General features: G+C 65.2%; 122 protein-coding genes, 2 tRNA genes and 1 pseudogene (2 of these 125 only partly in view). 54 read left to right on the forward strand and 71 right to left on the reverse strand.

The window, feature by feature from the left end:
• Positions 1-558 carry the final stretch of an alpha-hydroxy acid oxidase gene (locus EN846_RS10615; RefSeq protein WP_245493399.1) on the forward strand. The gene continues 567 nt to the left of window position 1, outside the view, so only the last 558 of its 1,125 coding nucleotides appear in the window; the start codon falls outside the window, past its left edge; its stop codon occupies positions 556-558.
• Positions 559-566: 8 nt separating this feature from the next.
• Here EN846_RS10615 and EN846_RS10620 read toward each other — a convergent pair whose 3' ends face one another.
• Both EN846_RS10620 and EN846_RS10625 read right to left on the reverse strand, forming a co-directional pair.
• Positions 567-1,256, reverse strand: a complete 690-nt coding sequence (locus EN846_RS10620; protein ID WP_135858016.1) for a BA14K family protein — start codon at positions 1,254-1,256, stop codon at positions 567-569.
• Positions 1,257-1,345: 89 nt separating this feature from the next.
• The gene (locus EN846_RS10625; protein ID WP_127394101.1) at positions 1,346-2,467 is read right to left on the reverse strand and encodes a KamA family radical SAM protein; all 1,122 of its coding nucleotides are present in this window, start codon (positions 2,465-2,467) and stop codon (positions 1,346-1,348) included.
• Positions 2,468-2,908: 441 nt separating this feature from the next.
• Between EN846_RS10625 and EN846_RS10630 the strand changes: the two genes are divergently transcribed.
• Complete coding sequence (locus tag EN846_RS10630) at positions 2,909-3,118, forward strand: cold-shock protein (RefSeq protein WP_127283918.1); 210 nt, start codon at positions 2,909-2,911, stop codon at positions 3,116-3,118.
• Between the two features lie 110 nt (positions 3,119-3,228).
• On the opposite strand, the gene EN846_RS35035 is transcribed toward EN846_RS10630, so the two are convergent.
• Positions 3,229-3,582, reverse strand: coding sequence for a hypothetical protein (locus EN846_RS35035; RefSeq protein ID WP_189379747.1), 354 nt, complete (start codon positions 3,580-3,582; stop codon positions 3,229-3,231).
• Here EN846_RS35035 and EN846_RS10640 point away from each other — a divergent pair.
• Both EN846_RS10640 and EN846_RS10645 read left to right on the forward strand, forming a co-directional pair.
• The gene (locus tag EN846_RS10640; RefSeq protein ID WP_128346777.1) at positions 3,562-4,497 is read left to right on the forward strand and encodes a hypothetical protein; all 936 of its coding nucleotides are present in this window, start codon (positions 3,562-3,564) and stop codon (positions 4,495-4,497) included. The two genes, EN846_RS35035 and EN846_RS10640, sit on opposite strands and share 21 nt — an antisense overlap.
• 95 nt (positions 4,498-4,592) lie before the next feature.
• Positions 4,593-4,928 (forward strand): hypothetical protein, encoded by a 336-nt coding sequence (locus EN846_RS10645; RefSeq protein ID WP_128346778.1) that lies wholly within the window; start codon positions 4,593-4,595, stop codon positions 4,926-4,928.
• A gap of 106 nt (positions 4,929-5,034) precedes the next feature.
• On the opposite strand, the gene EN846_RS10650 is transcribed toward EN846_RS10645, so the two are convergent.
• Entirely contained in the window at positions 5,035-6,102 is a 1,068-nt protein-coding gene (locus tag EN846_RS10650) for a cyclic nucleotide-gated potassium channel (protein WP_127394115.1), read from the reverse strand.
• A gap of 164 nt (positions 6,103-6,266) precedes the next feature.
• Positions 6,267-7,823: a serine hydrolase gene (locus EN846_RS10655; protein ID WP_135858020.1), complete on the reverse strand. Its 1,557-nt coding sequence runs from the start codon at positions 7,821-7,823 to the stop codon at positions 6,267-6,269.
• Positions 7,824-7,987: 164 nt separating this feature from the next.
• Here EN846_RS10655 and EN846_RS10660 point away from each other — a divergent pair, with 164 nt between their 5' ends.
• From EN846_RS10660 to EN846_RS10670, 3 genes are all read left to right on the forward strand, one after another.
• Positions 7,988-9,655: an acyl-CoA synthetase gene (locus EN846_RS10660; protein WP_128346957.1), complete on the forward strand. Its 1,668-nt coding sequence runs from the start codon at positions 7,988-7,990 to the stop codon at positions 9,653-9,655.
• Positions 9,656-9,749: 94 nt separating this feature from the next.
• The gene (locus EN846_RS10665; RefSeq protein WP_127393987.1) at positions 9,750-10,643 is read left to right on the forward strand and encodes a hypothetical protein; all 894 of its coding nucleotides are present in this window, start codon (positions 9,750-9,752) and stop codon (positions 10,641-10,643) included.
• Between the two features lie 189 nt (positions 10,644-10,832).
• Positions 10,833-13,439, forward strand: a complete 2,607-nt coding sequence (locus EN846_RS10670) for an EAL domain-containing protein (RefSeq protein ID WP_189523681.1) — start codon at positions 10,833-10,835, stop codon at positions 13,437-13,439.
• Positions 13,440-13,519: 80 nt separating this feature from the next.
• On the opposite strand, the gene EN846_RS10675 is transcribed toward EN846_RS10670, so the two are convergent.
• The 5 genes from EN846_RS10675 to EN846_RS10695 form a co-directional block, all read right to left on the reverse strand.
• Positions 13,520-13,870: a hypothetical protein gene (locus EN846_RS10675; protein WP_127393466.1), complete on the reverse strand. Its 351-nt coding sequence runs from the start codon at positions 13,868-13,870 to the stop codon at positions 13,520-13,522.
• A 97-nt stretch (positions 13,871-13,967) separates the two neighbouring features.
• A complete protein-coding gene (gene abc-f / locus EN846_RS10680) occupies positions 13,968-15,590 on the reverse strand; it encodes a ribosomal protection-like ABC-F family protein (protein WP_127393464.1) in 1,623 nt (540 codons plus the stop codon).
• A gap of 179 nt (positions 15,591-15,769) precedes the next feature.
• Positions 15,770-16,513: a 2OG-Fe(II) oxygenase gene (locus tag EN846_RS10685; RefSeq protein ID WP_127393463.1), complete on the reverse strand. Its 744-nt coding sequence runs from the start codon at positions 16,511-16,513 to the stop codon at positions 15,770-15,772.
• Between the two features lie 104 nt (positions 16,514-16,617).
• Positions 16,618-17,142: a hypothetical protein gene (locus EN846_RS10690; protein ID WP_127310615.1), complete on the reverse strand. Its 525-nt coding sequence runs from the start codon at positions 17,140-17,142 to the stop codon at positions 16,618-16,620.
• Between the two features lie 13 nt (positions 17,143-17,155).
• The gene (locus EN846_RS10695; RefSeq protein ID WP_128274693.1) at positions 17,156-17,578 is read right to left on the reverse strand and encodes an OsmC family protein; all 423 of its coding nucleotides are present in this window, start codon (positions 17,576-17,578) and stop codon (positions 17,156-17,158) included.
• Positions 17,579-17,762: 184 nt separating this feature from the next.
• On the opposite strand from EN846_RS10695, the gene EN846_RS10700 reads away from it, so the two are divergent.
• On the forward strand, positions 17,763-18,434 hold the full coding sequence (locus EN846_RS10700) for a phytochelatin synthase family protein (RefSeq protein WP_127391958.1): 672 nt from the start codon (positions 17,763-17,765) through the stop codon (positions 18,432-18,434).
• 89 nt (positions 18,435-18,523) lie between these two features.
• On the opposite strand, the gene EN846_RS10705 is transcribed toward EN846_RS10700, so the two are convergent.
• The 3 genes from EN846_RS10705 to EN846_RS10715 all read right to left on the reverse strand — a co-directional run bounded on the left by EN846_RS10705 (position 18,524) and on the right by EN846_RS10715 (position 21,434).
• Positions 18,524-18,973, reverse strand: coding sequence for a hypothetical protein (locus tag EN846_RS10705; RefSeq protein ID WP_127391947.1), 450 nt, complete (start codon positions 18,971-18,973; stop codon positions 18,524-18,526).
• 63 nt (positions 18,974-19,036) lie between these two features.
• Complete coding sequence (locus tag EN846_RS10710; RefSeq protein ID WP_127391948.1) at positions 19,037-20,527, reverse strand: AMP-binding protein; 1,491 nt, start codon at positions 20,525-20,527, stop codon at positions 19,037-19,039.
• 82 nt (positions 20,528-20,609) lie between these two features.
• On the reverse strand, positions 20,610-21,434 hold the full coding sequence (locus EN846_RS10715) for a p-hydroxycinnamoyl CoA hydratase/lyase (RefSeq protein WP_127284963.1): 825 nt from the start codon (positions 21,432-21,434) through the stop codon (positions 20,610-20,612).
• Between the two features lie 103 nt (positions 21,435-21,537).
• Here EN846_RS10715 and EN846_RS10720 point away from each other — a divergent pair, with 103 nt between their 5' ends.
• The 3 genes from EN846_RS10720 (at position 21,538) to EN846_RS10730 (ending at position 23,867) form a co-directional block, all read left to right on the forward strand.
• Complete coding sequence (locus EN846_RS10720; RefSeq protein WP_127284962.1) at positions 21,538-21,990, forward strand: MarR family transcriptional regulator; 453 nt, start codon at positions 21,538-21,540, stop codon at positions 21,988-21,990.
• A gap of 296 nt (positions 21,991-22,286) precedes the next feature.
• The gene (locus EN846_RS10725; protein ID WP_245478320.1) at positions 22,287-23,489 is read left to right on the forward strand and encodes a cytochrome-c peroxidase; all 1,203 of its coding nucleotides are present in this window, start codon (positions 22,287-22,289) and stop codon (positions 23,487-23,489) included.
• Positions 23,490-23,636: 147 nt separating this feature from the next.
• Entirely contained in the window at positions 23,637-23,867 is a 231-nt protein-coding gene (locus tag EN846_RS10730; protein WP_127391949.1) for a hypothetical protein, read from the forward strand.
• Here EN846_RS10730 and EN846_RS10735 read toward each other — a convergent pair.
• Positions 23,840-24,436 (reverse strand): dihydrofolate reductase family protein, encoded by a 597-nt coding sequence (locus tag EN846_RS10735; protein WP_127391950.1) that lies wholly within the window; start codon positions 24,434-24,436, stop codon positions 23,840-23,842. The two genes, EN846_RS10730 and EN846_RS10735, sit on opposite strands and share 28 nt — an antisense overlap.
• A gap of 108 nt (positions 24,437-24,544) precedes the next feature.
• Here EN846_RS10735 and EN846_RS10740 point away from each other — a divergent pair, with 108 nt between their 5' ends.
• A complete protein-coding gene (locus EN846_RS10740; protein WP_127391951.1) occupies positions 24,545-25,012 on the forward strand; it encodes a helix-turn-helix domain-containing protein in 468 nt (155 codons plus the stop codon).
• 70 nt (positions 25,013-25,082) lie between these two features.
• Positions 25,083-25,808, forward strand: coding sequence for a 3-keto-5-aminohexanoate cleavage protein (locus tag EN846_RS10745; protein WP_127391952.1), 726 nt, complete (start codon positions 25,083-25,085; stop codon positions 25,806-25,808).
• Between the two features lie 25 nt (positions 25,809-25,833).
• On the opposite strand, the gene EN846_RS35830 is transcribed toward EN846_RS10745, so the two are convergent.
• Positions 25,834-26,466 carry a GFA family protein gene (locus EN846_RS35830; protein ID WP_245493443.1) on the reverse strand — a complete coding sequence of 211 codons (633 nt, stop codon included), beginning with the start codon at positions 26,464-26,466 and terminating at the stop codon, positions 25,834-25,836.
• Here EN846_RS35830 and EN846_RS10755 point away from each other — a divergent pair.
• Entirely contained in the window at positions 26,465-26,935 is a 471-nt protein-coding gene (locus tag EN846_RS10755) for a nucleoside deaminase (protein WP_127391953.1), read from the forward strand. The two genes, EN846_RS35830 and EN846_RS10755, sit on opposite strands and share 2 nt — an antisense overlap.
• Positions 26,936-27,023: 88 nt before the next feature.
• Here the strand turns inward: EN846_RS10755 and EN846_RS10760 are convergent, their stop codons facing one another.
• Both EN846_RS10760 and EN846_RS10765 read right to left on the reverse strand, forming a co-directional pair.
• A complete protein-coding gene (locus EN846_RS10760; protein WP_127391954.1) occupies positions 27,024-28,082 on the reverse strand; it encodes a Gfo/Idh/MocA family oxidoreductase in 1,059 nt (352 codons plus the stop codon).
• Positions 28,083-28,250: 168 nt separating this feature from the next.
• A complete protein-coding gene (locus EN846_RS10765; protein WP_127286677.1) occupies positions 28,251-29,036 on the reverse strand; it encodes a ThuA domain-containing protein in 786 nt (261 codons plus the stop codon).
• 277 nt (positions 29,037-29,313) lie between these two features.
• Here EN846_RS10765 and EN846_RS10770 point away from each other — a divergent pair, with 277 nt between their 5' ends.
• Positions 29,314-30,069 (forward strand): DUF4239 domain-containing protein, encoded by a 756-nt coding sequence (locus tag EN846_RS10770; RefSeq protein ID WP_127391955.1) that lies wholly within the window; start codon positions 29,314-29,316, stop codon positions 30,067-30,069.
• A 2-nt stretch (positions 30,070-30,071) separates the two neighbouring features.
• On the opposite strand, the gene EN846_RS10775 is transcribed toward EN846_RS10770, so the two are convergent.
• The 6 genes from EN846_RS10775 to EN846_RS35040 all read right to left on the reverse strand — a co-directional run bounded on the left by EN846_RS10775 (position 30,072) and on the right by EN846_RS35040 (position 37,017).
• Positions 30,072-31,319: a glycosyltransferase gene (locus EN846_RS10775; RefSeq protein WP_127391956.1), complete on the reverse strand. Its 1,248-nt coding sequence runs from the start codon at positions 31,317-31,319 to the stop codon at positions 30,072-30,074.
• 290 nt (positions 31,320-31,609) lie between these two features.
• The gene (locus EN846_RS10780) at positions 31,610-33,082 is read right to left on the reverse strand and encodes a tlde1 domain-containing protein (RefSeq protein ID WP_245493526.1); all 1,473 of its coding nucleotides are present in this window, start codon (positions 33,080-33,082) and stop codon (positions 31,610-31,612) included.
• 490 nt (positions 33,083-33,572) lie between these two features.
• Positions 33,573-34,817 (reverse strand): NAD(P)/FAD-dependent oxidoreductase, encoded by a 1,245-nt coding sequence (locus tag EN846_RS10785; RefSeq protein ID WP_127393794.1) that lies wholly within the window; start codon positions 34,815-34,817, stop codon positions 33,573-33,575.
• Complete coding sequence (locus EN846_RS10790) at positions 34,814-35,533, reverse strand: methyltransferase domain-containing protein (RefSeq protein ID WP_127393795.1); 720 nt, start codon at positions 35,531-35,533, stop codon at positions 34,814-34,816. Before EN846_RS10790 ends, EN846_RS10785 begins: the two co-directional genes overlap by 4 nt.
• The gene (locus tag EN846_RS10795; protein WP_127393796.1) at positions 35,530-36,597 is read right to left on the reverse strand and encodes a type III polyketide synthase; all 1,068 of its coding nucleotides are present in this window, start codon (positions 36,595-36,597) and stop codon (positions 35,530-35,532) included. The genes EN846_RS10790 and EN846_RS10795 overlap by 4 nt, the downstream gene beginning before the upstream one ends.
• Positions 36,598-36,855: 258 nt before the next feature.
• Positions 36,856-37,017, reverse strand: a complete 162-nt coding sequence (locus EN846_RS35040; RefSeq protein ID WP_187331181.1) for a hypothetical protein — start codon at positions 37,015-37,017, stop codon at positions 36,856-36,858.
• 242 nt (positions 37,018-37,259) lie between these two features.
• Between EN846_RS35040 and EN846_RS10800 the strand changes: the two genes are divergently transcribed.
• Both EN846_RS10800 and EN846_RS10805 read left to right on the forward strand, forming a co-directional pair.
• Positions 37,260-38,768 carry a multicopper oxidase family protein gene (locus tag EN846_RS10800; RefSeq protein WP_135858029.1) on the forward strand — a complete coding sequence of 503 codons (1,509 nt, stop codon included), beginning with the start codon at positions 37,260-37,262 and terminating at the stop codon, positions 38,766-38,768.
• Positions 38,765-39,331, forward strand: a complete 567-nt coding sequence (locus tag EN846_RS10805; protein ID WP_128347007.1) for a cytochrome c — start codon at positions 38,765-38,767, stop codon at positions 39,329-39,331. Before EN846_RS10800 ends, EN846_RS10805 begins: the two co-directional genes overlap by 4 nt.
• 18 nt (positions 39,332-39,349) lie before the next feature.
• Here the strand turns inward: EN846_RS10805 and EN846_RS10810 are convergent, their stop codons facing one another.
• From EN846_RS10810 to EN846_RS10820, 3 genes and pseudogenes are all read right to left on the reverse strand, one after another.
• Entirely contained in the window at positions 39,350-40,063 is a 714-nt protein-coding gene (locus tag EN846_RS10810; RefSeq protein WP_127394017.1) for an ABC transporter permease, read from the reverse strand.
• Positions 40,064-40,100: 37 nt separating this feature from the next.
• A pseudogene (locus tag EN846_RS10815) lies at positions 40,101-41,039 on the reverse strand (cation diffusion facilitator family transporter); the annotation flags it as partial.
• An 89-nt stretch (positions 41,040-41,128) separates the two neighbouring features.
• Positions 41,129-41,395, reverse strand: coding sequence for a metal-sensing transcriptional repressor (locus EN846_RS10820; protein ID WP_127286125.1), 267 nt, complete (start codon positions 41,393-41,395; stop codon positions 41,129-41,131).
• 110 nt (positions 41,396-41,505) lie between these two features.
• Here EN846_RS10820 and EN846_RS35045 point away from each other — a divergent pair, with 110 nt between their 5' ends.
• The 5 genes from EN846_RS35045 (at position 41,506) to EN846_RS10840 (ending at position 45,159) form a co-directional block, all read left to right on the forward strand.
• Complete coding sequence (locus EN846_RS35045; RefSeq protein ID WP_187331263.1) at positions 41,506-41,655, forward strand: hypothetical protein; 150 nt, start codon at positions 41,506-41,508, stop codon at positions 41,653-41,655.
• 78 nt (positions 41,656-41,733) lie between these two features.
• Entirely contained in the window at positions 41,734-42,189 is a 456-nt protein-coding gene (locus EN846_RS10825; RefSeq protein ID WP_127311823.1) for a hypothetical protein, read from the forward strand.
• Between the two features lie 104 nt (positions 42,190-42,293).
• Complete coding sequence (locus tag EN846_RS10830; RefSeq protein WP_128346849.1) at positions 42,294-42,881, forward strand: dihydrofolate reductase family protein; 588 nt, start codon at positions 42,294-42,296, stop codon at positions 42,879-42,881.
• A gap of 30 nt (positions 42,882-42,911) precedes the next feature.
• A complete protein-coding gene (locus EN846_RS10835) occupies positions 42,912-43,871 on the forward strand; it encodes a squalene cyclase (protein WP_135858032.1) in 960 nt (319 codons plus the stop codon).
• 583 nt (positions 43,872-44,454) lie between these two features.
• The gene (locus EN846_RS10840; protein WP_135913836.1) at positions 44,455-45,159 is read left to right on the forward strand and encodes an SOS response-associated peptidase; all 705 of its coding nucleotides are present in this window, start codon (positions 44,455-44,457) and stop codon (positions 45,157-45,159) included.
• Positions 45,160-45,190: 31 nt separating this feature from the next.
• On the opposite strand, the gene EN846_RS10845 is transcribed toward EN846_RS10840, so the two are convergent.
• Complete coding sequence (locus tag EN846_RS10845) at positions 45,191-45,511, reverse strand: hypothetical protein (protein WP_127393057.1); 321 nt, start codon at positions 45,509-45,511, stop codon at positions 45,191-45,193.
• A gap of 100 nt (positions 45,512-45,611) precedes the next feature.
• Between EN846_RS10845 and EN846_RS10850 the strand changes: the two genes are divergently transcribed.
• Both EN846_RS10850 and EN846_RS10855 read left to right on the forward strand, forming a co-directional pair.
• Complete coding sequence (locus EN846_RS10850) at positions 45,612-45,788, forward strand: hypothetical protein (protein ID WP_127393058.1); 177 nt, start codon at positions 45,612-45,614, stop codon at positions 45,786-45,788.
• Positions 45,785-45,994 carry a hypothetical protein gene (locus EN846_RS10855; protein WP_127286627.1) on the forward strand — a complete coding sequence of 70 codons (210 nt, stop codon included), beginning with the start codon at positions 45,785-45,787 and terminating at the stop codon, positions 45,992-45,994. The genes EN846_RS10850 and EN846_RS10855 overlap by 4 nt, the downstream gene beginning before the upstream one ends.
• A 58-nt stretch (positions 45,995-46,052) precedes the next feature.
• Here EN846_RS10855 and EN846_RS10860 read toward each other — a convergent pair whose 3' ends face one another.
• The 3 genes from EN846_RS10860 to EN846_RS10870 all read right to left on the reverse strand — a co-directional run bounded on the left by EN846_RS10860 (position 46,053) and on the right by EN846_RS10870 (position 50,256).
• Complete coding sequence (locus EN846_RS10860) at positions 46,053-47,492, reverse strand: FAD-binding oxidoreductase (RefSeq protein ID WP_127393059.1); 1,440 nt, start codon at positions 47,490-47,492, stop codon at positions 46,053-46,055.
• A 213-nt stretch (positions 47,493-47,705) separates the two neighbouring features.
• Positions 47,706-48,638 carry a dimethylarginine dimethylaminohydrolase family protein gene (locus tag EN846_RS10865; protein WP_127311353.1) on the reverse strand — a complete coding sequence of 311 codons (933 nt, stop codon included), beginning with the start codon at positions 48,636-48,638 and terminating at the stop codon, positions 47,706-47,708.
• Positions 48,639-48,669: 31 nt separating this feature from the next.
• Positions 48,670-50,256 carry an amidohydrolase gene (locus EN846_RS10870; RefSeq protein ID WP_127393060.1) on the reverse strand — a complete coding sequence of 529 codons (1,587 nt, stop codon included), beginning with the start codon at positions 50,254-50,256 and terminating at the stop codon, positions 48,670-48,672.
• 82 nt (positions 50,257-50,338) lie between these two features.
• Here EN846_RS10870 and EN846_RS10875 point away from each other — a divergent pair, with 82 nt between their 5' ends.
• The 5 genes from EN846_RS10875 to EN846_RS10895 all read left to right on the forward strand — a co-directional run bounded on the left by EN846_RS10875 (position 50,339) and on the right by EN846_RS10895 (position 55,306).
• On the forward strand, positions 50,339-51,235 hold the full coding sequence (locus EN846_RS10875) for a LysR substrate-binding domain-containing protein (RefSeq protein WP_126055475.1): 897 nt from the start codon (positions 50,339-50,341) through the stop codon (positions 51,233-51,235).
• Positions 51,236-51,363: 128 nt separating this feature from the next.
• Entirely contained in the window at positions 51,364-52,458 is a 1,095-nt protein-coding gene (locus EN846_RS10880; RefSeq protein WP_127311732.1) for an ABC transporter ATP-binding protein, read from the forward strand.
• A gap of 71 nt (positions 52,459-52,529) precedes the next feature.
• Positions 52,530-53,642: an ABC transporter substrate-binding protein gene (locus tag EN846_RS10885; RefSeq protein WP_127311731.1), complete on the forward strand. Its 1,113-nt coding sequence runs from the start codon at positions 52,530-52,532 to the stop codon at positions 53,640-53,642.
• A gap of 24 nt (positions 53,643-53,666) precedes the next feature.
• Positions 53,667-54,500 carry an ABC transporter permease gene (locus EN846_RS10890; protein ID WP_128346405.1) on the forward strand — a complete coding sequence of 278 codons (834 nt, stop codon included), beginning with the start codon at positions 53,667-53,669 and terminating at the stop codon, positions 54,498-54,500.
• A 2-nt stretch (positions 54,501-54,502) separates the two neighbouring features.
• Complete coding sequence (locus EN846_RS10895) at positions 54,503-55,306, forward strand: ABC transporter permease (RefSeq protein WP_127393267.1); 804 nt, start codon at positions 54,503-54,505, stop codon at positions 55,304-55,306.
• A gap of 127 nt (positions 55,307-55,433) precedes the next feature.
• On the opposite strand, the gene EN846_RS10900 is transcribed toward EN846_RS10895, so the two are convergent.
• Complete coding sequence (locus EN846_RS10900; protein ID WP_127287233.1) at positions 55,434-55,793, reverse strand: metalloregulator ArsR/SmtB family transcription factor; 360 nt, start codon at positions 55,791-55,793, stop codon at positions 55,434-55,436.
• A 437-nt stretch (positions 55,794-56,230) separates the two neighbouring features.
• Between EN846_RS10900 and EN846_RS10905 the strand changes: the two genes are divergently transcribed.
• The 3 genes from EN846_RS10905 (at position 56,231) to EN846_RS10915 (ending at position 57,891) form a co-directional block, all read left to right on the forward strand.
• Positions 56,231-56,488, forward strand: a complete 258-nt coding sequence (locus tag EN846_RS10905) for a DUF982 domain-containing protein (protein ID WP_127393266.1) — start codon at positions 56,231-56,233, stop codon at positions 56,486-56,488.
• Positions 56,489-57,050: 562 nt separating this feature from the next.
• Entirely contained in the window at positions 57,051-57,404 is a 354-nt protein-coding gene (locus EN846_RS10910) for a hypothetical protein (RefSeq protein WP_127393265.1), read from the forward strand.
• Between the two features lie 175 nt (positions 57,405-57,579).
• Complete coding sequence (locus EN846_RS10915; protein ID WP_127285783.1) at positions 57,580-57,891, forward strand: hypothetical protein; 312 nt, start codon at positions 57,580-57,582, stop codon at positions 57,889-57,891.
• 54 nt (positions 57,892-57,945) lie between these two features.
• Here the strand turns inward: EN846_RS10915 and EN846_RS10920 are convergent.
• Both EN846_RS10920 and EN846_RS10925 read right to left on the reverse strand, forming a co-directional pair.
• Positions 57,946-58,022: transfer RNA gene (locus tag EN846_RS10920), tRNA-Arg, on the reverse strand.
• Between the two features lie 58 nt (positions 58,023-58,080).
• Entirely contained in the window at positions 58,081-58,386 is a 306-nt protein-coding gene (locus tag EN846_RS10925) for an ETC complex I subunit (RefSeq protein WP_127285784.1), read from the reverse strand.
• Between the two features lie 247 nt (positions 58,387-58,633).
• Here EN846_RS10925 and EN846_RS36385 point away from each other — a divergent pair, with 247 nt between their 5' ends.
• The 3 genes from EN846_RS36385 (at position 58,634) to EN846_RS10940 (ending at position 61,141) form a co-directional block, all read left to right on the forward strand.
• Positions 58,634-59,608, forward strand: coding sequence for an NAD(P)H-dependent oxidoreductase (locus EN846_RS36385; RefSeq protein WP_127393264.1), 975 nt, complete (start codon positions 58,634-58,636; stop codon positions 59,606-59,608).
• Positions 59,609-59,725: 117 nt separating this feature from the next.
• Positions 59,726-60,895, forward strand: a complete 1,170-nt coding sequence (locus EN846_RS10935) for an NAD(P)/FAD-dependent oxidoreductase (RefSeq protein WP_245493387.1) — start codon at positions 59,726-59,728, stop codon at positions 60,893-60,895.
• Positions 60,896-61,064: 169 nt separating this feature from the next.
• Positions 61,065-61,141, forward strand: a tRNA-Pro gene (locus tag EN846_RS10940).
• Between the two features lie 286 nt (positions 61,142-61,427).
• Here the strand turns inward: EN846_RS10940 and EN846_RS10945 are convergent.
• The 5 genes from EN846_RS10945 to EN846_RS10965 all read right to left on the reverse strand — a co-directional run bounded on the left by EN846_RS10945 (position 61,428) and on the right by EN846_RS10965 (position 64,633).
• Positions 61,428-61,850 carry a type II toxin-antitoxin system VapC family toxin gene (locus tag EN846_RS10945; RefSeq protein WP_127391665.1) on the reverse strand — a complete coding sequence of 141 codons (423 nt, stop codon included), beginning with the start codon at positions 61,848-61,850 and terminating at the stop codon, positions 61,428-61,430.
• Positions 61,847-62,101, reverse strand: coding sequence for an Arc family DNA-binding protein (locus EN846_RS10950; protein WP_127391664.1), 255 nt, complete (start codon positions 62,099-62,101; stop codon positions 61,847-61,849). Before EN846_RS10950 ends, EN846_RS10945 begins: the two co-directional genes overlap by 4 nt.
• Positions 62,102-62,190: 89 nt before the next feature.
• Positions 62,191-62,895, reverse strand: coding sequence for a DnaA regulatory inactivator HdaA (gene hdaA / locus EN846_RS10955; RefSeq protein ID WP_127285790.1), 705 nt, complete (start codon positions 62,893-62,895; stop codon positions 62,191-62,193).
• A 6-nt stretch (positions 62,896-62,901) separates the two neighbouring features.
• The gene (locus tag EN846_RS10960) at positions 62,902-64,104 is read right to left on the reverse strand and encodes an AI-2E family transporter (RefSeq protein WP_127391663.1); all 1,203 of its coding nucleotides are present in this window, start codon (positions 64,102-64,104) and stop codon (positions 62,902-62,904) included.
• Positions 64,076-64,633: a CDP-alcohol phosphatidyltransferase family protein gene (locus EN846_RS10965; RefSeq protein ID WP_127285792.1), complete on the reverse strand. Its 558-nt coding sequence runs from the start codon at positions 64,631-64,633 to the stop codon at positions 64,076-64,078. The genes EN846_RS10960 and EN846_RS10965 overlap by 29 nt, the downstream gene beginning before the upstream one ends.
• Before the next feature lie 421 nt (positions 64,634-65,054).
• Here EN846_RS10965 and purM point away from each other — a divergent pair, with 421 nt between their 5' ends.
• The 4 genes from purM to EN846_RS10985 are packed head-to-tail and all read left to right on the forward strand — an operon-like array spanning position 65,055 to position 67,567.
• Positions 65,055-66,134, forward strand: a complete 1,080-nt coding sequence (gene purM / locus EN846_RS10970) for a phosphoribosylformylglycinamidine cyclo-ligase (RefSeq protein WP_127391662.1) — start codon at positions 65,055-65,057, stop codon at positions 66,132-66,134.
• Entirely contained in the window at positions 66,131-66,838 is a 708-nt protein-coding gene (gene purN, locus EN846_RS10975; protein ID WP_127311098.1) for a phosphoribosylglycinamide formyltransferase, read from the forward strand. Before purM ends, purN begins: the two co-directional genes overlap by 4 nt.
• A 3-nt stretch (positions 66,839-66,841) precedes the next feature.
• A complete protein-coding gene (locus EN846_RS10980) occupies positions 66,842-67,021 on the forward strand; it encodes a type II toxin-antitoxin system RelE/ParE family toxin (RefSeq protein ID WP_127391667.1) in 180 nt (59 codons plus the stop codon).
• A 27-nt stretch (positions 67,022-67,048) separates the two neighbouring features.
• Complete coding sequence (locus EN846_RS10985; RefSeq protein WP_127391661.1) at positions 67,049-67,567, forward strand: histidine phosphatase family protein; 519 nt, start codon at positions 67,049-67,051, stop codon at positions 67,565-67,567.
• A gap of 190 nt (positions 67,568-67,757) precedes the next feature.
• On the opposite strand, the gene dapB is transcribed toward EN846_RS10985, so the two are convergent.
• The 6 genes from dapB to EN846_RS11015 all read right to left on the reverse strand — a co-directional run bounded on the left by dapB (position 67,758) and on the right by EN846_RS11015 (position 74,342).
• Entirely contained in the window at positions 67,758-68,525 is a 768-nt protein-coding gene (gene dapB / locus EN846_RS10990; RefSeq protein WP_127391660.1) for a 4-hydroxy-tetrahydrodipicolinate reductase, read from the reverse strand.
• A gap of 63 nt (positions 68,526-68,588) precedes the next feature.
• Positions 68,589-69,398, reverse strand: coding sequence for an agmatinase family protein (locus EN846_RS10995; protein ID WP_127391659.1), 810 nt, complete (start codon positions 69,396-69,398; stop codon positions 68,589-68,591).
• A gap of 90 nt (positions 69,399-69,488) precedes the next feature.
• On the reverse strand, positions 69,489-71,609 hold the full coding sequence (locus tag EN846_RS11000) for a molybdopterin oxidoreductase family protein (RefSeq protein ID WP_127391658.1): 2,121 nt from the start codon (positions 71,607-71,609) through the stop codon (positions 69,489-69,491).
• A 362-nt stretch (positions 71,610-71,971) separates the two neighbouring features.
• Positions 71,972-73,114: an FAD/NAD(P)-binding oxidoreductase gene (locus EN846_RS11005; protein ID WP_127393846.1), complete on the reverse strand. Its 1,143-nt coding sequence runs from the start codon at positions 73,112-73,114 to the stop codon at positions 71,972-71,974.
• A gap of 51 nt (positions 73,115-73,165) precedes the next feature.
• Complete coding sequence (locus EN846_RS11010) at positions 73,166-73,594, reverse strand: hypothetical protein (protein WP_135858039.1); 429 nt, start codon at positions 73,592-73,594, stop codon at positions 73,166-73,168.
• Between the two features lie 85 nt (positions 73,595-73,679).
• The gene (locus EN846_RS11015) at positions 73,680-74,342 is read right to left on the reverse strand and encodes a peroxiredoxin (RefSeq protein WP_127285725.1); all 663 of its coding nucleotides are present in this window, start codon (positions 74,340-74,342) and stop codon (positions 73,680-73,682) included.
• 148 nt (positions 74,343-74,490) lie between these two features.
• On the opposite strand from EN846_RS11015, the gene EN846_RS11020 reads away from it, so the two are divergent.
• Entirely contained in the window at positions 74,491-76,212 is a 1,722-nt protein-coding gene (locus EN846_RS11020) for a BTAD domain-containing putative transcriptional regulator (RefSeq protein WP_127393848.1), read from the forward strand.
• A gap of 45 nt (positions 76,213-76,257) precedes the next feature.
• Here the strand turns inward: EN846_RS11020 and EN846_RS11025 are convergent, their stop codons facing one another.
• Positions 76,258-78,135 (reverse strand): ABC-F family ATP-binding cassette domain-containing protein, encoded by a 1,878-nt coding sequence (locus tag EN846_RS11025; protein ID WP_127392638.1) that lies wholly within the window; start codon positions 78,133-78,135, stop codon positions 76,258-76,260.
• Between the two features lie 138 nt (positions 78,136-78,273).
• Between EN846_RS11025 and EN846_RS35055 the strand changes: the two genes are divergently transcribed.
• Both EN846_RS35055 and EN846_RS11030 read left to right on the forward strand, forming a co-directional pair.
• Positions 78,274-78,411, forward strand: coding sequence for a hypothetical protein (locus EN846_RS35055; protein WP_187331182.1), 138 nt, complete (start codon positions 78,274-78,276; stop codon positions 78,409-78,411).
• Between the two features lie 327 nt (positions 78,412-78,738).
• Complete coding sequence (locus EN846_RS11030; RefSeq protein ID WP_127285722.1) at positions 78,739-78,939, forward strand: hypothetical protein; 201 nt, start codon at positions 78,739-78,741, stop codon at positions 78,937-78,939.
• 60 nt (positions 78,940-78,999) lie between these two features.
• Here the strand turns inward: EN846_RS11030 and EN846_RS11035 are convergent, their stop codons facing one another.
• From EN846_RS11035 to EN846_RS35060, 4 genes are all read right to left on the reverse strand, one after another.
• A complete protein-coding gene (locus EN846_RS11035; RefSeq protein WP_127285721.1) occupies positions 79,000-79,440 on the reverse strand; it encodes a MucR family transcriptional regulator in 441 nt (146 codons plus the stop codon).
• 167 nt (positions 79,441-79,607) lie between these two features.
• On the reverse strand, positions 79,608-79,811 hold the full coding sequence (locus EN846_RS11040; RefSeq protein WP_127285720.1) for a hypothetical protein: 204 nt from the start codon (positions 79,809-79,811) through the stop codon (positions 79,608-79,610).
• The gene (locus EN846_RS11045) at positions 79,804-80,745 is read right to left on the reverse strand and encodes a DMT family transporter (RefSeq protein ID WP_127392639.1); all 942 of its coding nucleotides are present in this window, start codon (positions 80,743-80,745) and stop codon (positions 79,804-79,806) included. Before EN846_RS11045 ends, EN846_RS11040 begins: the two co-directional genes overlap by 8 nt.
• Positions 80,746-80,800: 55 nt before the next feature.
• Entirely contained in the window at positions 80,801-81,634 is an 834-nt protein-coding gene (locus EN846_RS35060) for a hypothetical protein (protein WP_187331183.1), read from the reverse strand.
• Between the two features lie 111 nt (positions 81,635-81,745).
• Here EN846_RS35060 and EN846_RS11060 point away from each other — a divergent pair, with 111 nt between their 5' ends.
• A complete protein-coding gene (locus tag EN846_RS11060; protein ID WP_127283662.1) occupies positions 81,746-82,717 on the forward strand; it encodes a LysR substrate-binding domain-containing protein in 972 nt (323 codons plus the stop codon).
• Positions 82,718-83,020: 303 nt separating this feature from the next.
• Here the strand turns inward: EN846_RS11060 and EN846_RS35065 are convergent, their stop codons facing one another.
• A complete protein-coding gene (locus EN846_RS35065) occupies positions 83,021-83,188 on the reverse strand; it encodes a hypothetical protein (RefSeq protein ID WP_187331184.1) in 168 nt (55 codons plus the stop codon).
• Positions 83,189-83,325: 137 nt separating this feature from the next.
• Here EN846_RS35065 and EN846_RS35070 point away from each other — a divergent pair, with 137 nt between their 5' ends.
• The 5 genes from EN846_RS35070 (at position 83,326) to EN846_RS11085 (ending at position 87,191) form a co-directional block, all read left to right on the forward strand.
• The gene (locus tag EN846_RS35070) at positions 83,326-83,496 is read left to right on the forward strand and encodes a hypothetical protein (protein WP_187331185.1); all 171 of its coding nucleotides are present in this window, start codon (positions 83,326-83,328) and stop codon (positions 83,494-83,496) included.
• A 76-nt stretch (positions 83,497-83,572) separates the two neighbouring features.
• A complete protein-coding gene (locus EN846_RS11065; RefSeq protein WP_135913837.1) occupies positions 83,573-85,651 on the forward strand; it encodes an ATP-dependent helicase in 2,079 nt (692 codons plus the stop codon).
• 491 nt (positions 85,652-86,142) lie between these two features.
• Positions 86,143-86,436: a hypothetical protein gene (locus tag EN846_RS11075; RefSeq protein WP_127392641.1), complete on the forward strand. Its 294-nt coding sequence runs from the start codon at positions 86,143-86,145 to the stop codon at positions 86,434-86,436.
• Positions 86,437-86,531: 95 nt separating this feature from the next.
• A complete protein-coding gene (locus EN846_RS11080; RefSeq protein WP_127392642.1) occupies positions 86,532-86,714 on the forward strand; it encodes a hypothetical protein in 183 nt (60 codons plus the stop codon).
• A gap of 174 nt (positions 86,715-86,888) precedes the next feature.
• Entirely contained in the window at positions 86,889-87,191 is a 303-nt protein-coding gene (locus EN846_RS11085; protein WP_127392779.1) for a DUF982 domain-containing protein, read from the forward strand.
• 92 nt (positions 87,192-87,283) lie between these two features.
• Here the strand turns inward: EN846_RS11085 and EN846_RS11090 are convergent, their stop codons facing one another.
• From EN846_RS11090 to EN846_RS11100, 3 genes are all read right to left on the reverse strand, one after another.
• Positions 87,284-88,072 (reverse strand): GGDEF domain-containing protein, encoded by a 789-nt coding sequence (locus tag EN846_RS11090; RefSeq protein ID WP_127283668.1) that lies wholly within the window; start codon positions 88,070-88,072, stop codon positions 87,284-87,286.
• A 210-nt stretch (positions 88,073-88,282) separates the two neighbouring features.
• Positions 88,283-88,870: a hypothetical protein gene (locus EN846_RS11095; protein WP_127392780.1), complete on the reverse strand. Its 588-nt coding sequence runs from the start codon at positions 88,868-88,870 to the stop codon at positions 88,283-88,285.
• Positions 88,871-89,085: 215 nt separating this feature from the next.
• Positions 89,086-89,598, reverse strand: a complete 513-nt coding sequence (locus EN846_RS11100; RefSeq protein WP_127283670.1) for a DinB family protein — start codon at positions 89,596-89,598, stop codon at positions 89,086-89,088.
• 261 nt (positions 89,599-89,859) lie between these two features.
• On the opposite strand from EN846_RS11100, the gene bluB reads away from it, so the two are divergent.
• Positions 89,860-90,495, forward strand: coding sequence for a 5,6-dimethylbenzimidazole synthase (gene bluB / locus EN846_RS11105; protein ID WP_127392781.1), 636 nt, complete (start codon positions 89,860-89,862; stop codon positions 90,493-90,495).
• Here the strand turns inward: bluB and EN846_RS11110 are convergent, their stop codons facing one another.
• A complete protein-coding gene (locus EN846_RS11110) occupies positions 90,496-90,702 on the reverse strand; it encodes a hypothetical protein (RefSeq protein ID WP_127392782.1) in 207 nt (68 codons plus the stop codon). It abuts the gene before it with no gap.
• A gap of 169 nt (positions 90,703-90,871) precedes the next feature.
• Between EN846_RS11110 and ndk the strand changes: the two genes are divergently transcribed.
• Positions 90,872-91,294, forward strand: a complete 423-nt coding sequence (ndk, locus tag EN846_RS11115) for a nucleoside-diphosphate kinase (protein WP_127283673.1) — start codon at positions 90,872-90,874, stop codon at positions 91,292-91,294.
• 180 nt (positions 91,295-91,474) lie between these two features.
• Positions 91,475-91,675 (forward strand): hypothetical protein, encoded by a 201-nt coding sequence (locus EN846_RS11120; RefSeq protein ID WP_127392783.1) that lies wholly within the window; start codon positions 91,475-91,477, stop codon positions 91,673-91,675.
• A gap of 254 nt (positions 91,676-91,929) precedes the next feature.
• Here the strand turns inward: EN846_RS11120 and EN846_RS11125 are convergent, their stop codons facing one another.
• The 6 genes from EN846_RS11125 to EN846_RS11150 all read right to left on the reverse strand — a co-directional run bounded on the left by EN846_RS11125 (position 91,930) and on the right by EN846_RS11150 (position 97,066).
• Complete coding sequence (locus tag EN846_RS11125; protein WP_127392784.1) at positions 91,930-92,694, reverse strand: YbaY family lipoprotein; 765 nt, start codon at positions 92,692-92,694, stop codon at positions 91,930-91,932.
• 78 nt (positions 92,695-92,772) lie between these two features.
• Complete coding sequence (locus tag EN846_RS11130; protein ID WP_127392785.1) at positions 92,773-93,255, reverse strand: molybdenum cofactor biosynthesis protein MoaE; 483 nt, start codon at positions 93,253-93,255, stop codon at positions 92,773-92,775.
• Between the two features lie 4 nt (positions 93,256-93,259).
• On the reverse strand, positions 93,260-93,517 hold the full coding sequence (gene moaD / locus EN846_RS11135; protein WP_127392786.1) for a molybdopterin converting factor subunit 1: 258 nt from the start codon (positions 93,515-93,517) through the stop codon (positions 93,260-93,262).
• A gap of 1 nt (position 93,518) precedes the next feature.
• Complete coding sequence (gene pgsA, locus EN846_RS11140; RefSeq protein WP_127283678.1) at positions 93,519-94,115, reverse strand: CDP-diacylglycerol--glycerol-3-phosphate 3-phosphatidyltransferase; 597 nt, start codon at positions 94,113-94,115, stop codon at positions 93,519-93,521.
• Positions 94,116-94,217: 102 nt separating this feature from the next.
• Positions 94,218-96,308, reverse strand: coding sequence for an excinuclease ABC subunit UvrC (gene uvrC, locus EN846_RS11145; RefSeq protein WP_128346193.1), 2,091 nt, complete (start codon positions 96,306-96,308; stop codon positions 94,218-94,220).
• Positions 96,305-97,066 carry an SDR family oxidoreductase gene (locus tag EN846_RS11150; RefSeq protein WP_127283680.1) on the reverse strand — a complete coding sequence of 254 codons (762 nt, stop codon included), beginning with the start codon at positions 97,064-97,066 and terminating at the stop codon, positions 96,305-96,307. The genes uvrC and EN846_RS11150 overlap by 4 nt, the downstream gene beginning before the upstream one ends.
• 414 nt (positions 97,067-97,480) lie before the next feature.
• On the opposite strand from EN846_RS11150, the gene EN846_RS11155 reads away from it, so the two are divergent.
• A complete protein-coding gene (locus EN846_RS11155; RefSeq protein ID WP_127283681.1) occupies positions 97,481-98,128 on the forward strand; it encodes an outer membrane protein in 648 nt (215 codons plus the stop codon).
• A 92-nt stretch (positions 98,129-98,220) separates the two neighbouring features.
• On the opposite strand, the gene EN846_RS11160 is transcribed toward EN846_RS11155, so the two are convergent.
• The gene (locus tag EN846_RS11160) at positions 98,221-98,640 is read right to left on the reverse strand and encodes a GFA family protein (protein ID WP_127394158.1); all 420 of its coding nucleotides are present in this window, start codon (positions 98,638-98,640) and stop codon (positions 98,221-98,223) included.
• 80 nt (positions 98,641-98,720) lie between these two features.
• Entirely contained in the window at positions 98,721-99,104 is a 384-nt protein-coding gene (locus EN846_RS11165; protein WP_128346192.1) for a TfoX/Sxy family protein, read from the reverse strand.
• 269 nt (positions 99,105-99,373) lie between these two features.
• On the opposite strand from EN846_RS11165, the gene EN846_RS11170 reads away from it, so the two are divergent.
• Positions 99,374-100,033, forward strand: coding sequence for a hypothetical protein (locus EN846_RS11170; protein WP_245493313.1), 660 nt, complete (start codon positions 99,374-99,376; stop codon positions 100,031-100,033).
• Between the two features lie 97 nt (positions 100,034-100,130).
• Here EN846_RS11170 and EN846_RS11175 read toward each other — a convergent pair whose 3' ends face one another.
• The 3 genes from EN846_RS11175 to EN846_RS11185 all read right to left on the reverse strand — a co-directional run bounded on the left by EN846_RS11175 (position 100,131) and on the right by EN846_RS11185 (position 102,541).
• Entirely contained in the window at positions 100,131-100,727 is a 597-nt protein-coding gene (locus EN846_RS11175; protein ID WP_127393946.1) for a glutathione S-transferase family protein, read from the reverse strand.
• Positions 100,728-100,997: 270 nt separating this feature from the next.
• Positions 100,998-101,378 carry a hypothetical protein gene (locus EN846_RS35075; protein ID WP_187331186.1) on the reverse strand — a complete coding sequence of 127 codons (381 nt, stop codon included), beginning with the start codon at positions 101,376-101,378 and terminating at the stop codon, positions 100,998-101,000.
• Between the two features lie 632 nt (positions 101,379-102,010).
• Complete coding sequence (locus EN846_RS11185) at positions 102,011-102,541, reverse strand: DinB family protein (protein ID WP_127393948.1); 531 nt, start codon at positions 102,539-102,541, stop codon at positions 102,011-102,013.
• Between the two features lie 96 nt (positions 102,542-102,637).
• On the opposite strand from EN846_RS11185, the gene EN846_RS11190 reads away from it, so the two are divergent.
• Positions 102,638-103,228 carry a TetR/AcrR family transcriptional regulator gene (locus EN846_RS11190; protein WP_127309368.1) on the forward strand — a complete coding sequence of 197 codons (591 nt, stop codon included), beginning with the start codon at positions 102,638-102,640 and terminating at the stop codon, positions 103,226-103,228.
• A 22-nt stretch (positions 103,229-103,250) separates the two neighbouring features.
• Here the strand turns inward: EN846_RS11190 and EN846_RS11195 are convergent, their stop codons facing one another.
• The 6 genes from EN846_RS11195 to EN846_RS11220 all read right to left on the reverse strand — a co-directional run.
• Positions 103,251-104,087 (reverse strand): DMT family transporter, encoded by an 837-nt coding sequence (locus EN846_RS11195; RefSeq protein ID WP_127392421.1) that lies wholly within the window; start codon positions 104,085-104,087, stop codon positions 103,251-103,253.
• On the reverse strand, positions 104,084-104,665 hold the full coding sequence (locus EN846_RS11200; RefSeq protein ID WP_127283596.1) for a TetR/AcrR family transcriptional regulator: 582 nt from the start codon (positions 104,663-104,665) through the stop codon (positions 104,084-104,086). Before EN846_RS11200 ends, EN846_RS11195 begins: the two co-directional genes overlap by 4 nt.
• 183 nt (positions 104,666-104,848) lie before the next feature.
• Positions 104,849-105,463, reverse strand: a complete 615-nt coding sequence (locus EN846_RS11205; protein WP_127392422.1) for a LysE family translocator — start codon at positions 105,461-105,463, stop codon at positions 104,849-104,851.
• A gap of 114 nt (positions 105,464-105,577) precedes the next feature.
• Positions 105,578-106,030, reverse strand: a complete 453-nt coding sequence (locus EN846_RS11210) for a hypothetical protein (protein WP_127392423.1) — start codon at positions 106,028-106,030, stop codon at positions 105,578-105,580.
• 192 nt (positions 106,031-106,222) lie between these two features.
• On the reverse strand, positions 106,223-107,071 hold the full coding sequence (locus EN846_RS11215) for a 23S rRNA (adenine(2030)-N(6))-methyltransferase RlmJ (RefSeq protein WP_127392424.1): 849 nt from the start codon (positions 107,069-107,071) through the stop codon (positions 106,223-106,225).
• 7 nt (positions 107,072-107,078) lie between these two features.
• On the reverse strand, positions 107,079-107,554 hold the 3' portion of the coding sequence (locus EN846_RS11220) for a hypothetical protein (RefSeq protein ID WP_127392425.1). 148 nt of this gene lie beyond the right edge of the window; the window shows 476 of its 624 coding nt (coding positions 149-624); its start codon lies beyond the right edge, outside the window; the stop codon is at positions 107,079-107,081.

The raw sequence follows: 107,554 nt of genomic DNA on the forward strand, positions 1-107,554 counted from the left end.
TGGGCCTGGCGCATGCTCAGCGCCAGGCGCTGGACCTTCGGCAATCTCGCCGGCCATGTGAAAGGCGAGCGGGGCGTCAAGGAACTGGCCGACTGGGTGTCGCACCAGTTCGACGCGACGCTCAACTGGAGCGACGTCGAATGGATCCGGAGCATCTGGCCGGGCAAGCTCATCATCAAGGGCATCCTCGACGCCGAGGACGCACGCACCGCCAGCAAGGCCGGCGCAAGCGCCATCGTGGTGTCCAACCATGGCGGCCGCCAGTTGGACGGCGCGCCGTCGACGATCTCCAAGCTGCCGCGGATCGTCGAGGCTGTCGGCTCAGAAACCGAGGTGCTGTTCGATGGCGGCGTGCGCTCGGGCCAGGACGTGATGCGGGCCCTCGCCCGCGGCGCCAGCGGCTGCCTGGTCGGACGGGCCTATATTTACGGCCTCGGCGCCGGCGGCGAGGCCGGTGTGGCGACGGCCATCGAGATCCTGCGCAAGGAGCTATCCGTCACCATGGCGCTGACCGGGACGAGAAGCGTCGACGAGATCGACGAGAGGGTTCTGGATTAGCGGGGCACCTACTCGCACTGCTGGCGCGGGCCGCCGTCGTAGGGCTGGTAGCTGTTGTCTTCCGGGCGGTAGGAGCGGTAGCGGCTGAAGCAATAGTCGATATGGTCGGCTGAAACCCCGGCTGACGCGCCGTCGCCCGACGTGTCGTCGCCCGGCCAGCCCTGATAGGTGGTGGCGAAGCGATCCATCGCGGCGGCCTTCATGGAAGTGTCCCGCAGCTTGACGTAACCCTGGTCGGCGGCGCCGGCGTCGAGGTAGGGCGAGACGCAGGGGCGCTGCTCGCCGCTGTAGGATCGGTAGCTATTGTCGTCGAGGCGATAGGAGCGGTAGCGGCTTTCGCACCATTCGACATGAGAGGCCGGCAGGTCCATCGTGGCCTCCGCGCCTTCCCCGGCGGCGGCCGGCGCCTCGCCCGCCTGCGGTTCGATCGAGGCGGTCACCTCGGGCCCGATCTCGGGCTTTGCGGCATCGGCGGGCTTGGGGTCGGCCGGAACCGGGCGGGCGGGAACGCGCTCGAGAGCCTGCTTGGCCGCGCCGACCGGCTCGGCGTTTCTGGTCCACAGCTCGGCCACGCTTTGGCTCGGCGCGACCACGCCTACCGGTTTGGCGGCCAGCAGCCAGGTGGCGAAGGCCAGGCCACTGGCGAAGATCGTGAGGGTCAGCACGAAGCCGCCCAGAATTCCCAACAGAGGTTTCACGCCACGCTTCCTTCAGCCCCCGCTCATAAAATGCGGAGCCGTAAGGCTGGTTCCAACGGAGGAGCCAGAGGCAAGCGCTTCTAGCGAACTTACTCCCTCACCACCTCCCTGTACGCCCTCGCCTTCCCATCCTGTCCGCGGATGCGCCAGGTCTCTCCGTCACACCCCTCGATGTGGCTCGGTCCCAGCGGCACCTTGCCGCCGCCTTCGGGCAGGTCGATGACATAGGTCGGGTTGCAGATGCCGGAGAGGCGCGCTCGCAGCGCGCTCACCAGCGCCTGGCCTTCGGCGATGGTCGTGCGGCGATGCGCCATGCCGCGCGCGAGGTCGCCGTGGTGGAGGTAGTAGGGCTTGACGCCGAGCCGGTATATCAGCTCGCGGCAGAGCTCCTCCAGCACCTCGACACTGTCGTTGACGCCTTTGAGCAGGACGCTCTGGTTGAGCAGCACGAAGCCGGCCTGCCTAAGCCGGCGGCAAGCGGCTTCGGTAGCGTCGGTGATCTCTCGCGGGTGATTGAAGTGCGTCACCACCGTCACCATCAGCCTGCCCTCCAGCGCCGCGACCAGCCCGGCGGTGATGCGCGAGGGCAGCGCGACGGGAACGCGGGTGTGGATGCGCAACAGCCGCACATTCGGGATCGCCTCGATGCGGGCGCGGATTTCGCCAAGCGCCTTGTCGGGCAGCGACAGCGGGTCGCCGCCGGTTAGGATCACCTCGCGGATCTCAGGGTGATCGGCAATATAGGCGAAGGCCTCTTCGAGTGCTTCTCGGGTGTAGCCGCGGCCGATCGAGGTCAGTGACTCCTTGCGGAAGCAGAAGCGGCAATAGACCGCGCATTGATAGGTCGGGAACAAAAGCACCCGGTCCGCATGGCGATGCGTCAGCCGCGGCACCGGGCTGTAGGCATGGTCGGCGATCGGATCGTCGAGCTCGCCTTCCGCCTCGGCCAGTTCGTCCGGCGACGGGATCACCTGCGCGCGGATCGGGTCGTTCGGGTCGTTCCAGTCGATAAGGTCGAGATAGGGTTTTGGGATGCGCACCTTGTGGTTCACCGCGGCTTCCTGCGCGGCCGCGCGCTCGGCGGGCGACAGCGGCAGCGCGGCGAGATCGCGCACATGGCGCACGCCGGCGCGGACATCGTCCTGCCAGGCGGGATCGGCGGCGCGCTGATCGCTTGCCTTCATGTCGTTGAATTTGGCGTCTGTCGTCATCGGGGAGTTGCTCGGCAGCGGTTCGCGCGCAGCTATCGAGCGTATGGCCGGCCGGGTCAACTGCCTGTCGCTGCCGTTGGTCGATCGCGGCGATCCTTCGCGCCTCTCTCCGCCCTGCGGGCATCTTCCGAGCTTGGGGTAGATTGACAGCCTGGCTGGTGTCTCCGACCCCTGGCCCATGGTGGCCGAGTCACTCCAGGCGGATGAAAATAGCCAAACCGAAACCGGCCTATCTTTTTGAGAAAAAGAATTATTTTCACACTACGCCTTGTTCGCGGACCCACAACGCTCTATGTTGCAAGTATCGATCTTGCTTGTTGAACCTTGTTCTGGCGCAATCCGCGCTCTCGGCGATCTTCCTCTCAAAATCGATCTGAAATCGTTTGCCGCGCAGGCTGTGCGGCGAGCAGTTTATCTATGGATGATTGAAAGGATATCGTCGTGAATACTGGAACCGTGAAGTTCTTCAATGCCACCAAGGGTTTTGGCTTCATCGAGGTCGGCAACGGCCAGCCCGATGTTTTCGTGCACATCTCGGCCGTCGAGCGCGCCGGCATGCGGTCCCTCGTCGAGGGACAGAAGGTCAGCTTCGAAATCGTGAAGGACAACCGCAACGGCAAGAGTTCGGCGGAGAACCTTCAGGCCGCGTAAGGAGATTGCGCTTCTGGTCGTTGACCACGGATGTACTGGCACCGATCATCGAGGCGCATAGGAGAGGCCGGGTTTCGCCCGGCCTTTTTTCTTTTCATCATTGGAGACCGTCATATGCGACAACAGCCGGTACCCGAAGGAATATTCAAGCCGAAGCCGACGGCCATCGAAACGAAGCAGGACGCCACGACCAGGGCGGCCCGCCAGATCATCGATGGTGAAGCGGCCGAACGCGAGCGAAAGACCGAACGCTTGAGGCAGGCCAGGCTTGCCATGCAAGCTGTCGAGGCAGCCAGCCCCGCGGCCAGGTCGCCGGCGAAGAAGCGAACGGGCAGGCGCAAACAGGCGTAGGCGGTACAAGTCGGGCGACGAAGCTGCCCTGCCCATAGGTATTTGAGCGAAATGGTATTAATCTGCGCAGGCTGGGCTTTCGGGGCAAGCCAATGGATTTCAGCGCAGGCCATGGCTACCTTCTCATCGGCGGCCTCATCCTGGTTGGCGCCGGGCTGCTGATCCTGTCGCTGATCGTCAATCTGCGCGTGGCGCACAGCGTGCGCGACGACGTGCGCCATCGTGAAAAGCTGCTGGAATATTACCGCAACATCTTTTCGCAGCTGGGTGTGATCCTGATCGGCATCGGCGTGTCGCTGTTCATCTTCTTCTTCCAGCAGAATTATCAGGACCAGCGCAGGCGCGAGACGGAACTGCAGCAGGTCATGGCAAAATTGGCGGCGCGCCTTGCGCGTGGCGCGCCCGTCGTCGAAACGCTTGGCGAATTCGACGAGGTGCTGGATGAAGGCGGCGCCTATGTCAGTCCCGAGCTCGGCGGCAAGAACGCCGCGATCAGCGCCGAAGGACCCGAGCTTGGCAAGCAGGTCGCCAAGATCCAGCTCGTCGAGCGCGACGTCGATGTCCGCGACTTCGACATCCTGAACCTGTCGCGCGACTTCGAGACGTCGTTCGTCGTCAACGAGCTCGATCCGACGCTGTGGTTCAACATCGTGCGCGACGAGAACGAGATCAAATACGCCACCACCCAGCTCGCCCTGGACTACAAGGACCTGCAGGATGCTATCGGCGGCGAGGCGATCGAGGCTGCCGTCGCCAATCCCGACAAGGAGCGCAAGATCAAGCATGAGATGCTCGATATCCTCTACGACGCCGACCTGCTGCGCCAGCGCAGCAGGCGATTTCTCGCCCGCGCCTGCTGGCTGTTCAGCAAGGGCAAGGGCTTTGTCGCCCTTGCCCCGGTCGAGGTTATCGAGGCCGATGCAAGGTCGCAGCAGGAATGGATCGAGCGCTCGAAACCGCTGCTGGCGCAGACGAAGTCGGGCAGCGGCGATTGCTTCAAACTGCTCCGCTACGGGCAGGCGTCGTGAGTGGACGACGGGCGGGAGCATGCTATTTTCAGTGAAGCGTCACCTGCACATGGACGCGCGAGCGAGCAGCGCCCGCCGAATGCGTGAGGAACGCCATGCGACGGCTCATCTTCTCGGCAATATGTATCGCCGCCACGACGGGCGCCAACGCGCATGACTGGTACGAAGACAAGATTGACCCGCTGACGAAATTCAAGTGCTGCGGTGGTCATGATTGCCGCGCCATACCTCAGTCCTCGGTTCAGTCAAGGACCGACGGCGGGTACACCTACCTGCCGCATGGCTTCACCATACCGCGCGAGCGTGTCCAGGAATCCCCGGACGGCCAATACCACATCTGCGAGAATACATACGTCATAACCAATCAGCCGTATCTGCGCTGTTTTTTCGCGCCTCGCATCAAGGTCTCCTCCTTGCTACTCCCACGTTGAAGCCAATACTGCGTGTCGCAGCAAGGATCGGCATCGGCAGGCAATTGGCAACCTTCCCGTCGCATCCTCTTCGTGAGGACTCAGGATCGATGAACACCTGCTGCGGTCAAGCCATCGGTGCCGCGCCGCGCCGCTCGAGCGCGGTCTTGCGGATGATCTCCGCGATCTCCGGGCTGCTGCTGCACAGCATCTGGAAATCCGCCGAGTGCAGCGACAGGAGCGAGACCGCCGTTGCGGCGCTGACGGTTGCCATACGCGGTTCGCCGCTGATCAGCGCCATCTCACCGAAGAAGGCGCCAGGGCCAAGCTCCACCGGGCTCGGCGTCGCGACGCTGACGCGCCCCTCCGCGACGAAGAACATCTGATCACCAGGCTCGCCAATGCGGCAGATCACGGCGCCCGCGGGCACCGTGCGCGGTCTTAACGCGCGCACGATCTCGATCAGCACGGCCGGGCCGAGCTTCTGAAACAACGGGACGGCGGCGACCAATCGCCAATTGCGGACGAAATCCTCGCGACGGACTTCCTGATAGAAGCCGGTGGCAAGAATGCCGGCCCAGAGCGCGAAGATACCGATGCCACTCATCATGACCAACCCGGCAAGGACGCGGCCGGCGAAGCTTTGCGGAATCTCGTCGCCGTAGCCGGTGGTGGACAGCGTAACCACCGCCCACCACATTGCCTGGGGGATGCTGCCGAACTTTTCCGGTTGGATGTCGCGCTCGATGACATAGGCCGCGAGCGCGACGCCGAACAGAACGACGCCGAAGAGCGTGGTGACGCCGATCAGATTGCGCGCTTCGTTGGCCAGCACCCTGCCCAGCACCGGGAAGAAAGTGGAGTCGCGCAGCGGTTTCAGCAGCCAAACAGCACAGTAGAGGCTGCGGTCGGGCGTACGGACGAGCAGAAATGCGGCGAGTGGAACCAAGACCGCGAGCACATCGATGGCGATTTCAGGCGTCCTGTTCCGCACGTCTCCCGCCCGGCGCTTGAGCAGCGTCCCAGCCAGTTGCAGAAGATAGGCGCCCCAAATGACAGCGAGGACGGCAGCCAGGGCCAGTCTGCTGCGTCCGGACATGTCGGGTATCGTGAGCGCAGCCACCGCCAGAAGCCCAGGCGCAGCCAGCACCGCGTTGAGCGGCGCGTAAATTCTCAGGAAAGGCAGTACCGACATTTTATGCCCACGAGCCGCTACCACCCTGCAAAATAGAATGCCTTCAAGGCAAGCGCAAAGGTGCCTGCTATCGCCGCGACGTGCATCAACACGGTGAACCAACAGTCCGCGATTGCTTCGCGACCCGGCGTGAACAGGCAGGCCGACGACCTATTTCGGCCAATCTAGTCGCCCACCCGCCGCAGCGTGCCGAGATGATTGTCGTCGAGAAACCCGATGGTGATCGCCAATGCCTTGCCATCGGGGCCGACGGCAAAGCTGACGCCCGTCGGCCTGTCCGGCATCTCGGCATCGGGGTAGGTCAGGAACAGGTCGCCGTCGAAATGCGTCAGGGAATAGGACCGGGCGCCGGCTGGCCCGACCTTGAGGACAAGGCTGTCTCCCGCGCTCGACACGTCCGCTTCGCCGATGAAGTCGTTGGCGTAGCGGCCGGCATAGGCGCTGGCCGGTCGGGCCGGCCTCGAGGGCGACGGTGCCGCGGCAAAGGTGGCCTTGGCCGCCTCGACAACCGGACCGAACATGCCGGAATAGATCGTGCCCCATGCCTTGACCCAGTCCCTGTCGACAGCACCGTCGAAGACGAGATCGGCGAAGCTGTCGGACAGCCCTTCGGGGACGCCGGTCGGAAAAGCGTTGGCGAGGATGACGATGCCAAGTTTCTCCTTCGGGAAGATCGTCACCAGGGTACGCGCCCCGACGCTGAAGGCGCCGGCATGGCCCCAGCTCAAACCGTGCCGGCCGAATTCGACGTTCCAGCCGAGGCCGTAGAAGGACTCGCCGCCGGACGCCGGGTTCTTGCCGCGCGTCATCAGCGGCACATGCGTCTGGTCCAGCGCATCGGCGGCAATCAGCGTCTTGCCGGCATAGACCCCGTCGCCCAGCAGCAGGCGCACCCATTGCGCGAGATCGCGCGCGGTGGAGCTGACGCCGCCGGCGGGCGCCTGCGCATCCGGATCGCGCCTGATCTTCGCGGCCCAGGCGCCATCGACCCTGACGTGGAGTGCGGCGCGGTTCGCGTGCTTGACGAAATCCGCATGACGCGAGCTGGTCGAGGCCATGCCGAGGGGACGGTAGAGTTTTTCCTCGGCGACCTCCTCCCAGGACTTGCCTGTCGGCATTGCGGCCGCGACGGCCCCCTCGGTCAGCCCGAAGTTGCTGTAGGAATAGCCGGCGCGAAAGCTCGACGACGGCGGCACGCAGCGCAGGCGGTGCAGGATCTCGGCGCGGTCGTAGCCGATGTCCTCGAGATCGTCGCCGGCGGTGCCCGGTAGGCCGCTGCGGTGTGAAAACAGGTCGCGGATGGTGAGCTCGCTGGTCGGATAGGGCTCGGCAAGGCGGAAAGCCGGATCGAGATCGGCGATCTTGGAGTTCCAGGACACGGCTCCATCGCTGACCAATGCCGCGACGATGGTGGCGGAGACCGGCTTGGACAGCGATGCGATCTGGAACACTGTGTCGGCGTCGACGGATTCGGGTTTGCCGGCCTCGCGATGACCGAACCCCTTGAGGAAGATCACCTCGTCGCCATGCACGACGGCGATGGCCAGACCGGGGACGGCACCGTCCGTCACGGCGGCCTCGGCCAGCGCTTCGAGCTTTGGCAAGGAAGCGGCGATGCGCTCGGGCGTGATGGGGTCGGCCGACGCTGCACAGGGCAAAAGCGCGATCACGGCGATGGCGGCCCATATCCTCAAATGACAGAGATTCCGATCAAGCCGCATCGCGCCCCTCCCTCCCTGCATTCACCGGGCCATGCTACAGGCCGGCGCTGGCGCGGCCAAGCCGCGATCGACTTTCGCCGCAATCGACCCCGGCGCGGATTTCGGGCAAGCTGCACCGAGCGACCTGCCATGGAAAGATGGCAAGCCGTTGAGGGAGGATTGCGATGACCAAGACGCCAGCGGCGCCCAGCCTGCCGCGCTACGAGGACGCCGTCGAGCGCTTCCGCATCGAGGATGAAGTCGCCCGGCTGCATGGCGATCCGGCGACTGGCATCAATGCCTATGTCGAGTGCTGCGGCCGCTACACCGGCGAAAACCGGCTGGCGCTGCGCGCCATCTCGGCGGGCGGGGAGTTGCGCGAGTTTACCTTCGACGATCTCGCCGACATGTCGGGGCGCGACGGCAATATGCTGAAGGCGCTTGGCGTCGGCCCCGGCGACGTCGTCGCTGGCATGCTGCCGCGCATTCCCGAGCTGGTGGCGCTGATCCTCGGCGCCTGGCGCATCGGCGCGGTCTACCAGCCGCTGTTCACCGCCTTCGGGCCGAAAGCGATCGAGCATCGCCTGAGCTACAGCAAGGCAAAGCTGGTGGTCACCAATCCGGCCAATCGCGGCAAACTCGACGAGGTGGAGAACCATCCGCGTATCGCCACCATCCTTGGCGCGGGCGAGGCCCTGCCCGCCGGCGACATCGATCTCCGCGCTGCCGTTGCCGCCGCCTCCCTCGATTGCCAACCAGTGATGCGCAAAGGCTCGGACCTGTTCATGATGATGTCGACCTCCGGTACGACCGGCCATCCAAAAGGCGTGCCGGTGCCGCTCGGCGCCCTGCTCGCCTTCGGCGCCTATATGCGCGACGCGATCGGGCTGCGGCCCGGGGATGTGTTCTGGAACATCGCCGATCCCGGCTGGGCCTACGGGCTCTACTACGCCATCACCGGCCCCTTGCAGCTCGGCATCGCCACCACCTTCTACGAAGGCGCCTTCAACGCCAAAAGCACCTACGACATCATCGAGCGGCTGGGCGTTACCAGCCTTGCCGGCTCGCCCACCGCCTATCGCCTGCTGATGGCGGAAGGCGCCGCGGCTGCCGCTCGCGTCAAGGGTAAGCTCCGCGTGGTGAGCAGCGCCGGCGAGCCGCTCAACCCGGAAGTGATCCGCTGGTTCGATGCCAACCTCGCCGCGCCGATCCACGACCACTACGGCCAGACCGAGAACGGCATGATGGTCAACAACCATCATGGGCTGGCGCACAGCGTGCGCGCTGGCTCGGCAGGTTTTGCCATGCCGGGCTATCGCATGGTGGTTCTGGACGAGGCGGGTAACGAGCTTGGCCCGAACCAGCCGGGCATCCTCGCCGTCGACATCGCCAAATCGCCGCTGCGCTGGTTCGAAGGCTACCACCAGGCGGAGACGCCGACGATCGCCGGCGGCTATTACCGCACCGGCGACACGGTGGAATACGAGCCGGACGGGTCGGTCTCCTTCATCGGCCGCGCTGACGACGTCATCACCTCGGCCGGCTACCGCATCGGGCCGTTCGACGTCGAGAGCGCGCTGATCGAGCACCCGGCGGTCAACGAGGCGGCGGTGGTCGGCGTGCCCGATCCGCAGCGCACCGAGATCGTCAAGGCCTTCGTCGTGCTGGCGTCGGCCTTCAAAGGCAGCGAGGCGCTGGCCGAGGAGCTTGCCCAGCATGTGAAGAAACGGCTCTCGGCGCATGCCTATCCGCGCGAGGTCGAGTTCGTGACCGAACTGCCGAAGACGCCGAGCGGCAAGATCCAGCGGTTCCTGCTCAGGAAGGCGGAAGTGGAGAAGCGGAAGGCCGGATAAAGATTTGGCGACCCGCTGATTTCCGCCACGCAAAAGCCGCCAAGTCGGGCGAAGGCTCGCAAGGGCTTTTGATCGCTAACTTGGGGGCTATGTCATGCGGTTGATCTGGACACTTCTCTTCATGCTTGCGGGCAGCGCGGCACTCGCTGCCTCGCCGGAGGACGACTATATCGCCGCGCGCGACAAGGCGATTGCCGACATCGCAGCACAGGAAAGCGCGAACGCTGCCGTGGAAACGCTCGATGCCCAGAATACGAAGGCGATGGCCGATCTCCAGACGCGTCTTTCGGCCCTGCTCGGCCCGCTGGCGGTAAAGGATTTTCCGGCAGCCGGCACGATCAATCTGCAGAGCCTCAGCGACTCCGATATCGGTTTCGGCATGCTCGACGGGCTGAGATACACTGCCAGCGACGACGGCCCGAGCCTTGTCGCGACGACGCGCGGGCTTGCCGAGCGGTGGCTCAAGTCCAGGGCCGACGAGACCGATGAGAACCTCAGGCTGCCGGCCGGCATCGACGCGGCGCTGAAGCTCGACGCCTTCTACACCCAGGCCATCGGCGCCGACGCCGCCTTCGTCAGCACGCTCGACTTTCCGCTGAAGAAACCGGAAGGCGCCGACATGGCGTTCGCGCGGCTTGGCGGCTGGACCCAGGATGTCGGGCCGATCTACGACCAGCAGGTGATCGTCACGCTGGTCAAGGGCGATCGCGTGCTGATCGCCGAGGCGCCAGCGGCACCGCCCGTCCCGAAGATCGCGGCCTGCGATGCCTTGTGGACCGCGGCCGACGCCGCCGCCCAGAAATTCCAGGAGGCCTACCAGGCTTCGGAGCTCAAGGACGAAAAGGCCTACGATGCCGCCAACGCCGCCTGGGAAAAAGGCGACGGCGACTACCGCGCCTGCATGGGCGAGCATCTGCCCGGCGACCCGGCCTTCCCTGCCCTGCTTGCCCACGCGCAGGAGCTCGCCGATCACATGGCGGGAAAGTAGGCGCGGCGCGGCTTCGGCGCCCCGCTTCCCCTTCAGCTCCTCCGGTTGCTGTGCCTGCAGCAATGGGACCAATACTGAAACTTCTGGCCCGCATGGAAGTCTAAATTTAAGCACTTTCTACTAAGTTCGACCGATGGGCCATTGTCCAGGAAAGGTATTCGGGTCGATTTGGCCGGAACGGGTTTCAGCATAGGCCGCGTCAGGCAGGCCGTTTTTTCCCTCGCCAACTTGCCGGCGGCGATAGCCTTCGTCGTGCTTTTGGTCTGCGCCGTCGTTGCCGACCAGCAGAACAGGAAGGTCTCCGATCAGCTGGCGCGCGCCGATGTCCTGGCCAAGGTCAACATCATCCGGGCCAAGCTCGAGGGCAACATCAACGGCAATCTTCAGCTCACCCAGGGCCTGGTATCGGCCATCGTCACCGAGCCCTATTTGGGCCAGCAGAGATTTGCCTCGCTTGCCGGCAATCTGTTCGAGCAGAAGTCGCAGTTGCGCAACATCGCCGGCGCGCCCGACCTCATCATCTCGCTGATGTACCCGATGAAGGGCAACGAGAAGGCGATCGGGCTCGATTACCGCAAGAACGAGGCGCAACGCACGGCAGCGCTGCGGGCGCGCGATCGGCGCGAGCTGGTGTTCGCCGGTCCAGTCGATCTGGCGCAAGGCGGGCGCGGCTTCATCGGCCGCATCCCGGTCTTCGTGCCGACGGCGGGCGGTGGCGACCGCTTCTGGGGCATCATTTCGGCGGTTGTCGATGTCGACCGGCTCTACGCGGCAAGCGGCCTTACCGACCCCGCCATAGACATCGATGTGGCGCTGACCGGCAAGGACGCGCTGGGTGGCAGCGGCGAACGTTTCTTCGGCGGCGACAATGTCGTCGCCGGCAATCCGGTGACAGCCGAAGTGGAGGTGCCGTCAGGCTCGTGGCGGATTTCGGCCATTCCCAAGGGCGGCTGGCCAGCGGCGCCGAAGAATGAGCGGACCCTGCTGGCCCTCATGGCGCTCGCCGGCGTGCTGGTGGTGCTGCCGATCCTGGTGGCCGGGCGGCTGTTCGGCGAAAGGCAGAAGAACTATGCCGAGTTGCGGCGCCTGTCCGGGCGGCTGGAGCTGGCGCTGGAGGCCTCAGGCATCGGCGTCTGGGAGCACGACCTCGCCACCAACGAACTGGTGTGGGACGAACGCGTCAACGAGATCTACGGCAAGGCCGCCGGCAGCGAGCCGCGCGGCTATGATGACTGGGCGGGAACGATCCACCCCGACGACATCGAGCGCGCTCGACGGGATTTCGACCTGGCTGCGGCGACCAGGGGCCTCTACTCCTCGCAATACCGCCTCATCCATCATGACGGCGACGTCCGCCACGTCCGCACGCGCGCCACGTTCTTCCAGGACACCGGCGGCACGCCGAAGATGATCGGCGCCGAATGGGACGTGACAAGCGACGTGCTGCTCAACGAAAATCTGGAGCGCGAGCGGCAGCTGTCGGAATCGAAGAACGCCGAGCTGGAGATCGCCAAGGCGCGCATCGAGCATGTCGCGCTTCACGACTCGCTGACCGGCCTGCCCAACCGCCGCTATCTCGACGAGATGCTGGTCGAAAGCGGTGAGAGCGGCCGGCGCACGGCGCTGCTGCATCTCGACCTCGACCGCTTCAAGCAGATCAACGACACGCTCGGCCACGCGGCTGGCGATGCCATGCTGATGCACGCCTCGAAAGTCATCAAGGCCAACGCCGGAACCGCCGATTTCGTGGCCCGCATCGGCGGTGACGAGTTTGTGGTGGTCGCCCATGGGGATGGCGACGACAAGCTTGCCGAACTGGCCAGCCGCATCATCGAGGAGATGCGCCAACCGGTCACCTACCAGGGCCACCACTGCCGGTTCGGCGTCAGCATCGGCATCGCCGCCAATGACGGCGTCGACGCCAGGCAGTTGCTCGTCAATGCCGATCTTGCGCTTTACAGGGCGAAAAGCCATGGCCGCAATCGCTACGAGTTCTTCAACGAGGAGCTGCAGAGCGAGATCGTCCGGACCAAGCAGATCGCCGACGAAATCCTCGGCGGGCTGGAGCGGAACGAGTTCGTCGCCTATTACCAGCCGCAGTTCGACGCCAGGACGCTGGAGATCGTCGGCGTCGAGGCGTTGTCGCGCTGGAAGCATCCGCGCCGCGGCATCCTGGCGCCCGCCGCCTATCTCAAGGTGGCCGAGGAGCTGAACGTGGTGGCGCTGATCGACCGCACCACGCTCAAGCAGGCACTGGAGAATTTCGAGCGCTGGTCGCATCTCAACATCCCGCGCGTTTCGGTCAACGTTTCGGCCAGGCGCCTCGAGGACAGGGACCTGATCAAGGGTTTGCGCAAGCTCGCCATCAAGCAAGGCACGGTGTCGTTCGAGCTGGTGGAGTCGATCTTCCTCGACGAGAACGACGACTTCGTTTCCTGGAACATCGAGCAGATCAAGGAACTCGGCATCGACATCGAGATCGACGATTTCGGCACCGGCTATGCCTCGATCGTCAGCCTGCTCAAGCTGCAGCCGCGCCGGCTGAAGATCGACCGCCAGCTGATCACGCCGATCACCGGGTCAAAGGCGCAACGGCGGCTGGTGTCGTCGATCATCGAGATCGGCAAGTCGCTCGGCATCGAAGTGGTGGCCGAAGGCGTCGAAACGATGGAACATGCGCGCATCCTGAAGGAATTGGGCTGCGACATCCTGCAGGGCTACGCCTTCGGCCGCCCGATGGACGCCAAGACCTTCAAGGCCTTCGCCCAGTCGCGCAAATGGCTGGCGGTCGGCTAGCGCCCCTCGTCCACGACGGCTACGCGCCATCTGAGCCCTTTACGGGCACCTCAGCCAGTCTCCAAGCAGGCCGATCCCGGCTATGGATATTTCGTCGGGGCCTGTGGGCTTGACTCGCCCTGCAACGCCCTCGGCAGTGGAAGGCTCGAGCATTGCAAGTGCACCTCGCGGGCGAACGCCTTTCGCTGCTTCTGCTCGTGCTCCTTGACGGCTGCTATGATCCCCAACCCGTACGGGCCGAGCACGACGAACCCCCAGCCCGGGTGGTTCTTTTCGCGAGCGTCGTAATCCGAAGCGTCCGCGCGGGCTTGCTGGCATTCCGGCGACGCCCATTTCTGATCCTGCTGCGAAAGCGACGCTTCATAATCGACCGGCGAGGTCGCGCATCCGGCCACTGTCGCGGCCAACGCGACCGACATTGCAATTCTCATCCCGAAGCCTCCCCTGAAGCATTGTGGAGGGTACACGGAATTCTTCTTCCGGCAATCGCGTGCCGGATGACTGTAGCGGGTCATGGCCGCCGTCTCCCTAGCTCCTCAGCCCCGGCGCTTCCTGCCCGGTGCGTTCGACATATTCGGTATAGCCGCCGCCGTAGGTGTGGATGCCGTCGGGCGTCAACTCCAGCACGCGGTTGGACAGCGCCGCGAGGAAATGGCGGTCGTGCGAGACGAACAGCATCGTGCCTTCATATTGCGAAAGCGCGTTGATCAGCATCTCCTTGGTCGCCATGTCCAAATGGTTGGTCGGCTCGTCGAGCACCAGCAGGTTGGGCGGGTCGAACAGCATCAGCGCCATCACCAGCCGCGCCTTCTCGCCGCCGGAGAGCACGCGACACTTCTTATCGATCTCGTCGCCGGAGAAGCCGAAACATCCGGCGAGCGCGCGCAGCGGCGCCTGGCCGGCCTGCGGGAAATTGTCTTCCAGCGTCTGGAACAAGGTGCGCTCGCCCTCGAGCAGCTCCATGGCGTGCTGGGCGAAATAGCCCATCTTGACGCTCGGACCGCGCGCCACCGTGCCCTGGTCAGGCTCGGAAGCACCGGCAACCAGCTTCAGAAGCGTCGACTTGCCAGCGCCGTTGATGCCCATCACGCACCAGCGCTCGCGCCGGCGCACCTGGAAGTCGAGGCCGGCATAGATGCTGCGGCTGCCATAGCTCTTGTGGATGCCCTTCAGCGTCGCCACGTCCTCGCCGCAGCGCGGCGCCGGCTGGAAGTCGAAGGTCACCGTCTGGCGCCGCTTCGGCGGCTCGACGCGATCGATCTTGTCGAGCTTCTTCACCCGGCTCTGCACCTGAGCGGCGTGCGAAGCGCGCGCCTTGAAGCGCTCGATGAAGGCGATCTCCTTGGCCAGCATCGCCTGCTGGCGCTCGAACTGCGCCTGCAACTGCTTGTCGGCCAGCGCCCGCTGCTCCTGGTAGAACTCGTAATTGCCGGAGTAGGAGGTGAGCGAGCCGGCGTCGATCTCGACGATCTTGGTGACGATGCGGTTCATGAACTCGCGGTCGTGCGAGGTCATCAGCAGCGCGCCGTCATAATTCTTCAGGAATTGCTCCAGCCAGATCAGGCTTTCGAGGTCGAGATGGTTGCTCGGCTCGTCGAGCAGCATCACGTCGGGCCGCATCAGCAGGATGCGGGCGAGCGCGACGCGCATCTTCCAGCCGCCGGAGAGTTTCGCGACGTCGCCGTCCATCATCTCCTGGCTGAAGCCGAGGCCGTCCAGGACCTCACGGGCGCGGCCGTCCAGCGCATAGCCGTCGAGCTCCTCGAAGCGGTGCTGCAACTCGCCGTAGCGCTCGATGATGGCGTCCATTTCGTCGGCGCGGTCGGGGTCGCCCATGGCATGCTCGAGTTCGCGCATCTCGGCGGCGACCGCGCTCACCGGCCCGGCGCCCTCCATCACCTCGGCAACGGCGCTCATGCCTTCCATGTCGCCGACATCCTGGCTGAAATAGCCGATAGTGACGCCGCGATCGACCTGGACCTGGCCTTCGTCCGGCAGTTCCTGCCCGGTGATCATGCGGAAGAGCGTCGTCTTGCCGGCGCCGTTCGGGCCGACGAGGCCAACCTTCTCGCCCTTCTGCAAGGCGGCCGAGGCTTCGATGAAGACGATCTGACGGCCGTTCTGCTTGCCGATGTTTTCGAGACGGATCATAGGACGGTCCGGATAAATGCGCTGATGTGGCGGGATTTGCCCGAGCGCTTACCCGAATGAAGGCGGCGAGGGAAGAGGCAGAAGCGCCGCAGATGAGACATTGGAGATTGGCGAAGGGCGGCGGCGACAGCCGATCTCCCCCCTCGTGGGGGGAGATCAGCAGCTTCGGCGCCCCGTCTTTATTTCGCGTCGTGGAAGATGATCCCGACCGTATGCCGTTGCCCCGAGCGCAAGCGGCTGACGCCGTGGCGCAGGTTCACGCGATAGTGCCCCTTCTTGCCTTGCACCGGCCGATTGTGGACGGCGAAGATCACCGCGTCGCCTCGCCTCAGTGGTACCACCTCGGCGCGGCTCTGCATGCGCGGGCGCTGTTCGGTGAGCACGAATTCGCCGCCTTTAAAATCCTCGCCTGGCTCGGACAACAGGACCGCAACCTGCAACGGAAAGGCGAGCGCGCCGTAGAGGTCCTGGTGCAGGCAGTTGAAGTCGCCAGGGCCGTATTGCAGCAGGAGCGGCGTCGGCTTCGTTTGGCCCTCGTCATGGCAGCGCTTCAGGAAGGCGGCGTGGTCGCCGGGATAGCGCAGCGCCACCCCCATCTTCTCGTGCCAGTCGTTGGCGACGGTGGCCAGCCGCGGATAGAGCGCGGTGCGCAGGCCTTCGATCAGATCGGGGAGCGGATATCGGAAATAGCGGTACTCGCCCATGCCGAAACCGTGGCGCGCCATCACCACATGGCTGCGGAAATGCTCTTCATGCGGATAGAGCGCGGCGATTTCGGCGCATTCGTCGGCGGCGAGAAGCGCGGGCATGACGGCACAGCCATGGGCGTTCAGTTCACCGGTCAGAGTGCGCCAGTCCTGGGCTGCGACGCGCGCTTCGGCAGAGCGGATTTTACGATGCGAGCTTATCGAATGGATGGTCACTGGTGCCTCCTTTGATGGGATCAAGGTGGGGCGGGTGAAAGGTGGCGGCCACCCGATTCCTGCGGAGGTGGGCTCTCCCTTCTCTCCTGTGGGAGATCGCGCTTTCACCGCTTGCGATACCCCTCCAGCTCCGGATCGAGATCCACCCGTACCGCATTGGTGAACAGGCAGGTCGCCACCATGATGCCGGCGAAGGCGACGAGGTTGACCAAGAGCGTGTCGTCGTAGCGCGCCTTGAGCGCGGCCCAGACTTCCTCCGGAACAGCATTGGCATCGGCTGCGACCGCCTTGCCGAACTTTATCAGCAACGCCTCGTCGGCGGTCGGCTCGATCGCCTCCGGATCGAAGCCGGAATCGATCAGCGCGCGGCGGAAGAAGGTGACGGGGATCTCGGCGCGGCAGGTCTCGGAGATCGCGTGCGACAACAACCAGATGGCGCGGTCGTCGAGCGCGGGCTTGAGCAGATCGCGCAGCGTGAACCATTCGGCATAGATGCGATGGGCGGCCGGCGAATGGAGCAGGATGCGCTTCATGTTGGTCATGCGGCCGCGCAGGCTGAGCTCCCTGTCGTGCTCGGCTCGGATTTCTTGCGACGCCGTCGAATAGTCGATGGGCGGGATCATGGCCATGGGAACGGTCGCCTCACCGAAGCGTCGTGTGCAATTCTGGCGTTGCGCGCAGCGTGTTGGAGACGGTGCATATCGCCTCTGCGTCCTCGACGATGCGCTGCTTGGTCGCCGTGTCGAGATCGCCTGAAATATCGAGCCTGATGTTGAAGCGGACGACGCGGGACGGCTCGTCCGCCGCCTTCTCGCCGCCGACCTCGGCGCGCACCTCGCCGAGCTGCGCAGCCACGCCGAGACGCATGGCAGCGATGCGGGCGCTGATCACCATGCAAGCGGCGAGCGAGGCATAGACCAGGTCGAGCGGGTTGAAGCCCGGCGCGCTGACGCCGGTGACGACATCGACCGTGCCGCCGGTCGGCGTGGTGACGACCGGCAGGCTGCCCGGCTGCAGGACAGCGGTTGCGCCGGTGACGCGGGTCCTCACCTTGAGCTCACTCATCGCGGTATCCCTTTCGGCCGGCGGCACGCCAAAAATCGAGGGCGCAGCCGCCGCGGCGCACGCCCTGCCCCGCTATATGGTACGCGAGGGGCCGACGTCGCAACATCGACTGATGTCTCTGGTTCCGCTAGGCTGCAACACCTTGTTGCATTGTCCTGATGCTGCACTGTCTCGAGGTTCGGCAATGAAGCGCGGTCTCGCTTTCGCTCTGATTGCAGGCATTGCCGGCGTTGGCCTGCTCGGCGGCGGCGCGCTTTTGACTGTCGGTCAATCCGCCGTCTCGCAGGACGCTATCCAGTCGTCGGTTATCCGCACCCCGGCATTGATCGACAGCGCCTGGAAGCTGCCGGTGGCCGCCTCGTTCAAGGCCGACCTCGACTGGCAATCGAACAGCTCGCGATGCGGGCCTGCAAGCGTCGCCAACACATTCCGCTCGATCGGCGAAGAAGAGACGACCGAGGCCGAAGTGCTTGAGGGCACCGGCAAATGCTGGACAGGTTTTTGCATCATCGGGCTCACGTTGGACGAGGTTGCCGAGGTCGCTCGAACGAAAACCAGCCGGAAAGTCTCGGTGCTGCGCAACCTGAGCGCCGAAGAGTTCCGCGAGCACTTGAAGCGCGCCAACGATCCGAACCGCCGCTACATCATTAACTTCACACGCGAGAAGATTTTCGGCGCCGGCAGCGGCCATTTTTCTCCGATCGGAGGGTATCTGGAAGCCGAGGACATGGTTTTCGTGCTCGATGTCAACGAGCGCTACAAGCCCTGGCTGGTCGAGCGTGAACGCCTGTTCTCGGCCATGGACACCGTCGACAGCGATGGCGACAAAAAGCGGGGCTTGCTACTGATCGAGTAGATCGGGTCGCGCGCTGCTCCGCCCGGAAGTCGAGGAGCTTTTGCCGGCTCGCGCTACATCCAACCGAGGTCGATCGACGAACGATGGCCTCAAAGATGCTGCCAAATAGCCTTCAGCTGCGAGCCGATTGCCTGCTCGATCCTCCGCAATTGGTTGGTTTCCAACGAGGTCTCGTCGGGATTGACGACCGTAAGCGCACAACTGCCGAATGCGGCTGGCCATACATAGCGCAGATCGTTGAGCGATGTGGGCCCGTGGCAGCAAGGCGTTACGGCCGCAAGGTCTTCAAAGCCCGATGACGCCGCCCGGTCCATCGCCTCGCCCCACCAGTCCTCGAGATCGCTGCCACACAGGGGGCAGTTGATGCTTTCCGTGTTCGCGCCGGCGTCGAAGAATGTCACCCCTTTTTCAAATTCGACCCCGATATGTTCGGCCCGCGGAAACAAATCTCGCAAGATCGTCACCGCCTCCCTGGCTGCCGCCTCGCCGGGGCGCCAGCGCGGATCGTACGAAACCAATCGCAGGTAATTGTCGGACATCCCTCTTCCTGGAGCAGGAGGGGTGTTCAAAGCAAGATGTTACGGGACCGGAATCCGGCCTATCTATTTCAGCGCCCGCAACAGATGCTTCTGGATCTTGCCCGATCCCGTGCGCGGCAGGACTTCCACGGAGAAAAATTCCTTGGGCACCTTGTAGCGGGCGATGCGTGCGACGCAGTGCCTGGCGAGGGCCGCCGGGTCGAGCATGCGGCCGGGTTTCAGCACCACAAAGGCGCGGCCGACCTCGCCCCAGCGCTCGTCGGCGACACCGATCACCGCCACCTCGGCGACATCGGTATGGGCAAGCAGCGCCATCTCGACCTCGGCCGGGAAGACGTTCTCGCCGCCGGAGATGAACATGTCCTTGCGGCGGTCGACCAAAGTGACGAAGCCGTCTTCGTCGCGCTTCGCCATGTCGCCGGTGCGGAACCAGCCGTCCGCGCTGAAGGCGCGCGCCGTCTCCTCCGGTCGGTTCCAGTAGCCCGGCGTGATGTTGGGGCCGGCGAGCCAGATCTCGCCTGCCTCCCCCGGCGCGACTTCGTTGCCGGCATCATCGACGATGCGCAGCGAGACCATTGGCGCCGGCAGGCCGGCCGAGCCCGCCTTGGCGGCGATACGCTCGGCCTCCAGCGGCATGCCGAGCACGGTGCCGGCCTCGGTCATGCCAAAACCGTCGACCATCGGCACGCCCTGCTTGAGCCACCACGCTATGTCGGCGGCAGGGTTCGGCGCACCGCCGGTGAAGAGCGCCACAAGCGATGTCCAGCGCGCAGGCTCAAAGCCGGCATGTTCGCGCAGCATCCTCGCCATTTGCGGCACGCAGAAATAATGGGTGACGCCGAGCGCCGGGTCGGCGAGCCGGCCGTTGGTGACGCCGGGCTCGAAGCCGGAGGAGACCAGCACGGTGCCCCCCTTGAGCAGCACCGGGCGCAGATTGGTGATCAGGCCGATGACATGGAACATCGGCGCGTCGCAGAGCACGACGCTGTCATGGCCGACGCGGCCGATGACGCCGAAATTGACCGCGGTGGCGAAGGCATTGGCCTCGGTGACGATGACGCCCTTCGGTTGGCCCGACGTGCCTGACGTGTAGAGGATGATCGACGGCCGGTCTGCTTCCGGCAAAGGGCGACGCGGCGCTGGCTCGGCCTCATCCACGGCCGCCTGGAAGCGCGCGACGTCGAGCGGCGCGCAGCCGGTCGGCGGCGCCACATCGAGCCCGGTGTCGTGGACCAGAAGCGCGGGATCGCAATCGGCCAGGATCGCCTGCCGCTCGGGTGCGGCAAGCCGCCAGTTGACCGGCACGAAGACGGCGCCGAGGCGCATCGAAGCCTGCTGCAGGATGACGAGGTCGGCGCTGTTGCGGGCCAGCGCGGCGACCCGCTGCCCCTGCCCTACGCCATGGTTTTCGAGCACCGCGACCGCGCGCTGGATAGCGTCGTCGAGCGCGGCGTAGGTCCAGCGGCGTCCGGACGCCAGGTCGACGCAAGCAAGGCGGTCCGGCTGCGCGCGGGCATGCAGGGCAATGGGGTCCGGTGTCGTCCATGCCGGCATTGCGATCTCCTCCCGTGTCACGCGCCGTATCGGTTGCCGGCCGGCAGCGATCGCCGGCCGGTGTCAGGTCACATCGACCGGATCATCTCGCCTTGTCGTAGGCGCCGAGGCCGGGCTTGTAACTCTTTTCGTCGATGAACTGGCGGATGCCTTCCTTGCGGCCTTCATTGTCGAAGGAATTCGCCGCCTCCTGCGCCCGCACCAGATAGTCCTCGGCATTGTCGTAGGTCATCTCGGCGACGCGGCGGATGGCGTCCTTGGTGGCCTTGAGCGCGACCGGGTTCTTCTTCAACAGGATCCCGGCCACCTCGGCGACACGCGCCTTGAGACCTTCCAGCGGGTGGCTTTCATTGACCAGCTTCCAGGCCGCCGCCTTCCTGCCGTCGATCAGTTCGCCGGTCAGTGCATGATACATAGCGTCGCGCATAGACAAGAGATCGACCACCACCTTGGTGGCGCCGCCGCCGGGCAGGATGCCCCAGTTGATCTCGGAGAGCGCAAACTGCGCCTCGTCGGCGGCGAAGGCGAGATCGCAGGCAAACAGCGGGCCATAGCCGCCGCCGAAGCACCAGCCATTGACCATGGCGATGGTCGGCACGCGATACCAGCGCAGCCGCCGCCACCAGCCATAGGCCTCGGCTTGAGCCTTACGCACGGCGCCCTGGCCCTTCGCCTCGGTCTCACGGAAATATTCCTTGAGGTCCATGCCGGCCGACCAGGCGGCGCCTTCGCCGGAGAGCACGAGAACGCCGACATCGTCGCGGAATTCAAGTTCGTCGAGCACCTGCATCATGCGCCGGTTGAGCGCCGGGCTCATCGAATTGCGCTTGGCCGGCCGGTTGAAGCGGACCCAGGCGATGCCGCCCTCGACATCGAAAGCGACGGTATCTTCGATTTCCTCTGCCATGGTCAACTCCTCCGATATCGCTATGCTACATAGCTTTTATCTTCGCTATGTCGCATAGTATTTTTGTCTTGACAAGGGGCCGGATCGCGGCAATCGATCGGACATGGACGAAACCGGCAACGACCTCGCCGAGGACGCGCTCGACGCGCAGATCGGCTACAATCTGCGGCGCGCCTCGGCGCTGGCGCTCAACGATTTCGCCATCGAGATGGCGGAAGCGGAATTGCGCCCCGTCACCTACGCCATGCTGGCGCTGATCGACGAACGGCCGGGCATCCGCGCCGCCGGGCTTTGCCGGCTGCTCGCCATGAAGAGCGCCAACATGGCGCCGCTGCTGGCCGAGCTCGAGGAGCGCGGCCTGATCGAGCGCGACGACCATGCCAAGGATCGGCGCGTGCAGGAGCTTCGGCTGACCGAGGCGGCCAAGGCCGCGATGCCGGCCTGGCGGCGTCAGGTGCGCCTGCACGAGGACCGCTTCCTGCATCGGCTGACCAGCAAGGAGCGCGCAACGCTGCTGCGGCTGCTGCGGCTGATCTGGGTGGATGAGGCGGAGTGAGCGCCGGCGCGCTCCCAACTCTAGGCAAAACAATCCGATAGCTGCGCATCCTGCCGGATTGATTCATCTGTTCTGCAGGGGAAGCGGCGTAACGGGCTTCCTTCCTTCACGCCCTCAGCGCGTCAGATCGAGCGCCACTGTCACTTTTGTGACATTCTCCCCGCGAACACGGTTGCTGAGCTTCGCGACCGGTCATCAATCCGTTGCACTGGGCACCTAGCCCCGGCGCAAACCGGACCATGCCTATGCCGACAAGACGATGGAAAGGCCTGACAATCGCGATCGCCACGGCGGCGATGTTCGGCTTCGCCTTACCGGCGACCACCGCGGGCAGCACCCATCCCGGCCCGCTGTCGCGCGCGGAGGCTTTCGCGCGAGCGCAGGCGCTGACGGCGCTCGGCCGGAAAATGTTCTTCGATCCGTCGCTGTCGGCCTCGGGCAAGCAGGCCTGCTCCTCCTGCCATGATCCCAACCACGCCTTCGGGCCGGCCTCGGCGGCACCGGTCGAGATGGGCGGGCCCAATCTCGACCGGCCGGGCCTGCGCGCGGTGCCATCGCTGCGCTACCTGCAGGCGGCGCCCGCCTTCACCGAGCACTTTTACGATTCCGAGGATGAGGGCGACGAGAGCGTCGACAACGGTCCGACCGGCGGACTGACCTGGGACGGCCGCGCCGATCGCGGCCAGGAGCAGGCGAAGATCCCCCTGCTCTCGCCCTTCGAGATGGCCAACAAGGATGAGGGCGCGGTTGTGGCGGCGTTGCGCAAGGCGGCCTATGCGCAGGAGTTCCAGGCGGCGTTCGGCGACGGCGTGTTCGAGCGGCCGGGCGACGCCTTCGATGCCGCCGCCGAAGCGCTCGGCACGTTCGAGCAGAGCAGCGCCGATTTCTACCCCTATTCCAGCCGCTACGACGCTTTCCTCGCCGGCAAGGCGACACTCTCGGCGCAGGAACTGCGCGGCCGTGCCGTGTTCGAGGACGAAGCCAAGGGCAATTGCGCCAGCTGTCATCTGAGCCGGCCCAGCAACAAAGGCGAGCCGCCGCAGTTCACCGATTACGGGCTGATCGCCATCGGCGTGCCGCGCAACGCAGCGATCCCGGCCAATGCCGATCCGGCCTATGTCGATCTCGGCCTGTGCGGCCCGCTGCGCACCGACCTCAAGGGACACGCTGAATATTGCGGCCTGTTCAAGACGCCGACCCTGCGCAACGTGGCGTTGCGAAAGAGCTTCTTCCACAACGGCTGTTTCCACACGTTGCGCGATGCCGTCGCCTTCTACGCCAGCCGCGACACGGATCCGGGCCGCTGGTATCCAAAGAGCGCCGACGGCACGATCAACCAATATGACGATCTGCCAAGGGCTTACCGGGGAAACCTCAACACGGATCCGCCTTTCAACGGCAGGAAACCAGGCGACAGGCCGGCGCTAACCGACGCCGAGATCGACGACATCGTCGCCTTCCTCGGCACGCTGACGGATGCCGATCAAGCCGGGCATTGAAGGCGGGCACAGTGCATGCCGCGGACCGGCGGATTTTCCTCCGGTCAGAAAAATATCGGTGAACAGTCTTGCCTGTGTGGCCTCCGTCACAGGGTCGCCGGAAAGTTCCTGCTATATTAGCATCTTCTTCTGAGAGCGGGGGCTCGAATGAGGTTTGTAGCGGTGCAGGAGCCGCCCCATCATAGCTGGGCGGTGTTTGATACAGTCAGGGACGAGCCCGCCGCCTATGCCGGGCGCGTGCTCATCGGCCTGACGTCGCACGAGGCCCGGTGCTTCACCGCCGCGGCCAACGACGATGCGGGAAAGTGGCGGGCGAACAAGCCGTTGCGACGGCGTGCTGCCGGCCTGATTCAGGTCGCGCGCCCGGTCGGCGCGTAGCGGTTCACCACCATGCCGCAGGCATAGGCCTTCGAGCCTATGAGCTTCAGCCTGGCGAAGCCGCCCTGATCGAATATGCGGCGGCCGCTGCCCAGCACCGCCGGGTTGATGAAGAACTGGAACTCGTCGACCAGCCTGGCGGCGATCAGCGCCGAGGCGAAGCCGGCGCCGCCGAAGACGGCGATGTTGCCACCCTCGCCCACCTTCAACGCATTGACCTCGCGCGGCAGGTCGCCGCTGGCGACCCGCGTGCGCTCCCATCGCGAAGTCCTCAGCCTGTCGCTCAACACCACTTTCTGCGCTTCGACGATGCGCTGGGCGAAGGCGTAGAAACGGTCCTTCGGGAATTTCCTCGCCGCATTGCCCCAGTGGGTGAGATAGCCCTCCTCGGCCATCTTGCGGCTGAGCAGGATGGTGTCGACGGTTTCGAACACAGCGTTGAAGTCCTGCTTCAGCGCATCGTCCCAGTCGCTGTCGTCGCCCCATTCCCAAAGCTGCCAGCGATGGTCCTCATCGGCGCCGACGAAGCCGTCGACCGACATCTGCATTTGCAGGATCAGCTTTTTCATTGCGCGGTCCTCTTCGCGTTGCTCACATACGGTTTACTTTTGGAACCAGTTGACGCGAAGGAACGAATGATGTCAATTGTAAAGTGATTTACAAATGGAAGCAAATCAATGTCGACCAGGGAAAGGTCCGGCTGTCCGATCAGCCTCTCGCTCGAACTGCTAGGCGACCGCTGGACGCTGCTCATCATCCGCGACCTGGTCTTCGCCGGGAAAAAGCATTTTCGCGAGTTCCTGCAATCTGACGAGGGCATCTCGTCGCGCACGCTCGCCGAGCGGCTGCAGACGTTGCAGGACGAAGGCATCCTCACCCGCAGCGAAGACCCGACGCACGGGCTGAAGGCGATCTACCGGCTGACGGAGGCCGGCATCGACCTGCTGCCGGTGCTGGCGACGCTCGGCGCCTGGGGCAGCAAATATCGCAAGGCGGACGAGAGCCTGGCTCGAATTGCCAGGGAATTCGCGGCGGATGGCGCGCCGGCGTTGGCGCGGATGAAGGAGAGGTTACGGAAGGAGCAGGTAAGGCTCGGCGGGGCTGGGGGCGCGAAAAGTCGCGGCGCCGCCGGGATCACCCTGTAGCGCTTTCATTACTGCCGTTCCCGCTGACCCCGCCCTGCGCTAGACTGGCATTGCAACCGGATTGCCAGCCATGATCGTCCAGGCCTGCATCAATGGCGCCCGTTCCGCCGATTTCCATCCCGCACTGCCGCTCGACGCCGACGCCATGGCGCGCGACGGCGCGGCTTCGGTTGCGGCGGGTGCTGCCGACCTGCATGTCCACGCGCGCGGCGCCGACCGACTGGAGAGCCTCGCGCCGGCAGCAATGGACCGCACCGTGCTGGCGCTGCGCCGCGCCTGTCCGGGCACGCTGATCGGCGTTTCCACCGGCGCCTGGATCGAGAAGGGCGACCTGCGCACGCTGGTCGCCATCGCCGGCTGGCATGAGCTGCCGGACTATGCCTCGGTCAATCTCAGCGAGACGGCGGCGCCTGTCGTGATGGAAAGCCTGCGCCAGCGCGGCATCGGCATCGAGGCGGGCCTGGCCTCTATCGCCGACGCCGAGCGGCTGATCAGTCTCGACCATGGCGGACGCGTGCTGCGCGTGTTGATCGAGATTTCCGAGCAGGCACTGGACGAGGCTTTCGCCGTCGCCGACGGCATCGAGAAGGTGCTGGAGCGCGCCGGCATCCGACGCTCGATCCTGCTGCATGGCGAGAATGCGACGGTGTGGCCGTTCGTCGAGCGGGCGGCAGCGCGGAAGCTTTCGACCCGCGTCGGGCTGGAGGACGGGAAGGAATTGCCGGACGGCGGCATCGCGGCCGGCAATGCGGCCCTGGTGGCGGCCGCGGTGACAATTTATCGGGCAGGGCAATAGCGGCGCGAAGAACGCTCGCCAGAAGTCAGCCGATTTTCGCCAGAGGCTCGGCGCTAATCTCCACCCACTCACAGCGCCGGCTGTCGTGATAGAAGGACTGGAACGGCGGCGGGAAGGACGGGTCGGCGAAGGCGCCCACCGGAATCGCGATCACGCCGGGCTGGGTGTCGATCCGGTAGTGGACGGTGGTGCCGCAATCAGGGCAAAAGCTGTAGCTGACGCGGCCGCCCTGCTCGCCGATGCGGGTAAAGTCCGCCGCCCGTCCTTGGATCGATACGTCACCTTCCTTGAAGCGGACATTGCAGCTGAAGGCGCTGCCGGTGCGCCGTTTGCAGTCCAGGCAGTGGCAAACGGAAATGCGAACGATCTCGCCCGAGCAGACGGCTGAAAGCTGGCCGCAGGAGCATTCCGCGCGACGAGTGATCATGACCGCTCCTTTCAGCTCCGCCCCTGCCTTGTCCGGGACAGCACAGATCGGCACCTTATTGAGTTCGGCGGCGCGGCGGAAGGACGCTTGCGCCTCACCTGCCACGGAGCGCGGCGGCCCTTGTGAGGCCTGTCGGGCCGCGGTTAGCTCTTGCCAATCGTGACCCTTAGCAGCAATCTCGACCCAACAGCCGCTCATCGGCTGGATGTCGGCATGATGGGGTATTGCCATGACCCGCGATCAAATGTTTGCCCATCTGCGATCCGCCGACGCCGTCGCGCGCGAGGCGGCGGCGCATGGGCATCATCCGTTCGGCTGCGTGCTCGTGGGGCCCGATGATCGCGTGCTGATGCGGCAGGGCAATCTCAACACGGTGCGCCATGCCGAGACCGAGCTCGCGCGCCGCGCTGCCGAGGCCTACGAGCCGGAGTTCCTCTGGCAATGCACGCTGGTCTCAACCGGCGAGCCCTGCGCGATGTGCACGGGCACGCTCTATTGGGCGAACATCGGCCGGCTGGTCTACGGCTTCGAGGAGGCCGAACTCCTGGCGCTCACCGGGGATCACGCGGAGAACCCGACGATGAGCCTTTCTTCGCGCACCGTGCTCGATTCCGGCCAGAAGAAGATCGAGGTCTTTGGCCCCTTCCCCGAAATCGCCGACGAATTGATCGCGCCGCACCGCGATTTCTGGAAACGCTGACCGGTCCTTGCGACAAGGGACGACGTCCTAGCGATCCCAGGCACGAATGTTTCGACTTTCCTGCCGGCGGTGACCGGCTGTTCGACCCTCACTGCGTGTCCGCGTGCGCTCTCAGTTCGGCGCGCTTCTCGTCGGATACCACCGAGAGATCCAGCACCTTCTGCAATTCGGCGGCGTGGCGGAAGGACGGCTCGGGCTGGACGCCGCTCTTCACCGCATCGACGAAGCGCTGGTAATTGGTCGGCACCGTGCCGGCGTCGAGCGCCTCCCATCTGGCGTTCTCGACATTGTCGCCAACGCAGGCCTTGAGCAGCGAGCCGTCGAGATTGTGCACCACCTCGATGCCGCCCTTGTCGCCGTAGATGCGCAGCCTCAACTCGTTCAGATGCCCGCTCGCCCAGCGGCTGGCGTGCACCACGCCGAAGGCGCCGTTGGAGAAATCCAGCGTCATGGCGAAGCTGTCATTGGCGTCGAGCCCGTATTCGCCGATGCGATTGCCCGGCGCCTTGTCGAAGGCGCGCAGGCGGCAGAAGACATGGTCGATGTCGAGCGCCGCGCCATAGCTGGCGAAATCGAGGATGTGGATGCCGACATCGCCCAGCACGCCGTTCGAGCCGTGGCCGCGCGACAGGCGCCACAGCCATTTCGGATCGGTGCGCCAGTCGCCCCAGAATTTCGACACCAGCCAGCTCTGCAGGTAGGACGCCTCGACATGGCGCACCGTGCCGATCTCGCCGGCCTGCACCATGGCGCGCGCCTTCTGCAAGGGGGCGACATTGCGGTAGGTGAGGTTCACCATGTTGACGATGCCGGCGGCTTCAGCCGCATCCGCCATCTCGCTTGCCTTGCCGAAGTTCTCGGCCAGCGGCTTCTCGCACAGCACCGGCTTGCCGGCGGCGATCAGCGCCATGGTGGTCGGGTGGTGGATGCGGTCCGGCGTGACATTGGCGACGGCATCGAATTCGCCCCATTTCAGCGCCTCCTCCAGCGAAGTGAAGCGGGTGGGGATCTTGAAGCTGTCGGCGAATTCGCCGACGCGGGCCGGATCGACATCGACGGCGCCGACGATGTCGACGCCATCGATGGCGCTGAAACGGCGGGCATGTTCCTGCGCCATCCAGCCGGTACCGAGTATCAAAAGCCGCATTTTTTGCTCCTCCGAGCGAATTGGTTCGATTCAATGATATGGGCGACTGTGGTCTAAGCGCGATTCTTACGCAATCCCAGAAGGAAAAAACGCCGCCTTTTCCGGAACGCTTTCTGTTGCGCGCGCAATTCCGGACGGAAACCCGCTGCGCACTTTTCCTGGAATTGCTTAGCGGAAGCCGGCTTCGCCCGCCGCGTGCAACTTGCCGCCGCGCTCGACGATCGGCTCAAGCGCCTTGTCGACCGGCACATTCGGCGCGTCGAGTATGGCGGGCTTTGCCCCTTGCGGGTTATGCGCCCACTTCACCGCATTGCGCAGCACCTTGTGAACGGTGGCGTCGTGATAGGTCGGATAGGTCTCGTGGCCCGGCCTGAAGTAGAAGATGCTGCCGGCGCCGCGCCGGTAGGTGAGCCCGGAACGGAACACCTCGCCGCCCTGGAACCAGGAGATGAACACCGTCTCCAGCGGCTCCGGCACGGCGAACTGCTCGCCATACATCTCCTCGTTCTCCAGTTCGAAGAATTCGCCGACGCCTTCGGCGATCGGGTGGCTGGGACTCGTCACCCAGAGCCGCTCGCGCTCGCCGGCCTCACGCCATTTCAGCGTGCAGGGCGTGCCCATCAGCCGCTTGAAGATCTTCGAGAAATGGCCGGAGTGGAGGACGATGAGCCCCATGCCCTCGAAGACGCGGCGCGCGACGCGCTCGACCACTTCGTCGGCGACGGCGCCATGGTCCTTGTGGCCCCACCAGACCAGTACGTCGGTCTCGGCCAGCCGCGTTTCGGGCAAACCGTGCTCGGGCTGCTCCAGCGTCGCGGTCGAAGCCTGTATGCCGGGGTCGGCCTTCAGCGCGTTGGCGATGGTGGTGTGCATCCCCTCGGGATAGATCGACGCGACCACCTCATTGGTGCGCTCATGGATATTCTCGCCCCAGACGACAGCGCGTATTGTCATGACATCCTCGTGGTGAAATCGGAACCGACCCGCCCCGGTCATACATAGTCCGCCCAGGCGCGAATGGAAACGTTTCGATGGTGATGTTCTGTCCCAAGGGCGCGAGGAGGCGCTGCGCGGAACGAGAACCGAGGCGAACCTTGCCGCCCCTCCAGCGTAAAGTTCCGGCCTCGAAAACCCTTCCAAACCAGCACAATAGGCGCCCCTCCTCCGACTCTGAATCAACCCGACCCGGCAACCCTTTGGCAAACGCCGCGTCTCGGTTACAATATCGGCCATGCGCGAAGCGTTGCTTGGGGTCGCGATTTTTGTCTGCCTGGCCGGAGCGTCGCTCACCAGCCTGCTGATCCATGGTCGCTTTCCGCCGCATCACCGCCAGGACGATACCAGCGCGATCGTGCGGCTCGCCGCCAACCTATTCGTGGTGATGACCTCGCTGGTGCTCGGCCTGATGATCAACTCGGCCAAGAACACATTCGAAGCCATCGACCACAATCTGCACGCCTATGCGACCGAGCTGATCCTGCTCGACCGGTCGCTGCGGCAATACGGCCCCGAGACGCAAGCCGCGCGCCAGCCGCTGATCGCCTATGTGCAGCGCGTCGTCGACGCCACCTCGCCAAGCCAGCAATCGCCGATCGTCGCCAACCGGCTGTCTGAGCTGCTGCTCAACAATGTGGGCGACCAGCTGAGCGTGCTGACGCCGCCCGACGACAGGCATGCAGACATGCTGCGGGATGCCCGCCAGCAGCTGCAAAAGGTGATCGAATTGCGCTGGGTGCTGGCCGAACAGTCGGAAGGCGCGATCCCTGGAGCGCTGATCGCGCTTCTTGTCGCCTGGCTGACGCTGATCTTCGCCAGCTTCGGCTTCAGGGCGCCATGCAACGCAACGGTCGTCGCCACCTTCGTCGTGTCGGCGGCCCTGGTCGCCGCCGCGCTCTATCTGATCATGGACATGGACATACCCTTCTCCGGCCCGATCCAGATCTCGCCAGCGCCGCTCGAAAGGGCGCTGGCGGAGCTGAAGCAATGAGGTCAGCTCCCGCCCCGGCCTAGGTCAGCGAGCAGCAGCCTGGCGGTCACCGCCGCTCCGTCGCCGCGGATCGAGCCGGCGAGCGCGACCGCCCGGGCGCGGGTTTCCGGCGCGAGCGCCGTCGCGAGGGCTGCCGACAATGTCGCCGTGGTCGGTATAGGGCCGTCATGCGCCGCCCCTATGCCAAGTTCGGCCACCCGCCGAGCCCAATAGGGCTGGTCGCCGATCTGCGGCACCACGAGCTGAGGCGCCCCTGCCCGGGCAGCGGCGACGGTCGTGCCGGCGCCGCCGTGATGGATGACGGCGGCCATCCGGCCAAACAGTGCCTGCTGGTTGACGTCGCCAACGGCGAAGCAGTCGTCGCGATCGTCGATCAGGCCGAGCTCGGCCCAGCCTTGCGCGAGCACAGTACGGCGACCGTGAGCCCGGACCGCCTCGATGGCCGCGCGGGCAGATTCGCTGGCGACCGCTATGGAGCCAAAGCCGACATAGACCGGCGGAGAGCCGGCTTCGAGGAACGCCTCCAGCCCGTCGGGCAGCGGCCGTTCGTCCGGCAGAATCAAGGCGCCGGTCTGCACGGCGTCGATCAGGTCCGACGGCTGCCACGGCCCCAACGTCGCGTCGCAGGCGAGCAGGACGGGATCGCCGTAGACATAGTCGCGGACATTCGCCACCGGCGGCAATCCGAGCGAGGCGCGGTGGCTGTTGATCGCACCGCCGAACAGTGCGTTCTTGGTCAGGATGTCCGTCTGCCACAGCAGCCGGTTGTCGGTTACCCCGGCTGGAAGAGGATGGCCCGGATATTCATGCGGCCGGTTGTGCGCCGAAGGCAGCCAGATGGGGCAGAACGTGCCAAGCATGTAGCGCATGCCCCGCTGCTCCGCGACCAACCGCGCGGCGGCGCAGGACGGAAACAGGCCGAAAGCCACCACCGCGTCGCAGCCTTCTGCGGCTGCCGCCAGCGCATCATACTGCCTGGCGACGATCTCGGCCGCCTGGCCGGAGACGAGCGCTGCCACGCCCTCGGGCGATGCCGATCTCCTGCGCCGGATCATCTCCTTGGCCCATTCGCGCACCGGCGAAAAGGCCGGCGCCAGTGGGACGCCGGCGCGGGCACACAGAGCGGCGAACTCCTCATCGCCGGGGGCACTTACCCGCACCCCGGCGCCGAGCTCCTGCAGCCGCGCGCCGAGCGCCACCACCGGTTCGACATCGCCACGCGAACCGTAAGTCGACAGTAAAATCCGCATGCAAACTCCCTTTCCTAAACTGAGGTCAAGGGCAGCGTAAATACGGCATTGCCGGGGGCTTGCCGCAAGCCCGGGCTGCGCCATATATGCTTTCTGGGAGAGGGAGTTCTCCCTTTCCTCATCCGCAATTCGATGGAACCGTCACTGCCGCTGTTGCAAGAGACGTGGCGAAGACATCAAGCGCGTGCGTCGACCGCGCCGCGCGTCAACGGCGGTGAAGACCGCAAACCGTTAAGAGATCAAAGGCAGCCTACCGGCAACTAGCTGCTGCCGGCATAGTGGCGGGCGGGTCAGCCCTGGCGGCCTTCCTGGGCGACCTGGGTGGGCGACCCGTTCAGGCGCGGCACAACGACCAGGCGCTTGATCTTCCCCTTCTTGAAGGCAGAGAGGAAGCGGCCATAATCCTTGAAGGCCACGCAGCCGCTGGATTGGGCTGGGGAGCCGCGCAGCAGATAGGTATGGGCGAGCAGACCGTTGCGGTTATATTTGTTCCTGCCGCTGGTCGGCGTCAGCCGGATCGCCTCGACGCCGTGGAAGCGCGATTCACGCATCGACAGATTGTAGGTGTCGGGCGGCGTCGGGCCGGAATTCTTGCGGTTGGCGAAGCGCGGCTGGTCGGCCATGGCGCCCTTCCCCGAATGCGCCTCCAGCTTGGAACCATCGGGCATGTAGACCGTCGCTGTCGAGATGTCATAGACGGCGACGCCGTTGCCCACGCTTGGCCTGTTGCTGAACAGGTTGCCGAACACGCCGCCCGCGCCGCGCTCCGGCATGTCGGGCTTGGCGTAGGCGAGCATCTCCGCGTCCTGGGCCTTCGACCGCTTGCCCGGCTTGGCCGGCTTGCCCTGGCTGGCCTGCACGCCCGGCAGGGTCGGCACGGCCGCCTGCTCCGAGCTGCGCGGCGACAGGATCGGCGCCTTCCCGGACGGCGGCACATCGGCGGCCTTGGCCGACTGGGCCTTGCCGGTCCTTGCCGCCTGTGGCGTCTCGGTCCCAGGCGCATCAGTCCTGCTGGCCTGGCCCTTGGGAGCCAAGGCCTTGGGGGCCGGCTGATCGATCTCGGCCTGCGGCCGGCCGGTTGGCAGCGGAACTGCGTCCGGCATCTCGTCTTGCGGCGGCAGCGAGGCGAGCTGAACTTCGGCCGGCTCCTGCCCAGCGTCAGGCCCGGCCATAGCCACCGATGGCGGCGGCGCCAGCATGTCGACCTCCGGCATTGCATTGGCGAGCGCCAGGGCCAGTCGCGACGAGCGTTCGATTTCCGCCACCTGCGGCCCGAAGCGCACCGATGCCGGGCCCTGCTGGTCGGGCAGGCGAACCGATTCGGCGAAGCGGGCATCGGCCGGCAGGCTGGCCAGCAGGGCCGGCTTGTCCTGCGCGCGGGCGAAGGCCTCCGCCAGCTTCTGCGGCGACAGCTTTGCCCTGGCGACGACGCTGTCGAAGCGGTCGGTCGAGGCTGTGCGCGCCACGGTTTCCGGCGCGGCCATCTTCGGCGTGATGCTGTCGGGGTGGGCGGATGCGAGGCGGGCCATCTTGCCGGCATTGCCGGCAGCGGCGAAGCTCGAGGCCTGGCGCACGCAGCCCGCATCGCAGCGCCCGAGCAGCGCCTGCCGATGCGGGGTGCCAACCGGAAGCTGCAGCATCCAGGAACTGGCAGTCGCGCGGCGCGGATCGGCGAGCGCGATGCTGCCCGGCGCAAGCAGGCTCGGCGGCAATCGGTTGGAGGCGGCGGTGAGCGAGGTGCCCACCGAATAGAGGCCAGCCATGGTCGCCACCGACCATAGAGCGAGCGCGGCGCCGACAGCAGGCACCGCAACCCAAAGGCCACCAGATTTCTTCGAAGTTACTCCCTCTTCAGGAGCATTACCCCGGCTTTTCAAACGCAAAGACGCCATACAACCACTCTCAATCGGCATGCCGGTTCGCGGACCTGGCACCCGTCACGATCACAGTTCGCCTGGTGCCCCCTGCACCTTCACGCGTCTGTTGCCGATTGATTCAAAAGATGGACAAAGATGGTTAACCAATCCCTCCAGCGACCGCCGATTGCACTGCGGTCGACACGAAAAAAGAGCCCTCCACAGTCTCCGCTATGGTAAAAATGCTCTCCCTCACTTGCCTTGCTGCCCGTTTTTCCGGCCTGTGTCAAGAAAACGTGAAGACCGGAACCGCAACGTCTTCAGCCGGCTAGAGGCGGATTAGGGTGAAAATGCGGCGTGGCGACAGGAAGCTCCGGCCGTCCGAAAAACTGGCCAGTCAGCCAAATCCGGGAACTCGCCTTGTCTTGCCGCTCAGATGCGCGCCCAATGTCAGCGCTTGCGGAAGATTCCGGACAGCCACCCTCATCAAGGCTGGACCGCCGGGGCAAAATGCAAGTCGGGCGATGCCCGCGGCTGCGTAGACCCGGGTCGAGAACAATCCTCTCCAGGCGGCCTCGTAGCGTCTGCCGGCCGCTTCGCGGCCCGCCTGGCCCGTTGGCGCCCCGCCGAGCTCCGAAGCCAGCAGCCAGCCGGACTGAAGCGCCATAGAGATGCCTTCGGCGATGATGGGATGCGATTCCCCGGCCGCATTGCCGACCCGGAAGATATCGTGCTCGTAGCAGGCGCGGATGCCGGGCCGGATCGGTCCGGCCGCAAGCCATGGACCGTCGAGGCGGGCTCCCTCCAGGACATCGCTCACGCCCCGGCAGGATGACATAAGGTGGCGGCAGACCGCATCGGCCGCAGGTAGGTGGCCATTCTCCTTGGGACCATCCTGTTCGGGGGGATGGTTGCCGCGCAGCCGCGCGAGCACGTCGCGCCTGATGCAGCAGGAGATCGACAGCCGGCCATGGTCGGCGAAGACCATGCCGCCATAGCCGCCGGGAAATACCAACAGCGGCATCAGATCAGTTGCGAGCGACGATCCGATAAAATGCGCTTTGAAGCCGAGCAGGTCCGACGGGCGGCTGGACTTTGCAAGTTGGCTTGGCAGGGGGCCCGGTTCCCAGGAACCGTGCGCCGCGACGATCACCGGCGCCCGCAACATCGTGTGTTCGTCGCTGACATTACTGGCCTGAATACGCACCGTCTGCATGTCGCCATCCCGGTCGATGGCGGCGGGCCAAAAGGGCTGGAAGATTTCGGCGCCCGCCGAGCACGCCGCCTGCAAGAGCAGAGTGTCGAGCACGTCCCGGCCCAGTGCCCGGCCGAAGCCGTCATCTGCACAGCGCCCTGCTCTTGCCCGAGGCATTGCCGCCTCGACGCGGGTATTGCCTGAGAAGAAGCCGACGCGGCGGATTTGCGGCCCTGCACTGGCGCGCCAGGCGTCGCCGATCTCCAGCCGGTCGAGAAGCGCGAGATTGCTTGCCGAGATGTATTCGCCGCAGACCTTGCGGCGCGGGAACAGCCGCTTTTCCACGATCGCTACCGCCCATCCGCGCCGGGCAAGCGTCAGCGCAACGGATGTACCCGCCGGCCCGGCGCCGATGATGATCGCATCATGTGTCGACAGACGTGTCATCGGTCCGGATCGGAAACGCTACCGGCGCCGACGAAGACGTGGGAAAACGGACCGGCACGCCGTTCCTCGAGCGGCATGCCGTTGACCTTAAGCCAGAGAGCGGAGAGCTCGTTGCCGCGAAAGCCGGCGCGTACGCTCTGGGCCGCATCGTGCCGGGTGACGTCGTTGACGCCGATCGCCGGCAGAAGGCCGGCAGCGACGAGCGCCGGCATCGATCTCAGCGGTTCGGTTGCCAGGAGCAAAGGCGCTTTGGGCGCCAGCAGTGAGAACAGACGCAGCAGCCCGGCGTCATCGAAATGATGCAGGAAGAGGTTGACGGTGATCGCGTCGTAGCGGCTGCCGCCGGCCCGTTCCGCCCAGTCGAAGACGTCGGCGGTGATGCCTGCAACTGTCCACCCCAGACGGTCGAAATCCACCGAGAGTTCGGCGGTGAGAACGTCGACACGGTCGAGCAGCGTCAGTTCTACCCGCGGCCACTGCTTGACCATGCGCCGGGCCACGGCCAGCATGAAGGTGCCGTCGCCGGCGCCGATCTCCAGGATGCGGCCCGGCGGCTTCGGCACGAATTTCCTCAGCAATGACGCCATGATCCGCGCCTGCAGCATCAGTGCGTTGATGCGGCGTAGGTCACGGCGTGAAGCGCGCGCCCGTGGATCGTCGGCGGCGAGCCCATCCAGGATTTCCGGGATAAGGCTGCGCTGCGCGAGCGCGGTCATGAGACGGTCCTGAACAGCATGGTCTCGGCCGTTAGGCCGGGTCCGAAAGACATGCCGCAGCCCAGCAGTCCGCCGGGCTTCTTCAGCATCTTCTCCATCACGAACATGACCGTCGCAGACGACATGTTGCCGTAGCCGCGCAGCACCTCGCGCGACGGCTCGAGCGCGGCCGGTTCGAGATCGAGCGCCCTTTCGACGGCGTCGAGAATGCTGCGCCCGCCGGGATGCACGGCCCAGAGGTCGATCGCCTCCGGCGGCCGGCCACCAAGGATGGCGTCCTGGCTGCTTCGCAACACTTCCTGGACCGCCCCCGGGACCTTGCCGGAAAGAAACATGTCGAAGCCGTGGTCGCGGATATCCCAGGTCATCAGGTCCCGCTGCTCGTCGGCGACGGCGCAACAGAAGGAGTCGAGCGCGATGCCGGGCGGCTCGGCGGTCACGAGCGTCGCCGCGCAGCCATCGCCCCAAAGGCAGAAAGAGAGCAGCTTTTCCAACTCGTCGGTCTCCCTGATGTGCAAGGTGCATATTTCGATATTGACCAGCAGGATCCTGGCTTGCGGGTTGGAGCGGACGATGTGGCGGGCAAGCTTGAGGCCGCTGACCGCCGCATAGCAGCCCATGAACCCGACTATCGTGCGCTCGATGCCATCCGGCAGGCCGCAGCGCTGAACCAGGTCGAGGTCGATGCCGGGCGCGGAGAAACCGGTGCAGGTAGTGACGATGAGGTGGGTGATGCGCGACGCCTCATCGCCAAGATGCAGCCCGTCGACGCCGCTTTGCGCCAGGACGGGGGCGGCTTCGCTGAACATCGCCATTCTCACGGCCGTTCCGGGAAACGCGCCGCGCCTGAAGGTCCCGGCGAAATCGGCCGACGGCCCTTCGGGTTCGAGGGCGGGCGCAAAGCATGAAAAGCGGTGCTCGATGCCGGCGAGGCCGGCCATGCGTTCGAATATTCTCCTGCGATCGGAGGCCAGCATCGAGGCTGCGTAGCGCAGGTAGAACTGGTGGACGTCGTGCTGCGGCACCGCCGTCGCGATCCGGTTGATATAGGCGTTGGCGGACACGTTTCTGCCTCCCTGGGCTCGGGCGCGATGCGCGCTGTGCCGGAGGGATTTCCGCTACTGACAGGCGCCAGGCGTTGAGCGTTGCCTATTCGATAAACGTTTCGAAAAACCAGTTTCTTCCTGGCGCGACCCAAAGATTCTGAAAGGATCACACGCAAAATCAAAGTGTTACGGTCTCAGCCGCGCGCGAAAGGCGCGCCGGCCACAAGCGCATCAAGCCGGGGTGAATCTTCGGTCAGGCAAAAGCTTCGGGCCGATTCACTCGCTGCCTTGCACCCCTCCGGGCACGATCAAGGCTCCCTGGTCGCGCTCCGAATATCTGAAGCGGATAAAGAACAAGGCGATGATGATGAGGCAGATCGCCAGCACGGTGGCGAGGATCCTTCCCGGGTGGTTTTCGGCAGGCTGTTTGTCGTCCATGGCGGTTCGCCTCGCCTATAAACCCGACCGGAGCGGAAAGGGTTCCAAGCTCCCGGGCGCAACGCCGGATTGAAGAAGCCGATCGCCGCGATCACGTGACGTCGATAACGACCATCAGCCCGCCGCCGCCCTTCCGTTGAATTTCCGACTTCAGCCCTCGATCCGGCTTGACCTTCCAGCAACTGGAACCCTTAGCGTAGAGAAATCCGGCGGCGGACTCCCTCGATATCCAGGAGCAAACGATGCATCGACGCGGTTTTCTGGCGGCAGGCCTGGCGACGGTTCTGGCGAGCCCACGCGCGCTGGCGCAGATGAAGATGGACGACATGTCCGGCATGGACATGAGCGGCCATGCCGGGCACGACATGGGCGCGATGGCCGAAGGCGCCGTCGCCCTGCCCGAGGGCGAGGTGTTGCGCGACCTGCCGCTGCTCGCCAACGCGGCCGGCCGGCCAGGCCTGTTCAAGGCACGGCTAACGGCGGAAGCGGCCGTCACGCGCTTCGCCGAAGGGCTGGACACGCCGATCCTCGCCTATAATGGCACGAGCCCCGGGCCGCTGATCGAGGCCTTCGAGGGCGACCGCGTCGAGATCACCTTCGCCAACCGGATCGAAGGCGAGGCCAGCACCATCCATTGGCACGGCATGCCGGTGCCGGCCGATCAGGACGGCAATCCGATGGACCCGGTGGAGGCGGGCACTGACCGCGTCTACGCCTTCGAGCTTCCGGAAGGGTCGGCCGGCTCCTACTGGTATCATCCGCACGCCCACGGCACGACCGCCGAGCAGGTCTATCGCGGCCTTGCCGGCGCCTTCGTCGTCAAGGCAAAGGCCGATCCGGTGCCGGCCGAATATGCTGATACGGTACTGGTGCTCACCGACCTCAGGCTCGCCGCCGACGGCTCGATGCCCGCCAACACCATGACCGACCTGATGAACGGCCGCGTCGGCGACCATGTGCTGGTCAACGGCCAGAAGAATCCCAGGCTTGCCGTAACGAAAGGCGCGGTGCGGCGCCTGCGTCTCTACAACGCCACCAATGCGCGCTTCCTGAAGCTCGCCTTCGACGGTGCGGCGATGACCGTCATCGGCACGGATGGCGGATTACTGGCGGCGCCGGTTGCGGCCGACGAGATCCTGCTCAGCCCGGGCGAGCGCATCGAACTGGTCGTCTCCTTCGGCCGGCCAGGCCTCGTCACCCTCGCCACGCTTGACTACGATCGCGGCTGGATGGGGCCCGGTCGCCCGGCAGACGGTGGGCTGACACTGCTGACCATCGACGTCTCCGAAGAGGCCGGAGGAGCGATGCCGCCGCCGCCGGCGAGCCTGCGGCCGATCGCGCCGCTGCCTGCCCCCGCCTTTAGCCGGCGCCTGGTCTTCAGCGAAACCATGGCGATGAACGCCACCGGCATGGAAATGGGCTTCCTGATCAACGGCAAGGCCTTCGACATGGCGCGCGTCGACATCGTCGGCAAGGCCGGCGAGACCGAGCTCTGGGAGATCGTCAACCAGGCCGACATGGACCATCCCTTCCATGTCCACGGCACGCAGTTCCAGGTGATCGAGCACGAGCGCGACGGCAAGATCTCCAGGCCGCCCTTCCTTGCCTGGAAAGACACCGTCAACGTGGCGCGCGGCGAGACGCTGCGGCTGCTGCTGCGCCAGGAGCAGCCTGGCCGGCGCATGTATCACTGCCACATCCTCGAGCATGAGCAACTCGGCATGATGGGCGTTCTCGACGTCACGGCATGAGGGCGGGCATCGCATCCCGGGTGGCGATGCTGGCGCTTACCGGCTCGCTCGTTATGTCCTCGCCGCTGGCCGTGGCCTCGGGCGACGCGGTCGTTGCTGCCCGCCAGGCTTCAATGAAGGCGATGGCGGCGGCGGCGAAAACCGTTGCCGAGATGTTCGACGGCAAGCGAGCCTATGACGCTGCAGACTTCCGGACGGCGGCCGATACGCTTCGTACCCGCACCGGCCCCGTCCTGATCGCCGAATTTCCGTCAGGCACGCTCGGCGCGCCCTCCGGCGCCAAGGCTGAGATCGATCAGGCGCGGCCTGAATTCGAGGCGCTCGCCCGCCATATCGGCGGGCTCGCCTCGGCGCTGGCCGCAAAGGCCGAAACGGCGCCGGCGCAAATCACCAGCGACATGCGCATGGGCGCGATGCTGCCGACGGATGGCGGCAGCCTGCTCGGCAAACGGCCGAACGCCGTGCATGTCGATCCTGCCAAGCTGCCGGCGGAGCATCTCCTGCATCTCATCCTGCAGGATTGTTCGAGCTGCCATTCGAAGTTCCGGCGGAAGGTGAAGTGACACAGGCGACCTATCTCTTCAATTCGACGTAACCTGCCAGATGGCAACGCCGGCCAGAACAAGGCCGGCAACGCCCTCGATGCCGCGCGAGAGGAGGTCGAACAGGCGCGGCCGGCTGTCGAAGAGATGCACGAGCCGCTCGCGAAACAAGATCGACAGCACGGCAACGCAGGACAGCGTCAACGCAACGCCGACCATCATGGTCAACGCAAAAAGGATGCCGGCGCCGGGGACGCCGCGCGATATGGCGAAAGTCATGACGAACAGCGTAAGCGGGCACGGGATCAGGCCGGCCATGAAACCCACGACCTCCCCTTCATGCTTGTGGCTATGCCCATGGCCAAGCGCGCGCCAGACCATCCACGCGCCGATCACGCCGAGCAGCGCGCGGCTGACATCTTCGAGCAGCGGCGCCCGACCGACGCTTCCCAATGCCAGCGACACAAGCGGCAGGGAGAGCACGGCGATCAGCACCGCTATCGTCACATGCGTGACGGAAAGCGCGATCGAGGCAAGCAGACCGCGCGACACCTTCGTATCCGAGCCGGCGAGATAGGTGGCGAGCACCGCCTTGCTGTGTCCCGGCGTCAGCGCGTGGGCGGCGCCAAAGACGACGCCCATCGGCAGGAAGGAGAAGAACGCCAGCCAACCGCCGCCTGCCGCCAGAAGCTTGATCTGGTCGGCGAGCGCCAGGTAGATCGTGCGCTGGAACTCGACAAGGGTCTGAAGCATCGGGCGAGACTATAGCCGCCGGACTCGGCGAGCGTCAGTGCCGATGTCCGGCATGGTCGCCATGGTCATGGTGGTGCTGATGCGAGTGATCGTGCCGCTCGAACCGCACATTGGCCGCTGCCAGCGCCGGCATGTGCTGGAAGAGTTCGTCCTCGAGCATAGCCGCGAGCCTGTTCGCCTCGGCAAGCGGCAGGGTCTCATCGGCGGCAATGGCGATGTCGGCATGCAGCCTGTGGCCGATCCAGCGCGCCCTGGCGTCGACGAGCCGCACTCCCGGCACATGCTCGGCCGCATGGTGAATTTCATCGACGATGCCGGGCTCGACACCGTCCAGCATGCGCGTCAGCACGGCTTTGGAAGACTGCCACACAATGGCGAAGATAGCGATCGTGATCAGCAGGCCGATGATCGGATCGGCGAGTGGAAAACCCGCCCAGACGCCGATGGCGCCGAGGACAACCGCCAGGCTGGTGAAGCCGTCGGTGCGGGCGTGGTAGCCGTCGGCGATCAGCGCCGCGCTGTTGATCTCGCGGCCGACGCGGACGCGGAACACGGCGACCGCTTCGTTGCCGATGAAGCCGATGATGCCGGCGATCGCCACCGAGCCGAGGAGTTCGATCGCCCTTGGATGGATCAACCTGTCGATCGCCTCGTAGCCGGCGACGATGGCGCTGAACAGGATGATGAGCACGATGATGATGCCGGCAAGGTCCTCGACCCGGCCGAGGCCATAGGTGAAGGTCTTCGACGGCTTGCGCCTTGCCAGCATGAACGCGATCCAGAGCGGGATGGCGGTGACCGCGTCGCCGACATTGTGGATGGTGTCGGCAAGCAGCGCCACGCTGCCCGACAGAAGGACGACGACCAGCTGCAGCGCGGCCGTGATTGCCAGCACCACGAAGGACCATTTGATCGCCCAGATGCCGCGCGTCGTGGTGGCGATGGTGGGGTCGACCACGCCATGCGTATGGCCGTGAGGGCCATGACCGTCATGATGGTGGCCATGTCCGGCGTGATCGTGCGAACCGAGGCGGAACCAGTCGAGAACGCGTGCGCCAAAACCGCTCATAGATACTTCGCCAATTGCTTGAGCTCGGCGAGCGCGTCATGCGAGCCCCCCTCGGCGCTGTCGTTCAGGCAGTGCTCGATATGATCGTGGATCAGCTCGCGCTTTGCGCTGCTGATCGCGCTCTCCACGGCGTGGAGCTGCTGGGCAAGGTCGACGCAGGGGCGTTGCGCCTCGAACATCGAGAGCACCGCGGCAAGGTGGCCCTGGGCGCGTTTCAAACGCTTGACGATGGCGGGGTGTGAGGTGTGGATGCCTTCTGACATGGGGCGGGGAATATCCCCCCGGGGAGGATAGAGTCAAGCAGGCTGGAGGGCTTTCGGAGGCTGGTGCCGCCGGGGTTTGCAAAATATTAATTTGTTCAGCCGACGCTAATATGATGACCAAGAACCTCCACAACGCCACGCGGAACTCTCCGATCCAGGAGATCAGGCCTTCGCTGCTTGGCAAGGTGGCGCCGGCGCTGTTTCCGTTGGTGGTTGTGGCGCTCGGCTATTTCGTCGGACGGCAGTTCTTCGGATTTTGAGGCCGGCGCGCCAGCCTTCCATCCCACCTTCCCAGGCCCGCCCCCTGCCCTAGCTTCTCCGTGGAAGGAGAAAGCGGCATGGCGATCTATGGTCTCAGGGTGGTGAGCTTCATCTTCGCGGCGCTGGCGTTCGTACCGGCCGGCGCGCATCTGTTCTCGATGCTCAACAAGCTGAAGCTCGACGGCACGAGCTATCTCGCCGCGCAGCGCGCCTATGACGGCTGGAGCCTGTTCGGCAGTCTCGTGCTGGGCGCCCTGCTGTCGAGCGCGGCACTTGCGGTCGTGCTCTACCGCTCGGGCGGCGCCTTCGGCCTGGTGGCGCTTGCCTTCATCGCCATCGGCGCCACGCAATTCGTGTTCTGGAGCTTCACCTTTCCGGCAAACCGGGCGACCCGCAACTGGACCATGCTGCCCGACAATTGGGAGATGCTCAGGCGGCAATGGGAATATTCGCACGCGGCCGCCGCCTGCCTCAACGCGCTGGCGCTGCTGTTGCTGTTCCTCGCGGCGCTGCGCCGCGACGCGGGGGTTTGACGGGCTCCGCCCGCGCCGCGAAGCCAAATTCCATCAGTCAGTGGTAAAACTGATTGCAATATGCAATTGGTCATGCATGCTGGCGAAGCGGAACGGAGACGCCGATGGCCAGGATCGTCTATTCCATGCTGACGTCGCTGGATGGCTGCATAGAAGGGCCGGACGGAAATATCGGCTTGCCGGTGCCGGAAGGCGAGCTGCACCGGCATTTCAACGACGAGATGAGACGTACTTCGACCGTTCTCTGCGGCCGCAGGATGTATGACGCGATGCGCTTCTGGGACAGTCCGGAGCGAGAGACCGCCGACGACGAGGTCGAGCGCGACTTTGCCCACGCCTGGCGGGAGACGCCGAAAATCGTGTTCTCGACGACGCTCGGCGAAGTCGGCCTCAACGCCCGGCTGATGCGCGGCGACGCCGAGGCCGTTGCAAGGTCGCTCAAGGCGGAGACGGGCGGCGAAATCAGCGTCGGCGGCGCCGATCTTGCCGCTCATCTGGCGCGCGCTGGCCTGATCGACGAATACCGGCTCTACATGCATCCGGTCGTGCTTGGCGGCGGCAAGCCGTACTTCCAGGTCGGGCTGTCGCTGGGGCTGGAGCCGCTCGGGACGGAAAGCCTGTCCCAGGGCGTGACGCTGCTGCGCTACGCGCCCATCAACCTCGCACCGGGCAAGGGAAGCGGCTACAAGTGAATCATCGATCTCCCGCCGACAGGCTCGCTCATGACTGACCCAGTCATCGAATGGCTCCTCGCTTCCGATCCGTCGATCCGCTGGCAGGTGATGCGCGACCTGCAGGACGCGCCGGAGCCGGTATGGATGGCGGAACGCGCCAAGGTGGAGAGCGAGGGCTGGGGCGCCCGGCTGCTTGCCTGCCAGGATGAGGACGGGCAATGGGCTGGCGGCGCCTTTGTGCCTGCCGGCTTCACCCCCGAAGAGTGGCGCGAGCACGGCCAGCCGTGGACGGCGACGTGCTTTTCGCTGTCGCAGTTGCGCGAGTTCGGCCTCGATCCCGCCTCGGACCGGGCCAGGCGCGCCGTCGATCTGGTCGGCGCCAATTCACGCTGGGACGAAGGCGGCCAGCCCTATTGGCAGGGCGAGGTCGAGGAGTGCATCAACGGCCGTACCGTTGCCGACGGCGCCTATTTCGGCGTCGACGTCTCCGCCATCGTCGAGAGGCTGGTCGGCGAGCGCCTCGACGACGGCGGCTGGAACTGCGAGCGGGCGAACGGCTCGCTCCGCTCCTCCTTCGCCAGCACGATCAATGTGCTGGAGGGCCTTCTGGAATTCGAGCGCGTCACGGGCGGCACGGACCAGTCGCGGCAGGCGCGACGGTCGGGCGAGGAATTCCTGCTCGAGCGCAAGCTGTTTCGCCGCCTCGCCACGGGCGAGCCGGCCGACGAACGGTTCCTGCGCTTCCTGCACCCGAACCGCTGGCGCTACGACATCTTGCGCGCGCTCGACCATTTCCGCTCCGCCGCGATACATGCCGGCACCGATCCCGATCCGCGGCTTGGCGAGGCCATCGGCCACCTTCGTTCGAGACGCCTGGACGACGGCACATGGCCCCTCGACTGGAGCCTGCCGGGGCGGGTGTGGTTCGAGGTCGACGAGGGCGAAGGCCAGCCCTCGCGGTGGGTAACGCTCAGGGCGATGCGGGTGCTGAAATGGTGGGAGCAGTAGCGCGGGTGGAAAGCGCCGCCAGCCTGCGCTTGCGGACCGGGGCGCCGGTACACGTTGGTCCTAGGCCCTAGGTCGCTATTGCCCAAGTATTAGCATGAGCGCATGTTCAAGCAGCCGGCGAGGTCGCAGAAGCCGGTCAGGCCCGGCGGCCAACCCATACATCACCCCCCCTCGGCGGCCGGGCCACCTAACTTCCCGAAAGTGATATGAGGTACGATCCAGGTCGCGGGAGAGTTGCGGCGGCGGAGGGATTGGCGGCGCAAATCTTCTGGCGCCGGGGGGCCAGCCGGGGGCGCGAAAGATCGATGCGGAGGCAACAAGTGCCTCAGCGCTTCGTCGAAGCAAAAGCCTTTGGCTCAGGGAGCCTTGGAAACGGTGGTCGCGGCGAGCGCCCCGAGCTTGCCCGCCTTGAGCAGTACCGGCCTGGCGTAGGTCTTCTTCACGGAATCTCTCCTTCAGCAGATGCCAAACTTTCTGCTGCTTCGCCGCTTCTGTCAACGCGGCGGGGTTTGCACGGCCGGCTCTGGCGCTTTGCCGAGAAATGCGCGAACAATTCCCTCCCTGTGAGACGGCTGGCTGCATCATGTGCAACCTCTACAACATCACCACCAGCCAGGAGGCGATCCGCCAGTGGACGCGCGCCCTGCGCGACGCCATCGGCAACCTTGAACCCTCGATCGACATCTATCCCAACCAGTTCGCCCCGGTGGTGCGCAACGCGGCGGACGGGGCGCGCCAACTTGCCAATCTGCGCTGGGGCATGCCGACGCCACCGGAGCGCATGCGCGGCAATGCGGACCCCGGCACCACCAACATCCGCAACCCGCAATACGCCCACTGGATGCCTTACCTCGGCGTCGAGAACCGATGCGTGGTGCCGGTGACGAGTTTCGCCGAGCCCTCGCCCCAGCCTGGCGACAAGGACCCCGAGACCGGGGTGCAGAAGAACTTCTGGTTTGCGCGCGGCGAGGAACGCCCGCTGTTCTTCTTCGCCGGCCTGTGGACGCCTTGGCACGGCGTGCGCAAGGTCAAGGAAGGTCCGGGCGACCATCAGCTCTACGGCTTCCTGACCACCAAGCCGAATGCGCTGATCGCGCCGATCCACGAGAAGGCGATGCCGGTGATCCTGACCACGCCGGAGGAGACCGAGACGTGGCTGACCGCGCCATGGCCGGAAGCGCGGAAGCTGCAGCGCCCGGCGCCGGACGACGCGCTGGTGATCGTCGACAAGCCGGCGACGCAGATCAAGTTTCCGGCGGAGCCACCGGCGCAGGGATCGTTGTTCTAAAAACCAAAGCTGGCAATGGCCGCCCGCCTTCTTATTGCTCATCCCGCCACACGACACGCCGCACCGTCCTTATTTCGGCAAGTCGCCTCACCCGGATGCCCTGCCTTTCCAGGGCCGACGGGCTTTGCGTCTCGGCATGCATGAATTCGTTCTTGCCGCAGCGCTCGCAGCGCATCTTGCTGCCCACGAGGCCAGGTTCAATGTCGCCGAAAATCGTCATGAGGTCGTCGGGCTGATACCAGCGCTTGACGTTGCACAACCCGCAGCGGACGAGCACGAGCTGCCCAATCTCATGGGCGTTGCTGAGCCGCCGTCCGCCGCCGCGCTTTCGTCTTCCGTCAGTATCAGGCATGCCTAATAATAGGAACGCATTCCTCTTCCGGTCAATTCGCCCTTGACAATTTTGTACCCTTTTTGTTCACTTCGCACACGATATACGAGGAGGTGTCGGGATGGACCGGATCGTGAGGCTGGACAGCCGCCAGGAAGCGGCGCTTCAGGCCGTAGCCCACAAGTTCATTGCGCTCCACAAGGGCGATGCGGTGAAGGCGCTGAAGGAGATGATCGTACTCAATGGGCATCTACAGGAGCGCCTCGATGGGCTGCAGGTTTCAAGGAGGCGGCAATGAGCATCTTGCATCTCGACGCCGAAGCGCAGGCTGAATTGCAGGCCGAGGCCGAGAAGCTGATCGCCCGCTACGCGAGCCCGCTAGAGACGGTGAAAGCGCTGATGGCCTACAATTGCGAATTGGAGACACAAATCCTCGCGCTCGCTCACCGCCACCCGGAACTGGTGACGGTGAGCTATGATGATACACCGGCGGTGATCGGCTAAGCCCCGTTGGCGCGACGACGCGGTTGCGCGCGCCGTCGCGTCGGCGGATGCCTGGCCGTCATGCCGCCCGCAGACCCTCCTTCGGACGCAGGTTCTGGTTCATGCGGAACAGGTTCTGCGGGTCGTAGCGCTGCTTGATCTCCAGCAGCCGGCGATAGTTGCCGCCATAGGCAGCTTCGACCCGGTCGATCTCGTCCTCCGGCATGAAGTTCACATAGGCCGTACCGACGGCATAGGGCCTTGTCGCCTCGTAGACACCGCGGGCCCAGTCGATGCAGGCCTTGTCCATTGCCGGTTCGCGCCAGCGGGCGTGGACGTTCATGACGAAATGCGAGCTGCGCTGCGGGAACGCCGTGGCGTCCGCCGCCACACGACCGGCCGCGCCACCGATATGGGCGAAGAACACCTCGCATTCGGGGCCTGGCAGCTTGGCTATCGCCGCCGTGGTGATCTCGATCGCGCTGTCGGAAAGCTCGGTGAAGTCATGGCTCTTCCAGTAATTGCGGGCGCCGGGCGCAAGCAGCGGGTCGAAGGCCTGCTGCCAGCCGGTGAGCGGATTGGGCCCGACGACATCGGCGATCGGCGAGCCGATGGCGCGCAGCTTCCGCGTCGCCTTTTCGCCGGCCTCGATGTCGCCGCAATAGCACATGGCCAGCACCAGCACCTCCTTGCCGTGCCATTCGGCCGGCAGGAAGGGCAGCGGCGGCGCCTGCCGCATGACGACCCAGCAGGTCAGTTCGTCGGGCGCGGTCTCCAGTGCCTCGCGATATTCGCGCAGCACTTTCTGGGCATCGGCGAAGGGATGGACGACGAGGCCCGACAGCACTTGCGGTCCGAATTGGTGAAGTTGGAACTCGAACGCCGTGACGATGCCGAAATTGCCGCCGCCGCCGCGCAGCGCCCAGAACAGCTCGGGATTTTCGCTCTGGCTGGCGCGCAGCAGCTTGCCGTCGGCGGTGACCACATCGGCGGAGACGAGATTGTCGATGGTCAGCCCGAATTTGCGGGTGGTCCAGCCAAAGCCGCCGCCCAGCGTCAGGCCGGCAATGCCTGTGGTCGAGTTGATGCCGACCGGCACCGTCAGTCCGAAGGCCTGTGTTTCCCTGTCGACATCGACGAGCGTGGCACCCGGCCCAACCCAGGCGCGGCGCGCCGCGACGTCGACTCGCACCGACTTCATCAGCGACAGATCGATCATCAGACCACCGTCGCAGACGGCGCTGCCGGCGATGTTGTGGCCGCCGCCACGCACGGAGACGAGGAGCTTGTTCTCGCGGGCGAAGTTCACGGCGGCAACGACATCGGAGGCGCCGACGCAGCACACGATCAGCGCCGGCCGCCGGTCGATCATGCTGTTCCAGATGCCGCGGGCGTCCTCGTAGGCGTCGTCGCCGTCCCGCAGCACCGTGCCGCGTATCCGTGCAGAAAGGGCTTCGAGGGCCGCAGCGTCGACGGTCGCCTTAGCGCCGTCAAGGGTGGTGAAGCTCATGGCATTCATGCTTTCCTCCCGATCTTGTTGGTGAGCCCCCCAGAATTTTAGTGTGCGCTTATGTTGGATTTCTCGCAAGTTTTCGTCGGCAACGAGCTTGCGCGGCAGAGCAATAATTCGAGCTAGATGAAGCCGGATAGCTCACGACCCGGCGACGCATCCCCTGTCCCACAGAACAAAGGATGCCAGGATTGAGCCAGCCGGCTCCTGTGACGCCGCCTCTTACGCTTTCTCGCGCTTCAGCGCCTGCGCCATGCAGTGGATGCCGCCGCCAGTCTTGGAGATCTCGCTCATGTCGATCGCCGCGACCTCGAAGCCGCGCGCCCTCAACTGGCCGATCAGCGTCTGGCTCGACGTCGGCGCGATCACCCTGTCCTTGCCGAGCGACATGAAGTTGCAGCCGAGCGCCATCGTGTCCTGGAAGGGCACGTCGATGATCTCGTGGCCCTTGCCCTTCAGCCAATCGACGATGCCGGGTTCGGTGCAGGCGAGGCACACCGCGGTGAGCTTTTCGGCGATCGGCACGACCATCAGGTCGATGTGGACATAGTACTCGTCGATGAAGGCAATGCGCGTCTCCCAGCCCTCCTTATCGAACCAGGCTTGCACCTGGCGCGCGCCCTCCTCCTGGGTGCGGGCGCCGCCGCAGCCGATCAGCACCACGCCGTCCTCGATGACGTTGAAGTCGCCGCCTTCGAAAGTGCCGGCGGTGACCATGTCGTAGATAGGGATGCCGAGCTTTTCATAGGTGCGGATCGCGGCGTAGTTCTCGCCGCGCCGCCACCAGTTGGCCATGGCGGTGATGAAGGCGCCGTAGGGAGTCATGACGCTGGAGTCGCGCGAATAGACCTGCATCGGCAGTTCCGGCGTCGGCTCGTGCCAGTGGATGTTGACGCCGAAATGCTCGTAGGCGGCGACCAGGTCCTTGTGCTGCGCCTGCGCGATCTGGACGTTGCAGGGCGCCTCGCGCAGATGTTTTCTGGACAGCGAGCTGGTCGACAGATGGCGCAGGAAGTTCGGCGAGCCGAGCAAGACGTCGGTCAGCACATCGGTCTCGTTGGCGAAGCCCCAGGCGGTCAGCGGCTTGGTGCCGCCGTTGGGGTTGCGGCGCTGCAGCGAGAACGGCTCGGCGACGATGCGGTCATGGACGGTCATGGTTGTTCTCCTCGAGGTGGTCTGCTTGAGATCATTGGCTGCTTGGTATCCACCAGTCGCGCCCACGCGCGGTGGTGACATATTCCGGCCAGCGGAAATTGATCGGCGGCTCGTAGTCGCAGAGCGGCGCGATCCAATTCGCGCCGCCGATGCCACCGCCGGTGCGGGCAACGAACTCGTCCATGGCGGCATCGCGCGCGGCCTTGTCCTCGAGCAGGCGCAGCGCCGTCAGCGCGACGGTCTTGGAAGCACAGGTCACCATCGGGTCGATCGTCGCGGCAATGCCGCCCAGCGCGTTCATCACCCAGCCTGGCCAGGCATGGCCGATTGCCGAGCGCAGCGCCGGGCGCGCGACATAGAAACGCGCCGTCGGCGTATGCCAGCTCATGTCGGTGTAATCGTCGGAGGTCGAGTTGACCTGCGAAGGCGGCAGATCGCGACGCAGGATCGCCTCGGCCTCCCGTGGCGAAATCAGCCGCTCCAGCTCGTCGATGAAAGGGTTTTCGGTCGCGACGCCGCCGGCATTGACCTGGATTTCCCGAGCGACGGCTCTCGCTTCTTCGTCCCAGCGCGGCGGACCGACCGTCGAAAGCGCCGCGTAGGTGATCTCGGCTATGGCATGGTTGGCGAGGCCTGGCCGCGACTTCGACACCCAATGGCGCTCGTGGCGACAGCCGCTCATCGTCGCCGCCGCTTCCGCGTTGCGGTCGAATACGGCGGTGACCTGCTCGGCCATGGCAATGGTCGGCACGCGGATCATGTACTGGATCTCGGCCAGTCCGGCCGGCAGATTGTCGGCGGTCGCCTGGCCGGCCGTCAGGATCGCCTCGCTGATCGACCAGCCGCCCTGGTGCGGCAGCATGGAATCACGCAGCGCCTTGGAAGCCATGTACATCAGCATCAGCGCGTCGTTGGCGCCCGGCGCCCTCACCGCCGAATGCGCCTGCGGGATGGGAGCGCCATCGCCTGCGCGAACCCAATTTTCCGGCTCGTCGCAGATGAAGCGATAGATCATCGCGTAGGCGGCGCCGCAATGGGTGTCCCAGCGCGCGGTGTTGCAGAGCGGCAGCATGTAGAAAGGATGGAAGGAGATCATGCCGGCAAGGCCGTCATAGTAGCCCTTGGCGGCATGGATCGGCTTCGAGCCCCTCACCTTCTCGGCCGGCTCGCCGGTGAAGCGCAAAGTGCCTGGAATGCCGTGGCGTTGCATCGCCGCCTTGGTGGCGAGCAGGCCGCCTAGGCTGGCGATGCCGAGCCCCGAATGCGGATCGGTGTGGCCGCCGGCCTCGACACCGAGGCCTGGGCGCGGTCGCTTCACCGGCTCCGCATCCTGGCAGTTGCCGGGCACGGCGTCGTACTCGGCATACATGCCGACGGTTGGGCCGGCGCCGTTGGTCCAGTGGGCGCAAAAGGCGGTCGGCATGCCGCCCGAGCCTTCCTCGACCGAAAAGCCTTCGCGCTTCAGGCGTTCGACATACCAGGCGGCCGACTGGTACTCGCGCCAGGCGGTCTCGCCGAAGTCGAAGATGGTGCGCGTCCATGCCGACAGTGACGGCTGGATGTCGTCGAGGCAGGCAAGCGCGGTCGCTTGCGCCGATGTCGTCGCCGGTTGCTCCATGGTGAGAAGAAAGCAGTGAAGCGGCTTTTCAAAAAGTGATATGTTTTCCCGGCTCGTGCAAATTCGGTTCACCTGAGGTCCCTTGCGCATACCTTCCACACAAGCCCTGCGTGCCCTCGACAGCTTCGCCCGTCACGGCAGCGTGTGGCGCGCCGCCGACGAACTGCACCTCACCCGCAGCGCCGTCTCGCACCAGCTCCGCCTGCTCGAACGCGACCTCGGCTTCGACCTTTTGGAGCGCATCGGCAAGGGAGTGGCGCTCACTCCGCGCGGCCAGCGCTACGCCAGCGACGTGCGCAAGGCGCTGACCGTTCTCGGCGACGCTGTGGGGCGCAACGCCGGCACCGGCGTCGGCGGCTCGTTCGCCGTCTCCTGCACGCCGGGCTTCGCCTCGCTGTTCCTCTGCACCCATATCGGCGAGTTCCGGCAGATGTACCCGGATGTCGCGCTGCACATCCTGACGCCGAGGCGGCTCGACGACGTCAGCAATCCCGACGCCGATGCCTTCATCGCCTTCGGTGTCGGCAACTGGCCGAACCGCGCGGCCGAGCTCCTGTGCGAGATCTCGTTCACGCCGCTCTGCAGCCCGACGCTGCTCAACAAGGTCGGCGGTTTTTCCAAGCCCGCCGACGTGCTGCGCGCCAACCTCCTGCATCTCGGCGATACCGAGGACTGGGCGCGCTGGCTGGCGCTGTCCAAGGTGGAGAACCCCGACACCGAAGGCGGCATCTTCTTTTCCGACATGAACCTCGTCTTCTCGGCGGCGATCGCCGGCCAGGGCATAGCCATGGGTGACGAATTGACCAGCCGCAAGGCGCTGAACGAGGGCCGGCTGGTGCGCCCTTTCGACATCGCGATCAAATCGCCGCGGTCGTATTTCCTGGTGTCGGAGCACGCCAAGGCCAACCATCCGGTGCTGCAGGCGTTCGGCGGATGGCTGCGATCGAAGCTGTCGGAGAACCGGGTCGGGCCGTATTGAGGCGGAGCGCCATTTCCGCCTAGTCGGCCCAGACGTGAATCAAATTTGCCGATCAGACGAAAACTATTCGATTGCGGTGAACGCGCGCCGTGCCTACGATTTCAACCGAGACTGAGGAAGAGGCAGGAATGCAGCAACCCGGCCGGGCAGCAGAAATCAAGGCGAACGGGATCGGCAAGAGCTTCGGCTCGTTCCGGGCGCTGGACAATCTGACGCTCGATATCGGCCGCGGCGAGTTCCTGACCCTGCTCGGGCCGTCGGGCTCCGGCAAGACCACCTTCCTGATGATCCTCGCCGGCTTCGTGCAGCCGAGCGAGGGCCGCCTGTTCAGCGACGGTGTCGACATCACTCAACGGCCGGCCGAGCAGCGCGCCGCCGGCATGGTGTTCCAGGGCTATGCGCTGTTCCCGCATATGAGCGTCGAACAGAACATCGCCTTCCCGCTCAAGGTGCGCAAGAAAACGGCCACCGAGATAAGGCAGCGCGTCGGCGAGATGGTCGAGCGCGTCGGGCTGAAGGGCCACGAGAAGAAATTGCCGGCGCAGCTTTCCGGCGGCCAGCAGCAGCGCGTGGCGCTCGCCCGCGCACTGGTGTTCGAGCCGGGCGTGCTCCTGCTCGACGAGCCGTTCTCGGCGCTGGACAAGAGCCTGCGCGGCCAGATGCAGGCCGAGATGAAGCGGCTGCACCAGGAGACCGGCACCACCTTCGTCTTCGTCACCCACGACCAGAGCGAGGCGCTGGCGCTGTCGTCGCGCGTCGCCATTTTCAACCATGGCAAGCTGTTGCAGGTCGGCGCGCCGGATGAGGTCTATGACCGGCCCGCAAACCGCTTCGTCGCCGAGTTCCTGGGCGAGATCAACATGCTGCCGGTGAAGGGCGTCAAGCCCGCCGACAATGGCGCCATCGGCCTGTGCGAAGACCGCGCGGTCAACATGCGCTGCAAGGCCGAGACGGTCAAAGGCGACGCCTTGCTGGCGATCCGACCGGAGCACATGTCGATCGCGCGCGAGGCGGCGGTGGGCGAGAACGGCATCGCGGCGACCGCGATCGCCTCCACCTATCTGGGCGCTGCGACCAGGCTTGATCTTACGACGCGCCAAGGTTCGAAAGTGACGGTGTCGGTGCCGAACGAGGTGGCCGCGGCGGCGCTAAGCAAGGGCAATTCCGTCTGGCTGACCTGGCCGGCCGAAAAAGGTTTCCTCCTTCCGGACGGAGGACAATGACCGCTGCTGCGGCCTGACCTCGCCGCACCGGCTTTCCGGATCAGATCAACGACAAAACAAGGGGAACTGACATGACCGATACCAAGAAACACGCCATCGAATCCCTTGCCGCCAGGGCAAGGAGCGGCGAGATCTCGCGCCGCCAGTTCGCGCAGCTCGCCGGCCTCGTGCTGGCCGGCACGCCGCTGCTCATGCGCTCGACCGGCGCCTTCGCCGCGGCGAAGGAACTGGTGCTGGTGAACTGGGGCGGCGACGCCATCACCGCCTATGACGCCGCCTATGGCCAGGCCTTCACCAAGGACACCGGCATCACCGTCAAGATGGACGGCTCGGGCCCGACCGAAGGCGCGATCGCGGCGCAGTTCAAGAGCGGCGCGCCGACCTGGGACCTCGTCGACGTCGATCCGTTCTCGGCGATCACGCTGGGCGCGCAAGGCATGCTGGAGCCGATCGACTACGCGGTCGTCGACAAGAAGAAGATGCGCGAGGGCTTCGGCTGGGAATACGCCGCCTCGACCTATTTCTTCTCCTATGTGATCGCCTACGATTCGGAGAAATACGGCAGCGAGGCGCCGACCGGCATGGCCGATTTCTTCGACGTGAAGAAATTCCCCGGCAAGCGCTCGCTCTACAAATGGGGCGTGTCGAGCTGGGAGGCAGCGCTTCTCGCCGACGGCATCGCACCCGCCTCGCTCTACCCGCTCGATTTGAAGCGTGCGCATGACAAGATCGCCGCCTTCAAGGAGAATGTCGTCGCCTATTGGGGTGGCGGCGCCGAAAGCCAGAGCGTGCTGCTCAACGGCGAGGCCTCGATGGCGATCGTGTGGTCGACGCGCGCCTCGCTAATCGAGCAGGACTCCGGTGGCAAGATCAAATTCATCTGGGACCAGGGCCTGATCTCGCCCGGCGCGCTGGCCGTGCTCAAGAACAACCCCGGCGGCAAGGACGCGGCGATGAAGTTCATCGCCAGCGCGCAGGATCCGCAAAAGCAGTTGGTCATGTTCGACAAGCTCGGACAGGGCCCGGCCAATCCGGCCGCCGACGCGCTGATCCCCGCCGACAAGAAGCGCATCAACCCGGTCGATCCCGAGAACATGAAGAAGCAGATCGCGCTCGATATGGAGTGGTACGCCAAGAATTACGGGCCGGCGCTCGACGAATACACCAAGATCATCTCCGCCTGAGCGGGCGCGGATTTTCTGGCTGACATGAGAGGCACCCTCTCCGACAGGACGGGCGCGGCGCTGTTGATGGCGCCGCTGCTCCTGTTCCTGATCCTTGCCTATGCCTGGCCGTTTCTCGGCGTGGTGAAGTGGAGCTTCACTCTGCCTACGCCGGGGCTCGGCCAATATGGCGCGCTCGCGACCGATCCGCTGGTGCAGTCGGTGTTTGTCCGCACGCTGCGCATCGCGCTCATCGTCACGCTGGTGTCGGTCACCGCCGCCTATGCCATCACCGTGGTGTGGGTGCGCGGCAGTCCGGCGCAGCGCGTGCTCGCCGAATTCTGCATCCTGGTGCCGTTCTGGATCTCGGTGCTGACGCGCGCCTTCGGCTGGGTGGCGCTGCTCTCCAACCGCGGCCTGATCAACACCTGGCTGCAGTCGGTGGGCTTCATTTCCGAGCCGCTCACGCTGGTGCGCAACGAATTCGGCGTCATTGTCGGCATGACGCATTTCCTCATCCCCTTCGCGGTGTTTCCGCTGGCGTCCGCCATGCGCAGCCTCGACGAGCGCGTGCTGCTCGCGGCGCGCGGGCTGGGCTCCAGCCGCATGCGTACCTTCTGGACGGTGTTCGTGCCGATGACGCGCTCCGGCATCATCGGCTCGGCGATCATCGTCTTCGTCTTCTCGCTGGGCTTCTTCGTCACGCCGGCGATCCTCGGCGGCGGCCGCAGCGTGATGATCGCCGAGCTGATTTATCTGCGCATCTTCCAGAGCCCGGACTGGGGACTGGGCGCGGCGATCAGCGTCGTGCTGGTGCTGTTCGTCGGCGCGCTGATGGCGCTCCTGTTCCGCTACGTCAAACCGAAGCAGCTGGTGTAGCGATGCCGACCTATCGTCCCGGTCCCGTCTCGCTCATCCTCGCCGTGCTGGTGGCGCTGTTCCTGCTGCTGCCGCTGCTTGCCGTCATCCCGGTGTCGCTGACGCCGAGCCGGATGCTGGCAATGCCGTCGGGCGAGCTGTCGCTGCGCCACTACCGATCGCTCTACGAGGATCCGCGCTGGATCGACGCCATCCTGCTGTCGATCCGGATCGGCGTGGTCAGCAGCGCCATCTCGACCGTGCTGGCGCTCTGTTTCAGCCTTGGGGTGTGGATGTTCCAGCCGCGCTTCACAGCCGCACTCGTCGGCTTCGTGCTGTTGCCGATGGTGGTGCCGCCGGTGGTGTCGGCGATCACGCTCTACTTCCTGCTGACCTCGATCTCGGGGGCGAGCTCGTTCTTCGGCTACGACACCTGGCTCGGCGTCGCGATGGCGCATTCGGTGATGACGGTGCCCTTCGCGACGGTGCTGATTCTGGTCTCGCTCAGCCAGCTCGACCGCCGCATCGACCTCGCCGCGCGCGGCCTCGGCGCCAGCGTGTGGGAGCGCGCGACGCGTATCATCATGCCCAACATCAAGTTCGGCATCGTCACCGCCGCGCTGCTCTCCTTCGTGCTGTCCTGGGAGGAGATCGGCGTGACGCTGTTCATCACCTCGGTCAACGCGATCACGCTGCCTCGCCTGATGTGGATGGGACTGCGCGACAACATCGATCCGGCGATCGCCGCGCTCTCGGTGATCCTGATCATCATCACCGTGCTGGTGCTTGCGGTGAGGAGCGTGGTGACCAGGCGCGCAGCGCCGTAGAGCGATTCACCGCTTCACGGAAACAGGGCAAAAGGCAGACACGACATCGGCACCGGCCTGGAAGGCCGGTGCCCTGTCACGGGATCGACAGGCTGCCGGGCGCGGCGGGAGCGCCAGGCGTGCCTATTCAGGCCGCCTGCGGCCGGCGCTGCCTTTCGGCCACGTACTGCCGGTGCTGGCCGGCGAGCGGTCGCTCGGTCGCCAGCAGGCCATCCAACAAGGCGAGCAGCTCGCGCGCCGCGGCCGACTTGCAGGAGTAATAGACCATCTGCCGGTCGCGGCGGGTTTCGACCAGGCCAAACCTGCGCAGCTTAGCAAGATGCTGCGACAGGGCAGACTGGCTGAGGTCGACCTTCTCGGCGAGAGTGCCGACCGAGAGTTCGCCCGCAGCCAGATAGTTCATGATCATAAGCCGCTTCCCGTTGCCCATCACGGTCAGAAATGCGGCCGCGGTTTCGGCGTTGGAAGTGAGTTCCTTCGAGACCATCGATTTCCCCATACTTCGTGCTCTTCCGAAGCCACGGGGGCAATGGCATCAGACATCCAGAGCGTTACCTGAGCGAACCATCCCGACGGTATCGGAACGGAGCTCTGCTTCTTGTTTGACCATGATCCTTCTCGAAGAATCGGTTGCCACCATTCGGGATCATGGCCGGGACGACCCACGCGCCTTGGAAAGCGGCGCAAGCCGGCGCAGATTCGCAAACTTCCGAACCCGCGCCGCCAAGAAGTACCAGCACGGCGCTCTTTCAGCAACAATATAACGATTTTTTGCGCGTGGTCGCAGCGCCCTCACCGCTCCGAGACGGTGAAGCAAGGGCCGGATGCATCGGCAATGGCGACCTCACGGGCTGTTGAGAAGGGCAATGAAACCTCGCGGCCGTTCCCGCGTTTTGGATGGTTGAAGGCAGTGAGGGTTCCAACATGACCCAGGGTTGGTTTTCGAGGCCGGTCACGGTTTCGGTGGGCGTCGCGGGCGCGATCAGGCACATTTCGAGCGCACAGCAGGCGGTCGAGCTGCTGGCGGGTCAGTGGCGGGACGCCGGCAGCGCGCTGCACGGCTCGGCGCTGCGCGCCTGCCGCAGGGCGATGAGTGGCGAGGTTCCGGCCGACGCCGCCCGGGACGCGTTCATCGGCGCCGCGCGCGAGGCGCATGTGCTGGTGGAGCACGCGTCGGAATGATGGTGCCCGGGCGGGATGGACAGGTCCATCCGTTCGGGCTTCAGATCCCGAACATCAGGGTCGCATAGACTATCGGGCCTGCGATCAGGCAGACAGCCATCGCGATCAGCACGGCTATAGCGAAGCGCTCCGCGCGTCTGACACGGTTCGCGACCTCATCGTCGTCGGTTGAGATGAGATCGAGGATCGAAAAAACTCGGGGGGCAGTATGGTTGTCGTTTGCGGGTCGGCCTGCTTCGTCATGCAGGTTCAGTCTGCTTGGGCTAGAGGTCACATTCGTCTCGCTATTCGAATACGCCACACCGCTTGCCGCTGGTGGCGATGCCAATCGGCGCCCGCTATGTCAAGAAGAACTTACGGACATCCGGTGACTACGACAGGCCTTGCCGCAGCCGCTCACCAACTCGCGACCGCGAAATTGGTTGCCGGTCGCGGCCCAATGCGCTCGGCGATCAGGCTTTGGTCCGACCCAGTCCGAGCGAGACTGTCACGGTGATGGAACCCTTGACGGCGGGAACCATATTCCGACGCCGGCCGTTGACCGACGCGAAGGAGAAAACCAATGGCCGAAACAGACGACCAATCCTCGACACCCAAAATGACCCAACGCGAGGCTCAGGAGGCACTCGAAAAGCAGGTCGCGCAGTTGAAGCGCGAGATCAACAAGATCAATCGAACATTGTCCGAGCGCGCCGAAGAGGCTCTGGAGGAGGCCAATGGCTGGTATGACAGCGCGACTGATCGTGCCAGCCGGACCGCTCAGGCACTTCGCAGCAGAGCGCAGTCGGTTTCCGGAGTGGTCCAGGAAAATCCGGGCACGGTCTCGACCGCCTTCGTTCTGGGCGGCATGATCGGCCTGATGCTTGGGCTCATCCTTACCGGTGCGGACGATCCCCGCCGCGGGCGCTGGCTCTAGGTCCGCCTGGATCGCGCTCGGCGCGTGGCCCTGCCGCGCATCATATTAGCAGGAAACGATATGTTAACGGCTGTCATGCAGCCTTTGCGCGTGGAGGAAGGGCAATGCCCTCCTCATCGACGTTCCAACGTGCGCCCTCGAGCGCCGGGACGTTCGACCAATGCGGAGCAAACGCATGAGTGTCGAAACAGCTCTGGAACAATTGCTGCGGTTGATTCATCGCCGGGCCATGAGACTAGCGGCTTTGCCGGATGACGAGAGGGATCTGCACTACGATCTCATCCGCCTGTCTTGTTGCAAGGCGGCCGAGCATATTGGGCAAAGTCCGGACGAGGCAGCCATCACCGCAAACGACATGGTCGAGTTCGTTCGCGCGCTGGTCGGGATCATCGAAGTGGGGCGCGGACATGACCGGCGCGAAGCGCCGATCGGTCGCCGGCCGGCACAGCAGTTCGCCGGCCTGGGGAACGGCGCCGCACGCACTTAGGCCGGCGCTTCAGCCTCGCCAGCCCCGCCAAACAGTCAACAAAATCGGAGATATTGGCGATCCCGGCAGGATTCGAACCTGCGACCATCGGCTTAGAAGGCCGGTGCTCTATCCAGCTGAGCTACGGGACCGCTGGCCGGCGATGCCGGCTTTCTGCTTCTCGGCCGGGCGCGCCGCCCGGCTTGCCGGTCAGTGCGTCCAGGGCGTCCTGCGGTCATAGCGGAAATTCTCCGCGTAGGAAATCTGCCGGCGCTTGGTCTCCTTCGGCTCCTCGACGCGGTAGGCGAGGCCTTCCTTTTCGGCATAGGCCACGGCTTCTTCCCTGGTGTCGAAGGTCAGCCTGACCTGGCTCAGCATGTCGCCCGAGGTGGTGTAGCCCATCAGCGGGTCGATCTTCTTGCGCTGCGCGGGATCGAATTCCAGAACCCAGTGACCGGTCTTGGCCTTGCCTGACTGCATCGCGGTTTTGGCTGGGCTGAAAATGCGCGCGGACATGTCCACCTCGTTGTTGCGGGCCGGCGGCAGCGCCACCTTTCGCCTGTCATTACTGTGCAACGGCGCCGACGGCAAGGCCAACGGCCGCCGGGCGGGGGCGTCAGCCGGCGCGTCGGAACCTCGCCGAGGCCTGGGCATTATCCAAAACATCAGGCGACCTGTCTCGCGAGCGGGACGAATTCCGCCGCCGGCGCCCCGCGCCGGCACCCAGGCAAACGCAGCCGTTCCAACAGCCCAGACACGCATCATGAACAATGCAGCCCAAACCCGCGCAATCCAGCTCGCCGTCATCGTCGGCAGCCTTCGCGCCCAGTCCTACAGCCGCAAGATCGCCAGGGCACTGGCCGCCCGCGCGCCTGACTCGATGCGCTGCCGCTTCATCGAGATCGGCGACCTGCCGCTCTACAACGAGGACCTCGAGGGCGAAGATCCGCCGCGCGCATGGTCGACATTCCGCGCGGAAATCCGCAGCGCCGATGCGGTGCTCTTCGTCACGCCGGAATATAACCGCTCGATCCCCGGCTGCCTGAAGAACGCGCTGGATGTGGGCTCGCGCCCGTCAGGCAAGAGCGTGTTCAAAGGCCTGCCGGCCGGGGTCGTCAGCGTCACACCGAACAAGCTTGGAGCGTTTGGCGCCAACCATGCGCTGCGCCAGACCTTCGTCTTTCTCGACATGCCGGTGATGCAGCAGCCGGAAGCCTATATCAGCACCGTCGCCGACCTGCTGGACGACAAGGGCGGGGTGAAGAGCAGCGAAACCGCTGGATCCCTGGAGAAATTCATGAGCGCCCTGGAGGACTGGATCCGAACCATCCGGCCAGACGATGCCTCCTTCGAAGCGTTCATGCGGCAGCGTGAGAAGATCGCCGAAGACTATGTCAACGGCGACGCGAAATCGCTCGAGGCGATCGTCACCCACGCGGAACCGGCGACTTTCTTCTCGCCGCGGGGCGATCATCTCCAGGGCGCCAACGCCGTCGCGAGCCGTTACGAGCGCGACGCGCGCAGCTTCCATGAAGGCGGCAGCACCGATCTCGAGGTGCTGCAATCTTCGGCGAGCGGCGGCCTGGCGTTCTGGACCGGCCTGCAGCACGCAGAGGCGCGCATGGGCAAGAATGGCGAGACCACGGCGATGACCTTGCGGGTGACCGAGGTGTTCCGCTTCGAGGACGGCGCGTTCAGGCTCGTGCACCGCCATGCCGACCCGGCGAAGGCCGGATAGACCCGCGACATAACGCCGGCGGCTTTGCAACCGCGGCATCTTCCCATTGCGCTGCAAGCGGCATATGTCGGATACAACGCCGTGTCAGACAGGGTGATGACGGCGACAAACAAGGACATGGACGCGGAAACCTTGCAGGCTCAGGCCGGCCGACCGGAGACCTTCGACGGCGCGATCGTGATCGGCGCCGGCGCGGCCGGGCTCAGCGTCGCCCTGGCGCTCATCGAGGCCGGCGTGGCAACGCAGGTGCTGGAGCGGGAGAGCCGGCTGGCCGAACCCTGGCACCGTCGGCACGAAAACCTGCACCTCAACACCCATCGCGATCTTTCTTCCCTGCCCGGCGTCGCCTACCCCGCCGGCACGCCCGCCTTTCCGCACCGCACCACGGTGATCAGCCATCTCAACGAATTCGCCGAGACGCACGGGCTGCCGGTCGAATTCGGCGTCGTCGTCGAGGAAGTGACCTTCAACGGCGATCACTGGACGGTCAGGACAACCGCCGGGCCGCGGCTTGCGCGCCATGTCGTGATCGCTACAGGTCGCGACCGGCATCCGTTCATTCCCGCCTGGAAAGGCATGAAGGACTTTGCCGGGCGCATCGTCCATTCGGCCGATTTCGGCGCGGCGAAGGACTATGAGGACAAGACGGTGCTGGTGGTGGGCGCCGGCAATTCGGGCTTCGACGCGCTCAATCACCTTTCCGGCGTCAAGGCCGGACAGATGTGGCTTGCCGCCCGCAACGGCCCCTCGCTCTTGCCCAAGCGCATCGGCCAGATCGCAGTGCACCGTTTTTCGCCTTTCATGGCGCGGCTGCCCGTGAGGCTGGCCGACTGGGCGATGGCGCTGACCCAACGCCTCGTCTTCGGTGACCTGCGCAAATTCGGCCTGCCGTCGTCACGCGTGGGCGGCGCCAGCCGACTGGGCTCCGACTACACCGCGATCGCCTCCGATGACGGCGCCGTCGATGCCATCAAGGCCGGCCGTGTCATCGTGGTTCCGCAGATCAGGGAATTCACCCGCGACGGCGTCATCCTCGACAACGGCCAGACGATCACCCCCGACATCGTCATCGCCGCAACCGGCTACCGCACCGGGCTGGAGCCGATGGTGGGCTCGCTCGGCGTGCTCGACGCCAAGGGCGTGCCGCTGTTCAACGGCGCCGACAGCGACCCGAGACTGCCGGGCCTTTGGTTCACCGGCATGCGGCCGAGCATCCGCGGCTGCTTTGCCAATGCCCGCATCCAGGGCGCCGCGATCGCCCGTGAGATCGCCAGGCGACGACGCTGAGCGCAAATCGCTCATTTCTGCATGAAGGCGGCGAAGTTCTCCCTCGTCGACGGCAGCCAGGCTTTCGTCATTCGTCAGCACTTCGTGCCCGATGAACGATACAGCGCTTCGTTTTTCTCGTTTCGTGGGTTGCCTTCGCGGGTCTGGAACCTTATACGCCGCAGGGCCTCGGAGTGTAGCGCAGCCTGGTAGCGCATCTGGTTTGGGACCAGAGGGTCGGGAGTTCGAATCTCTCCACTCCGACCATTTTTCTCCCCGTCCCTGAACACCCGAGTTCCGGCGAATGCGCGCACGGGGTGCCCCTGGCGTCTGTCACAGATACTTTTATCGGCTGCCCCGATGGACCACGTAATGATCCATATATGACGATGCAGACGATATCTCTGGAAGGCAAGCTCGCCGGGCGAGAACCCCAACCGCCTTACACCCGGCGAGCCCACAACCCGATCTGGAACGCGATCGGGGCCGGGATCAGCCGGCAAACTGGATGTTGCAAGATGGATGCCGGCGGCCTTGTCCCGAAATGGGACAGTTAAGTGGCGCTTTCCCATGGATTGACGACGGGTATGCCCGCCGCGTGAAAGGCCGACACGTCACGTGAAGCGACGCGGAAGCCTTTGGCGGCGGCGATAGCCGCTATGTAGCCGTCGGGTATAGGAAACCCCTTGCCCGCGGCTCTGGCCTTTGGGGCAAGGCCGGCATACTGCCTCGCTGCCTGCGCATCGAATGGCAGAACGCGCTGTTCGAACACCGCGCGTATGCCAGCAAAGGCCTCAGCCAGGGCATTCTTGCGGCGCCCCGCAGCCATCACCTCGATGCCGAACAGCACCTCAGCGAGAGTCACGCTGGAAATATACAATGTTTCAGCAGCCTGATCGTCCAGCCATGCCAGAACCGCCGGATGGGGCTGTGGCCTCATCACCTCCGAAACGACATTGGTGTCCAGGACGATCATTCGAATCTCAGAGGCTCGGCCGGGCTTTTATCGCGGACCTGCTCCAAGGCATCTACATCCTCACCTTTTACCCCGGCGCGGCGGGCGATGTCGGACAGCAAAGCGCCCAGCTTCACACGCCCTTCCGGCCGCACGGCGTTTTCGAGTATGGCTCGAATCTCCGCTTCCGTGCTTCGGCCGTGGACGGCGGCCTGCACGCGCAGAGCACGGTGGGTTTCTTCCGGAATATTTCTGATCGTCACAGATGGCATTGATATCATCCCGATGTCATTGACATCATATCACCAGATGTCTCTGATGTCACTGGCTCTGACGTCACCTGCTGGCTACCGGACAAGGCCTAAATCTCGAACTCGCCCTGCCCTTCGTCCATGGCGCTGACGGTTTCGGCGGCGAGCGCCCTGGTGATCGGCGTCTTGCGCTCCAGCGCTGCGCGGTCGAGGCGTTCCACCACGCGCATGGCGGTGGCCAGCGAGCGCTCGATGCGCCTGACCAGATATTGCACGACATGCGGCTCGACCTCGACCTGGCGGTCAGCGAAAAGCTTTGTGATGACGCCGGCGAGCAGCAGATCGTCGGGTTCGTGGATCTCCACGGTCGCTGCGGCCTTCAGCCGCGAGATGAGGTCGGGCAGCGCGACACCCCAGGCCGAGGGAAAGCGCCTGGCCGTCAGCAGTAGAGAGGAGCCGGCGCCACGGACGGCGTTGATGAGGTGGAACAGGCCAGTCTCGTCGACGGGGTGCTTGTCGATGTCGTCGATGAGGACGGGCATCTCCCCAAGATCGGCGATGCACTGTTCGATGCGTCCGGCATCGACCCTTAGCGCGCCGGCGCGGGCCAGCCAGATCGAGGCCAGATGCGTCTTGCCGGAGCCCGCCGGCCCGGCCAGCACCACGACCGGCGACGGCCAGTCGGGCCATCGGTCGACCAGCGCCACCGCCTGGGCGTTGGTCGAAGACACCACGAGCTCGTCGCGCGAGTAGCCGGTGCCGTGGCCGAGATCGAGCGGCAACTGGCGCGGCGGATCGGTTCTGTCAGCGGCCATGGCGTGTCAGCCGCGCGGCTTGGCGGCCCGGCGGCGGTTCGCCGGCAGCGGCGGTATGGGCTCGGTCGCGTGACCCTTGTAGAGCGGCGATTCGAGATAGCGGGCAATGGCGAAGCGCACCAGCACGGCGACCGCCGCCGAAGCTGGCACCGCGATCAGCAGGCCGACAAAGCCGAACAGCGCGCCGAAGGCGAACAGCGCGAACATCAGCCAGACCGGATGCAGGCCGACGCTTTTGCCCACCAGCCTCGGCTGCAGAATGTTGCCCTCGATGAATTGGCCGACGAAAAACACGCAAGCCACCGCAACGATCATCACCCAGTCCGGCCAGAACTGGACAAAGGCGACGCCGACCGCGAGCACCAGCCCGGTCAGCGAGCCGACATAGGGGATGAAGGAGATCAGCCCGGCGAAGAGGCCGATGAGGATCGCGAAGTTGAGGCCGGCCAAAGTCAGGCCCGTGGCGTACATGGCGCCGAGCACCAGGCAGAGCGTGCCCTGGCCGCGCACGAAGCCGGCGGTCGCGGTGTTGATGTCGCGGGCGATCGTCCGCACCGTCTCGACATAGTCGCGCGGCACCCAGCTGTCGACCTCGGCCACCATGCGGTCCCAGTCGAGCAGCATGTAGAAGGCGACGACCGGCGTCACCACGAACAGGCTGACCACCGAGACCAGCGCCACGCCGGAGCTCCAGATCGACGTGAAGACGGTGGTGAGCAGGCCAAAGCCGGAAGTGAGCAGCGAGTTCAGCCCGTCGCGCAAGCTGTTGGCGTTGACGCCAAATCTCTGCTCCAGCCATTTCGGGTCGAAGCTGGTGATCAATGCCTGCAGGCGGGTGAGATATTCCGGCAGCTTGCCGGCGAAATCGGCCATTTGCGTCGCCAGCACCGGCACCAGGATGACGAAGGCGAGCACAAGCACGACGATGAAGGCGATCAGGATGACCACCGTCGCCATCAGCCGGGAGAGGCCGAGGCGCTGCAGCCGGTCTGCGACCGGGTCGAGGAAATAGGCGAGCACCATGCCGGCGACGAAGGGCAGAAGGATGCTGGAGAAGACGTAGAGGAACAGGGCGAGCAGGACGGCGGTGCCCAGCCAGAAGAATATCTGGCGGCGGAACGCCGAGGACGCGGCTTCGCCGGCCGCCGCTGCCTCGGCGGCCGCCGCGATGGATCCTTGGTCAGGAGTCCGGTTTGGAGCCTTCGCCATAGCCGCTCATATGCCTCAACCAGGTCACGAGATAGGCCGCGGCCGAAGCCACGGTCAAGACCCCGGACAGCAATATGAGCGCCGGCCTCAGCGGGTCGAAGTGGATCGAAATAGCCAATTCGCCAAGCACCACCGCCGCCAGGATGATCTGGATGGCGGTGTTGGCCTTGGATATCAGGAGCGGTTTCATCTCGACCGGATGCGCCATTACCGTCGACAGAAGCACGGCGCAGACGATCAGCGCGTCGCGCGAGACCATGGTGACGACCAGCCACAGCGGCAACTCGCCGATGAAGCCCATGACCACGAACGCCGAGACCAGCAGCAGCTTGTCAGCCATCGGGTCGAGATAGGCGCCGAGTTTCGAAAACTGGTTGAAGCGGCGAGCGATGAAGCCGTCGACCCCATCGGAGATGCCGGCGACGAGGAAGCCGGCAAAAGCCCAGTCCCAGCGCGCCTGCAGCATGGCCAACACCACGGCGGGCACGAGAACCAGGCGCATGATCGTAATCATGTTGGGGATGGTCAAACGTCTGCCCCGTCGTGGCTTGTTGGGAGATAGATGATGGAGATGGGAGGTGGGCGCAAGGACCGAGCGCCTCATTCTCCCACACGGTCGATTGGCGAAAGCGGCGATGACGATCGAACTCCCCCCTTGCGGGGGAGATGCCTGGCAAGGCAGAGGGGGTGCTGTCCCGCCGACGTATCGGCCATTGCTCAACGGGCACCAACTGATCGTTCGAAGGTCGCGATCCTCCACACCCCCTCTGTCCTGCCGGACATCTCCGCAAGGAGGAGATCAGCTGTCGCCTCGGACTTGGCCAGTCGCCAGCGCTGTTGCAACCATTGCTGTCCACGGTTTTGTCGCCCGGGAGGGCCGTCATCCTTGCTCCCCGAAACCATTCATGCGAAGAGCCCGCAAGCACAGTGGAAACAGCGACGAGCCGGATATGACCAAGCGCGACACAGCCAAGCGCAAGAACGGGCTCACCTATGCCGAGGCGGGTGTCGATATCGATGCCGGCAATCTGATGGTGGAGAAGATCAAGCCGCTGGTGCGCGCCACGCGCCGGCCGGGCGCCGATGGCGAGATCGGCGGCTTCGGCGGGCTGTTCGACCTCAAAGCCGCCGGCTTCTCCGATCCGGTGCTGGTCGCCGCCAATGACGGCGTCGGCACCAAGCTCAAGATCGCCATCGACGCCGGCAAACACGACACGATCGGTATCGACCTCGTTGCCATGTGCGTCAACGACATCGTCGTGCAGGGCGCCGAGCCGCTGTTCTTCCTCGACTATTTCGCCACCGGCAAGCTCGACCCCGACCAGGGGGCGGCGATCGTCGGCGGCATCGCGCAAGGCTGCCGGCAGGCCGGCTGCGCCCTGATCGGCGGCGAGACGGCCGAGATGCCCGGCATGTATCACGGCAAGGATTACGACCTCGCCGGTTTCGCCGTCGGCGCCGCCGAGCGCGGCCAGCTGCTGCCCACCGACGACATCGTCGAGGGCGACGTGCTCCTGGGTCTCGCCTCGTCCGGCCTGCATTCCAACGGCTATTCCCTGGTTCGCCGTATCGTTGCCGCCAGCGGCCTCGCCTGGAGCGACCCGGCACCGTTCAACGACGAGGCGACGCTTGCCGAAGCACTGCTCGAGCCGACGCGCATCTATGTGAAGTCGATCCTGAAGGCGATCCGCAATACGCATGGCATCAAGGCGCTGGCCCATATCACCGGCGGCGGCTTTCCCGAGAACATTCCGCGCGTGCTGCCGAAGGACTTTTCCGCCGAGCTCGACCTCAACGCCATCGAGGTGCCGCCGGTGTTCGCGTGGCTGGCCAAGACCGGCGGCGTGGCGCCGGAAGAGATGATGCGCACCTTCAATTGCGGCATCGGCATGATCCTCGCCGTGGCCTCCGGCCAGGCGGCACAAGTGGCTGCTGTGCTGCAGGAGGCCGGCGAGACGGTGACGCCGATCGGCCGCATCGTGCCACGCCGCGACGCCGGCGTCATCTACCGGGGGTCGATCGGCCTATGAGCAGGAAACGCACCGTCGTTCTGATCTCCGGGCGCGGCTCCAACATGACGGCGCTGATCGCGGCGGCGAGCGACCCAGCCTATCCGGCCGAGATCGTCGGCGTCATCTCCGACCGGGCGAACGCTGCCGGCCTCGCCATCGCGGCCGCGCGCGGCATCGCCACCAAGGTGATCCAGCGCTCGGATTATGGCAGCAAGGAAGCGCATGACGGCGCGATCGATGCCGCCCTTGCCGGCTTCGGCGCCGAAATCGTCGCGCTGGCCGGCTACATGCGCATCCTGGGTGGCCGCTTCGTCGAGAAATGGCTGGGGCGGGTGGTCAACATCCACCCTGCCCTTTTGCCTGCCTTCAAGGGCCTGGATACGCATGCCCGCGCCCTGCGCGCCGGCGTTCGCATCCATGGCTGCTCGGTGCATTTCGTGACGCTCGACATGGATGACGGCCCGATCATCGCGCAGGCCGCCGTGCCGGTGATGGTCGGCGACAATGAGGATACGCTCGCCGCCCGCGTGCTCAAGGCCGAGCACCGGCTCTACCCGCTGGCGCTTGGGCTGGTCGCCGAAGGCAAGGCGCGCATGGAGAAGGGCCACACCGTGCTCGCCCATTTCGCCGACGATGCCGACAACGGCACCTCCGTGGTGATGGCGCCCGACCCGCTGCGCGAGGAAAGCGATCTCGAGCAGTTGGCGCGGATCACGCCGTAAGGGATTGAGGCCGGTAGCAAATATTGCCACTTTTCCGAGTCCGGACCGCGACGACCTGACGTTGGTGCCGACACCCGAGCGCCGAGCGTCGGCAACTATCTCATACTCTATCGCCTCGCCAAGGAACGGATTGAGATCGTGTGTATCGTGCATGGCGCACGCGACATCTCGACGTTATTTTGAAAGGCAGTGGCGACAGGGAATGGTGATATGGCGAAAGCAAGACAACTCCTCGTCCTGCGCCACGCCAAGTCGAGCTGGGACGATGCCAAGCTTGCCGATTTCGACCGGCCGCTCGGCCCGCGCGGGCTGAAGACGGCGCCGCTGATGGGACGGGAGCTTTCCCGGCGCGGCTGGTTGCCGGATCTGGCGCTGGTGTCTGCCGCGCTGCGCACGCGCGACACATGGCGGCTGGTCGCGGCCGAACTGCCAAGAAACGTGCCGGCGGAATTCACCGATGCGCTCTACGAGGCAGTGGCAGAGGATGTGTTGGCCGTGGTGCGCAAGGCCAGCGCGGCAAGTCTCTTGCTGCTCGGCCACAATCCCGGGCTGGAGGAGTTCGCGCGCCGGCTCGCCAGTTCGAGGTCAGATGCCCAGGCGCTGAGGAAGCTCAAGGAGAAATTCCCGACGGCGGCACTGGCCCGTTTTGTCCTCGATGGAGACTGGGCGGATCTCGGCTTCGGTGGCGCGCGGCTGACGCATTGCATCAGGCCGAAAGAGCTGAGCTAGCGGCCTCCACGGCAGCGCGACCCTTGGCGCGCGCGGAGCCCAAAGACAAAATCCGACCAAAGCGATAGCGCCGAACCTTGCCGATTTGATTCAGGCTTGCGCAAAGGCGAAGCGGGCACAAGCCCGCCGCCTCGGGGAACAATCTTGGCGAAAATCGTCGATGACGGCCAATCCCTCGACTGAGGCAGTTTCAACGCCGCAACACGTCGCGCATGTCGTATTCGCCGGGTGGCTGTCCGGCGACCCAGAGGGCGGCGGCGATGGCGCCGCGGGCGAACATCGAGCGATCGCCCGCCGAATGCGACAGCGTCAGCACCTCGCCGTCGGCGAGGAAGTTGACGCTGTGCTCGCCGACGATGCTGCCGCCGCGCATCACTGCGAAGCCGATCTCGCCGGGCGGACGCGGACCGGTGACACCGTCGCGGCCGTGTCGCGCGACGTCTTCCAGCGTAATGCCCCGCCCCTGTGCGGCCGCCTCGCCCAGCATCAGCGCCGTGCCCGAGGGCGCATCCACCTTCGCGCGATGATGCGCCTCGAAGATCTCGATGTCGCAGTCGTCGGGGCTGAGCGCGCGCGCCGCCTGCTCGACCAGCCCGGTCAGCACGTTGAGGCCAAGCGAGTAACTGCCGGAACGCACGATGGCGACCGTCTTCGCGGCGGCGGCAATGGCGGCAAGCTCGGTGGCGTCGAAGCCGGTCGAGCCGATCACCAGCGCCGGGCCGCCACGCACGGCGCAAGCCGCGGCAAGTTCAGCCGACGCAGCCGGCGTGGTGAAATCGACGATGACGTCGGCAAGCGCCAGCGCCTCGTCGCGCTCGACCAGCCCCTCCCCGGCGGAACCGGAGCGATGGAAGCGGGCCGCGAGTTCGAGGCGCGGATCGGCCGCCACGGTTTCCACCATCTGCCGGCCCATGCGGCCCAGCGCGCCGGCTATGGCGATCCTGAGCGGCTTCGGCATTGCGGCTCCAATGGGAAAGACGAGTCGGAACAAGCAGCTGGAACAACGTCTTGCAAGATTGATTTACCCAACGGGCGCGCCATTCGTCTGCAGCATCATGCCGGCGATCTCCTTCACCAGCTTGGCGGCGACCAGAGCGGTCTGGTTCGAGAGATCCTGGCTCGCATTGTATTCAACGACATCGGCGGCGACGATCGGCTGGTCTATTCCCTGGATCAGGCCGATCACCTGGCGGGTGGTGAAGCCGCCTGGTTCGCGATGGGAAATGCCGGGAGCGAAGGCCGGATCGAGAGCGTCGATATCCATCGAGACATAGACGGGCGTCTTGAGGTCAAGCCGCAGCCCTTCCTTGAAATGCCGCATCTCCACCACCTCGACATCGAAGCGCCTGAACTGGTCGCGGTGGTGGTCGTTGATGGTGCGCAGGCCGATCTGGATCAGCCGGTCGGCAAGCCGCTCCTCCATGATGCGCGCGAAGGGCGAGGTGTGCGAGCGCGGATTGTCGCCATAGGCATGGTAGATGTCGGGATGGGCATCGATATGCAGGATCGTCAGGCTGGGATGACGGCGCCGTACCGCGCGCAGCACCGGCCAGGAGATCGCATGGTCGCCGCCGAGCGAGATCAGCGGATGGCCGGCATCCAGCGCGCGGCCGACTTCGCTTTCGATCCGCTCCCACGGATCGCCGGGCTGCGTGAAATCGACGTCGCCGTGATCGATGAAGCGGTCGCTGAGGTCAAAGCCGGTTTCCGACCATGAACTGTAGGCATCGCTGGCGAGTTCGCGCCGGATCAGCGGCGGCGCTTCGGCCGCACCGCGCAGCCAGGACGAATTCCCGTCATGCGGAATGCCCAGAAGCGATATCTTGCTCACGACATCCTCCCTCGTCGCAACAGACAGGGCGTCTCTATAGACGCGGGAGCTGGCGGCCGCGACGGCAAGCGCTTGGTCCAGATCGCGGGATCAAACGCCAAGCTCTTGCGGCTTGCGCAGCCATACCTTGTTGTCGTGCAGCGCGGCACCGCCATAGGGCGCCGGCGCGTCGGCGCCGGTCAGCACGTTGATGCCCTCGCCGCGTTCATGCGCGCTGTTCGGCCAGATGCCCTCGGCGATCACCACACCGCGCCTGATGCCATCGAACAACTTGGCGTGCAGCACCAGCTCGCCGCGCTGGTTGCCGACCTCGACGCGGCTGCCATCGGCAAGCCCGAGTTCGGCGGCATCGTCGGGATGCAGCAGCAGCACCGGCCTGCCCTCCTTTTCCTTCGACACGGGCGTCTCGGCGAAGGTCGAATTGAGGAAATTGCGCGCCGGCGAAGTGGTCAGCCGGAACGGATGGGCTTCGTCCGCCACCTCGATCAGTTCGACATGGTCGGGGAATTCCGGCAGCTGTTCCACCGGTCCGAACAGCCCCATGCTCCTCGGCGGCCGGTTGGGCGCCGCCTGCCCGGACCAGTCGGGACGGAAGCGGAACTTTCCGTCCGGATGGCCAAAGCCGTCGATGAAATGCGCCGCCTCGAAATCCGGCTGCATATCGATCCACTTCTGTTCGCCCAGGCTGTCGAAGCTGCCCAGCCCGCGCTTGCCGAGGATGATGTCGATATGCTCCTTCTCGGTGAGGCCGAAGCCCGGCCTGTCGGAGACGCCGAGCCGCTTCGCCAGTTCCTCGATGACAAAATGGTTGGTGCGCGGCCCTTCCGGCGGATCGATCAGCTTCGGGCCGAGCGTGATGTGCTGGTTGCCGCCGCCCTTGTAGATGTCGTCATGCTCGAGGAACATCGTCGCCGGCAGGACGACATCGGCGAGCCTGGCGGTGTCGGTCATGAACTGCTCGTGCACGCAGGTGAACAGGTCGTCGCGCAAAAAGCCCTGCTTCACCAGCCGCTGCTCGGGCGCGACATTGACCGGATTGGTGTTCTGGATGAGCAGCGCCGTCACCAGCGGACCGCCATAGAGCGCGTCCGCGGCCCCTGTCAGCACCGGGCCGATGCGCGAATGGTCGAGATGGCGCACGTTCGGGTCGCGCAGCGCGGTGCCTTCGAGAAGATCCTGGTTCAGCTTGAAGATGCCTGAATTGGAATGGAAGGCGCCGCCGCCCTCATATTGCCAGGCGCCGGTGACGGCGGCGATCGAGGCCGCCGCGTGCATGTTGACCGAGCCGTTGCGCTGGCGCGAGAAGCCGTAGCCGAGACGGAAATAGGTCTTCTTCGTCGTGCCGACGAGATGCGCGAAGGTCTCGATCTCGGCAACGCTCAATCCTGTGATCGCGGCCGCCCAGTCCGGCGTGCGGGTGCGAAGGTGCTCCTCCAGCCCGCGCGGATCGTCGGTGTATTTGTCGAGATAGGCGTGGTCGGCGAAGCCGTCCCGGAACAGCACATGCATGACCGCGCAGGCCAGCGCGCCATCGGTGCCGGGCTTGAGCACCAGGCCGAGATCGGCCTGCTTCATCGTCGCGTTCTCATAGACGTCGATGACGACGATCTTGGCCTTGCGTTCCTTGCGGGCCTTGATCGCGTGGGTCATGACGTTGACCTGCGTCACCACGGCATTGGTGCCCCAGATCACGACGCAGTCGGACTTGGCCATCTCGCGCGGATCGGGACCGCGTAGCGCGCCTGCTCCAACCATCCAGCCGGTCCAGGCGAGGTTGGTGCAGATCGAGCCGAAGAAGCCGGAGTACTTCTTCGCGTGGCGCAGCCGGTGGATGCCGTCGCGCTGCACCAGCCCCATCGTGCCGGCATAATAGTAGGGCCAGACCGTCTCCGAGCTGTACGTCTCCTCGGCCTTGATGAACTTCTCGGCGACGAGGTCGAGCGCCGCTTCCCAGCTGGACTCCTTCCAGGTGCCGTCGCCCTTGGCGCCCGCCCTGACCAGTGGCTTCAGCAGGCGGTCGGGGTGGTGGACGCGGTCGGCATAGCGGGCGACCTTGGCGCAGATGACGCCCGCCGTGTAGCTGTTGGCCTTGGCGCCATAGACGCGGCCGATGCGGTTGCTATCGAGCAGCTCGACCTCGAGGGCGCAAGTGGACGGGCAGTCGTGCGGACAGACCGAATGGCCGATCCTGAGCTTGGCGTGCTGGTTCATGCGGGTTGTCTAGCGGGATTCAGGCTCGGCGTGTAGGTCCAGATCGGGCGCGAGTTGGCACTGTTCTGCCAAGATGTGCTGCGCAGTGAGGTTGCGGGAGTAGGTTTTTTTGCGCGGCATTGAAACCGCCAATCTCCCCCCTCGTGGGGGAGATGTCCGGCAGGACAAAGGGGGGCGTGAAGGATCGCCAACCTCTGAGTTCATTCGGTAGCGAAACACTATGGGACTTCGCTGTTTGGCTGAGAGGCCGGCGGGACAGCGCCCCCCTCTGCCCTACCGGGCATCTCCCCCACTTGGGGGGAGATTGGCCGTCGCTGCGGGTTTCGCCAATCGCCAACCTCGGGGATTGGCGCAACGCCTCCTCACATCCCGAACCAGCGCGCGCGGCGGCTGGAGCCGAAATGCTCCTTGTCGGCTCTGAGCGCCAGCGAGGCTTCGTGGTAGGTGCCTGTCGGTTTCGGACCGGAGAAGAAGTCCACCTCGACCTTGCCGATGCGGCCGCCACCGAATTCGATATAGCAGGTGCCGAAGCCATCATATTGCTTTGCCGTGCCGCTGTTGGAGAGCTTCACGATCAGGTCGCTGGCGACGGCGCGCGCCGCGCCTTCGGCGAAGACGCCGGCCTTCGGCGTGCCGGTGTTGGCGCCGTCGCCCACGGCGTAGACGCCGGCATAGTTGGTCTCCAGCGTCCTCGGATTGACCGTGATCCAGCCATTCTCGGTCATGCCGCTGGCAATGACCACGTCGGGCACGCGATGCTTGGGCACGCCGAGGAACAGGTCGAACTGCATCTCTACCCCGTCGTCAAGGATCGCGACCTTGCGCGCATTGTCGATCGACGCGACGCGGCGGCCTGGAATGAAGCCGATGTTTCGCTCGACGAAGGCGGAGACGAGGGCGCGCGAAGTCTCCGGCGACGGCGGCACCGGACTCGGCAAAGGCAGCACGAAATTGATCTCGCAGGCTTCGCGCACGCCGCGCTTGACCAGGTAGTCGTGCAGCATCAGCGCGCATTCGCTGGGCGCCGGCGGGCATTTGTAGGGCGCGCCGCAGACCCCGACCAGCGCCCTCCCCCTGGTGAAGGTGGGCAGCACGTCGCGCAGCCGTTCGGCGCCGGCGACGGTGTAGAATTCGTTGGCGCCGGCGAGCCCTGGCGTGGCGTCGAAATCGTAATCGGCGCCGAGCGCCACGACGAGGAAATCGGCCTCGTGGACGCCGGCATCGGTGGTGACGCGCCGCCGCTCGGGGTCGATCGCGGTGACCGTCTGCCTGAGCAGGCGCACGCCGGGCTTGGCATAGTTCGAGTAAGGCAGGCGCACCTGATCCGCCGTCTTGTGGCCGAACATGACGTCGAGCTTGGAAAAGCCAAAGACGAAGCCGTCGCTCTTGTCGATCAAGGTGACGTCGATGCCGGCGCCGAAGGTCTCGGACAGCAGGCTGGTGAGCTCGAGGCCGCCAAAGCCCGCCCCAAGGACGAGGACGCGCGGCTTGCTGGAAGTGTTCATGTTACCCTCTCATTTGTTGCTTGGAATGACGCGCGTCGTAGTCAAATTTCCCTAGGACCAGTGCCTCAACGTGGCGGTGTCCTCGGCGAAGATCACGCCGAAGAAGCCGTCGATCATCTTCAGCGTGTCGGCATCGCTCATGCCGGGCAGCGCCGGGAAATCGCCCTCCAGATCCACCTTGGTCCTGCCGCCCATCGGCGTGTAGCTGTGGGTGAACCGCGCGCCGTCGAAGGCGCCGCCGGTCAGCCTGGTCTCGATGCCGCGCGGCGGATCGAGCGTATGCTCGACCTGCATGGCGAAGGTGGTTCCGTCGGGATTATAGACCTCGGCGTCCAGGGTGACGACATTGCCGGCCACGCCGGCGAGCCGGTGGCTCTTGAAGGCCAGATGCCGGTGGTTGCCGGCGCTCATATATTGGAACAGCAGCTCCGGCGTGGCGTCGAAGACGGCGATGGCGGGCTTCACGTAATGCACGGTCATGGCGGTCTGCTCCTGCGATGGTTCCTTGGGCGCGCGGCCGGAAAGGGCATCGCCGCTCACCGGCCGCGGCTCACGCGGCCGCGGCTCAGGCGTGCGGCTGCGGGACGATGCGGATGTAGGGCTTGGGCGCCTTCCATCCGTTCGGGTAGATCTTGGCCGCCTCGTCGTTCGACACCGAGCCGGCGATGACGACGTCCTCGCCCTGGCGCCAGTTGACCGGCGTCGCGACCCGGTGTTTCGCGGTGAGCTGCAGGGAATCGATGACGCGAAGGATCTCGTCGAAGTTCCGGCCGGTGGTCATCGGATAGGAGATCAGCAGCTTGACCTTCTTGTCCGGCCCGATGACGTAGACGTTGCGCACCGTCTGGTTGTCGGCCGCGGTGCGGCCCTCCGAGGAGTCGCCGACAGTCGCCGGCAGCATGTCGTAGAGCTTGGAGATCGCAAGCGTCGGGTCGCCGATCATGGGGTAGTTCGGCGCATGGCCTTGCGTCTCCTCGATGTCCATGGCCCAGCTCTGGTGCCGGTCGACGGGATCGACGCTGAGTCCGATGATCTTGACGTTGCGCTTGTCGAATTCAGGCTTGAGCTTGGCCATGTAGCCGAGTTCCGTGGTGCAGATCGGCGTGAAATCCTTGGGGTGGGAGAAAAGGACGCCCCAGGACTCGCCGAGCCAGGAATGGAAGCTGATCTGGCCTTGCGTCGTCTCGGCTTCGAAATCCGGGGCGGTGTCGTTGATGCGGATGGACATGGTGAGTTCTCCTCTGTGAATGGGTTGACGCGGCCATACTGACCGGCCGGCGTTCCTCCACCGTTCCCCGAATGCGCCTTGCCTGTGCCGGCCCTTCCAATCGGCATCGATGCCGGACTATGGTTGGCCGGGGACTTGGGAGACGAAAATGCGCGTAGAGGTGGATTTGCTTGGCCAATTCCGCGTGTCCATCGATGGACGCGCGGCGTCCGCGGCGGCGTGGCGGCGCACGAGCAGCGTGACGCTGGTCAAATTGCTGGCGCTTGCCCGGCGCCATCGGCTGCACCGCGAGCAGGTAATGGACGCACTATGGCCCGACCTCGAACCGGAGGCCGCCGCCGCCAATCTGCGCAAGGCCGTCCACTTCACCCGGCGCGCGCTCGGCGCGCATGACATCATCGCGCTCGACGGCGAAGTCGTGGCGCTGGCGCCGGGCGCTGAGCTCGCCGTCGATGCTGCCTTGTTCGAGGCCGAGGCGACGGCGGCGCTGCAGGCAAACGATCGCGGGGCCACGGAACGGGCGGCCCGGCGCTACGCCGGCGACCTGCTGCCGGACGACCGCTACGCTGAATGGGCGGAAGAGCCGCGCCAACGGCTGCGCGAGCTCTATGTGCGCGTGCTGGAGGCGGCCGGTCTGTGGGAACGCTTGCTGGCGGTCGATCCCGCCGACGAGCGCGCCGCGCGGGCCCTGATGCAGGCGGCACTCGACGCCGGCAATCGCGGCGAGGTCGTGCGGCAGTTCGAGCGGCTGCGCGAAAGCCTGCGCGTCGATCTCGGCGTCGGCCCGCAAGCGGCGACGGTCGCCATCTACGAGAAGGCACTGGCGCTCGGCGGCGCGCAGCCGACCGGGATCGCCGAACGGGTGCGCGGGCTTTTGGCCTGGGGCATCATCCAGCTCAACAGCGGCGACTTCGGCGATGCCGGGCAGAAGGGCGCCGAGGCGCGCACACTGGCGATCGCCGCCGAGCTCGGGCGCGAGGTCGGCGAGGCCAGCGCGCTGATCGGGCTCGCCGCACACATGCAGGGGCAATGGCAGGAGCTTTTCCAGTCCGAATTCGTCGACTGGGTTCGCGGCGCGCCAAGCGTTGCCTCGAACGTCTTCGACGGCCATCTGTGCCTGGCGGAATTCTGCCTCTACCGGGCCGGCGGCCATGAACACATGGCCAAGGCGGCGCGCGAGCTTTTGGGCATCGCCGAGGCCGCCGGATCGGTTCCCGGCCGCGTGCTTGCCTCGCTGATCCTCGGCGAGGCAGAGCTGTTCTCGGGGCGGCTCACAGCGGCGGAGGAGCTGTTGACCAGCGCAGCCCAGCTCAGCGCTGCAGCGCGCGCCCCTTTCGGCGAGGCGCTGGCGCTGCATCGGCTCGGCGAAATCGCGCTGGCGCGCGGCCAGAAATGGCGCGCCGGCCGGCTCCTGCAGAAGGGCTTGCGCCTTGCCGAATCGACATGGCTCGCCCCGCATCTGCTGATCCGCTTCCAGGCGCTGGCGGTCGAGGCGGCGGCGACGCAATCGCAGGCGATGGAGGCGATCCGGCAGGGCGACCGCAGGCTGGCCGAAAAATGCACCTGCCAGCCCTGCTCGATGGGCTTTCGCGTCGCGTCCTCGATCGCGCTGGCCGAGGCCGGGGAACTCGACCAGGCGAGCCGGCGCATCGACGAGGCCGAGCGACTGGCCGGCATGTGGCAAGGCGGACCGTGGGTCGCCGCCGTCTGGGAAGCGCGCGGCGTGCACCGCCAGGCGCGCGGCGAAAGCGACCAGGCCTCCGCGCTGTTGCGCGAAGCGGCCGCGCGCTACGCCGAACTCGGCCGCCCGCGCGACCAGGAGCGCTGCCTGGCGCGGGCGCAAGCGGTTGAAGTGAGGCTGGCGGGGTAGAAGCTGCCAATCTCCCCCTTGTGGGGGGAGATTAGGCTTTCATCCCTACTCCGCGATCCCTTCCTCATATTCCGCCGACATGGTCAGCCACTTGTCCTCGTTCTGCGCCAGCGTCTGAGTGAGTTGCGAGCGCTCCTTGGCGAGGCGTGTCGCGGTCGAGGGGTCCTTCTCGTAGATCGCCGGATTGGCGAGCTCGTCCTCGATCAGGTCGATGCGCTTGCGGATGCGGTCCATCAGTGCCTCAGTGGCGCGGATTTCTTTCGCCAGCGGTTCGAGCGCGGCACGGCGCTGGGCCGCCTCGCGGCGACGGTCGGCCTTGGAGGCCTTGTCGGCTTCCTTCTGTTCGCGGCGATTGGAGGAAACGCCGGTGACCAGCGTCTTGTAATCCTCGAGGTCGCCGTCATAGGGATTGACCGCGCCGTCCTTGACCAGCCACAGGCGATCGGCCGTCGCCTCGAGCAGGTGACGGTCGTGCGAGATCAGGATCACGGCGCCGGGGAAATCGTTCAGCGCATGGATCAGCGATTCACGGCTGTCGATATCGAGGTGGTTGGTCGGCTCGTCGAGGATGAACAGGTTCGGTCCGTCGAAGGCCGACAGGCCCATCAAAAGGCGCGCCTTCTCGCCGCCGGAGAGATCCTTGGCGGCAGTGTTCATTTTCTCAGTCGTTAGACCGAACTGGGCGACGCGGGCACGCACCTTCGATTCCGGCGCCTCCGGCATCAGCCGGCGTACATGCTCATAGGCGTTTTCCTCGGGGCGCAGATCGTCGAGCTGATGCTGGGCGAAGATCGCTACTTTCAGGCCCGGCGCCACCGTCATGGTGCCGGTCTCGGCCTTGAGGCGGCCGGCGAGCATCTTGGCGAAGGTCGACTTGCCGTTGCCGTTGGCGCCGAGCAGCGCGATGCGGTCGTCGGCATCGATGCGCAGCGTCATCTTCTTCAGGATCGGCGCGCCCTCGGTGTAGCCGACATTGACGCCGTTGAGGGCAACGATCGGCGAGGCCACCGTCTTCACCGGCTCGGGGAAGGAGAACGGCCGCACCGTGTCGTTCACGATGGCCGCGATCGGCTTCATCTTCTCCAGCGCCTTCAGCCGCGACTGCGCCTGCCTCGCCTTGGAGGCCTTGGCGCGAAAACGCTCGACGAAGGACTCCATGTGCTTGCGCGCCGCTTCCTGCTTGACACGGCTCTTCTCCTGCAGTTCGCGCTGCTCGGTGAGCTGGCGCTCGAACTGATCGTAGCCGCCGCGCCAGAAGGTCAGCTTCTTCTGGTCGAGATGGACGATGGAGTTGACGGCGCGGTTGAGCAGGTCGCGGTCGTGCGAGATCAAAAGCACGGTGTGCGGATATTTGGAGACGTAGTTCTCCAGCCACAGCGTGCCTTCGAGGTCGAGATAGTTGGTCGGCTCGTCGAGCAGCAGAAGGTCTGGCTCGGAGAAGAGCACGGCCGCCAGCGCGACGCGCATGCGCCAGCCGCCGGAGAACGACGAGGCCGGACGCTTCTGCGCGGCGTCGTCGAAGCCGAGGCCGGCCAGGATGGTGGCGGCTCGGGACTCCGCCGAATGCGCGTCGATGTCGGCAAGCCGCGTGTGGATCTCGGCGATGCGGTGCGGATCCGTGGCCGTCCTTTCCTCTTCGAGCAGAGCCTGGCGCTCGGTATCGGCCTTGAGCACGATGTCGATCAGCGGCTCCTCGGTGCCCGGCGCTTCCTGCGCCACCTGGCCGATGCGGGTGTTTTTGGGCAGGCTGATCGAGCCGGTCTCGGCGGGGAAATCGCCGGTGATCGCCTTGAACAAGGTGGTCTTGCCGGTGCCGTTGCGGCCGACGAGACCGGCTTTGGTGCCGGCCGGCAAGGTCAGCGAGGCATGATCGAGAAGCAGGCGCCCCGCCATGCGCAGCGAGAGGTCGTTGATGATAAGCATGGCCGCGCTTTTGCACGGGACATGAGCGCTTCGCAAGAGCCAGGGCTTTGGGACGAAGGTCACCGGCGATGGGATGGCCGGCTGGTCGCGAAATGCTCGCCGGCTGGAACCAGATGGCGGCCGGAGCGTTTGGGGCCGATGATCCGCTATTTCGCCCTCGCCGTCATCTTCTTCCAGGTCGCCACCACGGCCGCCCTGGCGACGCAGGTGGTGCTGTTTGCTGACAACACGGATGCCGCGCCGCTGCTGGGGGCCGTTGACCTGGCAGGTCAGTGAGCGCTGCCAATCTCCCTTTGACGTAGCGGCGCCTGCAACTTCACGACATGCCATATCGCGCATCGACATTCGTTCGAACACGAATGTTATCGGTACACTGGCGCTTTTCGAGCATTAAGTTGATAAATCAGACAACTTGAAGTTCCGTTCCAACATATATTAGCGCATGGCGTGCGCTTCAGATGCGTGTGGCGCAGAAAAATCTCTTGCCGCACGCGGGATGCTTTGCGAAAATTCGATTTCATTTTCGCACCGATGCTGTGATCTTGGGATCGCGCCATGAGTCGCCGTGGGCGCCAACGATAATTGTATTGGTCAGGAGCCAGGATGGACGAGGCAGCGAAGGATCTGCGCGCACTCAGATTTGTCGCCGACATGACGCGCAAATTGGCAAAGATGCTTTCGCGCACGCGCTACCACATGCTCGTCTATTTTCTCGAAATGACGGCGGTCGAAGCTGAAACCCTGGCCGACGCGCAGGATCCCAAGCTGACACGCGCCCAGAAAGCGCCCGAGCCCAAAAACTGAGTGCGCACAGGCCCGGTCCATCCCGATGATGCCGGGATGGCGCCGGGCGAGGCCAGAAAATCAAACCTTCTTGCGCTTCGCCACCTTGGCCGGCTGAGCCGCCGGCTTGCGGCCGAGGCCGGAAGATTTGGCCAGCGCCGACCGGGTCGCCGAATAGCTGGGCGCCACCATCGGATAGTCGGGCGCAAGCCCCCATTTGGCGCGGTATTCGTCCGGCGTCAGGCCATGGTCGGTGGCGAGGTGACGCTTCAGCGACTTGAACTTCTTGCCGTCCTCGAGGCAGACGATGTGGTCCGGAAACACCGAGCGCTTCGGATTGACGGCCGGGTTGAGCACCGGCGCCTCCTTGGCGGCGGCAACCGAGCTCAGCTTGCGCACCGAGGCGCTGACGCTGGCGATCAGATCCGGCAGACCGGAAGCCGGAAGCGGATTGTTGCCGACATAGGCCGAAACAATGTCGGCGGTTAGTTCAATCGCGGTCTTGTCGTCGATATTGTGCAATTTTTTTCCCTCTGCCGATGATCAAGTCACCAGCTCTAGTTGTAGACTTTTGATGATGTATCGATTTTGACCGTGCTCCCCAACGGACCCATAGAGTCAATAAACCCTGCAGACTCAATACGGGGCGATATTTTCATGGGCGACGGCAGCCGCGCAATTTAGAAAATCTAATACTTGGAAGCAGCAGACTTGGATAGGCCGGTATCAGCCAAAATTTCGAGAATACGCTTCCAACGGGCACAACGACCGAAATCTTTCTGCTCAATCGCCTTTTCCGCCTTCATCGCGGCGTAAAGCGGCGCCTCGGCGCCGAATTCCTTCACCAGCCAATGCGCTTCCTGTCTGGCGCGGCGTTCGTCCTCGTCAAGCATGGTTCCCGGCCTCCGGACCTTCGATGCCCACCGCAATGCAACTGCCGATGACAAGGACGGCGCCGGCGATGGCCGTCATCGTCAGCGTTTCGCCCGACAGCGCCAGAAGGAGAGTCGAGGCGATCGGCGTGAGATAGGCGGCAACCGCAACCTTGCCGCCCCGGTCGAGCTTCAGCGCCCGCGACCAGAAGTAGTAACCGAGCCCCATCGGGCCGGCGCCGAGATAAAGCCCGGCAATGAGATAGGTTCCGGCCTGCCAGGCGACGCCGTCATGCAGGCACCAGGCAAAGGTGAGGACCACGCCGGCCACGGCCGACGGCAGCAGGAACCGGTCCGGCGGGGTGGCCACGCGACCGACGAAGATCGAATAGAAGGCCATGCACAGCGCCGAACCGAAGGCGGCGAGATAACCGACAAGATTGCCCTGGAACAAGGACTGCTCGCGGCCTCCGGAAATCACCAGGGCCACGCCGACAAAGCCGAGCGCGGCGGTGACGCCGAGCAGCGCGGGGCGACGCGGGCTGTCCAACACGATCAGCGCGGCCGCCACCATCAGCGGCCAAGTATAGGCGACAAGATTTGCCTCGATGACCGGCATCGAGGCGAAGGCGATGTATTGCAGGACCATGGTGCCGACGAGGCCGATGAAGCCGACGGCAAAGGCAGCGAGGTTGGTTGTCTCCCCCTTCTCCCCTTGTGGAAGAAGGTGGATTGGCGCGCGGCGCTTCAGCCTGATCAGCGCAAAGACCAAGGCGGCGCCGGTGAATTGCAGGAATTGCACCAGCGATACCGGATGATTTTCAAGCAGCGACTTGCCGACCAGCGCATTGGTCGACCACAGCGCCACCGCGCCGGCGGCGAAGGCCAGCGCGGCCGCGGGGGCCGCTCCATCCCGCAGGACCCGGGATGGGGTCCTGTCTTCCTGCCTGGCCATGACCTGTTCCGAATGCTGGATCAGCGAAGCAAGCCGGTTTCCGCCCATGGCTTCACTACCATGATTCCCTGGCGCCGCCGGCGACGGTTTCCGCGGCCGGCTGCGGGGCGGGATGCTCCTCGGCAAAACGGCGGTAGGCCGGCAGCTGGTTGTTCCAGACGTCGTCGGCAAGCTCATTCACCCATGCACGATCGTGGTCGTTGTCGGCGGCGAGGTAGAACATGCGGTTATCGTCGACATAGGGCTTTGCGACCGAGCGCTGGTTGAGCACCAGGGTGACGCGCGAGCCGAGCTGGATGGGCGCGGTGCGATGCAGCACGCCGAGGAACTGGCCGAGCGTGGCGTAGTTCATCTTGTGGTCGATGCGCATGATGCGGTTGCGCGGGATCTCGCGTCCGGATTCCAGGATCGCCCGTCCGGTCTCGGAATCATCGCAATAGATCTCCAGATGACCGCCGATCAGCGGATCGCTGATCGACAGCGGGATGAGCTCGGTGACCGGCACGCCGTCGCAATGCCATTCGACGGCGCCGTCCTTGGGATTCATGAAGGTGACCGTCGAGCCGACGATCGACAGCGGATAGGGCTCGAGCTTGGTGCCCATCATGTCGGAGAGCCGCTCCAGGCGCAGCTTGTCGTTCAGCAGTTCCTTGATCTCGGGAATGTAGCGGTCGGCGCCGGTGATGAAGGTGAGATCCAGATGCTTGTGCACGGCATGGCTGGACTTCAGCTTCAAGGCAGCCTCCTCGATCGCGGCAAGCAGCGCCGGGTCGTAGCCGTGCAGATACTGGGCGACGCCGAAACTCGACACTTTCCAGGCGGTGTCGTGGCCGATGATGGCTTCACGGCTCATCGCACAACGCAGTTCGGGGATGGTGTGGGCGTTCATTCTACTTCTCCAGCGTGGGGGCAACACTTGGTAAACAGTCGATTAATCCGCCCACCCCTGTAAATTTAGGAATGCTGGTGCTACCCTAAGCCCAGCTTAAGGTCGAAAACGGTGCGTCTGCTCAGTCAGGTCAACCTCAATTCGCTGAAAATCGTCGAGAGTGCTGCCCGGCACGGGAACTTCACGCGTGCCGGTGAAGAACAGTTCATCACCGCTTCCGCCGTCAGCCAGCGCGTCAAGAGCCTTGAGGACCAGCTGCGCTTCAAGATTTTCCAGCGCGGCGGCAACGCGGTGTCGCTGACGCCGGAAGGCGAGACCTATGTGTCGCGGGTGCGCGAAGCTCTGGAGCGGATCGTGGCGGCCAGCATGGAAGCGACCGGGCAATCACAGGCGCATGTGCTGAAGATCTCGGTGCTGCCGACCTTCGCTGCGCGCTGGCTCTTTCCGCGCCTGCCGCTGTTCCAGCGGCAATATCCCGATATCGAAATGCGGGTGTCGACCTCGTACGCCACGCATGAGTTCGCGACCTCGGAATACGACCTGGAGATCCGTTACGGCGACGGCAGCTTCCCCGGCCTGCAGGCGGACCTGCTGTTCAAGGAAGATTTGACGCCGGTGTGCAGTCGCAAACTCTTCCACGAGATCCTCGGCGACAAGCCGCTGTCGAAGGTCACGCCGGACGATCTCAGGCATTTCACGCTGCTCCACTCCGACACCTGCACCCAGAATTGGCAGTCGTGGCTGGGCTTTGCTGGGGCGAGCTTCGTGCTCGGCGAGACCAAAAGCATCTATTTCGATTCCTGCATGATGTCCTACGAAGCGGCCAATGCCGGCATGGGTTTTGCCGTCGCCAACCGCGCCTATATGGCCAGCGACATCCGCGCCGAGCGGCTGGTGGCCCCGTTCGCGGTCCACCACCCCAACACCGCTGGCTGGTACTTCGTCAGTCCCGACACCCAGCACGCGGCACGCAAGGTTGTGCTGTTCAAGCAATGGGTGATGGCCGAAGCGGCGATGACCCAGCGCCAGCTGGATCAGGAGATCGAAGGCGTGCCGGTGAAGCGCGTCGCGGCGATGGCTTGAGGCACTCGCACAGGCTTCTTCGATAAGCCATGTGCCCGATCAGGTACAAATGACGACCTCCCGCCGCAACTCTGGGTTTTTGTTGTAGATTTCACACAATAGGCGGAATTTCCGCCGGATTTCCCCCACTTCCAGCAGTCTTCCCCAACCTGCCCCCCTGACCTAGCGGCAAGACTCAGCTATGATCTTTCTTGCGGCGGGCCTGACTTTCCCGCTTGGCCGGCGCTTTTCAGCTTCCTCCCAAGCAGCGCCGGCCTTCTTCTGTGCAACAGCTGGCCAGATTTGCCTGAACTGCGCCGTGCCTCACTGTGCCGGCTGCGTTCCCTGCTGGTCACCGCCGGTGGTCGACTTCGGCACCGGGTTCTTGTCGACCTGCGGGTTCTGGTCGACGGGCGCCTTTGTCGGCTGGACGCTGTTGTCGCAGGCGGCGAGCGCGAGCCCCAAGGCCAGCAGCATCGGAAGCTTCATCATGACAACCTCCTCTCGTTCGCCCCTGAGGGCAAACGAGACGATGGCGGTTTGGTTGCACCGCGAGCCAGGTCGGATGAGGCGCCGGCGGAACAAAATGCCCCTCTCCCCGGTTGGTCCGCTGGAAGGAGCTTTTGATCATGATCCGTCTGCTGATTGTTGGCCTGTTCGCCTATGTGACCTATCGCTTCGCCAAGAAAGTCATCGACGAGGTGCCCGACGGCTTCGAGCCACTTCCATTGCAGGATGATGATGAACGCCGGTCGCTGCGACGTCAGTCGGTGGCGATGGGTGCCGAGCCACGGCGGTAGGCAAACTGCCACTTTTGGCGGAGATTGGCAGCGTCGCCACCATTGCGAACAAAGCGGAAACGATGCTTGATGGGCGATGAACCTCGCCCTCCGTGATTCGCCCTTGCGGCCAGCCTATCTCGACAAGCTCAATGCCGAACAGCGGCTGGCGGTCGAGCATGGCGACGGCCAGGTCGCGGCGCCGCTGCTGATCATCGCCGGCGCGGGGTCGGGAAAGACCAGCACGCTGGCGCATCGCGTGGCGCATCTGATCGTCAAAGGCGCCGATCCGCGCCGCATCCTGTTGATGACGTTCTCGCGCCGAGCCGCCTCTGAAATGGCCAAGCGCGTCGAGCGCATCGCCGGCGAGGTGCTGGGGCGCGACGCTTCCGTCATCGCTGACGCGCTCTCCTGGGCCGGTACCTTCCACGGCATTGGCGCCCGGCTGCTGCGCGACTATGCACTGGAGATCGGCCTCGATCCCGCCTTCACCATCCATGACCGCGAGGATTCCGCCGACCTGATGAACCTTGCCCGGCACGAGCTTGGCTTCTCCAAGACGGAGAGCCGTTTCCCGACCAAGGGCACCTGCCTGCAGATCTATTCGCGCGCCGTCAACGCGCAGGCGCCGCTCGGCGAGGTGCTGGGCGGTGTGTTCCCATGGTGCGCCGGCTGGGCAGAGCAGTTGAAGGACCTGTTCGCGGCCTATGTCGAGGCCAAGCAGGCGCAGAACGTACTCGATTACGACGACCTCCTGCTCTACTGGGCGCAGATGGCGGCCGAGCCGGAGATCGCGGCGCATCTCGGCGGCCGCTTCGACCATGTGCTGGTCGACGAATACCAGGACACCAACCGGCTGCAGGCCTCGATCCTGACGGCACTGAAACCCGACGGCGCCGGCCTGACGGTGGTGGGCGACGACGCGCAGTCGATCTATTCGTTCCGCGCCGCGGAAGTGCGCAACATCCTCGACTTCCCCACGCAGTTCGCCCGGGCAGCGGCAATCGTCACGCTGGAGCGCAACTACCGCTCGACCGAGACGATCCTGGCGGCGGCCAACGCGGTGATCGGGGAGGCCGCCGAGCGCTTCACCAAGAACCTCTGGAGCGAGCGCAGATCGTCCGAAAAGCCGCTTCTGGTCACCGTACGCGACGAGGCCGAGCAGGCAAGCTATGCCTGCCACGCGATCCTCGCCGAGCGCGAGGCCGGCACGGCGCTGAAGTCGCAGGCCGTGCTGTTCCGCGCCTCGCATCACAGCGGGCCGCTGGAGATCGAGTTGACCCGCCGCAACATCCCCTTCGTCAAGTTCGGCGGGCTGAAGTTCCTCGATGCCGCCCATGTCAAGGACATGCTGGCGGTGCTGCGCTTCGCCGAAAATCCGCGCGACCGCGTCGCCGGCTTCCGCGTGCTGCAGCTTATGCCGGGCATCGGGCCGTCGGCGGCCGCGCAGATCGTCGAGACGATGGCGACGTCGCTCGACGAGGCGATGGGGCTCGCCCGCTACCGGCCGCCGCAGCGAGCGGCCGAGGATTGGCCTTCCTTCCTGGCGCTCTACGAAGGCCTGCGCGCCGGCGCGAAATGGCCGGCCGACCTTGAGCGGATCCGGCTCTGGTACGAACCGCATCTCGAGCGCATGCACGAGGATGCAACGATGCGCCGGGCCGACCTCCTGCAGCTCGAGCAGATCGCGTCCGGCTACCCGTCGCGTGAGCGCTTCCTCACCGAACTGACGCTCGACCCGCCGGACGCCACCAGCGACGAGGCAGGCCCGCCGCACCGCGACGAAGACTATCTGATCCTGTCGACCATCCATTCCGCCAAGGGCCAGGAGTGGAAGAACGTCTTCGTGCTCAACACCGTCGACGGCTGCATCCCCATCGACCTCGGTGTCGGCAGCAAGGAAGACATCGAGGAGGAACGGCGCCTGCTCTATGTGGCGATGACGCGGGCCAAGGACAGGCTGCACCTGGTCATGCCGCAGCGCTTCTTCGTGCACGGCCAGGCGGCGCGCGGCGACCGCCATGTTTATGCCGCGCGCACCCGCTTCATCCCGGCCTCGTTGCTCTCCGCCTTCGAGCAGACGTCCTGGGCGAGCGTGCAGGCGAAGGACGATCCGCGCCGGCGGCCTGAGGTCAAGGTCGACCTCGGCGCGCGCATGCGCGGCATGTGGAAATAGGCCCGCCGCCCGCGGCCGTTTCCTTTGCCGGCAACCAAAGCCCGGACCTGGCGTTAACCCGCATTGACGTGGAGCGCGACGATGGACCCTGTAGCGGCGGCGGCAATGATCCTGCTTTCCTGCAGCCCGGACATGGCATCCTGCCATCCGGGAGAGGCACGGCCAGTCGTGTACCGGGACATGGCTCAGTGCTCCGCCGCTCTGCCCGACAGGCTACGCGGAAACGGCATGATAGGCAGGTGCCGGCCTATTGATGCGGCGACAGCCAGAAGCGGTGCCAACGGCAACCAGTTGGCGACCGTGCGCGTCACGCGAGGAACCGGCGCCAACGCCGTTTCGACGGACTACCTCGTCCTCCATGCCCCGGACTGACCAGCCTTCATCGTCGCTGGCCTCCTCACGAAACGTATCAGCACGCCCCTCCATCGCGATGGAACCATCAGCCAGCGGGCGGGTTTCCGTAAGCAAGACCTAATGCAAAGGAGACGGATATGAAGAACGTTGTTCTCGCCGCCATGCTTGGCATGGCCACGCTGGCGCCGGTGACGGCTCCGGTGCAAGCGGCAAGCCTGACCATCACCACCGACAACGGCACGCGCTATAGCGATGATTACTCCTGGCGCCGCCATCATCGCCACTATGCGATGCGCGATTATGACCGTGACAATCGGCGCCACTGGCGTCGCGACCGCGACCGCTGCCATGTCAGGGTGCACAAGCGCTGGCACCACCACCGCCTGGTGATCAAGCGGGTGTGGAGCTGCGGCTACCACCGAGGCTGGTAACGTCATGGGCGTGGCGCGAACCGTGGCTCCAGGGCGAGCTTCGGTGAGCGCCTGTCCGACGTTTTGTCGGACTCTGCTTTAGCGGGAGGGTGTAAATGCGTTTCGTTCCCGCCACCATGAGCCGGCGACAACGGCTTGGCCAGTTAGCCGGGCGGCTGTTCGTCAATGTCGTCGCAGCGCTTATCGCCGGCGTCGCCATTCTCTTGCTCTTGCTTTCGACCCACCATCCGGGGTCGCCTAGCGCGCCGCCCCAGATCCTCACGACCACGGCGCCGTAGCAGCGGCCCGGCTTGCGCCTATCGAAGGCAACGCCCTGGTGCCCCTGGTGCCCCGCCTTATTCTCCCTAACCCCCAAAATCATGGAACCTCCCGCCCCTTCCCGCGTTCTCTGGCGTTCGACCCCCGATCGGAAACCGGCGCCCGCCGACCTCCGCCCAACCCAAGAGGCCAGAATGCACGACAGGATGTTCTTCACCCCGGTCGCCCTTACCGTTGGCGCCGGCCACAAGCGCATGATCGCGTCGCTGTTCGACATGCATGAATTCCTGACCGAATTCCCGCCGTCGCGGCGGCGGCTGAGCTATGGCGCCGCGGTGAAGGCGTGCGAAGCGGCGCGAGCCGGCGAGATCTCGCCCGAGGCGGCGCGCGATGCGCTGATCACCTTCGCGGTGACGGCAGGCATCCTCTGGCCCGCCGCCCAGCCCGCCGTCTCGGTCAAGCCGGTGGCGCGCAGCTTCGGCGGCTATGCTGCGTAAAGTGAATAGCGAATAGGGAATAGCGAGTAGGGAAGGCAATGCATGCGCCAGCCGGCGCAACGCTATTTGCTACTCACTATTCGCTACTCGTCTCAATGGACCGTCGCGGCGTCATCGGTCAGCGGGCCAAGCAGCGCGACCGTTGCGAAGCTGACCTGGTCGCGGCCGTTCGACTTTGCCTTGTAAAGGTGACTGTCCGCCGTCCGGTACATGTCGGCAAATGTAGCGGGACCGTTGAAGGCGACGCCGCCGATGCTGACCGAAAGCGGGCAAGGCCGGCCGTCGGGGGAGAACTCCACCTCGCGGATGCGCCGCCTGATCCCTTCGGCGACCAGCCAGGACTGCGAGGCGTCGGCGCCGGGAAGAAAGACCGCGAATTCCTCGCCGCCGATGCGCCCGACAATGTCGGCGCCGCGCAACTGGCCCTGGATCGTCTTGGCGATCAGCTTCAGCGCCTGGTCACCGCAATCGTGTCCGAGGCGATCGTTGATGGTCTTGAAATGGTCGGCGTCGACGATGAGGAAGGCGCCGGCATCGACGACCGCCTGGCTGCGCGCCTGATCGAGGTAGGCCTCGACCAGCATCGAGAAGGCGCCGCGATTGAACACCGCCGTCAGGCTGTCGGTGGCCGCGACGATGCTCAGCTCCTTCTGGGCGACGGCAAGCTGGCGCATCTTGAACATCAGGAAGAAGAAGAACGACCCCGCCAGCACGAGCGGCAGCAAGAGGTCCGTCATCTGCGCGCGCCACAGGGCGTCCGGCGACAGCAAGGGGAAATTGTAGGAATCGACGAAGAAGGCCGCGGCGATGCAGACCGCCGTGCCGACCACCGTGACTGCAATGACCCTGCCCCAGCTCGTCGGGGACAAATCGATGCGCATTCTATTGCTCCCGCTGCGTCAGGCCATCCTGCGTCGGGAAGGCAAACGAAATCCTAATATTAGCTTCGCCTTTCTTGAACGTGGTTAACCGCCCTCGAAAGGTCCTCGGCGGTCGGCACCCAAAAGCCCGCCACCGGGATGGCAAGGGGTGGCGGGCTTCCGACTGCTGGCCGTCGTAAAGTCTCGCGGCCGGTTCAGGCGCCGGACTTGTCAGCGGCGGGCGATCAGCAGGCAGAGCTGGCGCAGGTCGCGGTCATAGGTGCCTTCGCTGCTCAGCACGTCGACGCAGCGCTTCTTCATCCGCGCAAGCTGGCCGCTCGACATGCTGGCGACGACGCTCGACAGGCCCAGCGTGCCGGCAGTCGCCGAAGTGCCGGGGATGCCAGGAACCCCTGACGTTCCAACCCCGATACCTGTGTTGGCGCTGGTACCGCCGAACGTCGTCCCTATGGCGGCGTCGACACCGTTGCCGGTGCCCAGGGACGCGTCAGCGCCCGCACCGCTGGTGCCGCCCAGGGACACCGTAGCCGCTCCGCCGCCTCCGCCGATCAAGGCATTGCCATTGGCGCCATTGGTGCCGCCGATCGAAGCGTTGGCGCTGGTGCTGCTGCCGCCAAAGGATGCATTGCCATTGGCCCCGCTGGGGCCGCCCGCATTGGCGCTGGCTGCATTGCCGCCGACCGAAACGCCGCCTAGGCCACCAAGGCCAACTTCGGCCGCACTCGCAGGAAAGGCGAGAATAACGACGATCGTTCCGCCCGCAAATGCTCTGGAGATTTTCCGAACGATACTGGACATGACACTCTCCCTTGTTGCCCTTCTGGTTCCTGCGCTGCAACGTTGTGGCAAAAATCGACAATGTTGCTCGCGCATCAAGGGCTACGCTTGGAGATGCATTCCAGTTTCAACGCTCGTTCTGCCGTCGCGAGTCTTAGTTTTTGAACATTTCACAAAAAGTAGCGCTTTATTCTAAATATTTAGACATTTCTAATATAGAAACCCCAGCCGCGGAATCAGGCATAGGCGCGGCCTTCCTCGCTGCGCTGGAACCGCACCAGATCGAGCGGCACGGAAGGTCGGCCAAGCACGGTCAGGATCATGTGCGCATGGCCGCGATGGTGGGTCTGGTGGTTGAAGAAGTGGCTGAGCGCCGGCGCCAGCCGCTGCGAGACGGTGCGCATGTCGGAAAGGGTCATGTAGGAGAAGCGGCCGGCGAGCGCCTTGTCGCTCATGCCTTCGATCCAGCCGATGATCCTCTTGTCCTCCGCCTCGCGCGCCAGCCAGAGCACAGGCAAGGCGCGGTGGAGGATCGCGTCGGTCCTCGAAGGAGCATCGCCCTCGCCGGTGAAGCGCTTCATCCAGATGCGGTCAGCGGCCAATAAATGGTTGAGCGTCCCCGCCATCGAGCCGAAGAAGGCGCCGACATCCCTTTCGAATTCTTCGTCCACGAGGTCGGCGGCAGCCTCGTAGATGCGGCCGTTGGCCCATTGGTTGTAGGCCGCAAACATCATGAAATGCTGTTTCATCTCTCCGGCCCCGCTGCGTTAGGTTCAGGCCTACCTAAACCCTCGAAGGATTCGATTCTAGGGGAGTAAGGCAGCATGGCAGTAAGGCAGTATGCTGGGCCGCTGAGGTCGCCCCCGGGAAACGCTGCCCTGCAGCCCTCCCCCGAAATGCGACAAAGTGGACCCGCCTGCGTCGTTTCGCGCGCCTCATGGCCGCCTTGATCGGGGCAAAGAAGAAGCAGCCGGCAGACCCGGCTAACACAATGAAGGCAGCACGGCGGCATGGTACCAGCCCCGGATTTTTCCGACGAATTTCGTCTCGGGCTTGTCAGCCTGATGCAGTGGCGCCGCGATGTCAGGCGCTTCAGGTCGACGCCGCTGCCCGACGGCACGCTGGAGCGGCTGCTGGCGCTGGCCGCTGTCGCGCCGTCCGTCGGCCTCAGCCAGCCCTGGCGCTTCGTCGTGGTCGACAGTTCCGAGCGGCGCGAAGCGGTGAGAGGCACGTTCGAGCGCTGCAACGCGGAAGCGCTGCGCTGCTTTTCCGGCGAGCGCGCCGCGCTCTACGCCCGCATGAAGCTCGCCGGGCTTGCCGAGGCGCCTTGTCAGTTCGCGGTCTTCGCCGACCGCACGACGGCGCAGGGCCATGGGCTCGGCCGCCTGACCATGCCCGCCACCATCGACTATTCGGCGGTCATGGCGGTGCATACGCTGTGGCTGGCGGCGCGGGCGGAAGGCATCGGCATGGGCTGGGTGTCGATTCTCGATCCGGCCGAAATCGCCGCCCTTCTCGACACGCCGCCGGAATGGACATTGATCGGCTATTTCTGTCTCGGCTATCCCAGCGAACAGGACTGCGTGCCGACGCTGGAGCGCGAGGGCTGGGAGCAGCGGCGCGCGCCGGTGGTCCTCAAGCGGTAATCACTTCGCTCCGTCCCTGTCGACGAGCTTGACGCAGATCGGGTCGCCCTGCTCCATGCGGGCGCATTGCCATTCCGGGCCGAAACCGAAATTCTCCCTTGGCCCCAGCCCAGGAAAGACCAGCAGGACAAAGAGGGCGACGCCGACAAACACCGCCACGAACAGGATGCCGGCGATATCCCCGCGTCTGAGGTAAGGCCAGTTCATCGTGTGCCGTGCCCGGCTCCTTCGCTCTTGACCGCACGCCGCCATTGTCGCGCAAAGCGCCGTCCTTGGCCAGAACGCCAGCGGGTGGGCGCCTCCCCTTGGCAAGGCGCCATGCGGCTTGTATAGAGCCCGCCACCTCCAATTCCATTCTCACCACAAGGACGACCCAATGGCGATCGAACGCACCTTTTCCATGATCAAGCCGGACGCGACCCGGCGCAACCTGACCGGCGCCATCACCCAGATGCTGGAAGATGCCGGCCTGCGCGTCGTCGCCTCCCGCCGGGTGTGGATGAGCCGCCGTGAGGCCGAGGGCTTCTACGCCGTGCACAAGGAACGCCCGTTCTTCGGCGAGCTGGTGGAATTCATGTCCTCGGCGCCGACCATCGTGCAGGTGCTGGAAGGCGAGAACGCGATCGCCAAGAACCGCGAAGTGATGGGCGCCACCAACCCGGCCAACGCCGCCGAGGGCACCATCCGCAAGGTGCATGCGCTGTCGATCGGCGAGAATTCGGTGCACGGCTCCGACGCGCCGGAAACCGCCGCGCAGGAAATCAAGTACTGGTTCTCGGACACCGAGATCGTCGGCTGAACCGTTCAGCACGACGCAGGAATGAAGGCGGCAGCCGGCCGGTCCGGCGCCGCCTTTTCGATTCCAAGGTAGACAGGCCCATCTGGAGCGCTAACTTGATGTCATCGGCGATAACTGACCAAGGGCATCGCCGGCTGTGAGCGAGTATCGCGCTTCCGCCCTTCCACCAGGAAGCGGGCGATGATCGATCCCAAGGTTTCCACGAGCGGCATTGCCTACCCTGACGACCTTGCCTTGCTGAAGCGGGTCTATGACCGCATCTGCCAGGAGCGGGGCATCGGCGCCGGCAGTGCCGAAGCCGCGGATCTGGCGGCGCAAGCGATGGCGCTGTTTGCTGCCGGCGTCTTCGACGAAGACGAGATCAACCGCAGCCTGTCCTAAGACGAGTAGCGCCCGCCTGGATGCCCCGCCGCCCCTCGCGGCGGGTTCCCGTCACTTCGGTTGGCGGTCCTTCAGATTCGCATGCTCGTTGGCCGCCTCCGTGTCCGCCGCAGGCGTCCGCGTGTCGGCGCCTACAAACGGACGGCCCTGCCCGGGGGCGAGGTCGCCGCCAGGATGGCGCAGAACCAAGCTGAAAAACCTGTGATGCTTCGCGCGCCCTCTGTCACCCCAGTCCCATACGAAACTGTCGAGGACTAACTCGCCGCGTTGAAGCGCAGTATGACGCGGTCGTCCTTGTCGGCGATGATGAGCTTGCCGGCGTCGATATGGTAGGAGGCGGCCTTGGCGAGCGCCTCGAACAGCGCCTTCTCCTGCGCCATCACCTCCGGGGCGCAGGCCATGTAGGTCGAGCCGATGTCGCTGATGGCGATCTTTTCGCCGTCCACCTTGGCGGTGGCGAAATAGGCGTTGCAAGGACCCTTGCCGCCGGCCTTGCCGGCCTCGCCGACGCGGAACGTCGCCTGCGGCTGCGAAATCACGCCGATGCCGTCGATATATTCGATCAGCCAGCTCTGGCCGAGCAGCGCGTCGGCCGGCGCATCGCTCGACGCCACCATCTTCAGCATGATGCTTTGCGGCCTGTCGCTCAGCGGATCGACCCGGTGGCGCGTGTCGGTGGTGAAGAGCAGCTTGTCGTCGACGGTGATGCGCGCCTGCAGCGCATAGGTCATGTTCGGCCGGATCACCTGCGGGTCGAAGCCGATCTCGAACCTGATCGGCACCTGACCGGCGGGCGCAACCTTGCGCTCGCCGATGATGGCTGCCGGCGCATCGGCCAGCGACACGTCCGCAAGCTGGACGGAGAGCACGGCATTGGGCGGCAGCGCGATGCGCTCGCGGTACGTCGCCTCGCCCTGCAGTGTCTTCTCGGCGGCATCGGGAAGTTCCGGCACTGCAAGCACGCCGACGACCAAGGGCACCAGGCCGAAGATGAAGAATTCCGCGATCCTGTCCAGCATGACCCAGCTCCCCTAGGTTGCGCCAGCAAGGGGAAGAATCCTTCAGGATTGCGGTCAATGCATGGCCACGGGGCGGATTTAATCGGCCGGCTTGGTCGTCCAGCGGCTGGCCGCCTCGTCGTCGGCCTCCTTGGCCTCGACCCAGCCGCCCTCGGAGCCGTCGGCATGATGCTCCTTCTTCCAGAAGGGAGCGCGCGACTTGAGGTAATCCATGAGGAAATTCGCCGCCTCGAATGCCGCATGGCGGTGGGCTGAGGCAGCCACCACCAGCACAATGTTCTCGCCGGGCGCGATCCTGCCGTGACGATGGATGACGGTCAGCCCCTGCAACGGCCAACGTTCGATCGCCTCGGCGGCGATGCGGCCGATCTCGGCCTCGGCCATGCCGGGATAGTGCTCGAGCTCGAGCGCCGAAAGCGCCCCCTGCTCGTCGCGGCAAAGGCCGGAGAAGGTGACCACGGCGCCGATGTCGGCACGCCCCTTGGTCAGTCCGGCAATCTCGGCGGCGACGTCGAAATCCTGCGCCTCGATGCGCACGGTCGGCCGCACGGCGCCGGGCACGGTTTCAGCCCCCGGTCATCGGCGGGAACAGCGCGATCTCGCGCGCGCCCGCGATCTTCTCGCGGTGGCCGACCTGTTCCTGGTTGATGGCGACGCGGATGACGTCGGGAAACTGCAGCGCGTTCTCGTACTCCTCGCCGCGCGACTTCAGCCAACGCAGCAGGTCGGCCACCGTCTCGATGCCGGCTGGAAGTTCGACATCCTCCTCCGGCTTGCCGATCCGTTCGCGCACCCAGGCGAAATAGATGAGCTTGGTGGCCATCTCACTCGTCCATGATGTGCTTGAGGCCGGCGCGGAAATAATCGTAACCGGTGTAGAGCGTCACCAGCGCCGCGATCCATAGCAGCACCAGCCCGGTCTGGGTGGTCAGCGGGAAGATCTTGTCGCCGGCGGGACCCGCGAGCAGGAAGGCGATGGCGACCATCTGGATGGTGGTCTTCCATTTGGCGAGCTGGGTGACGGGCACCGAGACCTTGAGGGCCGCCAGATATTCGCGCAGGCCCGAGACCAGGATCTCGCGGCACAGTATGATGATCGCCGCCCACAGCGACCAGCCGGCGATGCCGGCATGGCGGTCGGTATCGGCGGCAAGCAGCAGCAGGCAGGTCGAGACCAAAAGCTTGTCGGCAATCGGGTCGAGCATCTTGCCGATGTTGGAGGTCTGCTGCCAGGCACGCGCCAGATAGCCGTCGAAATAATCGGTGATGGAAGCGAGCAGGAAGATGGCCAGCGCCGACCAGCGGGCGAAGTCGGAAGACTTCAGATGGCCCTCGAGGAAAAAGCACAGCACCACCAGCGGCACCGCGATGATGCGGGCGTAGGTGAGGATATTCGGCAGGTTGAACGCGCGCTGGGCCATCTTCTCGGGAACTCTTTCTGCCTGCGTACTCAAATCAGAAGGGAATGTGGGGGGTCAACAGGGCAGATTCGATTGGTCAGCCGAAAATAGGCGCAAGAATGGTCAGCTGTCATGAAAATGGTTGTAAACCAGCTTCGCCATCTGCTCGGAGATGCCGTCGACCTTGACCAGATCCTCGACCGCGGCACGGCTGACCGCCTTGGCGGTGCCGAAATGCAAAAGCAGCGCTCGCTTGCGGCCGGGGCCGATGCCGGCGATCTCGTCGAGCGGGCTCTTGACCATCTCCTTCTTGCGGCGGGCGCGGTGGGAGCCGATGGCGAAGCGGTGCACCTCGTCGCGCAGGCGCTGGACGAAATAGAGCACGGGATCGCGCACCGGCAGGGTGAAGGAGTCCCTGCCCCGGACGAAGAAGCGCTCGCGGCCGGCGTCGCGATCCTGGCCCTTGGCGATGCCGATCGCGGCGACGCGGTCCTCGATGCCGAGATCGGCGAGGATCTTGCGCACCGCCGTCATCTGGCCCTGGCCGCCGTCGATCAGGATGACGTCGGGCCAGGCCGGGAAGGCTCCATTGCCGCCGACAAGATCGTCGGCCGTTTCGTCCTCGACTTCGGCAGCCGCCACCTCGCTTGAGGGCTGGACATCGCCATGCTCCTTCAGCAAGCGCGAAAAACGCCGCTCCATCACCTCGCGCATCATGCCGAAATCGTCGCCAGGCGTGATCTCGGTCGAGCGGATGTTGAATTTGCGGTATTGGTTCTTCACGAAACCTTCGGGCCCGGCAACGACCATGGCGCCGACGGCGTTGGTGCCCATGATGTGCGAGTTGTCGTAGACCTCGATGCGCACCGGCCGCTTGGCCAGGCCGAAGGTCTCGGCAAAACCGGTAAGCAGGCGCGCCTGCGTCGAGGTTTCGGCCAGCCGTCGGCCGAGCGCCTCGCGCGCGTTCTGCAGCGCGTTGTCGGTCAGGTCCTTCTTCTCGCCGCGCTGCGGCACCGAGATCGACACCTTGCGGCCGGCGCGGGTCGAGAGCGCCTCGGCGAGCAGATCCTGCTCCTCGACGGCAAGCGAGAGCAGGATGGCACGCGGCGTCGGCTTGTCGTCATAGAACTGCGCCAGGAACGAGCCCAGCACTTCCGATCCCTCCAGCGCCGGGTCGGCCTTGGGGAAATAGGCTCGGTTGCCCCAGTTCTGGCCGGTGCGGAAGAAGAACACCTGGATGCAGGTCTGGCCGCCCTCCTGGTGGATGGCGAAAACGTCGGCCTCCTCGACGGTTTGCGGGTTGATGCCCTGATGCGCCTGCACATGCGAGAGCGCGGCCAGCCGGTCGCGATAGATGGCGGCACGCTCGAAATCGAGCTCCTCGGACGCCTGCTGCATGGCGGTCGAGATCTCGGTCTTCACCTTGAGGCTGCGACCGGAGAGGAAATCCTTCGCCTCGGCGACCAGCCCGGCATAATCCTCATGCGAGATCTCGCCGGTGCACGGACCGGCGCAGCGCTTGATCTGGTAGAGCAGGCACGGCCGGGTGCGGTTCTCGTAGAAGGAATTGGTGCAGCTTCTCAAAAGAAAGGCGCGCTGCAGCGAGTTGATGGTGCGGCCGACCGCGCCGGCCGAGGCAAAGGGGCCGAAATAGTCGCCTTTGCGCGAGCGCGCGCCGCGATGCTTGTAGATGCCGGGCGAGACATGGTCGCCGGTCAAGAGGATGTAGGGGAACGATTTGTCGTCCCGCATCAGCACGTTGAAACGGGGTCGCAGCCGCTTGATGAGGTTCGCCTCGAGCAGCAGCGCCTCGATCTCGGTGCGGGTGACGACGAACTCCATCGTCGCCGTCTCGCGCACCATGCGGCCGATGCGCAGCGTGTGGAAGCGCCCTTGCGCGTAGTTGGTGACGCGCTTCTTCAGGCTGCGCGCCTTGCCGACATAGAGCACATCGCCGGCAGAGTTCATCATGCGATAGACGCCGGGCGCGTTAGGCAGCCGCTTGACCAGCGTCTGGATCACCTCGGCGCCGACCATGCCGTCGGCGTCTCCGGCATGCGGCGTCCAGTCTATGGCGGTGAAGGCGACGTCCGGTCCGGCCGGGACGGCTTCCGGCTCCACGATCTCCTCGGCCGCATCGTCCTCGAGATCGATCTCGGGGGGCAGGTCGTCGGCAGCGCCGCGCGTCTTGTGTTTTTGCTCTGCGGGACTCATTCCACCATGCCTGTCACATCGGGCGTCTGCCACGCAAGATGCTGGCCGCCGTCGAGCGCGATCATCTGGCCGGTGACCGAGCGCGCTTGCCAGAGATAGCGGATGGTAGCGCCGAATTCGGTCAAATCCGGGCCACGCTTGAGGATCAGCCCGTCGAGCTGCGCGGCGAAATCATCATCGTCCTGGCGGACGCTCTTCAGCGTCGGGCCGGGGCCGATGGCGTTGACGCGGATGCGAGGCCCGAGCGCCTGCGCCAGCATCTCGGTTTGCGTCCACAGCGCCGACTTCGACAGCGCATAGGAAAAATAGCGCGGCGTCGGGCGCCAGACGCGCTGGTCGATGATGTTGACGATCAGCCCCTCCTCGCCTTCCGGCAGGGCGCGGGCGAAATTCTGCGCCAGCAGCGCCGGCGTCTTCACATGGATGGCGAAGTGGCGGTCCCAAGCCTGCCAATCGAAATCCTCGACACTGTCGTCGACGAAAAGCGAGGCATTGTTGACGAGCAGCGTGACGGGGCCAAGCGCCGCCTCGGCGCGGCCGACGAGATCGCCGACCGCATCCATGTCGGTGAGGTCGGCGGCGACGACCGCGGCGCGGCCGCCCTTGCCCCTTATCTGTTCCGCCAGCGCCTCGGCCTCGGCGCCCGAACGGTTGGCGTGGATGGCGACCGCGAAGCCGTGTGCCGCCAGATCCTCGACGATCGCCTTGCCGATCCGTTTTGCGCCACCGGTCACCAGCGCCGTCGCGGTCTTGGTCATCTGTCAATCCTCAATCGGCGCCTCGATTCCACCAGCCGGCACATTATGACCGGCTGAGGGGTTAAACGCCGTTTCCACCTGGGGCGGGAATGTGGCGAAGCGGCCTCGCCGCAACCTTTGCGTGATCCGGATTCGCGCCGGCAGGATCGCAATATAGGATGCTCGACTCCTTGTACCAAGCCGCGTGCAGCGCAGCATGAAAGCGCTGCTGACATTTCGCTGTTGCGAAGATGCAACGTCACGGTTCAGCCTCATTCGCGCCGGGGAATGACCCAAGTTCAGGTTCGCTTCAGCCGCATTTCGACACGACATTCGGAACCGTTGAGCGCCGGGTCCGTTTATCCCCCCGGACGGGTCTTGGGGTGCTCATGAACAACAAGCCTACGTGTCCTGTGGCTTAAGGAGTAAAGAACAATGCAAGCCAATCTCAAATTCGCACGGCCGCTGGCTGTTGCCCTCGGGCTCTTCGCCCTCGGCGGTACCGCTTACGCAGCCGACGTCGTCTCTGAAGAGCCGCCGGCGCCCGCCCCGGTTGCCGAACTCCCCGTCGCTTCCTGGGCCGGTCCGTATCTCGGTCTGAGCGCCGGCTACGGCTTCAGCGGCCATGCCGACGTTTCCGGCGGCCCCGACATCAAGACCAAGGGCTTTGTCGGCGGCGTCTTCGGCGGCTACCAGTGGCAGCAGGAGAACTTCGTGTACGGTGCTGAAGCCGATCTCGGCTACAACGGCGTCAAGGGTTCCAGCGCCGGCGTCGAAGCCAAGGGCGGCCTGGACGGCTCGCTGCGCGCTCGCCTCGGTTATTCCGTGACTCCGGAAATCCTGCTCTACGGCACCGGCGGTCTTGCGGCCAAGAACCAGAAGATCGACGACGGCGTCTCCAGCGACAGCAAGGCGATGCTCGGCTGGACGGCCGGTGTCGGCACCGACATCAAGATCACGGACAACGTGTTCGGCCGTGTCGAGTACCGCTACACCGACTACGGCGACAAGGACTTCGACAATGTCGGCAACGTCAAGTCGAAGGACAACCGCGTCACCTTCGGCGTCGGTATGAAGTTCTAAGTCGTCGAAGCCACGACACGAAAAAGCCGGGCCTCGCGCCCGGCTTTTTTTGTGCCTGCACTTGAACGGATGCCCCCGCACCTATCAGCTTGTCAGGTGCCTGGTCGATCGGCTGGCTTTTCCTGGAAGCCGTCATGGGCGGGTATCGATGGCAGCCGATCGAGCCATTTCATCCGCGATCGCGTCAAGACCTGCGCATCGGGCTGGTAGTCGTCCGGATTGGTCATGGTGGCGGCGTGTACGTGGATCTCGCGAGGCCATGTGTCGGAGCGGAAATAGAGCCTCGTACCGCAGGCCGGACAGAACCCGCGAAAGGTGTTCGGGCTGCTTTCAAAGTGCCTGATCTCGCCGGTCCAACTCACCTGCTCCGGCCGCATGCCGAGGAAGGCCGTCAGCGGGGCGGACGTGGCGCGCCGACAATCGGCGCAATGACAGACCAGATTGCGGGTGATGTCCCCGGAATAGGTCCAGGTGACCGCTTCGCACATGCAACGTCCCGTCAGAAACGCCATCGCAATCCTCCCGCCGGCCGCGTTGCCGAGCCGGTTCACGACACCAGTCGATGCAGCCCAAGATAGGCTGCTCCATCAACTCACATTCGCTTCTTTGCGACCTTGGCTGGCTTCGATTTCGTCGGCAGCGTCTCGACGAAGGCCAGCGCGAGATCGAGCCAGCTGGCGAGATCGGCTGCGCTCGCGGTGCCTTCCGGCGCGACGTGGACGTAACCCTCCATCCCGCGCCCTCCCATTTCCATCGGGCGCGCATGCGGACGGGCGACCGCCGCTTCATGCGCCGCCTTGCCGACGCGAACCAGCAGCCCGCGTTTCGAGGTGCCAATCAGCATGTTGCCGTTGAGCATGAAGCAGGTGCCGCCGAACATCTTCTGTTCGGTGAAGGCGCGCCGGCCAAGGGCTGCACGCAGGCGCTCGACCATGGGATCTGGCGCGACGCTGGTTTTGGTGACTGACTTCGCCATGCTCAGCCCTCCGCGAAATGCGCGGCGTCAAGCAAGCATGAAAGCAGGAGGAGATTCAAGCCGGAAGCAAGGGCGGAATTCTCGATCCACCCGGCGACGGAAGGCGTTTCCAAAGGCTGCAATTATTCTTGACTTAAATAATCATCTTAATCTAAGGCGAGCCACCAAGCCAACGGCGCGTCCCCTCCTGGGCGGCCTCAGCCAAAGTCATTCAACAAAAGAGACGTTCCCGGTCGGCGGGCACGCGCGAATGTAATTTGGCGGGCAACATGAACGGTCCTGAAATCTTCACCGTCTCACCGGTCACACTGGCCTCTTACGCCCGAACCTGCCTCAGGCTGGTTCATTTTGCGGGTCTGACTTTGGGGTTCGGAGGGGCCGTCTTCCTCGATCTCATGTTTTCACGCTACCGAAAGACCCCCGTGACGACCGAACTCGCCGACAATGTGGAGTGGGTCAGCAAGTTCGTGGCTCTGGGACTCGGTCTGCTTTGGGTCTCGGGGCTGGGATTCCTCGTGCTGTATCACTTCGCCGAGCCGGAAAAACTGACGAACCCGAAGATCTGGGCAAAGGTCGTGATCGTTGCGATCCTTACCCTCAATGGCGTCGCCATCCACAAACTGGTCATACCTTTTGTGCGTCGGCGGATCGGCAGCCAACTCCTTGTCGGCATGACACCCCGCATGCACGGCACTTTGGTTGGTTGCGGCGTCGTCTCCCTTGTGTCCTGGACGATGCCCGTAGTGCTCGGCACGGCGCCGCAACTGAACTTCGTCGTTCCGTGCGCGCTTATCCTGGCCGGATACGCGGCAGTTCTCGGACAGGCGTTTCTGATCGCAAACTTCTTGCTACGTCGCGCCTCGGGGAACATCTCGGTCCCGGCGTCGTCAACGCCGGGCGAGCCTGATCCAGGTCTTGCCCCTTCCTGAAAAGGCTCGCAACGCAAGGCAGTTCAGGGGAGGCGTGTCGCAGAGCGACCATGACGGTCACTCTCCACACAAGCGTCCCCCGGGGAGATCGCAGTTCTCAGCCTGGCACTGCCGGCTTCAGTTCCGGGAACTTCTCGTCGAAGCGCGCCGCCCAGCGGGTCAGCCGGCCGCGGCCCTTTTCCCATTTGCCGGCGAAGCGCAGCGCCAGATAGCCGAGCGTGGCGCGCAGCGCCATCTGGCCGGCGGTGATCTTCTTGGGCAGCTTCGGCGGGTTGGCGTTGAGCAGGTCGAGCGCGGTGGTGATCTTCGCCCACTGGCGATCGAGCCACGGCTGATAGACCATCTCTTCCGGCCGCGTGCGCCGCTCGTAGACCATCGACAGCGCGCAGTCGCAGATGCCGTCGGCAAGCGCCTCCAGCACCTCGGCCTCGAGCCGCTTGTCGGGATTGCGCGGGAACAGCGCGTTCTTCGATACGCGATTGAAATGCTGGGTGATGGCGCGGCTGTCGTAGATCGAGCGGCCGTCGTCGAGGACCAGCACGGGGATCTTGCCGAGCGGATTGGCGCCGATCAATTCGGCCGGCTTCTCCTCGGTCTTGACCGGCACTAGGTCGATGGCGATGCCGGCATAGAGCGCGGCCATGCGGACCTTCGAGCTGTAGGGAGAGGTGGAGGCGTAGAGCAGCTTCGGCATGGTCGGGTTCCTGATTGTCTGCGCGCACTGTTGACCGATCATGGCCGGCAAGACAACGGCCAGTGTCGCGAAACCGGACAGCCAATGCGCCGGAAACGAATTGCTGGCGAAGCCGGACAACAAAAAAGCTCCCGGAAGTTTGCCGACGGCAAAGTCCCGGGAGCTTTAGGGGGAGCGTGCGCTCCAGCTTCGCCAGCGACGCCGAACCGGCGAGAGGGGCACCGACGGCACCCGCCCTCACCTGTCCTTGTAGCGAGCGAAGCTACGCGATCACTTCTTGGCGGCCGGCTTCTTTGCCGGAGCTGCCTTCTTCACTGCAGACGCCGACTTGGCGGCGGCCGCCTTCATCGGTGCCTTGGCGGCGGGCTTGGCCGCTGCCTTGGCTGCAGGCTTCTTGGCGGCAGGCTTCGCTGCCTTGGCGGCAGGCTTCGCTGCTGCCTTGGCTGCGGGCTTCGCCGCTGCCTTGGCGGCGGGCTTGGCCGCGGCCTTGGCGACCGGCTTCTTGGCGGCGGGTTTCGCCGCTGCCTTCGCCGGAGCCTTGGCGGCTGCCTTCGGCGCTGCCTTCTTCACTGCGGGTTTCGCGGCAGCCTTCGGTGCCGCTTTCTTTGCCGGCGCTTTCGCCGCCGGCGCCTTGCTTGTCGTCTTTGCCATGCGATGCCCCTTGCGTTTTGCCGGCGATCGTCAGTGATCCGGCATGCTCATGCATATCTGACTCGCGGCTTTCTAGCCAGCGAAGCATTACACTGAATTTCGCAGATTAAATTTCGGTTACGGCGAAAGCATGCTCGCAATGATCGGCACTAACGTGCGCAGAGATTCTTCCCAGCCCGCCGCGAACTTCCGCGAGAGAAATTTGAAGCCTCGCGACTCATGCGATCTTCTCGTCAAGCATGGGAACTCCTAGCTATGGCGGCGGTCGTGCGCGTTCACCCGAAGAGCTGTCGTATCGGCTTGCTTGATAGAGCGACTGCAGAACAACTTAAAACTTAATGCGAGCTTTTAGCTCGTATATGTTCTGCCCGAACTAAGTGGCGGTGAAGCAGCATTCACTGCAGGACAACGCCACTCTCTGTGCCACCGACTTTCGTCACTCGGCAAGCCAAACCGTTGGCTTTCCGTTCGCGACACGGACCGCTCCTCAACTCCTCACTTGGGGGAAATTGGACGCCGCGTCGGCTTTCGCCAGTTGCCCATGCTGCAGGATTGAATGGGGCGCGAAGGAATGGTCTTATCCGCCACCTCGCGCAGCCGCTTTTCCCTTGAAATGCAAGGCTTTCGGGCCGTCACAGCCCGGCCGGCTCGCACACCTTCTGCAGCCTTCGCGAAGGCTCGGTCCGATGGAGATGGACGGCAAATGTGTCCCAGGGCGGAGTGACGCCGATTTGCGCGACGATGCGGCCGATCTCGCCGCGATGATAGCCGCCGTGGATGACGACATGGGTCAGCATTTCCTGGCGCGACATCATCGCCTTGTCGCCATCAGTGAAGGCGAACGGCATCGGCTCCGAGAGTAGATTGGGCGAGACGGTTTCCAGATAGTCGCGATACCAGCGATCCATCGCCGCGACATCGCCGTGCAACGTGTCGAGCGACGGCGTCTTCTCGGTGTTGTCGGAGGCAAAGCCGTGTTGCGTGCCGGAAAGATGCGCGGCGAATATCTTCGAGACGACAAGGTTGTGGTTGAGGAGACGGATCGCTGCGTGGCGCTCCTTCGCGTGCGCATCCGGGTCGAGGTGTGCGAGCTTCTCCAGCAGTTCGTCGTTGGCCCAGGCTTGATAGGCGAAGAGGCTGCGAAGCAAGTCAAGCGCGCTCATGGCCGGTGTTCCTTTTTTCGAAATGTGAGTATGTTGTTTATATTTTCGCGACGTGGAGCAAACATGTCTACTCGCATTGCAAAGCCGCGCATGCGCATGCGTAAGGTGCCGCGCCAGGCGCGTTCGCGGGCAACCGTCGAGGCGATCATCGAGGCGGGTGCTCATGTTCTGAGCGAGCTCGGATGGGCCGGCTTCACCACCAACAAGGTGGCCGAGGCGGCCGGCGTCAGCATCGGCTCGCTCTACCAATATTTTCCCGACAAGCTGTCGCTGCTCGAAGCGATCCGGCGCCGCCATTTCGATCAGGTGCTGTCGGTGATCGCCGAATCAGCCGAAGGCGGCAAACCGCTCAGGCGATTCGCGCAGGAGCTGGTGCGCGGCATGATCGAGGCGCACAGCATCCATCCGACGCTGCATCAGGTGCTGCTCGACGAAGCCCCAGGCGACCGCGGCTCGCGCGCCGCGCATGCCTCGTTCCAGGCCCGCTATCTCGAACACTACACGGCCGCCGTGGCGCAGTATCGCCGACGCCGGAAAGACGTCGAGACGATCGCGCGCGTGCTGTCGTCGGCGGTCGAGGGCGTGATCCACAATGCAGCGCGACGCGACATGCTGGACGCGCCGGAGCTGCGCAAGCAGCTGGTCGAGCTGATCTGCGCTTACCTCTCCGCCACGCGTACGGGATGATACGGTCGAACCCCTTCGCCGCTCACGCCTGATAGCCGAGGCAGATGGCGCCGAGCGCGACGACGGCGCAGGCGCCGACGCGGCGCGGCGTCAGTTGCTCGCCGAGGAAGAACCGGCCGATGAAGGCGGCGAAGACGACGCTGGTTTCGCGGATGGCGGTGATCGGGCCGGCGGGGCCGAGCGCGAAGGCGGCGACCACCACGCCGTAGGCAAGCAGCGCGAACAGGCCGCCGGCCAGCGCCTTGCGGGTTTCCGGCGCGCTGAAGTCGACGATGAGCCTGCCGCGCAGCATGACGAAGGTGGCCGGCAGCAGGGCGCCGTAGATCAGCAGCACCCAGGCAGTGTAGGCGCCGCTGTCGCCGGCGGCGCGGACGCCGATCGCATCGACGGTCGCGTAGGCGGCGATGATCGCGCCCGTCGCCAGCGCGTAGAGGATCGACGTCGTCGATGCCCTTCCCTTGCCGAGCGACAGTCCCATGATGCCGCAGGCGACCAGCGCGACGCCGGCGATCTCCGGCGTGGTGAGCCGCTGGCCGGCCATGAGGAAGCTGCCAAGCGTAACCAGCAACGGCACGCTGCCGCGCACGATCGGATAGACCTGCCCCAGCTCGCCATAGCGGTAGGCGGCGACAAGGAACACGCTGTAGCCGACCTGCAGGCCGGCCGAGAGCACGACATAGGGCCAGGCGGCCGCGGCCGGAAGCGCGTGAAAAAGCGCCATGGGAATGGCGATGAACGTGCTGGAAAAGCTCATGACCGTGATCGTCCACAGCCTGTCGGCCCCCGTCCGCAGGAAGGCGTTCCAGCTGGCATGCAGGATGGCGGCGAACAGCGCCAGCCCGATGACCGCCGCGCTCATTGCCGCCCCCACGCGCCCGCGATGATGGCGGCCGCTGCCTTGCGGGCATTGCCGATGGCGGCGTCAGCCTCGCCCATCTGCGCCAGCAGCGTCGCCCCCTCGATCAGCATCAGCAGCGCCGCCGCGGCGCCCTCCGCCCGCTCCGGCGGCATCGTCTGCTCGAGGATCGCCTGCATGCGCGACCTCAGGCCATTCTTCTGGCGGGCGACGGCCTTGAACACCGGGTGGGCGGGATCGCCGAACTCGGCCAGCGCATGCGCGAACAGACAGCCATGGAAATCGGCGCTGCGGAACCAGCGCTCGTGCCAGTCGAGGATCGTCGCGATTTTTTGCCCGGGCGTCGCGGCTGCCGTCGCGAGCCGGTCGAGCTGGCGCTCGAAACGGCGGGCGCGATGATCCAGCACCGCGACGATCAACTCGTCCTTGCTCGGGAAATTCCGGTACATCGTCATCTTCGCGATGTCAGCCTCGGCGATGATCCGGTCGATGCCGGTGGCATGGAAGCCGTCGCGCTTGAACAGCGCATAGGCGGTGTCGACAACGTGCTGGCGTTTGGCCGAGGTGCGTGCGGGTGCCATGGCATCGCCCCGTGATGAGACAGGTCTGTCTCTTTTCTAGGACGTGAGCGTGCCTATGTCAACTGGCGAGTCGGCGCGATGGCTCGGAGACACAGACTATGGACTCACAGTTCGGGTCCGCGATGGCCAATCGCAGGCGAGCACCCGCCTTCCTGGGCCGGGAGCCGGCGGTCAGCGCTGCCCTTAGCGCGTGGCGACCACGGCCACGCCGGCGCCGATCATCGCGCCACCGGCGGCGCGGTTCACGCGGCGCACGACGGCGGGCGTCCGCAGCAGGCCGCGGGCGCGGCCGGCGAGAAGCACATGCCCGCCGATGACCACCGCCTCGACGACCAGGATCACCATTGCCAGCACGCCGAGATGACCGGGTGCGAGCGATGCGCCGACCACGTTCGGCAGCAGCGCCACATAGAACAACGGCATCTTCGGATTGCCGAGATTGAGCGCGACGCCGGTGGCGAAGGTCGCCAGCAGGCCCCGCCGGCCGGAGACGGGCTGCAGGTCAGGCACCACTGGCACGGCAGTCCACAGCCTGATGCCCATCCAGATCAGATAGGCCGCGCCGCCATAGCGCAGCATGGTCATGACGATCGCCATCTTGGCGGCGATGATCGACAGGCCGAAGGCGGCGAGCGCCAGGAAGATGAGGATGCCGACCACCGTGCCCGCGCCGTAGGCGATGCCCGACGCGGCGCCATTGGAGAGGGTGCGGGCGACGATCGTCATATTGTCCGGACCTGGGCTCGCGGCAAAGACGAAGAAGGCTGCCGCGAAGGCAAGCAGGGTCGCAATGTCCATGAAAACTCCCGAGTGTGATCAATCGCTCTCGGGAGATCAGGTTAGCCGATTTGCCACGCGGCGAAAGCCGGCAAAGCCGGAATCTTCGCTACGACAACCGCGCTTGCGCCTGGCTCAGCGCAGCACGCGGCAGCGGCCGTTATAGACCATCCAGCGGTCGAAGCCCGAAACGCAGAATTCGACATTGTCGCCGATCGAGGCAAAGCCCTGGCCTTCCTCGATCAGGTACCAGATGGTGCGGGCGCGACCGTCGGACAGGCTGACCGTGGCGCCGCAATAGCGGCGGCCGATCGGCCATTCCTCGCTGGCCGGCAGGTAGCGGTGCTGGTGGATGCGGCTGAAATCGGTGATTGCGACATCGGGCAGATGCGGCACGTGGCGCACCTGATAGGCGAAGCGGTTGGTGATCTTGTTCAGCACCCAGGCCTCGCCGCAGATGCCGCCGTCCTCCTCGGAATAGACGGCGAGGTCGGCGGCATGCGCCGCCTGGGTGAAGCCGAGCGACGTGGCCAGCGGCGTGCAGAGCGAAATCAGGGCGGCAAGAGCGGAACGAGCGAAGCGAGTCATGGCAGCCTCTCAAGGTCGATTGCGCGCACTGTGCGGATTCGCCGCTCAACGGTCAAGCGGTTGCGCTGGCAATGGTTTCCAAGGCATGGCCAGCGGCATCGACGGTCGATCGTCAATCCTCACAAGGCACCGCGCGGCCGAAGCCGGCGACACTTTCCCGCTTGGCTAGCGCCCCGGCCTGAAGTGGGCGGGCTACTCGCCCGCCAGCCAGTCAACCGTCCAGCGCGACGGCTGCGCGAGCGCCATCGCCTTGTGCAGGGCCGGCAGCATCAGGCGCAACTCGCCTTCCAGCGTGAAGGGCGGGTTGACCACCACCATGCCGGTGCCGTCGAGGCTGGGCTCGGCTGATGCCGGCCGGATCTCGAAGCCGATGTCGAGCAGCTTGGGGATGCCGGCATTCCTCAGCGCCGCCCTGAAGGCAGCGACCGCCTTGCGGTCCTTGATCGGATACCAGAGCGCGTAGATGCCGCCCGGCCAGCGCCTGTGCGCCTTCGACAGCCCGTCGACGAGGCGGGCGAACTCCCCCTCCTCCTCGAAAGGCGGATCGACGAGCACCAGGCCGCGTTTCTCCTTCGGCGGCAGATGCGCGCCGAGCGCCAGCCAGCCGTCGAGTTCGATCACCCTGGTCTGGAAATCGCCGGCGAAGACTGCTTTGAGCCGCTCCGCGTCCTGCGGATGCAGTTCGATCGCCGTCAGCCGGTCCTGCTTGCGCAGCAGGTGCCTGGCGATCAGAGGCGAGCCGGGATAGTTCTTCACCCCGCCTTCGGGGTTCACGGCGCGAACGGCCTCGAGGTAGGGCGCCAGCAGGGCGGCGACCCTGGTATCCAGATCCGCGCCGACCAGCCGGCCGATGCCGCCCAGCCATTCGCCGGTCTTCTGCGCTTCAACCGACGACAGGTCGTAGCGGCCGATGCCGGCATGGGTGTCGATGACGCGAAACGCCTTGTCCTTCTGCTTCAGATAGTCGAGCAGCCGCGTCAGCACGGCATGCTTGACGACATCGGCGAAATTGCCGGCGTGGTAGGCGTGGCGGTAGTTCATGCCGGGCTCAATTCGACGAGCCGCCGCGGCCCCAGCGCGGTGGTGGAGGCTGCGAGTTCGGGTTCGGCGGCCGGCCGCCGCGACCGCCGAACGCGAAGGAAAGCACCAGTCCGATCAGACCGGCTGCCATCAGCGCATAGCCGGCCGGCCGCGCCCGCCCGTCGATCGCGCCGGCCTCGGCGCGCAGCACGAGATCCACCGCGCGGATCGGGATGTCCTCGGCATCGCCCGGACCGACGGTGAAGAGATAGGGGCCGGCGCTGACCGTCTGGATCACGCCCGCCTCGTCGCGGAAGATCTTGTCCGGCAGTTGCGGGCTTGCCTGGCGCGGATTGTCGGAGTGGTTGAACTGGAGCGTCGAGGCGAGTTCGGTGCGACCGCCCGTGGCGGCGGTGAGCGTTAGCACGGTGCGCTGCTGCGAGACGATGCGTTCGGCCCGAGCGGTGAGATCCACCAGCACCCGCAGCGGCGCGTCGCGCGCGG

Source organism: Mesorhizobium sp. M4B.F.Ca.ET.203.01.1.1 (genome assembly GCF_004791025.1).
Taxonomy (GTDB): Bacteria; Pseudomonadota; Alphaproteobacteria; order Rhizobiales; family Rhizobiaceae; genus Mesorhizobium; species Mesorhizobium abyssinicae.

Bases quoted from the DNA above. Each gene is read 5' to 3' on its own strand.
- EN846_RS11085 (WP_127392779.1), top strand. From the start codon at position 86,889: ATGCACGACAGGATGTTCTTCACCCCGGTCGCCCTTACCGTTGGCGCC.
- EN846_RS10740 (WP_127391951.1), top strand. From the start codon at position 24,545: ATGTCGACCAGGGAAAGGTCCGGCTGTCCGATCAGCCTCTCGCTCGAA.
- EN846_RS35830 (WP_245493443.1), bottom strand. From the start codon at position 26,466: ATGGCAATACCCCATCATGCCGACATCCAGCCGATGAGCGGCTGTTGG.
- EN846_RS11100 (WP_127283670.1), bottom strand. From the start codon at position 89,598: ATGAAACAGCATTTCATGATGTTTGCGGCCTACAACCAATGGGCCAAC.
- EN846_RS11215 (WP_127392424.1), bottom strand. From the start codon at position 107,071: ATGAACTACCGCCACGCCTACCACGCCGGCAATTTCGCCGATGTCGTC.
- EN846_RS10760 (WP_127391954.1), bottom strand. From the start codon at position 28,082: ATGCGGCTTTTGATACTCGGTACCGGCTGGATGGCGCAGGAACATGCC.
- EN846_RS10700 (WP_127391958.1), top strand. From the start codon at position 17,763: ATGAAGCGCGGTCTCGCTTTCGCTCTGATTGCAGGCATTGCCGGCGTT.
- EN846_RS10690 (WP_127310615.1), bottom strand. From the start codon at position 17,142: ATGGCCATGATCCCGCCCATCGACTATTCGACGGCGTCGCAAGAAATC.
- EN846_RS10950 (WP_127391664.1), bottom strand. From the start codon at position 62,101: ATGCCATCTGTGACGATCAGAAATATTCCGGAAGAAACCCACCGTGCT.
- EN846_RS11170 (WP_245493313.1), top strand. From the start codon at position 99,374: ATGAACGGTCCTGAAATCTTCACCGTCTCACCGGTCACACTGGCCTCT.
- EN846_RS10650 (WP_127394115.1), bottom strand. From the start codon at position 6,102: ATGTCGGTACTGCCTTTCCTGAGAATTTACGCGCCGCTCAACGCGGTG.
- EN846_RS10625 (WP_127394101.1), bottom strand. From the start codon at position 2,467: ATGACGACAGACGCCAAATTCAACGACATGAAGGCAAGCGATCAGCGC.
- EN846_RS10695 (WP_128274693.1), bottom strand. From the start codon at position 17,578: ATGAGTGAGCTCAAGGTGAGGACCCGCGTCACCGGCGCAACCGCTGTC.
- EN846_RS10735 (WP_127391950.1), bottom strand. From the start codon at position 24,436: ATGAAAAAGCTGATCCTGCAAATGCAGATGTCGGTCGACGGCTTCGTC.
- hdaA (WP_127285790.1), bottom strand. From the start codon at position 62,895: ATGGCCGCTGACAGAACCGATCCGCCGCGCCAGTTGCCGCTCGATCTC.
- EN846_RS10655 (WP_135858020.1), bottom strand. From the start codon at position 7,823: ATGCGGCTTGATCGGAATCTCTGTCATTTGAGGATATGGGCCGCCATC.
- EN846_RS10675 (WP_127393466.1), bottom strand. From the start codon at position 13,870: ATGAGAATTGCAATGTCGGTCGCGTTGGCCGCGACAGTGGCCGGATGC.
- EN846_RS10775 (WP_127391956.1), bottom strand. From the start codon at position 31,319: ATGCGGATTTTACTGTCGACTTACGGTTCGCGTGGCGATGTCGAACCG.
- moaD (WP_127392786.1), bottom strand. From the start codon at position 93,517: ATGGCCACCAAGCTCATCTATTTCGCCTGGGTGCGCGAACGGATCGGC.
- EN846_RS11185 (WP_127393948.1), bottom strand. From the start codon at position 102,541: ATGAGCGCGCTTGACTTGCTTCGCAGCCTCTTCGCCTATCAAGCCTGG.
- EN846_RS11075 (WP_127392641.1), top strand. From the start codon at position 86,143: ATGAAGAACGTTGTTCTCGCCGCCATGCTTGGCATGGCCACGCTGGCG.
- uvrC (WP_128346193.1), bottom strand. From the start codon at position 96,308: ATGAGTCCCGCAGAGCAAAAACACAAGACGCGCGGCGCTGCCGACGAC.
- EN846_RS11210 (WP_127392423.1), bottom strand. From the start codon at position 106,030: ATGACTCGCTTCGCTCGTTCCGCTCTTGCCGCCCTGATTTCGCTCTGC.
- EN846_RS11025 (WP_127392638.1), bottom strand. From the start codon at position 78,135: ATGCTTATCATCAACGACCTCTCGCTGCGCATGGCGGGGCGCCTGCTT.
- EN846_RS11030 (WP_127285722.1), top strand. From the start codon at position 78,739: ATGGACGAGGCAGCGAAGGATCTGCGCGCACTCAGATTTGTCGCCGAC.
- EN846_RS11020 (WP_127393848.1), top strand. From the start codon at position 74,491: ATGCGCGTAGAGGTGGATTTGCTTGGCCAATTCCGCGTGTCCATCGAT.
- abc-f (WP_127393464.1), bottom strand. From the start codon at position 15,590: ATGATCCGTCTCGAAAACATCGGCAAGCAGAACGGCCGTCAGATCGTC.
- EN846_RS11090 (WP_127283668.1), bottom strand. From the start codon at position 88,072: ATGCGCATCGATTTGTCCCCGACGAGCTGGGGCAGGGTCATTGCAGTC.
- purN (WP_127311098.1), top strand. From the start codon at position 66,131: ATGAGCAGGAAACGCACCGTCGTTCTGATCTCCGGGCGCGGCTCCAAC.
- EN846_RS11195 (WP_127392421.1), bottom strand. From the start codon at position 104,087: ATGAGCGCGGCGGTCATCGGGCTGGCGCTGTTCGCCGCCATCCTGCAT.
- EN846_RS10805 (WP_128347007.1), top strand. From the start codon at position 38,765: ATGAGGGCGGGCATCGCATCCCGGGTGGCGATGCTGGCGCTTACCGGC.
- EN846_RS11155 (WP_127283681.1), top strand. From the start codon at position 97,481: ATGCAAGCCAATCTCAAATTCGCACGGCCGCTGGCTGTTGCCCTCGGG.
- EN846_RS35060 (WP_187331183.1), bottom strand. From the start codon at position 81,634: ATGAACGCCCACACCATCCCCGAACTGCGTTGTGCGATGAGCCGTGAA.
- EN846_RS35055 (WP_187331182.1), top strand. From the start codon at position 78,274: ATGATCCGCTATTTCGCCCTCGCCGTCATCTTCTTCCAGGTCGCCACC.
- EN846_RS10885 (WP_127311731.1), top strand. From the start codon at position 52,530: ATGACCGATACCAAGAAACACGCCATCGAATCCCTTGCCGCCAGGGCA.
- EN846_RS11160 (WP_127394158.1), bottom strand. From the start codon at position 98,640: ATGGCGTTTCTGACGGGACGTTGCATGTGCGAAGCGGTCACCTGGACC.
- EN846_RS35065 (WP_187331184.1), bottom strand. From the start codon at position 83,188: ATGATGAAGCTTCCGATGCTGCTGGCCTTGGGGCTCGCGCTCGCCGCC.
- EN846_RS10665 (WP_127393987.1), top strand. From the start codon at position 9,750: ATGCGGTTGATCTGGACACTTCTCTTCATGCTTGCGGGCAGCGCGGCA.
- EN846_RS11110 (WP_127392782.1), bottom strand. From the start codon at position 90,702: ATGAACTGGCCTTACCTCAGACGCGGGGATATCGCCGGCATCCTGTTC.
- EN846_RS10835 (WP_135858032.1), top strand. From the start codon at position 42,912: ATGACTGACCCAGTCATCGAATGGCTCCTCGCTTCCGATCCGTCGATC.
- EN846_RS10915 (WP_127285783.1), top strand. From the start codon at position 57,580: ATGAGTGTCGAAACAGCTCTGGAACAATTGCTGCGGTTGATTCATCGC.
- EN846_RS35035 (WP_189379747.1), bottom strand. From the start codon at position 3,582: ATGGCCTGCGCTGAAATCCATTGGCTTGCCCCGAAAGCCCAGCCTGCG.
- EN846_RS10745 (WP_127391952.1), top strand. From the start codon at position 25,083: ATGATCGTCCAGGCCTGCATCAATGGCGCCCGTTCCGCCGATTTCCAT.
- EN846_RS10935 (WP_245493387.1), top strand. From the start codon at position 59,726: ATGGACGCGGAAACCTTGCAGGCTCAGGCCGGCCGACCGGAGACCTTC.
- EN846_RS10870 (WP_127393060.1), bottom strand. From the start codon at position 50,256: ATGGAGCAACCGGCGACGACATCGGCGCAAGCGACCGCGCTTGCCTGC.
- EN846_RS10840 (WP_135913836.1), top strand. From the start codon at position 44,455: ATGTGCAACCTCTACAACATCACCACCAGCCAGGAGGCGATCCGCCAG.
- EN846_RS10985 (WP_127391661.1), top strand. From the start codon at position 67,049: ATGGCGAAAGCAAGACAACTCCTCGTCCTGCGCCACGCCAAGTCGAGC.
- EN846_RS10705 (WP_127391947.1), bottom strand. From the start codon at position 18,973: ATGTCCGACAATTACCTGCGATTGGTTTCGTACGATCCGCGCTGGCGC.
- dapB (WP_127391660.1), bottom strand. From the start codon at position 68,525: ATGCCGAAGCCGCTCAGGATCGCCATAGCCGGCGCGCTGGGCCGCATG.
- EN846_RS10725 (WP_245478320.1), top strand. From the start codon at position 22,287: ATGTTCGGCTTCGCCTTACCGGCGACCACCGCGGGCAGCACCCATCCC.
- EN846_RS10660 (WP_128346957.1), top strand. From the start codon at position 7,988: ATGACCAAGACGCCAGCGGCGCCCAGCCTGCCGCGCTACGAGGACGCC.
- EN846_RS10790 (WP_127393795.1), bottom strand. From the start codon at position 35,533: ATGACCGCGCTCGCGCAGCGCAGCCTTATCCCGGAAATCCTGGATGGG.
- EN846_RS10770 (WP_127391955.1), top strand. From the start codon at position 29,314: ATGCGCGAAGCGTTGCTTGGGGTCGCGATTTTTGTCTGCCTGGCCGGA.
- EN846_RS11190 (WP_127309368.1), top strand. From the start codon at position 102,638: ATGCGTAAGGTGCCGCGCCAGGCGCGTTCGCGGGCAACCGTCGAGGCG.
- EN846_RS10820 (WP_127286125.1), bottom strand. From the start codon at position 41,395: ATGTCAGAAGGCATCCACACCTCACACCCCGCCATCGTCAAGCGTTTG.
- EN846_RS11125 (WP_127392784.1), bottom strand. From the start codon at position 92,694: ATGCTGGACAGGATCGCGGAATTCTTCATCTTCGGCCTGGTGCCCTTG.
- EN846_RS10785 (WP_127393794.1), bottom strand. From the start codon at position 34,817: ATGACACGTCTGTCGACACATGATGCGATCATCATCGGCGCCGGGCCG.
- EN846_RS10890 (WP_128346405.1), top strand. From the start codon at position 53,667: ATGAGAGGCACCCTCTCCGACAGGACGGGCGCGGCGCTGTTGATGGCG.
- EN846_RS10960 (WP_127391663.1), bottom strand. From the start codon at position 64,104: ATGGCGAAGGCTCCAAACCGGACTCCTGACCAAGGATCCATCGCGGCG.
- EN846_RS11045 (WP_127392639.1), bottom strand. From the start codon at position 80,745: ATGGCCAGGCAGGAAGACAGGACCCCATCCCGGGTCCTGCGGGATGGA.
- EN846_RS10830 (WP_128346849.1), top strand. From the start codon at position 42,294: ATGGCCAGGATCGTCTATTCCATGCTGACGTCGCTGGATGGCTGCATA.
- EN846_RS11150 (WP_127283680.1), bottom strand. From the start codon at position 97,066: ATGACCAAGACCGCGACGGCGCTGGTGACCGGTGGCGCAAAACGGATC.
- EN846_RS11010 (WP_135858039.1), bottom strand. From the start codon at position 73,594: ATGACCGTGCATTACGTGAAGCCCGCCATCGCCGTCTTCGACGCCACG.
- ndk (WP_127283673.1), top strand. From the start codon at position 90,872: ATGGCGATCGAACGCACCTTTTCCATGATCAAGCCGGACGCGACCCGG.
- EN846_RS10895 (WP_127393267.1), top strand. From the start codon at position 54,503: ATGCCGACCTATCGTCCCGGTCCCGTCTCGCTCATCCTCGCCGTGCTG.
- EN846_RS10925 (WP_127285784.1), bottom strand. From the start codon at position 58,386: ATGTCCGCGCGCATTTTCAGCCCAGCCAAAACCGCGATGCAGTCAGGC.
- EN846_RS11095 (WP_127392780.1), bottom strand. From the start codon at position 88,870: ATGTCCAGTATCGTTCGGAAAATCTCCAGAGCATTTGCGGGCGGAACG.
- EN846_RS35070 (WP_187331185.1), top strand. From the start codon at position 83,326: ATGATCCGTCTGCTGATTGTTGGCCTGTTCGCCTATGTGACCTATCGC.
- EN846_RS10710 (WP_127391948.1), bottom strand. From the start codon at position 20,527: ATGCCGGCATGGACGACACCGGACCCCATTGCCCTGCATGCCCGCGCG.
- EN846_RS10855 (WP_127286627.1), top strand. From the start codon at position 45,785: ATGAGCATCTTGCATCTCGACGCCGAAGCGCAGGCTGAATTGCAGGCC.
- EN846_RS11205 (WP_127392422.1), bottom strand. From the start codon at position 105,463: ATGGACATTGCGACCCTGCTTGCCTTCGCGGCAGCCTTCTTCGTCTTT.
- EN846_RS10720 (WP_127284962.1), top strand. From the start codon at position 21,538: ATGGACGAAACCGGCAACGACCTCGCCGAGGACGCGCTCGACGCGCAG.
- EN846_RS10730 (WP_127391949.1), top strand. From the start codon at position 23,637: ATGAGGTTTGTAGCGGTGCAGGAGCCGCCCCATCATAGCTGGGCGGTG.
- EN846_RS35075 (WP_187331186.1), bottom strand. From the start codon at position 101,378: ATGGCAAAGACGACAAGCAAGGCGCCGGCGGCGAAAGCGCCGGCAAAG.
- EN846_RS10900 (WP_127287233.1), bottom strand. From the start codon at position 55,793: ATGGTCTCGAAGGAACTCACTTCCAACGCCGAAACCGCGGCCGCATTT.
- EN846_RS10810 (WP_127394017.1), bottom strand. From the start codon at position 40,063: ATGCTTCAGACCCTTGTCGAGTTCCAGCGCACGATCTACCTGGCGCTC.
- EN846_RS10880 (WP_127311732.1), top strand. From the start codon at position 51,364: ATGCAGCAACCCGGCCGGGCAGCAGAAATCAAGGCGAACGGGATCGGC.
- EN846_RS11200 (WP_127283596.1), bottom strand. From the start codon at position 104,665: ATGGCACCCGCACGCACCTCGGCCAAACGCCAGCACGTTGTCGACACC.
- EN846_RS10860 (WP_127393059.1), bottom strand. From the start codon at position 47,492: ATGAATGCCATGAGCTTCACCACCCTTGACGGCGCTAAGGCGACCGTC.
- EN846_RS10780 (WP_245493526.1), bottom strand. From the start codon at position 33,082: ATGGCTGGCCTCTATTCGGTGGGCACCTCGCTCACCGCCGCCTCCAAC.
- EN846_RS10825 (WP_127311823.1), top strand. From the start codon at position 41,734: ATGGCGATCTATGGTCTCAGGGTGGTGAGCTTCATCTTCGCGGCGCTG.
- EN846_RS10800 (WP_135858029.1), top strand. From the start codon at position 37,260: ATGCATCGACGCGGTTTTCTGGCGGCAGGCCTGGCGACGGTTCTGGCG.
- EN846_RS10905 (WP_127393266.1), top strand. From the start codon at position 56,231: ATGACCCAGGGTTGGTTTTCGAGGCCGGTCACGGTTTCGGTGGGCGTC.
- EN846_RS11015 (WP_127285725.1), bottom strand. From the start codon at position 74,342: ATGTCCATCCGCATCAACGACACCGCCCCGGATTTCGAAGCCGAGACG.
- EN846_RS10945 (WP_127391665.1), bottom strand. From the start codon at position 61,850: ATGATCGTCCTGGACACCAATGTCGTTTCGGAGGTGATGAGGCCACAG.
- EN846_RS11165 (WP_128346192.1), bottom strand. From the start codon at position 99,104: ATGGCGAAGTCAGTCACCAAAACCAGCGTCGCGCCAGATCCCATGGTC.
- EN846_RS10850 (WP_127393058.1), top strand. From the start codon at position 45,612: ATGGACCGGATCGTGAGGCTGGACAGCCGCCAGGAAGCGGCGCTTCAG.
- EN846_RS10765 (WP_127286677.1), bottom strand. From the start codon at position 29,036: ATGACAATACGCGCTGTCGTCTGGGGCGAGAATATCCATGAGCGCACC.
- EN846_RS11065 (WP_135913837.1), top strand. From the start codon at position 83,573: ATGAACCTCGCCCTCCGTGATTCGCCCTTGCGGCCAGCCTATCTCGAC.
- EN846_RS10715 (WP_127284963.1), bottom strand. From the start codon at position 21,434: ATGGCAGAGGAAATCGAAGATACCGTCGCTTTCGATGTCGAGGGCGGC.
- EN846_RS11175 (WP_127393946.1), bottom strand. From the start codon at position 100,727: ATGCCGAAGCTGCTCTACGCCTCCACCTCTCCCTACAGCTCGAAGGTC.
- EN846_RS11120 (WP_127392783.1), top strand. From the start codon at position 91,475: ATGATCGATCCCAAGGTTTCCACGAGCGGCATTGCCTACCCTGACGAC.
- EN846_RS10640 (WP_128346777.1), top strand. From the start codon at position 3,562: ATGGATTTCAGCGCAGGCCATGGCTACCTTCTCATCGGCGGCCTCATC.
- purM (WP_127391662.1), top strand. From the start codon at position 65,055: ATGACCAAGCGCGACACAGCCAAGCGCAAGAACGGGCTCACCTATGCC.
- pgsA (WP_127283678.1), bottom strand. From the start codon at position 94,115: ATGGCCCAGCGCGCGTTCAACCTGCCGAATATCCTCACCTACGCCCGC.
- bluB (WP_127392781.1), top strand. From the start codon at position 89,860: ATGGTACCAGCCCCGGATTTTTCCGACGAATTTCGTCTCGGGCTTGTC.
- EN846_RS10645 (WP_128346778.1), top strand. From the start codon at position 4,593: ATGCGACGGCTCATCTTCTCGGCAATATGTATCGCCGCCACGACGGGC.
- EN846_RS35040 (WP_187331181.1), bottom strand. From the start codon at position 37,017: ATGGACGACAAACAGCCTGCCGAAAACCACCCGGGAAGGATCCTCGCC.
- EN846_RS11000 (WP_127391658.1), bottom strand. From the start codon at position 71,609: ATGAACCAGCACGCCAAGCTCAGGATCGGCCATTCGGTCTGTCCGCAC.
- EN846_RS10910 (WP_127393265.1), top strand. From the start codon at position 57,051: ATGGCCGAAACAGACGACCAATCCTCGACACCCAAAATGACCCAACGC.
- EN846_RS11040 (WP_127285720.1), bottom strand. From the start codon at position 79,811: ATGCTTGACGAGGACGAACGCCGCGCCAGACAGGAAGCGCATTGGCTG.
- EN846_RS10755 (WP_127391953.1), top strand. From the start codon at position 26,465: ATGACCCGCGATCAAATGTTTGCCCATCTGCGATCCGCCGACGCCGTC.
- EN846_RS35045 (WP_187331263.1), top strand. From the start codon at position 41,506: ATGATGACCAAGAACCTCCACAACGCCACGCGGAACTCTCCGATCCAG.
- EN846_RS11080 (WP_127392642.1), top strand. From the start codon at position 86,532: ATGCGTTTCGTTCCCGCCACCATGAGCCGGCGACAACGGCTTGGCCAG.
- EN846_RS10845 (WP_127393057.1), bottom strand. From the start codon at position 45,511: ATGCCTGATACTGACGGAAGACGAAAGCGCGGCGGCGGACGGCGGCTC.
- EN846_RS36385 (WP_127393264.1), top strand. From the start codon at position 58,634: ATGAACAATGCAGCCCAAACCCGCGCAATCCAGCTCGCCGTCATCGTC.
- EN846_RS11005 (WP_127393846.1), bottom strand. From the start codon at position 73,114: ATGAACACTTCCAGCAAGCCGCGCGTCCTCGTCCTTGGGGCGGGCTTT.
- EN846_RS10865 (WP_127311353.1), bottom strand. From the start codon at position 48,638: ATGACCGTCCATGACCGCATCGTCGCCGAGCCGTTCTCGCTGCAGCGC.